At 39.8% G+C, this 84,752-nt stretch carries 86 protein-coding genes, 1 tRNA gene, 2 pseudogenes and 1 other annotated feature (1 of these 90 only partly in view); of the genes and pseudogenes, 64 read left to right on the forward strand and 25 right to left on the reverse strand.

What is annotated here, in order from left to right; all coding sequences use genetic code 11:
* Nucleotides 1–608 carry the 5' portion of an undecaprenyl-diphosphate phosphatase gene (locus N8M93_RS13205; protein ID WP_261132537.1) on the reverse strand. 205 nt of this gene lie to the left of the window's left edge, so the window shows 608 of its 813 coding nt (coding positions 1–608); its start codon is at nucleotides 606–608; the stop codon falls past the left edge of the window.
* 169 nt (nucleotides 609–777) lie between these two features.
* Here N8M93_RS13205 and N8M93_RS13210 point away from each other — a divergent pair, with 169 nt between their 5' ends.
* The 5 genes from N8M93_RS13210 (at nucleotide 778) to N8M93_RS13230 (ending at nucleotide 4,103) form a co-directional block, all read left to right on the forward strand.
* Nucleotides 778–1,077, forward strand: a complete 300-nt coding sequence (locus N8M93_RS13210; protein WP_261132539.1) for a hypothetical protein — start codon at nucleotides 778–780, stop codon at nucleotides 1,075–1,077.
* A 211-nt stretch (nucleotides 1,078–1,288) separates the two neighbouring features.
* Nucleotides 1,289–1,468, forward strand: a complete 180-nt coding sequence (locus N8M93_RS13215; protein ID WP_261132541.1) for a YjzC family protein — start codon at nucleotides 1,289–1,291, stop codon at nucleotides 1,466–1,468.
* A gap of 350 nt (nucleotides 1,469–1,818) precedes the next feature.
* The gene (locus N8M93_RS13220) at nucleotides 1,819–2,631 is read left to right on the forward strand and encodes a basic amino acid ABC transporter substrate-binding protein (RefSeq protein ID WP_261132543.1); all 813 of its coding nucleotides are present in this window, start codon (nucleotides 1,819–1,821) and stop codon (nucleotides 2,629–2,631) included.
* A 96-nt stretch (nucleotides 2,632–2,727) separates the two neighbouring features.
* Entirely contained in the window at nucleotides 2,728–3,384 is a 657-nt protein-coding gene (locus N8M93_RS13225) for an amino acid ABC transporter permease (protein WP_261132544.1), read from the forward strand.
* Entirely contained in the window at nucleotides 3,381–4,103 is a 723-nt protein-coding gene (locus tag N8M93_RS13230; protein WP_261132545.1) for an amino acid ABC transporter ATP-binding protein, read from the forward strand. The genes N8M93_RS13225 and N8M93_RS13230 overlap by 4 nt, the downstream gene beginning before the upstream one ends.
* Nucleotides 4,104–4,338: 235 nt before the next feature.
* Here N8M93_RS13230 and N8M93_RS13235 read toward each other — a convergent pair whose 3' ends face one another.
* Nucleotides 4,339–4,518, reverse strand: coding sequence for a YjzD family protein (locus tag N8M93_RS13235; RefSeq protein ID WP_261132547.1), 180 nt, complete (start codon nucleotides 4,516–4,518; stop codon nucleotides 4,339–4,341).
* 283 nt (nucleotides 4,519–4,801) lie between these two features.
* On the opposite strand from N8M93_RS13235, the gene N8M93_RS13240 reads away from it, so the two are divergent.
* From N8M93_RS13240 to N8M93_RS13280, 9 genes are all read left to right on the forward strand, one after another.
* The gene (locus N8M93_RS13240; RefSeq protein ID WP_261132548.1) at nucleotides 4,802–5,545 is read left to right on the forward strand and encodes an alpha/beta hydrolase; all 744 of its coding nucleotides are present in this window, start codon (nucleotides 4,802–4,804) and stop codon (nucleotides 5,543–5,545) included.
* A gap of 317 nt (nucleotides 5,546–5,862) precedes the next feature.
* Nucleotides 5,863–6,567, forward strand: a complete 705-nt coding sequence (locus tag N8M93_RS13245) for an NAD(P)-dependent oxidoreductase (protein WP_261132549.1) — start codon at nucleotides 5,863–5,865, stop codon at nucleotides 6,565–6,567.
* Nucleotides 6,568–6,694: 127 nt separating this feature from the next.
* On the forward strand, nucleotides 6,695–7,648 hold the full coding sequence (locus N8M93_RS13250) for a BMP family ABC transporter substrate-binding protein (RefSeq protein WP_261132551.1): 954 nt from the start codon (nucleotides 6,695–6,697) through the stop codon (nucleotides 7,646–7,648).
* Between the two features lie 21 nt (nucleotides 7,649–7,669).
* A complete protein-coding gene (locus N8M93_RS13255) occupies nucleotides 7,670–7,861 on the forward strand; it encodes a ComZ family protein (protein ID WP_261132552.1) in 192 nt (63 codons plus the stop codon).
* A gap of 859 nt (nucleotides 7,862–8,720) precedes the next feature.
* On the forward strand, nucleotides 8,721–9,656 hold the full coding sequence (locus N8M93_RS13260) for a beta-ketoacyl-ACP synthase III (protein WP_261132554.1): 936 nt from the start codon (nucleotides 8,721–8,723) through the stop codon (nucleotides 9,654–9,656).
* Nucleotides 9,657–9,681: 25 nt separating this feature from the next.
* Nucleotides 9,682–10,920: a beta-ketoacyl-ACP synthase II gene (gene fabF, locus N8M93_RS13265; RefSeq protein WP_261132555.1), complete on the forward strand. Its 1,239-nt coding sequence runs from the start codon at nucleotides 9,682–9,684 to the stop codon at nucleotides 10,918–10,920.
* 189 nt (nucleotides 10,921–11,109) lie between these two features.
* Nucleotides 11,110–11,334 carry a hypothetical protein gene (locus tag N8M93_RS13270; RefSeq protein ID WP_314728285.1) on the forward strand — a complete coding sequence of 75 codons (225 nt, stop codon included), beginning with the start codon at nucleotides 11,110–11,112 and terminating at the stop codon, nucleotides 11,332–11,334.
* A 111-nt stretch (nucleotides 11,335–11,445) separates the two neighbouring features.
* Nucleotides 11,446–12,207 (forward strand): YjbA family protein, encoded by a 762-nt coding sequence (locus N8M93_RS13275; protein ID WP_261132557.1) that lies wholly within the window; start codon nucleotides 11,446–11,448, stop codon nucleotides 12,205–12,207.
* 88 nt (nucleotides 12,208–12,295) lie between these two features.
* Complete coding sequence (locus N8M93_RS13280; RefSeq protein WP_261132559.1) at nucleotides 12,296–12,961, forward strand: type 1 glutamine amidotransferase domain-containing protein; 666 nt, start codon at nucleotides 12,296–12,298, stop codon at nucleotides 12,959–12,961.
* A gap of 69 nt (nucleotides 12,962–13,030) precedes the next feature.
* On the opposite strand, the gene trpS is transcribed toward N8M93_RS13280, so the two are convergent.
* Both trpS and N8M93_RS13290 read right to left on the reverse strand, forming a co-directional pair.
* Nucleotides 13,031–14,026: a tryptophan--tRNA ligase gene (gene trpS, locus N8M93_RS13285; RefSeq protein ID WP_261132561.1), complete on the reverse strand. Its 996-nt coding sequence runs from the start codon at nucleotides 14,024–14,026 to the stop codon at nucleotides 13,031–13,033.
* Nucleotides 14,027–14,084: 58 nt separating this feature from the next.
* Nucleotides 14,085–14,334, reverse strand: a binding site (T-box leader).
* A 47-nt stretch (nucleotides 14,335–14,381) separates the two neighbouring features.
* The gene (locus N8M93_RS13290) at nucleotides 14,382–14,744 is read right to left on the reverse strand and encodes a DUF3899 domain-containing protein (RefSeq protein WP_261132563.1); all 363 of its coding nucleotides are present in this window, start codon (nucleotides 14,742–14,744) and stop codon (nucleotides 14,382–14,384) included.
* 422 nt (nucleotides 14,745–15,166) lie between these two features.
* Here N8M93_RS13290 and N8M93_RS13295 point away from each other — a divergent pair, with 422 nt between their 5' ends.
* The 7 genes from N8M93_RS13295 (at nucleotide 15,167) to N8M93_RS13325 (ending at nucleotide 22,565) form a co-directional block, all read left to right on the forward strand.
* Complete coding sequence (locus N8M93_RS13295) at nucleotides 15,167–16,837, forward strand: peptide ABC transporter substrate-binding protein (RefSeq protein ID WP_261132565.1); 1,671 nt, start codon at nucleotides 15,167–15,169, stop codon at nucleotides 16,835–16,837.
* A gap of 169 nt (nucleotides 16,838–17,006) precedes the next feature.
* Complete coding sequence (opp3b, locus tag N8M93_RS13300; protein ID WP_261132567.1) at nucleotides 17,007–17,936, forward strand: oligopeptide ABC transporter permease; 930 nt, start codon at nucleotides 17,007–17,009, stop codon at nucleotides 17,934–17,936.
* On the forward strand, nucleotides 17,936–18,952 hold the full coding sequence (gene opp3C / locus N8M93_RS13305) for an oligopeptide ABC transporter permease (protein ID WP_261132569.1): 1,017 nt from the start codon (nucleotides 17,936–17,938) through the stop codon (nucleotides 18,950–18,952). Before opp3b ends, opp3C begins: the two co-directional genes overlap by 1 nt.
* Nucleotides 18,953–18,971: 19 nt before the next feature.
* Nucleotides 18,972–19,991 (forward strand): ABC transporter ATP-binding protein, encoded by a 1,020-nt coding sequence (locus tag N8M93_RS13310; protein WP_261132571.1) that lies wholly within the window; start codon nucleotides 18,972–18,974, stop codon nucleotides 19,989–19,991.
* Entirely contained in the window at nucleotides 19,991–20,977 is a 987-nt protein-coding gene (locus N8M93_RS13315) for an ABC transporter ATP-binding protein (RefSeq protein WP_261132572.1), read from the forward strand. The genes N8M93_RS13310 and N8M93_RS13315 overlap by 1 nt, the downstream gene beginning before the upstream one ends.
* A 193-nt stretch (nucleotides 20,978–21,170) precedes the next feature.
* Entirely contained in the window at nucleotides 21,171–22,025 is an 855-nt protein-coding gene (locus N8M93_RS13320; RefSeq protein ID WP_261132574.1) for a DegV family protein, read from the forward strand.
* Between the two features lie 114 nt (nucleotides 22,026–22,139).
* On the forward strand, nucleotides 22,140–22,565 hold the full coding sequence (locus N8M93_RS13325; RefSeq protein ID WP_261132576.1) for a hypothetical protein: 426 nt from the start codon (nucleotides 22,140–22,142) through the stop codon (nucleotides 22,563–22,565).
* 4 nt (nucleotides 22,566–22,569) lie between these two features.
* Here the strand turns inward: N8M93_RS13325 and N8M93_RS13330 are convergent, their stop codons facing one another.
* A complete protein-coding gene (locus tag N8M93_RS13330) occupies nucleotides 22,570–23,106 on the reverse strand; it encodes an HD domain-containing protein (RefSeq protein ID WP_261132578.1) in 537 nt (178 codons plus the stop codon).
* Between the two features lie 314 nt (nucleotides 23,107–23,420).
* Between N8M93_RS13330 and N8M93_RS13335 the strand changes: the two genes are divergently transcribed.
* Nucleotides 23,421–24,611: a putative glycoside hydrolase gene (locus tag N8M93_RS13335; RefSeq protein WP_396125570.1), complete on the forward strand. Its 1,191-nt coding sequence runs from the start codon at nucleotides 23,421–23,423 to the stop codon at nucleotides 24,609–24,611.
* Between the two features lie 91 nt (nucleotides 24,612–24,702).
* Here N8M93_RS13335 and N8M93_RS13340 read toward each other — a convergent pair whose 3' ends face one another.
* Nucleotides 24,703–24,882 (reverse strand): hypothetical protein, encoded by a 180-nt coding sequence (locus N8M93_RS13340; protein ID WP_261132580.1) that lies wholly within the window; start codon nucleotides 24,880–24,882, stop codon nucleotides 24,703–24,705.
* A 303-nt stretch (nucleotides 24,883–25,185) separates the two neighbouring features.
* On the opposite strand from N8M93_RS13340, the gene N8M93_RS13345 reads away from it, so the two are divergent.
* Both N8M93_RS13345 and N8M93_RS13350 read left to right on the forward strand, forming a co-directional pair.
* On the forward strand, nucleotides 25,186–25,728 hold the full coding sequence (locus tag N8M93_RS13345; RefSeq protein WP_261132698.1) for an N-acetyltransferase: 543 nt from the start codon (nucleotides 25,186–25,188) through the stop codon (nucleotides 25,726–25,728).
* 23 nt (nucleotides 25,729–25,751) lie between these two features.
* Nucleotides 25,752–25,880: a hypothetical protein gene (locus tag N8M93_RS13350; RefSeq protein WP_261132582.1), complete on the forward strand. Its 129-nt coding sequence runs from the start codon at nucleotides 25,752–25,754 to the stop codon at nucleotides 25,878–25,880.
* 83 nt (nucleotides 25,881–25,963) lie between these two features.
* On the opposite strand, the gene N8M93_RS13355 is transcribed toward N8M93_RS13350, so the two are convergent.
* Complete coding sequence (locus N8M93_RS13355; protein WP_261132584.1) at nucleotides 25,964–29,032, reverse strand: efflux RND transporter permease subunit; 3,069 nt, start codon at nucleotides 29,030–29,032, stop codon at nucleotides 25,964–25,966.
* Nucleotides 29,033–29,041: 9 nt separating this feature from the next.
* Nucleotides 29,042–30,220 carry an efflux RND transporter periplasmic adaptor subunit gene (locus tag N8M93_RS13360; RefSeq protein ID WP_261132587.1) on the reverse strand — a complete coding sequence of 393 codons (1,179 nt, stop codon included), beginning with the start codon at nucleotides 30,218–30,220 and terminating at the stop codon, nucleotides 29,042–29,044.
* Between the two features lie 262 nt (nucleotides 30,221–30,482).
* On the opposite strand from N8M93_RS13360, the gene spxA reads away from it, so the two are divergent.
* Together spxA and N8M93_RS13370 are read left to right on the forward strand one after the other, a co-directional pair.
* Nucleotides 30,483–30,878, forward strand: a complete 396-nt coding sequence (gene spxA, locus N8M93_RS13365) for a transcriptional regulator SpxA (protein WP_221563850.1) — start codon at nucleotides 30,483–30,485, stop codon at nucleotides 30,876–30,878.
* Between the two features lie 437 nt (nucleotides 30,879–31,315).
* Nucleotides 31,316–32,308, forward strand: a complete 993-nt coding sequence (locus N8M93_RS13370) for a nuclease-related domain-containing protein (RefSeq protein WP_261132590.1) — start codon at nucleotides 31,316–31,318, stop codon at nucleotides 32,306–32,308.
* A gap of 45 nt (nucleotides 32,309–32,353) precedes the next feature.
* On the opposite strand, the gene N8M93_RS13375 is transcribed toward N8M93_RS13370, so the two are convergent.
* The gene (locus N8M93_RS13375; RefSeq protein ID WP_261132592.1) at nucleotides 32,354–33,028 is read right to left on the reverse strand and encodes a TerC family protein; all 675 of its coding nucleotides are present in this window, start codon (nucleotides 33,026–33,028) and stop codon (nucleotides 32,354–32,356) included.
* Between the two features lie 367 nt (nucleotides 33,029–33,395).
* Between N8M93_RS13375 and mecA the strand changes: the two genes are divergently transcribed.
* The 4 genes from mecA (at nucleotide 33,396) to pepF (ending at nucleotide 39,340) form a co-directional block, all read left to right on the forward strand.
* Complete coding sequence (gene mecA / locus N8M93_RS13380) at nucleotides 33,396–34,073, forward strand: adaptor protein MecA (protein ID WP_261132593.1); 678 nt, start codon at nucleotides 33,396–33,398, stop codon at nucleotides 34,071–34,073.
* Between the two features lie 170 nt (nucleotides 34,074–34,243).
* Nucleotides 34,244–35,776: a cardiolipin synthase gene (gene cls / locus N8M93_RS13385; RefSeq protein WP_261132594.1), complete on the forward strand. Its 1,533-nt coding sequence runs from the start codon at nucleotides 34,244–34,246 to the stop codon at nucleotides 35,774–35,776.
* Between the two features lie 96 nt (nucleotides 35,777–35,872).
* Nucleotides 35,873–37,060 carry a competence protein CoiA gene (locus N8M93_RS13390; protein ID WP_261132596.1) on the forward strand — a complete coding sequence of 396 codons (1,188 nt, stop codon included), beginning with the start codon at nucleotides 35,873–35,875 and terminating at the stop codon, nucleotides 37,058–37,060.
* Between the two features lie 459 nt (nucleotides 37,061–37,519).
* Nucleotides 37,520–39,340, forward strand: a complete 1,821-nt coding sequence (gene pepF, locus N8M93_RS13395) for an oligoendopeptidase F (RefSeq protein WP_261132598.1) — start codon at nucleotides 37,520–37,522, stop codon at nucleotides 39,338–39,340.
* 32 nt (nucleotides 39,341–39,372) lie between these two features.
* Here the strand turns inward: pepF and N8M93_RS13400 are convergent, their stop codons facing one another.
* Entirely contained in the window at nucleotides 39,373–39,549 is a 177-nt protein-coding gene (locus N8M93_RS13400; RefSeq protein WP_261132600.1) for a hypothetical protein, read from the reverse strand.
* 71 nt (nucleotides 39,550–39,620) lie between these two features.
* On the opposite strand from N8M93_RS13400, the gene N8M93_RS13405 reads away from it, so the two are divergent.
* Nucleotides 39,621–40,058 carry an NUDIX domain-containing protein gene (locus N8M93_RS13405; RefSeq protein WP_261132602.1) on the forward strand — a complete coding sequence of 146 codons (438 nt, stop codon included), beginning with the start codon at nucleotides 39,621–39,623 and terminating at the stop codon, nucleotides 40,056–40,058.
* 64 nt (nucleotides 40,059–40,122) lie between these two features.
* Here N8M93_RS13405 and N8M93_RS13410 read toward each other — a convergent pair whose 3' ends face one another.
* The 4 genes from N8M93_RS13410 to N8M93_RS13425 all read right to left on the reverse strand — a co-directional run bounded on the left by N8M93_RS13410 (nucleotide 40,123) and on the right by N8M93_RS13425 (nucleotide 43,372).
* Nucleotides 40,123–40,998: a ClpXP adapter SpxH family protein gene (locus tag N8M93_RS13410; protein ID WP_396125582.1), complete on the reverse strand. Its 876-nt coding sequence runs from the start codon at nucleotides 40,996–40,998 to the stop codon at nucleotides 40,123–40,125.
* 66 nt (nucleotides 40,999–41,064) lie between these two features.
* The gene (locus N8M93_RS13415) at nucleotides 41,065–41,436 is read right to left on the reverse strand and encodes a globin (protein WP_314728286.1); all 372 of its coding nucleotides are present in this window, start codon (nucleotides 41,434–41,436) and stop codon (nucleotides 41,065–41,067) included.
* A gap of 213 nt (nucleotides 41,437–41,649) precedes the next feature.
* Nucleotides 41,650–42,264, reverse strand: coding sequence for a lytic transglycosylase domain-containing protein (locus N8M93_RS22815; RefSeq protein WP_314728287.1), 615 nt, complete (start codon nucleotides 42,262–42,264; stop codon nucleotides 41,650–41,652).
* Between the two features lie 529 nt (nucleotides 42,265–42,793).
* Nucleotides 42,794–43,372, reverse strand: coding sequence for a CYTH domain-containing protein (locus tag N8M93_RS13425; RefSeq protein WP_261132606.1), 579 nt, complete (start codon nucleotides 43,370–43,372; stop codon nucleotides 42,794–42,796).
* A 153-nt stretch (nucleotides 43,373–43,525) separates the two neighbouring features.
* Here N8M93_RS13425 and N8M93_RS13430 point away from each other — a divergent pair, with 153 nt between their 5' ends.
* The 4 genes from N8M93_RS13430 to N8M93_RS13445 are packed head-to-tail and all read left to right on the forward strand — an operon-like array spanning nucleotide 43,526 to nucleotide 46,347.
* Nucleotides 43,526–43,915, forward strand: a complete 390-nt coding sequence (locus N8M93_RS13430) for a hypothetical protein (protein ID WP_261132609.1) — start codon at nucleotides 43,526–43,528, stop codon at nucleotides 43,913–43,915.
* A 40-nt stretch (nucleotides 43,916–43,955) separates the two neighbouring features.
* Entirely contained in the window at nucleotides 43,956–44,573 is a 618-nt protein-coding gene (locus N8M93_RS13435) for a GTP pyrophosphokinase family protein (RefSeq protein ID WP_261132610.1), read from the forward strand.
* A 45-nt stretch (nucleotides 44,574–44,618) separates the two neighbouring features.
* Complete coding sequence (locus N8M93_RS13440) at nucleotides 44,619–45,413, forward strand: NAD kinase (protein WP_221563865.1); 795 nt, start codon at nucleotides 44,619–44,621, stop codon at nucleotides 45,411–45,413.
* A 34-nt stretch (nucleotides 45,414–45,447) separates the two neighbouring features.
* Nucleotides 45,448–46,347: an RluA family pseudouridine synthase gene (locus N8M93_RS13445; protein ID WP_261132612.1), complete on the forward strand. Its 900-nt coding sequence runs from the start codon at nucleotides 45,448–45,450 to the stop codon at nucleotides 46,345–46,347.
* A 288-nt stretch (nucleotides 46,348–46,635) separates the two neighbouring features.
* On the opposite strand, the gene prpE is transcribed toward N8M93_RS13445, so the two are convergent.
* Together prpE and N8M93_RS13455 are read right to left on the reverse strand one after the other, a co-directional pair.
* The gene (gene prpE / locus N8M93_RS13450; protein ID WP_261132614.1) at nucleotides 46,636–47,379 is read right to left on the reverse strand and encodes a bis(5'-nucleosyl)-tetraphosphatase PrpE; all 744 of its coding nucleotides are present in this window, start codon (nucleotides 47,377–47,379) and stop codon (nucleotides 46,636–46,638) included.
* A gap of 89 nt (nucleotides 47,380–47,468) precedes the next feature.
* A complete protein-coding gene (locus tag N8M93_RS13455) occupies nucleotides 47,469–48,656 on the reverse strand; it encodes an FtsW/RodA/SpoVE family cell cycle protein (protein WP_261132615.1) in 1,188 nt (395 codons plus the stop codon).
* Between the two features lie 233 nt (nucleotides 48,657–48,889).
* Between N8M93_RS13455 and mgtE the strand changes: the two genes are divergently transcribed.
* The gene (gene mgtE, locus N8M93_RS13460; protein ID WP_261132617.1) at nucleotides 48,890–50,242 is read left to right on the forward strand and encodes a magnesium transporter; all 1,353 of its coding nucleotides are present in this window, start codon (nucleotides 48,890–48,892) and stop codon (nucleotides 50,240–50,242) included.
* Nucleotides 50,243–50,260: 18 nt separating this feature from the next.
* Nucleotides 50,261–52,099: a monovalent cation:proton antiporter family protein gene (locus N8M93_RS13465; RefSeq protein WP_261132618.1), complete on the forward strand. Its 1,839-nt coding sequence runs from the start codon at nucleotides 50,261–50,263 to the stop codon at nucleotides 52,097–52,099.
* A gap of 186 nt (nucleotides 52,100–52,285) precedes the next feature.
* Here the strand turns inward: N8M93_RS13465 and N8M93_RS13470 are convergent, their stop codons facing one another.
* Both N8M93_RS13470 and N8M93_RS13475 read right to left on the reverse strand, forming a co-directional pair.
* Nucleotides 52,286–52,669 carry a DUF4183 domain-containing protein gene (locus N8M93_RS13470; RefSeq protein WP_261132620.1) on the reverse strand — a complete coding sequence of 128 codons (384 nt, stop codon included), beginning with the start codon at nucleotides 52,667–52,669 and terminating at the stop codon, nucleotides 52,286–52,288.
* A gap of 116 nt (nucleotides 52,670–52,785) precedes the next feature.
* Nucleotides 52,786–53,169 (reverse strand): DUF4183 domain-containing protein, encoded by a 384-nt coding sequence (locus N8M93_RS13475; protein WP_261132621.1) that lies wholly within the window; start codon nucleotides 53,167–53,169, stop codon nucleotides 52,786–52,788.
* 372 nt (nucleotides 53,170–53,541) lie between these two features.
* Between N8M93_RS13475 and fabI the strand changes: the two genes are divergently transcribed.
* The 4 genes and pseudogenes from fabI (at nucleotide 53,542) to N8M93_RS13490 (ending at nucleotide 56,195) form a co-directional block, all read left to right on the forward strand.
* Complete coding sequence (gene fabI, locus N8M93_RS13480; RefSeq protein WP_261132623.1) at nucleotides 53,542–54,318, forward strand: enoyl-ACP reductase FabI; 777 nt, start codon at nucleotides 53,542–53,544, stop codon at nucleotides 54,316–54,318.
* A gap of 432 nt (nucleotides 54,319–54,750) precedes the next feature.
* Nucleotides 54,751–54,930, forward strand: coding sequence for a hypothetical protein (locus N8M93_RS13485; RefSeq protein WP_261132625.1), 180 nt, complete (start codon nucleotides 54,751–54,753; stop codon nucleotides 54,928–54,930).
* Nucleotides 54,873–55,181, forward strand: a pseudogene (locus N8M93_RS22890) (glycosyltransferase); the annotation flags it as partial. The gene N8M93_RS13485 and the pseudogene N8M93_RS22890, both read left to right, overlap by 58 nt.
* A gap of 291 nt (nucleotides 55,182–55,472) precedes the next feature.
* A complete protein-coding gene (locus N8M93_RS13490) occupies nucleotides 55,473–56,195 on the forward strand; it encodes a glycosyltransferase (protein WP_261132627.1) in 723 nt (240 codons plus the stop codon).
* 53 nt (nucleotides 56,196–56,248) lie between these two features.
* On the opposite strand, the gene N8M93_RS13495 is transcribed toward N8M93_RS13490, so the two are convergent.
* Nucleotides 56,249–56,509 carry a hydrolase gene (locus N8M93_RS13495; protein ID WP_261132629.1) on the reverse strand — a complete coding sequence of 87 codons (261 nt, stop codon included), beginning with the start codon at nucleotides 56,507–56,509 and terminating at the stop codon, nucleotides 56,249–56,251.
* A gap of 250 nt (nucleotides 56,510–56,759) precedes the next feature.
* Here N8M93_RS13495 and N8M93_RS13500 point away from each other — a divergent pair, with 250 nt between their 5' ends.
* From N8M93_RS13500 to N8M93_RS13510, 3 genes are read left to right on the forward strand one after another with little or no spacing between them, the layout of a single operon-like run.
* On the forward strand, nucleotides 56,760–56,969 hold the full coding sequence (locus tag N8M93_RS13500; protein WP_261132630.1) for a hypothetical protein: 210 nt from the start codon (nucleotides 56,760–56,762) through the stop codon (nucleotides 56,967–56,969).
* 58 nt (nucleotides 56,970–57,027) lie between these two features.
* Nucleotides 57,028–57,969 carry a glycosyltransferase gene (locus tag N8M93_RS13505; protein WP_261132632.1) on the forward strand — a complete coding sequence of 314 codons (942 nt, stop codon included), beginning with the start codon at nucleotides 57,028–57,030 and terminating at the stop codon, nucleotides 57,967–57,969.
* The gene (locus N8M93_RS13510) at nucleotides 57,950–58,717 is read left to right on the forward strand and encodes a glycosyltransferase (RefSeq protein WP_261132633.1); all 768 of its coding nucleotides are present in this window, start codon (nucleotides 57,950–57,952) and stop codon (nucleotides 58,715–58,717) included. The genes N8M93_RS13505 and N8M93_RS13510 overlap by 20 nt, the downstream gene beginning before the upstream one ends.
* Before the next feature lie 78 nt (nucleotides 58,718–58,795).
* On the opposite strand, the gene N8M93_RS13515 is transcribed toward N8M93_RS13510, so the two are convergent.
* A complete protein-coding gene (locus N8M93_RS13515; RefSeq protein WP_261132634.1) occupies nucleotides 58,796–59,863 on the reverse strand; it encodes a glycosyltransferase family 4 protein in 1,068 nt (355 codons plus the stop codon).
* A 194-nt stretch (nucleotides 59,864–60,057) separates the two neighbouring features.
* On the opposite strand from N8M93_RS13515, the gene N8M93_RS13520 reads away from it, so the two are divergent.
* From N8M93_RS13520 to cysC, 11 genes are all read left to right on the forward strand, one after another.
* Nucleotides 60,058–60,837, forward strand: a complete 780-nt coding sequence (locus N8M93_RS13520) for a sulfotransferase domain-containing protein (RefSeq protein ID WP_261132635.1) — start codon at nucleotides 60,058–60,060, stop codon at nucleotides 60,835–60,837.
* Nucleotides 60,838–60,961: 124 nt separating this feature from the next.
* Nucleotides 60,962–62,044 carry a non-hydrolyzing UDP-N-acetylglucosamine 2-epimerase gene (wecB, locus tag N8M93_RS13525; protein ID WP_261132636.1) on the forward strand — a complete coding sequence of 361 codons (1,083 nt, stop codon included), beginning with the start codon at nucleotides 60,962–60,964 and terminating at the stop codon, nucleotides 62,042–62,044.
* Nucleotides 62,045–62,047: 3 nt separating this feature from the next.
* On the forward strand, nucleotides 62,048–63,034 hold the full coding sequence (locus N8M93_RS13530) for a polysaccharide biosynthesis protein (RefSeq protein ID WP_261132638.1): 987 nt from the start codon (nucleotides 62,048–62,050) through the stop codon (nucleotides 63,032–63,034).
* Nucleotides 63,031–63,864 (forward strand): SDR family oxidoreductase, encoded by an 834-nt coding sequence (locus N8M93_RS13535; protein WP_261132640.1) that lies wholly within the window; start codon nucleotides 63,031–63,033, stop codon nucleotides 63,862–63,864. Before N8M93_RS13530 ends, N8M93_RS13535 begins: the two co-directional genes overlap by 4 nt.
* Nucleotides 63,851–64,747: an NAD(P)-dependent oxidoreductase gene (locus tag N8M93_RS13540; protein WP_261132643.1), complete on the forward strand. Its 897-nt coding sequence runs from the start codon at nucleotides 63,851–63,853 to the stop codon at nucleotides 64,745–64,747. The genes N8M93_RS13535 and N8M93_RS13540 overlap by 14 nt, the downstream gene beginning before the upstream one ends.
* Nucleotides 64,748–64,770: 23 nt before the next feature.
* Entirely contained in the window at nucleotides 64,771–65,514 is a 744-nt protein-coding gene (locus tag N8M93_RS13545) for a glycosyltransferase (RefSeq protein ID WP_261132645.1), read from the forward strand.
* 29 nt (nucleotides 65,515–65,543) lie between these two features.
* Nucleotides 65,544–66,761, forward strand: coding sequence for a glycosyltransferase family 2 protein (locus tag N8M93_RS13550; protein ID WP_261132648.1), 1,218 nt, complete (start codon nucleotides 65,544–65,546; stop codon nucleotides 66,759–66,761).
* Between the two features lie 37 nt (nucleotides 66,762–66,798).
* Nucleotides 66,799–67,836 carry a glycosyltransferase family 4 protein gene (locus N8M93_RS13555; RefSeq protein ID WP_261132650.1) on the forward strand — a complete coding sequence of 346 codons (1,038 nt, stop codon included), beginning with the start codon at nucleotides 66,799–66,801 and terminating at the stop codon, nucleotides 67,834–67,836.
* Nucleotides 67,837–67,841: 5 nt separating this feature from the next.
* Nucleotides 67,842–68,981, forward strand: a complete 1,140-nt coding sequence (gene sat / locus N8M93_RS13560) for a sulfate adenylyltransferase (RefSeq protein ID WP_261132652.1) — start codon at nucleotides 67,842–67,844, stop codon at nucleotides 68,979–68,981.
* 5 nt (nucleotides 68,982–68,986) lie between these two features.
* Nucleotides 68,987–70,756, forward strand: a complete 1,770-nt coding sequence (locus tag N8M93_RS13565; protein WP_261132654.1) for an SLC13 family permease — start codon at nucleotides 68,987–68,989, stop codon at nucleotides 70,754–70,756.
* A 14-nt stretch (nucleotides 70,757–70,770) separates the two neighbouring features.
* Complete coding sequence (gene cysC, locus N8M93_RS13570; protein ID WP_261132656.1) at nucleotides 70,771–71,388, forward strand: adenylyl-sulfate kinase; 618 nt, start codon at nucleotides 70,771–70,773, stop codon at nucleotides 71,386–71,388.
* Between the two features lie 396 nt (nucleotides 71,389–71,784).
* Here cysC and N8M93_RS13575 read toward each other — a convergent pair whose 3' ends face one another.
* Entirely contained in the window at nucleotides 71,785–72,552 is a 768-nt protein-coding gene (locus N8M93_RS13575; protein WP_261132658.1) for a hypothetical protein, read from the reverse strand.
* 108 nt (nucleotides 72,553–72,660) lie between these two features.
* Here N8M93_RS13575 and N8M93_RS13580 point away from each other — a divergent pair, with 108 nt between their 5' ends.
* Nucleotides 72,661–73,839, forward strand: a complete 1,179-nt coding sequence (locus N8M93_RS13580; RefSeq protein ID WP_261132660.1) for a hypothetical protein — start codon at nucleotides 72,661–72,663, stop codon at nucleotides 73,837–73,839.
* Nucleotides 73,840–74,328: 489 nt separating this feature from the next.
* Here the strand turns inward: N8M93_RS13580 and N8M93_RS13585 are convergent, their stop codons facing one another.
* The gene (locus N8M93_RS13585) at nucleotides 74,329–75,615 is read right to left on the reverse strand and encodes a UDP-glucose/GDP-mannose dehydrogenase family protein (RefSeq protein WP_261132662.1); all 1,287 of its coding nucleotides are present in this window, start codon (nucleotides 75,613–75,615) and stop codon (nucleotides 74,329–74,331) included.
* Nucleotides 75,616–75,790: 175 nt separating this feature from the next.
* On the opposite strand from N8M93_RS13585, the gene N8M93_RS13590 reads away from it, so the two are divergent.
* The 5 genes from N8M93_RS13590 (at nucleotide 75,791) to N8M93_RS13610 (ending at nucleotide 80,105) form a co-directional block, all read left to right on the forward strand.
* Nucleotides 75,791–76,615, forward strand: a complete 825-nt coding sequence (locus N8M93_RS13590) for a UTP--glucose-1-phosphate uridylyltransferase (RefSeq protein ID WP_261132664.1) — start codon at nucleotides 75,791–75,793, stop codon at nucleotides 76,613–76,615.
* A gap of 177 nt (nucleotides 76,616–76,792) precedes the next feature.
* Nucleotides 76,793–77,680, forward strand: a complete 888-nt coding sequence (locus tag N8M93_RS13595) for a hypothetical protein (protein ID WP_261132666.1) — start codon at nucleotides 76,793–76,795, stop codon at nucleotides 77,678–77,680.
* A gap of 161 nt (nucleotides 77,681–77,841) precedes the next feature.
* The gene (locus tag N8M93_RS13600) at nucleotides 77,842–78,084 is read left to right on the forward strand and encodes a hypothetical protein (protein WP_261132669.1); all 243 of its coding nucleotides are present in this window, start codon (nucleotides 77,842–77,844) and stop codon (nucleotides 78,082–78,084) included.
* A gap of 288 nt (nucleotides 78,085–78,372) precedes the next feature.
* Nucleotides 78,373–79,275: an MBL fold metallo-hydrolase gene (locus N8M93_RS13605; protein WP_261132671.1), complete on the forward strand. Its 903-nt coding sequence runs from the start codon at nucleotides 78,373–78,375 to the stop codon at nucleotides 79,273–79,275.
* Nucleotides 79,276–79,409: 134 nt separating this feature from the next.
* Nucleotides 79,410–80,105 carry a DUF421 domain-containing protein gene (locus N8M93_RS13610; RefSeq protein WP_261132673.1) on the forward strand — a complete coding sequence of 232 codons (696 nt, stop codon included), beginning with the start codon at nucleotides 79,410–79,412 and terminating at the stop codon, nucleotides 80,103–80,105.
* 29 nt (nucleotides 80,106–80,134) lie between these two features.
* Here the strand turns inward: N8M93_RS13610 and N8M93_RS13615 are convergent, their stop codons facing one another.
* The 3 genes from N8M93_RS13615 to N8M93_RS13625 all read right to left on the reverse strand — a co-directional run bounded on the left by N8M93_RS13615 (nucleotide 80,135) and on the right by N8M93_RS13625 (nucleotide 81,921).
* Complete coding sequence (locus tag N8M93_RS13615; protein WP_261132675.1) at nucleotides 80,135–80,560, reverse strand: GNAT family N-acetyltransferase; 426 nt, start codon at nucleotides 80,558–80,560, stop codon at nucleotides 80,135–80,137.
* A gap of 5 nt (nucleotides 80,561–80,565) precedes the next feature.
* On the reverse strand, nucleotides 80,566–81,084 hold the full coding sequence (locus tag N8M93_RS13620; RefSeq protein WP_261132677.1) for a YjcG family protein: 519 nt from the start codon (nucleotides 81,082–81,084) through the stop codon (nucleotides 80,566–80,568).
* A gap of 111 nt (nucleotides 81,085–81,195) precedes the next feature.
* Nucleotides 81,196–81,921, reverse strand: a complete 726-nt coding sequence (locus tag N8M93_RS13625) for an esterase family protein (protein WP_261132678.1) — start codon at nucleotides 81,919–81,921, stop codon at nucleotides 81,196–81,198.
* 295 nt (nucleotides 81,922–82,216) lie between these two features.
* Here N8M93_RS13625 and N8M93_RS13630 point away from each other — a divergent pair, with 295 nt between their 5' ends.
* From N8M93_RS13630 to N8M93_RS13640, 3 genes and pseudogenes are all read left to right on the forward strand, one after another.
* Nucleotides 82,217–82,771 carry a phosphatidylglycerophosphatase A gene (locus N8M93_RS13630; protein WP_261132680.1) on the forward strand — a complete coding sequence of 185 codons (555 nt, stop codon included), beginning with the start codon at nucleotides 82,217–82,219 and terminating at the stop codon, nucleotides 82,769–82,771.
* A 212-nt stretch (nucleotides 82,772–82,983) separates the two neighbouring features.
* Nucleotides 82,984–83,059, forward strand: a tRNA-Val gene (locus tag N8M93_RS13635).
* A 1,064-nt stretch (nucleotides 83,060–84,123) separates the two neighbouring features.
* Nucleotides 84,124–84,752, forward strand: a pseudogene (locus N8M93_RS13640) (hypothetical protein); the annotation flags it as partial.

Here is an 84,752-nt window from a genome sequence, read left to right on the forward strand (position 1 = left end):
CCGACACTTACCGGGATGTATAGCAGAAATGAATACCGCAGTGCTGTTTCTTGTTTCATACCACGTCCCATTGCGGCCACAATCGTTGCCCCAGAACGGCTGATTCCCGGAATTAGTGCTACCGCCTGGGCAAAGCCTACAATCAGGGCGTCCTTAATCGATAGGTCCTGATCATATTTACGTCCACGAAGGTTTCGGATCAACCATAACGCGATACCGGTGGCGATTAAGGATGCTCCGACCACCTTGATTGTTTTCAAGTTCCCAGAAATGAAATCCTCTGCTATTATTCCAATGACTGCAGCAGGAATCGTTCCGATGATCAAATAGATGATGAACATGAAATCTGATTTATATTTACGATCTCTTGTCATCGTAAAATTCAAACCATTCGTGGTAAGCCTAACAAGATCCTCCCGATAGATCACTAGAACAGCAAGTAACGATGCGAAATTCATGAAAACTTCAAAACTGAATCCCTCGATATGTATATCCAATATCTTTTCTGCAAAGACAAGGTGTCCGCTGGATGAAATAGGGATCGGTTCAGTAATTCCTTGTACAAAGCCAAAAAAAGCATATTTCAAAAGTAGAAAGAGTTGATCCATTTAACGTTCCTCCGAATAATATATCTCTTTTTATTTCAAAAGCACATGTAGTCATTAAACAATAAATCAACGTACTAGTAAAGAGATAATTCGTGACATTTATCATCAACCTGTCCTTACACATTTTCAACTCAATGTGAATATCATGAAAATGTGAGGGGGGAAGATCGTGCCTTATCGTAAATATATGAAAGCTTTAAACAAGCATAACCAGATGATGCAAAAACAATGTAAGAAGCATATAAATCAGTATGTACAGTGTCATATGATGGATGGGAAAGTGTATGAGGGGTATGTTGAAAAGGTTGATAAACAGAATATATACTTAATCATAGAAGTTAAATACAAGAAAAAGCCTGGAATGAGTCAACCTAGACAATATTTAGGATTTCCTGAGCCTGGGTTAGGGTTTGAACGGATCATCTTGCCTCTGCATTTCCTGACGGCTGTATCTTTGGTTCCGTATTAAGAGTTGAAAGTCACCAAAAAAGGTGGCTTTTTTGTTGTCTTCATTTTTCTGTGGGATCTGGCCTAGCTCGCTTTTCCCGCAGTGTCGCGAATTTTCTCTGACGATTCCAAATGGCTTTCCACAACATTCAATAATGTGCATTTCGAGAAATTCATCTCGATTAATTTTTTATTGAGGAGGTTATCCTACTGATAAAAAGGAGGGATTTAGTATGGGACAGAATCATCAGTTCAATCCTGGGCAGAAAGCACCAAACAATGGGATCTACGTAGAAATAGGAGAGACGGGCAGCATGGTGAATGACCCGAAAGAAATCAAACTGCATGCAGGCGATGCATTTCCGGAAACAAGTAATCATAACCGGAAGTGGACTTATAAACGGAAGCCGTGATTCATTCAACTTTCCAAATATGAATACTTATTCAATTTTTTGTTGAAATTAACGGACTTTAATACTAGAATTAAATTATTAAAAATTTAGAAAATTAGAAAAGGGAGAGGGTAGAAAGTCGGTCGTCATTTTGAAAGGCTGTTTTCGCAAACGTTGTTGCTCTTGAAAGTGGTTGATTTCCACTCAAAGATGCTTGCTTTCCGCGGGGCGTGCGGTGAGCCCACTGATCCCGCAGAAGTCTCGCACCTTGCTCGCTCTCCAATCAATTTGCACAAGGTAAGTTTTAAAAATGAGCCAAAAGCAACAATCTTTAAGGAAATTGTCTTTAAAAACATTTGGGGGAGGATACTATGAAGATTATTAAAGTTCCGTTTCTATCAATGCTTATCGGTTTGCTTACCATATTGGCTGCATGTGGTGGCAGTGGGGAAAGTTCAGGTGACAAAAATAAAGAATTAGAAGTTGTCACAGACGCAGCCTATGCACCTTTTGAATATATGAATGGTGATAAGATTGTTGGTTTTGATATTGATTTCATGGATGCCGTGATGGAAGAAGCAGGCTATACGCCGAAATATAAAAATATCGGATGGGATCCGCTATTTGTAGAGATTCAGGGAGAAAAGGCTGATGTTGCGATTTCTGCCATCACCATCAATGATGATCGTAAACAGACATATGATTTTTCAACACCGTATTTTGAATCAAGAAATATGATCTTAATTCCTGAAGATAGCGATATCCAAAGTGCTGAAGATTTGAAAGGGAAAAAAGTAGCTGTCCAAAATGGTACGACAGGACAAGCTGCTGTGGAAAAGATTCTTGGTACAAATCACAAAGATATCAAAAAGTTCGATAATAATACACTTGCGATCATGGAGTTGGTTCAGGGAGGAGTCGATGCGGTAGTTGCGGATAACAGTGTCGTACTCGAATATGCGAAAAACAATCCTGATAAAAAGCTCAAGACAATCAGTGATGAAGACAATTTCGAATCTGAATTTTATGGACTCATGTTCCCGAAAGGAAGCGACTTGAAAGCGGATTTCGATAAAGCTGTTAAAGAAGTCATTGAGAATGGAACATATGCAGAGATTTATAAAGAGTGGTTCGGTGATGAACCAGATCTTGAAGCATTGAAACAGCAGATGGAAAACGAATAATTCAAGTCATAGGGGCTGACCAGGTGTTGGAGTGATCTGACACATTGCATGTCAGCCCTTTCTTTACATTAACAGGACATCCAAGGGGAGAGGTTTATGGACTTCAGATTTGATTTGATAATTGACTATGCACCATATTTCTTAAGGGGAACACTTTATACGATAGGTTTTTCATTTGTCGGCATTTTGATTGGCACAGTCTTAGGCTTATTAATAGGATTGGGGAAACTTTCGCCATATCGAGCTCTAAGGTATCCATTAGATTGGTACATTACATTTTTCAGGGGGACCCCTTTTTTTGTACAGATCCTATTGATATACTTTGGGGTTGTACCGCTTCTGATTGGTGATTCAAATGCGATATTGGCAGGAGTCTTAGGGCTTTCCTTAAACGCAGGGGCGTATATTGCAGAAATTTTCAGAGCTGGAATTCAGTCGATTGATAAAGGGCAGATGGAGGCATCACGTTCGTTAGGGATGAATTATTACGAATCGATGCGGTACGTCATTTTACCTCAGGCTGTTAAACGTATGATTCCGCCGTTAGGGAACGAATTCATTGTTCTGATAAAAGAATCATCAATACTGGCAATCATAGCGGCACCTGAATTGATGTACTGGGGGAGAGCGATGCAAGGGCAATATTACCGGGCTTGGGAGCCTTATCTTACTGTTGCACTGATATATCTTCTCTTGACTCTGACAGTCAGTACAATTTTAAACTACATCGAGAGGAGATTGGCTACAGAATGATAAAAGTTCAAAACTTAAAGAAATCATTTGGTTCATTAGAGGTATTAAAAGACATAAGTGCAGAAATAAAGCAGCAAGAAGTTGTATGTGTGATCGGGCCATCCGGTTCAGGGAAATCCACTTTTTTAAGATGTCTCAATTTGCTAGAATCCATCACAGATGGCAAAGTATATATAAAAGGCATTGATATTACTGCAAAATCAACGGATATCAATAAACTGAGAACGGATGTCGGCATGGTATTCCAACAGTTCAACCTTTTCCCGCATAAAACGGTTTTGGAAAATATCATCTTATCACCGATGAAAGTAAGGAAATGGGATAGGAAAAGAGCTGAGGAGAAAGCACGGGAGCTGCTTGCAAAAGTAGGATTATCCGAAAAAGCGGAGGTATATCCAAATTCACTTTCTGGTGGTCAGAAGCAACGGGTCGCCATTGCTAGGGCACTGGCGATGGAACCTGAAATCATGCTTTTTGATGAACCGACATCTGCACTGGACCCGGAGATGGTCGGTGAGGTTTTAGAGGTTATGAAGCAGCTGGCCAAAGAGGGAATGACAATGATTGTGGTCACGCACGAAATGGGCTTTGCCAGAGAAGTCGGAGATCGCGTTCTCTTCATGGATGAAGGCTATATAGTAGAAGAAAACGAGCCGAAGAAGTTGTTTTCAGATCCACAGCATGAACGGACACAATCATTTTTAAGTAAAATACTATGAAAGAAGAAGGGACTGGTTGAAGTTGAATCAGTCTCGTTTTATTTGTCCTTAAAGAAAGTATGTATTCTTCGTTCGGTATGAATGAAATTATGGTTCAGTCTTAGCTAAGGTCAGGTGCTTTGTTGATTTAAACGAAATATGCGAAACTCCTGCGGAAAGGTTTACTCTGCAAAACACATAAACAAAAATGACCCAAAAGCTGTTACGCTTTTGAGCCACTTTCACTACTCATTCATCATTCTGTTGTTTCGTCTTTAATTCCTGCATCACCGAGTACAAATACGAATACAGAAAAAATAAGTCCGATGACTGATGCTAGGCCGAAGCTGTAATGTCCGCCTTGCATTGAGCTTAATACATAGAAAGCCATATTGCTCAACAACAATGCCCAGATTATTGTCCAAATGTAACGCATATGATCACCTCAAGAATAATATGTAGCAATTTACACTTAAAAAGTGCAACTAAGGATCAGCCTTCGCCAAGGCTAGGCAAAACCCGATTTTTTTATCCAATTCATATTGTAGCACAACTCGCCTTCTATCAAAACGTTTTCACGAAACTTCCAAAAAAAGTTCAACTTTTACTATTGATGGCACCTATGCTGAGTAAAGCATAAGAAAATTGGGCGAAAAACCTGTTCTCTTTTCTTTTTCTCGCATACATTAACTTAGAATGTAGAATAAGGTGTGATGAATTTGAGTAAAACCACTCACCGATTTATAAAGACGAATGATCAGCATGCCATCATTCATCTTCCGGAACAGCCTAATGGTTTTGCAATTCTTATAATAGGTGATACGAATCATTATGTGACAAATCAAACAAGTTCGTGGCTGCAGCATCCAGAGCGGAGGAAATTTATCGAGGAACTATGCCGTCATGGATATACCGTGTATTATTCCAATTTATATGGAAGGCATTGGGGGAATGATGGTAGTGTCGAGCTGCTGCATCGAATGTATCATACCATCCTGAAGCAGGAAATCATCAATTCCAGAATCCATGTATTTGCGGAAGGGATGGGAGCTTTATCCGCAGTCAAATGGATGTATCATCATGGAGAACTCACACGGTCTGTATCCTTCATGAATCCATGCTTCAGCTTGAAAGTCCACGCTGAAGCCGTCATGGAGCAAAAACTTTTTTATAAGCAGTTTCATAGGGAAATCAGAAAAGCATATGACATGTCCGAAGATGAAGCAACGTGGTTTTTGCTGAAGGATAAAGGAATGTACGACTACCCTTCTAAAGTACCAGTGAAAATTTGGCACAATATGCAGGGAACTCCGTATTCATTTATAAAACATAGCCGTGCTTTTGAAAAATTCAGGGAGGATCTTGGAGCGCCGATCTCGCTGACGCTGCAGTTACCTGGAGGGAGATATGATCTCGCAAACAAAGTGAAGAATTTCTATCAAAAAAATGAGCTTGAACTATAGTGATCAACCAGTGTATAGAATTATCCGAATGAGACTCTGAGGAAACAATACTACTGGTTGATCTTATTCATGTACATTTAAAGAAGATATTCTTCTATATAAAGGCGATTAAGGCTCTGCCTGCGCTAAGGCATGGTTTCGCTATTTTATCTTCATTTCAGTACATAAAGCTTTTGAAGGGTAGGCATAAGGATTCTGAATCCATGGGTATCGCAAATTTTCCTTTAATCAATCATAGTGAGAAATCAATTGTATTATTTAACAAAGCCCAAAAATAAGATAGTAATAGACTGTATGAAAATGGAGGGCCCATTATTATGAAAAACATCTTGATTACTGGAGTGGCTGGTGAACTTGGAATGCTCCTTTGCAACGACTTTTTAGATGATGAGATTGATGTATATGGTATTGACCATTTAGATAGGGAAGGACACGTAGGTCTCGATCTCATCGGTAGGAATGCATTATTCCATTTCTATAACCTTTCGATCCAAGAGGTTGATTGGGATGATATTGAACAGCCGAGGACCATCTTCCACCTCGCACAAACTTCGCCAAACACGAACCAGTTATCGGAGTTGAAAACAATCCTGCAAAACCAACAACAAAATATGAGGAAGGTCATTCAATACGCAGCCCAGCAAAATAGTAAAATTATCCTTATTTCTACAACGGATGTATATGGAGATTGCAGGCCTCCCTATACAGCCGATCGAACCCCCCAGCCTAACAGCTTATATGGAACATTGATGCTGACGGAGGAAACATACCTCATTGAAACAGCCGAAGCTTTTGATGTCGATTATCATATTATGAGGATTCCCAGGGTATCTGGCTGTAGTAATTCGATTGAAGAAAGATGTTTTACAGTGGATAAACTAGATAAAGCAGGAGTTTCGGACCAGAATAGAGAAATCAGTAATACCTTTACAATAACAAAAGAGAAGTTTATCATTTCTTGTAATCAACTTATGAAGGGGGAACAATCCGATAAAATCATTACCTTAATTGAGGAAAGATGACAACGTTTTTGCATGCCGGACCGTGTGTAGAGTAATTTAGTACTCTTGTAATATTTCGAAATCATATGTATCGTTTATACTAGTGATAGTAATAATGTCTTGGCAGTAAAGAGGAGAGGAAAAAAGAATGGCAAAAATCATCCCTTTCCTGATTGCAATTTCCCTTCTATCTCTTTCAGGGTGTCAGCAAGCACTGAATACCGGAGAGTTGGAGAGCGTTGGACTTTTGATTGAAGATACCATTACCGATAAAGGTTGGGGTACGAAAGGTTATAAGGGCTTACTTCAAATTCAAGAAAAACTCGGTAAGGAAGTATATTATCGTGAAGAAGTTAAATCAAAAGCACAAGTTCTATCAGCAGTCAGAGAATTTCAGAAAAATGATGTGAATCTTGTATTCGGCCATGGAAAGTTATATGCCCCTTTATTCATGGAACTTAAATCGGAATTTCCCGATATGCATTTCGTCAGCTTTAATGGAAAAGTAAGCGGAGAGCGAATAACGAGTATACATTTTGATTCGTATGCCATGGGTTATTTTGCAGGTGTGATCTCTGGTGCGATGACTGAATCCGGTCAAATCGGTATGATCGCAGCTTTTCCCTGGCAGCCTGAAGTAACAGGTTTCCACGAAGGTGCCAGCGTTTATAATGAAAACGTAGAAACACATATTGAATTTGTTGAAGATTGGGAGGATACCAATAGAGCTTTCAATATTTTAAGGAATATGACAGGACAAGGTGTCGACGTCTTTTACCCTGCGGGAGATGGATATACCGTACCAGTAATCGAGCGGATCAAGGAGCAAGGTAACTATGCGATTGGTTTTGTTTCCGATATGGCTGACCTCGGTGAACAAACTGTATTGACAAGCACAGTCCAACATGTCGATCGTCTCTATGTCAGGATTGCCAAAAAGTATGACGAAGGGGAACTCCGGAATGGAAATATCCATTATGATTTCCAGGAGGATGTGATATCCCTCGCGCCTTTCAGTGATGAAGTGCCGAATGGCCTTCAAGATAAGATAAAATCATTGGTTGAGGAATATAAAGAAACAGGTAAACTCCCACAACCATAATTTCATTGGAGGATAAACCTTATGGATCAAGAAAGAAATATGAAGTTCATGCAAATTGCGATGACTCATCTACCAGAAGCGAAACAGATGATGGAAGATAAAGGAATACAATTATCAATGGAAGACATCCAACCAGTACTTAACATGCTGATGAACGTGATGAATGACGCATATGAATTAGGAAGAACAGAAGCCGAATCTGAAAATGAGTAAAAATCGATCAACCACACTTAATACATAGGAAACATAATACATAACCTGTGGGACCTTCAGCATGAAAATTGCAGAAGGTCTTTTATTATTTATATTGAATTTATTTGGAAGTTGTTTTAGCAAACTATGTTGCTCTTGAAAGTGGTTGATTTCCGCTCTAGGATGCTCGCTTTGTGCAGGGCGTGCGGTGAGTCCATCTGCTGTTTCTGTCCGGATAAAAGGTGAATTCGGACAGGGGAGGAAGAAAAACAGTGATTGCTATCCCGAAAAGGACTGTTAAGGGACAGGGAAGCATGAAAAACCCAGTTTGCTGTCCCGAAAAGGATTGTTAAGGGACAGGGAAGCATGAAAAAACCCTGTTTGCTGTCCCGAAAAGGGCTGTTAAGGGACAGGAGAGCGTGAAAAAACCCTTTTGCTGTCCCGAAAAGAATTATTAAGTGACAGCCCACTCGTCGCATTGCAACATTGAATGGTCTCACCTGTCCCGCTTGATCCCGCAGGAGTCTCGCCCTTTACTCTCCAATCAAAAAGCAACAATCTTTAAGAAAAGAGCTTAGTAGGAAGATCTTGTGGCGATAGTAAGACGGGTCAACTTTGGACAGGATCGCAAGCAATGTAGCCAAAGCTGTCCAAAGCTGTCCAAAGATGAAACAACTTCGGTACGTAGCACCATAAATACCATCGTGCTGTCGTCATTAATTGTTTCCTGTATTATAAACGGCACATTTCTGCAATCATTAACACATCCATGGATAAAAACCAATGATAATAACTAGACAATATAGAAATATTGGATTAAAATTAGTACCAAGTCATAATATAAGATACTAAGAAAAGTCATACAAAAAGGGGTAATAAAATGAATGCAGGCGTAATCGGAATTGGCAGATATGTCCCAGAACGTGTGATGACCAATGCAGACCTTGAAAAGATCGTCGATACATCTGATGAATGGATCCGTACAAGAACCGGAATCGAAGAAAGAAGAATAGCAGATAATGATATGGATACATCCCATATGGCTGAAAGAGCTGGAAAAGAAGCGTTGGCAGATGCTGGTCTGGATGCAGCTGATATTGATTTGATTCTAGTCGCTACGGTAACTGGAGATTATGGGTTCCCTTCTGTAGCTTGTCTAATCCAAGAGAGACTTGGAGCACATAACGCAGTAGCTATGGATATCAGTGCAGCATGTGCAGGGTTCATTTATGGTATGATAACGGCAAAGCAATATATTGATACAGATACTTATAAGAATGTGCTCGTCATCGGGGTTGAAAAGTTATCGAAAATCACGGATTGGGAAGATCGGAATACCGCTGTCTTATTTGGGGATGGAGCAGGGGCAGCAGTCATTGCACCCGTATCTGATGAGAAGGGTATTTTATCATTCGATATGGGTTCAGATGGTTCTGGAGCAAAACATTTATTTCAAAATGGTGATCACCTCTATATGAACGGACGTGAGGTATTCAAATTCGCTGTCAGACAAATGCCTGAATCCTCCATGAAGGTCGTTCAAAAAGCTGGACTTCAAAAAGAGGATGTAGACTTTTTGATCCCACATCAAGCGAATATCCGCATTATGGAGGCTGCACGGGAACGCCTTGGTTTACCTCAGGAAAAAATGGCCTCCACTGTCGCAAAGTTTGGGAACACATCCTCCTCTTCAATTCCTATTGCCTTGGTCGAGGCTAGGGAAACAGGTAAGATAAAAGATGGAGATGTACTTGTACTCGTAGGTTTTGGCGGAGGATTGACCTGGGGTGCAGTAGCGTTAAGATGGGGAAAATAGTTTTTTTAAGGAGCTGAATTAGACTATGAATAATCGAGTTGTCATTACAGGACTGGGTACAGTCTCTCCACTCGGAAATGATACAGAGACGACTTGGACGAATATTATCAATGGGAAATCAGGAATCGGTGAACTGACAAGAAGGGACAAGGAACAATTCCCAGCAAAAGTAGCTGGGGAAGCGACTGAGTTCGACCCTGCACAATACATGGATAAAAAAGATGCACGGAAAATGGACCGCTTTACTCAATTTGCAATTGCAGCTACGCAGATGGCTGTAAAAGATGCTGACTTAACCATCACAGATGATAATGCAGATCGAGTAGGCGTGTGGATCGGTTCTGGAATCGGCGGGATGGAAACCTATGAACAGCAATTCCAGGTTTTCATGGAAAAAGGGCAACGACGTGTCAGTCCTTTCTTCGTGCCGATGATGATTCCGGATATGGCTTCAGGTCAGGTATCAATCATGCTCGGTGCAAAAGGAATCAACTCATGTACGGTAACGGCTTGTGCATCGGGAGCGAATTCCATCGGAGATGCGTTTAAAGCGATTCAACGCGGCGATGCCGATGTAATGATCACTGGAGGAACTGAAGCACCGATTACAAATATGGCATTGGCTGGATTCTCATCTGCTAAAGCATTATCTTTCAACACGGATCCTTCTTCTGCAAGCCGTCCATTTGATGCAAACCGTGATGGTTTCGTTATGGGTGAAGGGGCTGGCATACTTGTCCTTGAATCGTTGGAATCAGCACAAAATCGTGGAGCTAGAATTTATGCAGAGATTGTAGGGTATGGTGCTACAGGTGATGCCTATCATATTACTGCTCCAGCTCCAGGAGGAGAAGGCGGTGTACGTGCGATGAACCTCGCTTTGAAGGATGCAGGGATGTCTCCAGATGAAGTCGATTATTTGAACGCCCATGGTACAAGCACTGATTTTAATGATAAATATGAAACAATGGCTATCAAATCGGTATTCGGTGATTATGCGCAAAAGCTTGCGATCAGTTCAACGAAATCAATGACAGGACATTTGTTAGGTGCTGCAGGCGGACTTGAAGCGGTACTTTCAATCAAAGCGATTGAAAACAATATCATGCCGCCGACCATCAATTACGAAACTCCTGATCCTGAATGTGATTTGGACTATATACCGAATGAAGCAAGAAAAGCAGAAGTCAATGCAGTCATGAGTAACTCCTTAGGTTTTGGAGGACATAACGTAGCGCTGTTATTCAAACGATATACCGATTAATAAGTATATTATGCAAAGCTGATAGGATACGCATCCTATCAGCTTTTTTAGAACCAATATTTTATAGGTTTTTTGTGCACACAGTATAATAGTAGAAACTTGGCAATGAATAGTTGTCATAACCTGACTACATGTCCCATATAGTGAATTAACATATGTATACAAGCACTCTAATGGGAGATGAGGGCTTTGATTTTTCGACTATTCTTACTATTGTTAGGATTCAGCTTTGCAGTATCTGGCGGGGTCAGCTTGATCGCCTTTTTGAATTTGATTACCACCGGCCATGGATTTGTTAATTATTTGGCCTTCATCCTGACGCGAGTTGAGTCCATATTATTCATAGTCGGTTTACTGTTGGTATGGGGCAGTATCTACTTGCCTTCCTTTCATAATAAAAACGATGAGAATTGACGAATATGTACAAATGTCGACTAAAAAAAGTTCGATTAAAGAATAAATTTGTATCCCTCTGACTATACTGATTTTAACAAAACAGTAAATCCTGTAAAGTGAGGGGTATACATGTTGTACTTAAGAGACGTATGGGTAAACTGGTTCGAAGGCGAAGAGAACGGTTATAATGTTTGTGAATTCCATGAATGGCGGAAGGAAGACTTCATCGAACTTCTTGACCAAGTACCGATTATCAAAATGGAATCACCTCTTTTAAACTACATAGAAAATGACTTGAGTGAATTGCCTGAGGAACTGTTACGTGAGGTGAAAAACAAAAGTTATATCCGCAAAAACAACCAGCGGGAACAAATCGAGTATTGCATGATTGCGACTGACGGAAAGAAATGTCTTGTTGTGGATACGATGGGATATAAAATCCCGATCCGTAAAAGCAGGATGATTCCGAGGCAAGAACAATTAGTATACGAAATGGCTGAAGAATTGGATCCGAAGAGATACACATTCGATTCTACAAGTGAACAAAAAAAGGAACACCATATCCTATCACCAGATCCTAAGGATATGAAAGGCTTGACACGTCGAGAACGACAGTTGAAACAATTGTTATTCATGGCCCTTGACCAGATGTATACGAGTGGCAATACTGCTGAAGCCAGATATTGGTACACTGAATGGATTCCAGAAAAGTATCCGGACATCCAGATGATGAGTTTTGATGAAGCATGGAGAGCACTCTATAATGAAGTATGTCAGGGGTGGACATCAAAGCATCAGTCGATCTGTGAACGGCTGATAAAAGGACAACCTTACTTTGAGAAAATATGGGAATTAGAAAAAGGGACACATGTAAACCAACAGAGGAGCTGACGATGATCAGTTCCTTTTTAGTTATAGGTTTAGCTGCATGTGTTGAAGGGAAATGTCAGGTGTACATTCAACTACAAGGAGGTATATCATGTCTAAAAGAGTCCTTATGATTGTAACGAATGCAGATAAAATAAATGATGAAAAGGAAACCGGATTATGGTTAGAGGAATTCGCTGTACCGTATAACCTTTTTAAGAATCAAGGATATGATGTAACGGTCAAGAGTCCGAAAGGTGGCCGGATCCCACTTGATCCAAATAGTATTCCTGAAGAGGAGAAACAGGAATTCGCGGAAGCGCAGGACAAATTGACTCGAACGGACAAGCTATCTGAAAAAGATCTGAACGAAGATTTTGACGGCGTGTTTTTACCAGGTGGACATGGGACGATGTTCGACTTTCCAGAGAATGAATTGATGCAAAAAATCATCGGCAAGATGGCTGATGAAAATAAAGTGATTGGAGCGGTTTGCCACGGACCATCCGGGTTGGTCAATGTAACTTATCAGGATGGTACCCCACTGGTAAAAGGGAAGAAGGTCAATGGTTTTACTGATGAAGAAGAAAAAGAAATGCAGCTGACTGAAGAAATGCCGTTTTTACTTGAGACAACACTTAGAGAAAAGGGGGGAGAATTTGTCAGAGGGGAAAAATGGACCGATTTTTCAGTCAGAGATGGAAACCTCGTAACTGGTCAAAACCCGATGTCAAGTGAAAGTACAGCTCAAAAAATGATTGAAGCATTGAATGAATAAAGGAAAATTGGCAAAGCGATGCCTTTTCAAAGAACACAAAAGGGATGATCACAGCGATCATCCCTTTTATCACTTCTTTTTCCTTTTACGTTCTAATCCCATTGCTCTTTCAGCTTTCGCAAGCATTTTGTTGGCTACGAATTCAGCTTTCTCTGCACCTTTATCAAGGATATCATCAAGTTCATCGGAATCGAGTAATTGATAGTAACGCTCCTGGATAGGTTTCAGTTGGCCGATTACTGCTTCAGCAACACCTTCTTTAAAGTCTCCATAACCTTTCCCTTCATACTCTGTCTCTAGTTGTTCAATCGATTTTCCGGAACAGAGTGAATAGATCGTGAGCAGGTTTGCGACACCAGGTTTATTTTCCTTGTCAAATTTTACAGTAGCATCTGAATCCGTTGTCGCACGTTTGATTTTTTTGCGGATTGTCTTTTCATCATCAAGTATTGAAATGAAACCACTTGAATTCTCATCAGATTTGCTCATTTTTTTCGTTGGGTCTCCAAGGTCCATGATTCGTGCACCAACTTTAGGAATATGCACCTCTGGTATGGTGAAGATGTCATTATATTGTCTATTGAATCTTTCAGCCAAATCCCGGGTCAATTCAAGGTGCTGTTTCTGATCGTCTCCGACTGGAACGATGTCAGTCCCATACAACAGAATATCCGCTGCCATTAAAGGAGGGTAGGTAAGGAGCCCTGAAGAAACGCCCACACGATTTTGCGATTTGTCCTTGAATTGGGTCATCCTTTCAAGTTCTCCGATATAGGAGATGCATTGCATGATCCATCCCATTTTTGTGTGTGCAGGAACCTCGGATTGGATGAATAAAGTCGATTTATCCGAATCGATTCCGATAGCGAGATATAATGCAGCTAATTTTCTGGAATTATCCCTAAGTTCCAGTTTATCTTGAGGGACTGTGATGGCATGTTGATTGACCACACAAAAATAACAATCATGCTCCTCTTGATAGGTTACAAAATGCTTCAATGCGCCAAGATAGTTCCCGAGCGTCGGGATTCCTGTCGGCTTTACACCAGAAAAGATTGTTGCCATGAAAATCACTCCTCATAAATTTGTTGATGAAAAATAAAAAACGCGACACAACCGTCCATTATGGGACGATTGCACCGCGTTGCCACCCAGAATTATTCATAAAGAATCACTCAGATCTCTGCGTATAGACTCAGCCTATAGTACAGAGTGTCCATGATAACGTCTGGACCTTACGTCAAAGCCTACTCCCAAATGTTTCGGTTTGATAGCTCAGAAGCCCATTCCACTGATCACCTTATCTGTTTTCACCACCCACAGACTCTCTTAAAAGGGGGATACAGTGTACTCTTCTTCCTCATCGCAATAACAAATTTTATTATCGATAGTATATACAATTGAAATACGATTTGCAATATCAAATGGTAAAAGAAATCAATACAGTTGTCAAAAATCCGAGCAACCCTGTAAGCAGCAAAGGTTCTGAAAAGGTATATTCAAACGCCTCTGATGGTAATTCCGAATTTTCGACGTCCTCCATGATTTCTCCCATTTTCGTACCTTTCTTCATGAACCTTCTGAAACTCAGCGTGATGGCATCGAAGAATCCGCCCCTTGTTACGAACATAAGACCACCAAGCATGATGTACAGCATCGAAATCAGAAAGATAGAGTTTATGAATGTTACAACTGTAATGTTGTCGTAGTAAAAATACATAAAACCAGAGCCCATTACGAGCAAAAGTGCTAATAGATATGTGGATCGTCTAATCAATCGCATGATGTCACCTCGTATTGATGATACACGATAGGTGTTTATTGTAGCAATACCTTTACAGAGTCAATTGGCGTGTAATATGTCAGAACATTTGATAATAATTGACAATTGCATATCTCATTCATTTTTATTAACGGAAAATACGATTGTATCAACCGTTGGGTGTATCTTCTATGCAAAAAATTCTATTTTTAAGCACTCTATACCCGAAAATACCGATTTTTAAAGTAGTTCAAAAGTCCTAATTATTGTTATGAAACCGTAATGAACATAGGGTTTTTGTAAAATATATTAAAAAAGTGCATGCAAAATTTTGTGAAAACTTGTATAATACAAAATGTGAACGGAATTCCTTAAAAAATCTGACATTTTCTGAGGGCGACGTTCGAATAATTTCACCAATATTTAGGGGAGGTCATTAAGACATGAGAAAGTCAAAATGGTCATTGCTTTTAACACTAACATTAGTGTTGAGCATGTTCCTTGCTGCATGTAGCGGCGGCGGCGGAAATAACGCTGACGGCGATAAAGACAGCAAGGATGGAAAAGATAGCGGTAACAAAGATGTACCTCAAGTATTGAACATACTTGAAAGCGCAGAGATTCCGACAATGGACTCTGTAATGGGAACTGACGCTGTAGCGTTCCAAGTTATGGCAGAGACAATGGAAGGTCTATACCGTCTTGGAGAAAACATGGAGCCTGTTGAAGGTATGGCAGAAAGCCATGAAGTAAGTGACGATGAGAAGACTTACACTTTCAAACTTCGTGACGCACAATGGTCAAACGGAACACCTGTAACTGCAGATGACTTCGTTTATTCTTGGAGAAAAGCTGTAAATCCTGACACAGGATCTCAATACAACTTCATCCTTGGAGACGTTAAAAACGCTAACGCTATCATGGCTGGCGAAATGGATCCAGAAGAACTTGGTGTAGAAGCAGTTGACGAGAAGACGTTGAAGGTTGAACTTGAGCAACCAGTTCCATACTTCATCAGCTTGACTACATTCGCAACATTCTTGCCACAAAACGAAGAATACGTTGAAGAGCAAGGCGATAAATATGCTCTTGAAGATGAGAATCTTATCTACAACGGACCATTCACCCTTACTGATTGGAAACATGAAGAAGGATGGGTACTTAAGAAGAATCCTGATTACTGGGATGCTGAATCTGTAAAATTAGAGCAAATCAACGTAAAAGTTGTTAAAGAAACTGCAACTGGCGTAAACCTTTACGAAACTGGAAAAATTGACCGTGTAGGTCTTTCTTCTGAGTACGTAAACAAATATAAAGATCATGAGGATTACAAAACTTTCGAAGAGCCGGTAATGTTCTACCTTAAGATGAACCAGGAACGTGAAGCACTTGCGAATGTAGACATCCGTAAAGCAATCCAAATGGCAGTAAACAAGGAAGACCTTGTCAATGTCATCTTGAACAATGGATCACTTGCTGCAAATTACTTCGTTCCAAAAGGATTCGTGTCTCACCCAGAATCTGGTGAAGACTTCCGTGAGTTGAATGGAGATCTAGTCTCTAACGATGTTGAAAAAGCACAAGAACATTGGGAAAAAGGTTTGGAAGCACTTGGGAAAGAAGAGCTTACATTGGAGGTCCTTGGTGGAGACTCTGAAGTAGCGAAGAAAATGGACGAATACCTTAAGAACCAACTTGAAACGAACCTTCCTGGTTTGACAATCAAGTTGAAAGGTGTTCCTTTCCAACAACGTCTAGAGCTTGATGATGCTATGGATTATGACCTTCAAAATGCTGGTTGGGGTCCTGACTATGCAGATGCTATGACATTCATCGACATGTGGGTGACTGACGGTGGACATAACAAGACTGGCTTCTCTAATGAGAAGTATGACAAGCTTGTTAAGGACGCTAAGACTACATTGACTTCTGATCCTGCAAAACGTTTTGAAGCAATGCTAGAAGCTGAAAAAATCTTGATTGAAGAAGAAGCAGTACTTGCACCACTTTATCAACGTGCTCGTGCTCAACTTTGGAAGCCTTACGTGAAGAACGTATATCAAAACTCATTCGGGCCTGACTACAGCTATAAGTGGGCTTACATCGAAAAGTAAGCTCGACAATAAAACGTTAGTCAGTAAAGGGAGAGTATCAGGAGAGTATATGTCGCCTGAATGACGTATACTCTCTTTTTCCCTGTTATTGGATATTTTTCAGAAAATAACAAAACCATTCGTTGGTTCTCTTCAATAGACAAAAAGGCATACATGGAGGTGGAAGAGGATGAAAGGGTATATTGTTAAGCGTGTGATTTATATGTTTATCACCCTGTTCCTCATTGCATCAGCTACATTCTTCTTGATGAAGATCATGCCGGGTACACCTTTAAGTAACGCGGCAAAGTTAACGGCTGAGCAAGAAGCGATAATACTTGAGAAATATGGACTTAATGACCCCGTCCCTGTTCAATATGTAAAATATATGGCTAATGTAGTTACTGGAGATTTAGGTATTTCTTTTCAATATGATGGAAGAAATGTAACTTCCCTGATTATGAGTCGAATTGGTCCATCAGCACAACTTGGTCTCCAATCGATGATATTCGGAGCAATATTTGGAATATTACTTGGTATCATTTCTGCAATACGTTATAACACGATTTGGGATTATGGAGCAACATTTGTCGCCGTAATTGGTAAGTCGATTCCAAGTTTCGTGTTTGCAGCATTACTTCAATATTATGTCGGTGTTAAATTACAATGGTTTCCTGTTGCCTTTTGGGAAGGATGGGAATATTCCGTATTACCGACGATTGCATTGGCGGTGTTCGTCGTAGCTGTTGCAGCACGTTTCACTCGAACCGAAATGCTTGAGGTCATGAACCAGGATTTTATCACGACTGCAAGAGCAAAGGGTGTAAGTGGTTTTGCTGTTGTATTCAAGCATGGTATCCGAAATGCGATGATTCCGTTGATTACGATTTTAGGACCACTTGCAGTTGGATTGATGACTGGTACATTGGTCGTTGAGAAAATTTTTGCAGTTCCAGGACTTGGAGAACAGTTTGTCCGATCAATTACGACAAATGATTATCCAGTTATCATGGGAACAACACTATTCTTCTCATTCTTCTTGATTTTGGTGATTCTGATCGTTGATATCCTTTATGGAGTCATTGATCCACGAATCCGTTTGGCAGGAGGGAAAGAGTAATGAGTAAACATGAAAACTATGTGAATGATGAACTTTTCCAACCTGCTCAAATTGACAGTACTAAAAGCGAGAAAATTGCTGGTCCCAGTCTGAGCTTCTGGCAAGATGCCTGGATGAGACTAAAGAAAAATAAATCTGCCATTGTAGGTTGTCTCATTCTACTTGCTTTGACGACCCTGGCAATCTTCGGCCCGATGATGAACGATTTCGGTTTTGATGATCAGAAATTGACTCGTGCCAATCTCCCAGCTAAGGTCCCTGGTCTAGAAAACCTGGGAATCATGGATGGAACAGATGACATGGGCAATGATATGTATGAAATGAAGGGCATAGAAGAAGGAACATATTTTTGGTTTGGTACAGACGGTTTGGGACGTGACCTTTGGACCCGTGTATGGCAAGGAACCCGTATTTCATTATATATCGCGTTATTAGCGGCTGCGATTGATATGGTGATCGGGGTAATCTATGGCGGAATCTCAGCATATTACGGAGGGCGTGTTGATAATGTCCTACAGCGTATCGTAGAGGTTCTGGTTGGAATTCCAAACCTGGTCGTCGTTATCTTGATGATCCTCGTCTTAGACCCAGGAATCATATCGATAACCGTCGCCCTGACAATAACCGGTTGGATCGGGATGTCAAGGATTGTCCGTGGTCAGATCTTAAAGTTGAAAGGCCAAGAATTCGTCTTAGCTTCTAGAACACTTGGTTCATCGGATAATAAAATCATTTCAAAACACTTGATTCCGAACGTGATGGGTGTCATTATCATAAATACAATGTTTACGATTCCAGCTGCAATATTCTTCGAAGCATTCCTAAGCTTTATCGGATTAGGTTTACAACCGCCATTGGCTTCATTAGGAACATTGATTGAAGAAGGATATCGTAATATGCAGATTTTTCCTCATATGATGATTTATCCATCAATCATTATCAGTTTGGTCATGATTGCATTCAACGTTGTTGCGGATGGATTGCGGGATGCGCTAGATCCGAAGATGAGAGATTAATAGAAGGTGGGTGAAGAGGATGGAACACATTTTAGAAATCAAGAATTTACATGTATCATTTGACACTTTCGCCGGTGAAGTACAAGCCGTCCGTGGTGTCGATATCAAGTTGCAAAAAGGAGAAACCCTGGCGATCGTTGGTGAATCCGGATCAGGTAAATCCGTAACGTCTAAAAGTATTATGCGATTGATCCCTAACCCGCCTGGTAGAATTAAAGAAGGGCAAATTCTCTTCCAGGGGAAAGATCTGGCACAATACTCCGAACGCCAAATGCAAAAAATACGGGGATCAGAAATCTCAATGATTTTCCAGGATCCAATGACGTCCTTGAATCCAACGATGACGGTTGGTAAGCAAATCATGGAAGGACTTCGGATCCATCAAAAGATGTCTAAATCACAAGCTACTGCACGTGCTCTAGAATTATTGAAATTAGTCGGTATTCCGAATGCAGAAGCACGCTTGAAACAATACCCCCACCAATTTTCAGGTGGTATGAGACAACGTGTGGTCATTGCGATTGCACTCGCATGTAATCCGAAGATTTTGATTGCGGATGAGCCGACCACTGCACTAGATGTAACGATTCAAGCACAAATCCTTGATTTGATGCGTGATCTGCAAGATAAGACGGGTACAGCAATCATCCTGATCACACATGACCTTGGCGTCGTAGCGAATGCTGCTCAACGTGTTGCTGTCATGTATGGTGGGCAGATTGTTGAAACCGGAACTGTTGATGAAATTTTCTATAAACCAAAGCATCCTTATACTTGGGGATTGTTAGCTTCAATGCCGAAGCTTGGTGCAGATGGAAGTGAGCTAATCGCAATTCCAGGGTCACCTCCTGACTTGAGTGATCCTCCGAAGGGATGCCCATTTGCGGCACGTTGTCCGCATGCTATGAAGGTTTGTATAGATCATATGCCTGATGCTACTGAAGTTTCTGGTACGCATAAAGCAGCCTGCTGGTTATTGGATGAAAGAGCACCTAAAGTTGAAAAGCCGGTTGAAGCATCAGTTGGGGGTGCAAGATAATGGCAACTAGAGAGAAATTGGTAGAAGTAAAAAATCTAAAGAAATATTTCAACATGGGCAAAGGGCAAATGTTGAAAGCAGTAGACGATGTTTCATTTGACATTTATAAAGGTGAAACGTTAGGTCTAGTTGGTGAATCCGGTTGTGGTAAATCTACTACTGGAAGAACGATCATCCGTTTATATGGAGCGACTGATGGTTCAGTCACTTTCAACGGTGAAGATGTCCATGGTAAGAAAAATAAAGCCAAGTTGAAAGAGTTCAATAGAAAGATGCAGATGATCTTCCAGGATCCTTATGCATCATTGAACCCGAGGATGACTGTTAAAGATATCATCGCTGAAGGTATTGATATCCACGGTCTTGCGAAGACGAAAGAAGAAAGATTGAATCGTGTTCATGAACTTCTAGAAACAGTCGGTCTGAATAAAGAACATGCAAACCGTTATCCGCACGAATTCAGTGGTGGACAACGGCAACGTATCGGAATTGCGCGCGCATTGGCAGTAGATCCGGATTTCATCATTGCGGATGAGCCTATCTCTGCATTGGACGTATCGATTCAAGCGCAGGTAGTCAACTTGATGCAAAAGCTGCAGCGTGAGCGCGGCTTGACATACTTGTTCATTGCGCATGACCTGTCAATGGTCAAGCATATCAGTGACCGCGTTGGTGTTATGTACCTGGGTAACCTCGTAGAGCTTACTGAAAGTGATACGCTGTACAACGAGCCTTTGCATCCATATACGCAAGCTCTATTGTCTGCGATTCCAGTTCCAGATCCGGAACTTGAGCGAAGTCGTGAGCGTATCATCCTTGAAGGTGATGTACCATCTCCGGTATCACCACCAAGCGGCTGCCGTTTCCGTACAAGATGTCCTCATGCTATGGACGTATGTGCGAAAGTGGTACCTAAGTGGCAAGAAGCCCGAGAAGGTCACTATGTAGCTTGTCACCTTTATGACGATGAATTGAAGGAAAATTAATTGTCTATGGAACGATCTCCGTAAAAGGAGGTCGTTTTTTTTGGAAGTCTTCAAATATTTGTTGTTTTTCATGGCCCCCGAACACTTTATGGAACATTTTTATTTTTAATCTAAAATAGTTGTAATTTGTCTGAAAACACACTACGATAGTATGAGAAACTATGCGGAGTATGGATAGGAATGAGGATAAAGTATGAAGATAGCTTTAGTAGTTGATAGTGCGAGTGATTTTTTGGGACAAGAAGAAAACATAGAAATTACCACTCCTATGAAAGTTGTTCCGCTGAACGTTAATTTTAAAGGGGAAGAGACCTATTTAGATGGTACCACTATAACCCATGAAGAATTCTATGAAAAAATGAGAAATTCAAAAGAGCTGCCTAAAACAAGCCAGCCTGCTCCTCAAAAATTCTTCGATACATTCAAAGAATTACTTTCAGAAGGGTATTCAGTGATTTATCTAGGTATCGCAAGTAATTTAAGCGGTACTTTCCAAAGTGCTAACGTGGCCAAAGAAATGTTTAGTGAAGAAGAGCAAAACAGGCTCTATTTAATTGATACAGAGACAGTTTCAGCTGGAGTCCTTTATTTGTTGGAATTTACCGATCAATTAATCCAGAAGGGTCATTTACCAGAAGAAGTTTATCAAAAAGTACAAGAACGTAAGAAAGATGTGACAGGGATCATCCTACTCGAAACATTGGAGAACTTAACAAAAGGCGGCCGCATCTCAACATTACAGGGTAAAGTCGGTAACTTTTTGAATATCAAACCATTACTTAAAATAAAAGAGGGAACAGTTGAAACTCTAGAAAACTTCCGTGGTAAAAAGAAAGGGATTAAAAAACTGGCTGAAATGATCCATGACTGGAGAGAGGATCATGAAGAATTATTGATTGTACACAGTTACCCTTCTAAGCAGATTGTCATTGAGAGCTTTAAAGAGCAATTTTCCTTGGAGACATTCAAAAAAATCCGTTGTATCAAGTTAGGTAGTGTCATCGGTACCTACGGGAGTGAAAATTCCATTGGGATCATAAAGTATTGAACAGTCCTGTCATACAGGGCTGTTTTTTTATGTATACTAAGTTGAAGGGAATCTGGTGTGCGGCGTATAATACATAAGGAAAGTTCGTATATATATGAACGAGGAGGAAATGTAGTGATTTATTATCAATTTGATCCTGAAACTGATTTGGAACTCCTTAAATTAATAGATCAAAAAGGAAAACTTCCTGATACGATTTCCTCTTCATTGGTCGAGAAACCATTTGTTATGAAGGACAATGAGGAAGCGTATGTATTTTCAAATGATGAAGAGGATACAGGATTCTTATGGCTGAATATCTCTGAAAATAAGATGCTTGAAATCACTTTTCTATTTATGTATGACCAAATGGCCTCTGAAAAGTTTCAAAGTAAGTTGATCGACTTTTCGGTCAAAAGAGCGAAATATTTACAATTACGCCGAGTGGCTTTCAATAAAGAAGTATTGAATGGAAGAACTGAACTTTCCCAACTGAAGGAGGAGCTGGGGTGCATTCGGATGGAATCGAAAGACCCATGGATCGAATGCATTCTTGGATAACCGTTCAGCTTGTTTGTTGAAGGGGTGTAGGATTTCCATTTTCATTTAACTTAAAATCAAGCTTTTTGACCAGCTCGATTGCTTTCTCATATGAAACTTCACGATAATGATGGAGACCACCAGGTTCTTCATCAGCTTCATCAGCCAACCTGACCACTTTCTGTAACGGATTCAATTCTAATGATCCCCCAGGCAAATATGAATCAGTGTGCAAAAGAATGGCTAATGAAATAGCTTTCGCATTTTCACGATCTTCCCCAAGCTCAATCAATAATTTATGTGCTCTTTCAGCACCTTTGATTGCGTGTATATCATTCGCTTTGTACTGCTCATAATCCCACTTACCGTCCCTGTACCATGTATAATGCCCGATATCATGAAGAAGTGCTGCTTTACATGCAAGCATAGGATCGACGCCATATTGACCGGACAGCTTATAGGCATGGAAACTGGAGGCAATGGCATGCACAACTCCAGATCGTTGTAAATATTTTTGTGTCTTAGGATGTTCGAATATTTCAAGCAATGTAGGTTGCCGCATGGATATTCCTCCTTTATATAAAATGTATGAATGCATGAAGTGTTGTATTGCTCTATTGGTCTTTTAAGGGTACGCACGGCACTTCCGCTTTTCTAAGTGTATTGTTCAACAATATAGCATGTCTCCAACTCCGATTCAAGTGAAAAATTTCTAACCATAGTCATGTTTTATATATTTATCGTTAAATTGTCTTAGTAAACATATAATTTTTTTGGGAAAATGATGAAATTTATGTCGAAAGTTACTTTTCATGAAATGATTGGTTTTCTATAATAGTATTTATAAAGTGATACAACAGGGGGAGGAACAGAAATATGGGGATGATGAAAGTAATCATGTCGATGTTTCTTTTGGCGTTTCCGTCTTGGGAAATGGCAGATGAAACACAAGAATATGAAGTAGCGTTTCACAAAGGTATTGAAACACATGTAATGAAAAGGGAACTTCCGGAGCAGCTTCCGAGGTTTGCATATGATTCAGGATTGACCTTTCAATATCCAGATGCAGTAAGAGGAATTTATGTAACAGGGCACTCTGCTGGGGGCAGCAGATTTGAGAAGCTCGTATCATTGCTTAATAAGACAGAATTGAATGCAATGGTGGTTGATATCAAGGATGATCATGGGTATATAACGTACATACCAGATAAAGAATCCCCATTACATTCTGCTGGTCAACCGTATATCAAAGACCCGAGGAAAATGTTAGAGACGTTAGAGAAAAATGAAATTTACCCAATAGCACGGGTTGTTGTTTTTAAGGATTCCGTGCTTGCAAAACAGAAACCTGAACTATCCTTTAAAAATGGTGGATCGGTTTGGAAGAATGGCCGTGGAGAAGCATTCGTAAATCCATTCATGAAAGAAGTATGGGATTACAACGTACAAGTGGCGATCGAAGCAGCGAAATTGGGATTCCAGGAAATACAGTTTGATTATGTCCGTTTCCCTGAAGGTTTTGAAAAACGTGATAAATCGTTATCGTATAATCAGGGTGAGTATGCTGATCTTGATATCGATAGCGTTCAAAAGCGAGTGACCGCTGTAACAGAATTCGTGGAGTATGCCAGGAAACAATTAGAACCTTATGGCGTTAAAGTGTCTGTAGACATTTTCGGATATACCGCAACCTTACCTGAAGCACCAGGGATCGGTCAAAACTTCTCAAAAATTTCGAGTCATGTCGATGTCATTTCATCTATGATCTATCCAAGTCACTGGACTTCGTATTTTGGGATTGCCAAACCAGACTTGGAACCATATCGTCTTGTTACGGAATATGCAAAAATGGAAAATAAAAAGTTGGGCGAACTGGAAAACCCACCGATTTCAAGACCATGGATACAGGATTTTACGGCTTCTTATTTAGGAAGCGGCAATTACATGAATTATGGTAAAGCAGAAGTAGAAGCTCAAATCCGTGCACTCAATGAAAATGGTATTAATGAATTCCTATTATGGGATGCCGGAAACACATACACACCGAATGTAGATTACACACCTTAGTGACAATGATAATGAAGAGTTTTCATAAGTACAAAAAAGACCCAGGAGTATATTGATCCTCCTGGGTCTTTGCAGTTTTAACTTGATATTTTTATACTCTCCTTTGAACCTTTCGCCATCCTGTTTGGGTATCTTTACTTTTATTCAAGAAGAATTTTGCTTTTCCTCTACCAAATAGTCTTGAAGCAAAACCTTGAGTAATGATTCCCATGAAAGCAGTCAGTCCGATGACAAATACGCCGAGCAAAGTAAGGTCGATGAAAAATTGCATTCGATTTACCTCCTTGTATGTAACATCCAACGTTTCCTAATACTACTATTGTAAAAGAAGTTTAAAGCCTTTGGAAGAGGGGAAATTATTTATCGATTAAAAACGGAGTTCCCGCCTGTCTTTCCACTGAACACCTTATTTTACCCTTTTATTATAGCTTACTTACTGAACAATTGATATAAACTGTCTTTAAAACCGTTCCTTTAATGGAAGTTCGAACCAATCCTTTTGAATTCAAATTTAGAGCTAAATGGAGGTTGTGTTATAATGGAATTGAATAAACCAAATGGAAAGGGTAGATCAATGAACTGGTATGAAAAGCTGAATGAATATTTCCCTGTAGAAGAAATGAAATCGAAGAAACACATGGAGTTATTGTTGAAGGAAAAAGGTGACGTCTATCATAAGGATGAGAGTAAACATCACGTCCTAATGTATGCAGAGTTCGAGGATTTTATTTTCATCGATTATATTTTTGTATCTGGGGCTGCAAGAGGGCAAGGGATTGGCCATAAGATCCTGGAAAAGCTTAAAGAGAAGGGAAAGCCGATCATCCTGGAAGTAGAGCCCGTCGATTACGAAGATTCTGATACCGAAAAAAGACAACGCTTTTATAAACGGGAAGGATTCATACATGCAGAATCAATCGGGTACAGACGCCGCTCACTTGCGACAAATGAAATCAATGAGATGGAAATCCTTTTCTGGGCACCTGAAAATGAATCAGAAGAAATGGTATACGAAAGTATGAAAAAAATGTATGAAAAGATTCATACCTACAAAGACGTAGAGCTGTACGGTAAATCTTATCAGGATGTAGATGATGTTCTCACATTTGAAGAGTAAGTGAGGAAAGGACGGTGAGATTCATGAAACGCCGTACAAAGAATAAGAAGAAACGAGAATGGATCAAGGACCTTCTTAAAAAGAAGCTGCCAGGTTGGACGCCTAAGCCGACAAAAGGCCCAGCGTCACAATCTAAAAGATATACAGCTTGATATCTACACAAAGATTCCCTAAATAACAACAGGGGGCTTAGTCATGAGTGTTCGACACTTATGACTAAGCCCCTTTTATATATCTAAGATTTTGGTATATCTTCCGATTGTTCTTTTTTCCTTTTCCGTGTTTCTTTTAACCGGTCGAATTGGTTATAGATGACTGGTATGAAAATCAGACTGATCAATGTCCCGAATAGAAGACCAAAAATAATCACAATCGCCATAGGTTGTTGGATTTCTGTACCTTCACCGATCCCGATCATAAGTGGGATCAAGCCGAGGATCGTCGTCAAGGCAGTCATCATGATCGGACGTAAACGTGCTTTACCTGCCCTTACAATCGAACGGGAAGTGGAGATTCCTCTTTGTTTCAACTGATTGATATAGTCGACGAGTACGATGGCGTTGTTGACTATGATCCCTGTCAAAATCAAGATTCCGACTAACGAACCAACTCCAAAAGGCTGACGGGTTACGACCAATCCCAGCAAAATTCCAATTGCCGTAAGTGGTATCGAGAACATGATGATGAATGGGTAGAAATAGGATTCGAATTGACCGGCCATAACCATGTATATTAAAACAATCGCAAGTGCCAAAGCACCGCTCAATTTTAGGAAGGCATCTTTCATTTGTTGATTTTGACCACCGAACGAAATTTCATAGCCAGATGGTAGAGAGACATTCTCTTTCATTTGTTTTTTGACATCATCCATTACATTTCCCAGGTCTCGATCGAGAATTGATGCGCTGACCCTGATTTCCCGTAATCGATCGGACCTGTTGATTTGACTGGGACCAGTTCCTTGATTGATCTCAGCTATCGACTTCAATTTCACCAATTCTCCCCTAGGTGTCTCGATATTTAAATTCTTTAGATCTTCGACATCTCCAAGCTTTTCTGGATCGACTTGAACCCTTACGTCGACCTGGTCACCGCTTCGATTGAATACAGTAGCGACTCTACCGTTCGTTGCATTTTGAACAGCTTGCGACACCTGGGCACTGGTCAGACCGAAACTTGAGGCTTTGGTTCGATCAACTTCAATTTCAACCTGAGGATTCCCTGTTTCATAATTAGAATCGATTTCCCGAATTCCATCCACCTTATTGATTTCTGCCTTAATATTGTCTGAAATGGTTTCAAGTGTCCCTAAATCCGGACCAGACACTTCTATAGACACGGGCGATTCTGAAAAGCCTGCGTCACTTGCTTGTACAGATATCTCAGCATTTTCAACCTTGCCGATTTTTGATCTGATGGTTTCGGCTATTTGAACATCCGATTGCTCACGTTCGGAAATAGGCTTCAATAATATGCTGTACATTGCCGTATTACTATTGGTGCCAGCCTGGATGGAAAAGTCATTCGACCCGCCGATTGTCACATAATAGAGATCAATTGCGCTAATACTATCCAATTTTTCATTGATGACTTCAGTTGTTTGATAGGTTGATTCAGTACTGCTTCCTGGTGGCAGTTCTACATCAATATTAACGTAACTCTGGTCTTGTGCTGGTAAAAACTCTGTCCCTATGAATGGGATAGCCGATAGCGATACGAGCAGGAGAATCAATGTACCGAAAATCACCCGCTTCGGATAACGAAGTGCTTTTCTTAAGAGATAGACATAGCGCCTTTGAAAGTTTAGAAACTTCCCTTTCTGATTGATTTTCTTGTGTTTTCCTGAGATCAAGTTAGATGACAATAATGGAACGATGATCAGCGCTGTGATGAGTGAAGCTGCGAGCGCATACGTAACACTTAGAGCTAATGGTTTAAATAACTGTGCAGCCAAACCATCGACAAAAACGATCGGCAGAAAAACGACCACAGTTGTCAGGGTAGAGGCGATGACAGCACCGCTGACTTCTTTTGTCCCAGTGATCGCAGCCTCTTTTATAGGTACTCCTTTTTCCCTTAGTCTGTATATACTTTCTAAAATGACGATGGAATTATCGACAATCATACCAACCCCGAGTGCCAATCCACCTAAAGTTAGCAGGTTGAGGGTTTGGCCAGAAAAATACATGAAAATGAAAGCAGTCATCACAGAGATCGGTATCGAGAAGCCGATGATCAAAGTACTGCGGATATTCCTTAAGAAAAGATACAGGATTCCGGCGGCAAGTAAACTACCGATGATCATATTAAGGAGAACCGCTTTAATGGACTGTTTAATGAATTTAGCCTGATTGAAAATCGTCTCCACTTTCACATTTTCGGAAAGTGGGAGATCTTCCAATTTCTTTTCGACGTTGTTGGCTACCGTAACGGTATTCTCTCCGGATTGTTTCAGGATGGATATACCGATGCTCGGTTCACCGTTCAGATAACTGATCTGGTCTGCATTCGCTGTCGTCTCTTCAACTTCAACGAGCTGGTCCAGTTCCACGACCCCGTTTTTAGTCGGAATTGGTAATTGTCTGAGCTCAGTGATCGAATCGAATTCTCCTACAACACGTAATGGATACTTCATTTCTTTATCATTGATTTCTCCACTTGGCATCGTCACGTTTTCTCCAGCTAAAATTTGTCTGAGCTGGTCGATGGTGATACCAAAATCATTCAAAGCTTCTGGATCGACAGACACGTTTACGACTTTCTCTGTGCCACCTTCAATGGTGACAGAAGCAACGCCATCAATTGAATCCAGGGCAGGCTTGATTTCATTTTCTACAAGTTTCTTGGCAGAGACTAGGTCACCATCTGGCGCTTGGATGCCTAACCGGACAATCGGGAGGTCATTCGGATTGAACCGGAGAACTCTTGGTTGTGGAACGTCTCGAGGGAGTTGACCACGAACTGCATCAAGCTGTTCCCTCATTTTTAAGGCGGCAAAGTCCATGTCGGTGCCCCAGTTGTATGACACAATAATAAGTGCCCCGCCTGTTCTAGAAACAGATGAAACACTTTCAACGTTAGGGATGGTTCCCATGATATTTTCGATCGGTTGAGCAAGAAGTTTCTCAACTTCCTCTGGACTTGCGCCTTCATATGTAACCGTGACTGCTGCAACTGGAAAAGTAAGATCAGGGAATAAGTCGACCGGTGTGTTCCGGACACTTACCGCCCCGATGATTAGCATGAATAAGATCACCATTCCCATGGCGATTGGTCTAAATACGGAAAGTTCGGTTATTTTCATCAAGTCCACTCACTTTTTAATACTGATTTTCGAACGGTTTATCAATTGGTATTTTCCTTCGGTGACAACAATGTCACCTTCAGTCAATCCATTGCTTACATGACTTGTATGCTTGCCTGATGCTTCGAGTCCAATTACTCGTTTGATCGCACGTTCATCCTGGACGACAAAGACATATGGCTTGTTTTGCTCATAGAGAATAGCCTGATTCGGAACAGTCAGTGCATTTTCTTTGATCCTGATATCGATCAGAGCAGTAGCAACTGAATCTGACTGGATGTTTTCCTGGTTTTCAGGTAATGGGACTGAAACCGTGTACGTGTTTGTTTCCGGATTGGGTTCTGATGAAATGGATGCGATTGTACCTTTAATCGGTTTTGATACGTCATCAAAGCTCATTTGTACTGCCATATCCTCTGTGAGTTCTTTTATATGGAATTTATTTGCACTGAATACAGCCTTCAGATCTTGATTACTTGAAACAACAGCTAAAGGTGAAGAAGGGAGGGCTGGAATTCCAGCTTTTGCATTGACTTGATCGACTGTCCCATTGATTGGTGATGTGATCTTAGTAGCTTCTAATGCACTTTCGGCTTGTCTCACAGCTCCCTTTGCCTGTTCCAGTTGACCGTTGATCAGCGGTAGGGTGGAAGCAGTAAGGGAGGAACCAGTCGAGGCTACTCCTTTTAATTGTTCAAGTGTTTCTGAGATCGTAGCTGTGATTTCATCAGAATCAACTTGTTCAGGTGAAGGGATCTCTTCCAGCTGATCGATGGTTTCATCAATGACGTCGTTCACACGGGATTGTGTAGCTTGTTGTTGTTCGATCGCTGAATTCAGTTGATTTCGCGAACGCTCAAGGGTCGAGACGGCTGATCGAGCTTGCGCAAGTTGTTGTCGTAGTTGTTGGTCTTCTAATGAAAAGAGCAGATCTCCTTTTTTAACATGATCTCCTTCTTTTATATGTACTTCTTTTACTTGAGAAGGTGTGGAGGAGATGACAGGGACTTGCTCAGACGGGGTTGCTTTACCAACGAGTTCAATTGATTCTTTGAAGGTGGATTTTTCAACAGTTGCCGTCTTTACAGGTATCGCATTGTCAGCAGCGTTGTCGCTTGTAATGATATCTTCGGAACACGCTGTTAAAAGGAATATGAAACTACTAAGCAAAGCTAATGACTTTTTCAAGAATACTCACTCCATTATCATCTACAAGCAAATTTATGAGAAACAATCTAAGTTTTATTATAGTTTAGGTTTAAAAAAAATAAACAAGGGAACAAGGATTTTGGGTAGGTTTAACAAGATGGACACAGTTTCTGAAGGAAATCCATTTATACCCTATCATACACATAGAAATTGTTGTATAATAAGAATTGTGATTAATAATCTTTTTAAAGTAAGATTTCTTATAAATATGATTTTCAAATCATGAAAGGAGACGATCCTTATGGTTACATTATATACTTCTCCAAGCTGCACTTCATGCAGAAAGGCTAGAGCATGGTTAGAGGAACACGAAATACCCTTCCAAGAGCGTAATATCTTTTCAGAGCCATTGTCAATCAATGAGCTAAAAGAAATTTTGCGAATGACAGAGGAAGGTACAGACGAAATCATTTCGAAACGCTCCAAGACGTTCCAGGAACTGAATGTCAATCTCGAAACGATGCCATTACAAGATCTGTTCGAGCTGATGAGCGAAAATCCTGGACTACTGCGTCGCCCGATTTTGATTGATGAAAAACGTCTGCAAGTAGGATACAACGAAGATGAAATCCGTCGTTTCCTACCAAGAAAAGTACGTACATTCCAACTGCTCGAAGCTCAAAAAATGGTCAATTAATAATGAAAAGACTGCTGCTTAACTTTAAAGGTAGGCAACAGTCTTTTTTTGTTTTATTTAGAGGGGGAGCTTGGGGTGCTGATTGTTGAGCACGGGAGGGATTTTCTTCTTGCAGTGGGTTGTGTTGAGGGGATTTCGCTGTCGTGGAGTGGGGCTATTTTACTAAATTACGCAAGATGACCTCAGAATTACGCAAGATGACCTCAGAATTACGCAAAATGCCCTCGGAATTGCTCAAGATGACCTCAGAATTACGCAAGATGCCCTCGGAATTGCTCATGCTCCGCACATATTTGCTCAAGCAGTGCTCAAATTTGATCAAAAACCTCCACATACGCCTCCTGAAACACCTTATAAATAAAATTATGCCGCTCAAAAAAGGGAAAATGGAAGTGCGACTAGAATAAAACTGAAAGAATTAAGAAAGGAGTGATTTTTTGACGCAAAAAATTACTTTTCACTCACCAAAAATCGAAAAGCTTGAAGCAATACTAAGAAGATGTCCACCTTACCATCCTAAAAGAGCAAAAGCCGAAATCTTGTTGTCGAAAAGCAAGGCTGGAGAGAAGGGTGAAAGGTCACTTGACTATCCCTTAAGCTTTCTCGATGAAAAAGGATACACGATTTTTAATGGTACCCGCTTATCAAGCGGTGAATATTACTTCCAATTGGATTCACTTTTAACCCACGCGAAATTCACCATTATATTAGAAGTCAAAAATTTAGCCGGAAAACTTATTTTTGACACCGCACATAGCCAACTCATCCAACAATTAGATGACGGACGGGAAGTAATTTACAAAGATCCGATACAACAGGTAGAACATCAACATTTTCAACTGAGGAGATGGTTAGAACAACATAAGTTCCCGAATGATATACCGATATATTCATTTGTTGTTGTGACAAATGACTCCGCTCAAATCGTTCCTCGGGATAATGAGAAGCTGCTCACGGAAAAAGTCCTTCGCAATTCCTTACTCCGTATAACAATAGAAAATCTTCACCATAACCACACTAAAGAGTATCTTTCAACCAAAGATCTAAGAAAACTAAAGAAGTTGATAATAAAACATCACACTCCTCATGATCCAGATCTTCTCAGCCAGCTGGAAATTTCAAAAGATGAGCTTATAACTGGAGTAAGATGCCCTCATTGTTTCACTATTCCAATGAAAAGAATTCACGGCAAGTGGATTTGCCACACTTGTCAAACAGTCTCAAAAGACGCTCACTTAAATGCGCTTCGTGATTATTACCTCTTAATCCAACCCGCCATTACAAACCAACAATTAAGAAATTATCTTCAAATCGATTCCAGAAATTCTGCAAGGTACTTATTACAATCATTAAAACTACAACATAAAGGAAATACGTCCAGACTCAGTTACGACCTTTCCGCCTTATGGTCAGCAAAGAAATTCTATTAACAAAAAACCCACCCAATTTTGGGCGAGCCCTTTTTATCTAACTTTTCAGTTCAAACTTTCACGTGTTTTTATGCGTTTGGTGAACCATCCTGATAACAGGACACCGCCGATGATGAATACGTATAGGAGAACGCTAAGGAAATCATTGTGTCCAATCAAGTTGTGGATGATATTTTCCTCTGTGATCATCTTAGCTGCTGTAAATGCGAGAATCCCTGATCCGATATAGACGAGTGCCGGAAATCGTTCCATGAAATGGAGGATCAATTTACTTCCCCAAATGATGATCGGTACCGATACGAGTAATCCGATGATCACGAGTAAGATGTTTCCATGAGCGGCACCTGCGATGGCCAGTACATTATCGAGGCCCATCACGATATCCGCAACGACAATTGTCCTTACAGCCTCTCTTAATGTTGTCCCAGCCTTGATGTCTGCTTCGCCACTATCTTCAGCCAACAAATTATAGGCGATGTAAACAAGAAGGACGCCACCAACTAACATAAGGTAAGGTATTTTTAATAAGTAAACGGCAACAATGGTTAGGACAACCCTTACGGCAATCGCTAAACCTGTCCCTAATAAAATCGCTTTATTCCGCTGGTGAACGGGTAAATTACGACTTGCCAACGCGATGACAATCGCATTATCCCCGCCAAGAACGATGTCAATGGCAATAATTGATAAAAGTGCAATGATAAATTCCGATTCAAACAAAAAAGTAAGCCCCTTTCTAATATGAAAAAACACTTGACGTTGGCTTATAATCCACGTACAATCAACCAAAATAGCTATATGTACAAGATCATGAACGTTGAAATTATAAAATAGTTCTTCAATAGCGTCAAGCTAGGCAGTATCGGTTATCGGCCTATTTATGGTAAAAAAGTAAAAATGGTCATGCATTTTTATTTCATTCCTCACTTATTTATCATAGAATAGAAGTACAAGAAACTCCAACACTTTATTATTGATTCAGCATCGTACAAAACGGGAACACTATACGAAAGAAGGTAAATTTTGACGTACAGGGGTTCAAAATCTCTTCCAGGTGAGCAATCTGGATCGAAGGGAGAGAAACACCATGGAAATAGAACGTGTAAATGAGTATACAATAAAGTTTTTCATAACTTATAGCGATATAGAGACAAGAGGATTCGATAAAGAAGAAATTTGGCAAAACCGGGAACGGGGAGAAGAGCTGTTCTGGGAGATGATGGATGAAGCACATCAACAGGAACAATTTTCATTAGAAGGTCCACTTTGGATTCAGGTCCAGGCTTTAGATAAGGGACTTGAGATCTTGGTGACACGGGCTTCGTTATCACAGGATGGTTCGAAATTGGAGCTTCCGATTTCAGATGACAAGCAAGTCGATGTGCCAGTTGATGAAAACATTGAAAAGATGCTTGACCATCAATTCAATTCCGATGTTGATAACGATGATGCTTCTGAACCCGATGATGAGGATTACTTATCTTTCATGATCCGTTTCGATGACATCGAGGATCTCATATCATTAAGTCACGATATCAATTGCGAGTCATTTGAAGATATCCTTTATCATTATGAGAATAAGTACTATTTGTACGTGACTTTCTATGATTCGTTCAGTGAATCTGAACAGGATGATGTGTTGAGCAGATTGCTGGAATTTGGTGATGAAACAGATCTTACCGTTCATCGGATCGAAGAGTATGGTAAAGTGATTCTTGCAGAAAATGCGCTCGAACAATTGAACGAGTATTTTCCTAAGAAGTAGTGGGACGCCGATCTTCGTCAAGAATTTCGGCGTTTTCGTTTTTTACATTTAAAGAAGAGTATAAATACCTTCTTCAAGGCTCAGCCTACACTAGGGCATGGGTTTGACAGGCTTTCTCCATACCATTACATTGCTAATCAATGCCACATTGAGTTCAGAGGGATGTAACCATGTTCAAAAAGACATTGCAGCTTACGATGTTCTTAGCAATTCTGATAAGTATATTCGTCTTCACGAAACCATACTGGGAGAATTGGATTGTCGGAGCGAATTGGATTCTTGGTGCGTTAAGTATCTTTTTTTCATTTTCTGCACTTTTCATCGGGATTGTCATCTTTTTAGAAAATCGGCATCCGTCACAGACGCTGACCTGGTTCGTTGTTTTGGCCGCATTTCCTTTAGTCGGTTTCTTTTTCTATATGATGTTTGGCCGGAATTATCGTAAAAAGAAAATGTTCGATCAAAAAGCGCTCACTGATGAAGAGGCTTTTTCGCGATTTGAACAGAATCGTGCCATCGATGATGATAATATGAAAATGATGGGTGATCATCAACGGTTGTTGTTCCAGTTAGCCCAGAGGCTAGGAAAGAGCCCGATTTCATTCAACACCGATACGAAGGTTCTTACTAATGGGAAAGAAACCTACACTTGTATTCTTGAAGCCTTACGCAATGCGGAAGAACATATACATATGGAATATTATATTGTGCGTCATGATAATATCGGTAAAAAGATACAGACCATCTTGATGGAAAAAGCGAAACAGGGAGTCGATGTCCGTTTCTTGTATGATGCAGTCGGAAGCTGGAAGCTCTCGCGCGATTATATTGATCAACTTCGGGATGCAGGCGTTCAGGCTGTACCTTTTTTACCTGTTAAACTCCCTTTATTCAATAACAAGATCAACTACCGGAACCATCGGAAAATTGTCGTGATTGATGGGAATGTCGGTTTTGTAGGCGGGCTTAACATCGGTGATGAGTACTTAGGATTGAATCCCACTTACGGTTACTGGCGGGATACACATCTGATGGTAAAGGGAGAAGCGGTTAGAAGCTTACAGATCATCTTTTTGCAGGATTGGTATTCGATGACTGGAGAGACACTTTTGGAGCCGAATTATCTATCTCCTGAAATTCCGAGTGCCCAAGTCTATGGTGGTGTACAGATGATTGCTGGCGGACCCGATCATCAATGGGACATCATCAAGAAGTTATTTTTCTCGATGATCATCTCTGCTAAGAAATCAATTTGGATCACATCACCTTATTTCATACCTGATGAGGACATTCTGAATGCATTAAGAGTCGCTGCTTTAAGCGGTATCGATGTTCGGTTGTTATTCCCTGCAAGACCGGATAAGAAGCTGCCATTCCATGCATCTAGATCTTATTTTCCAAGTCTTCTCGAAGCTGGTGTGAAGATCTACGAATATCGCAAGGGCTTTTTGCACAGTAAGATCATCATCGTCGACAATGAACTAGCTTCCATCGGTACAGCAAACATGGATATGAGAAGCTTCCATTTGAATTTCGAAGTGAACGCATTTCTATACCGTACGAAAAGTACCTTGAGGCTGGTTGATGACTATATCCAGGATCTTGAGGATTCGACCCCCCTTGTCCTTGAGTCGTTCAACAATCGGGCATTTTATTATAAAATCCTTGAATCTACATCAAGGCTCTTATCGCCACTGCTTTGAAGGATTTACAGAATCTTTTCTCCAGCGAGAAGGGTTCTGTTTTTTTATATGGAATATTACTGAGGTGCGAAAAATTCAATTGATAGAGGTGATTCAATGCTTTTAGCGAATTCCAGCAACGGGCAGTGCATCAATCTGGCCGAAACCTGGAAAAAAGACGAGTTGGAAAAGCTCAGAGATATGGATACTTTCCAATGTCCTGTCTGTAATAAGGACGTTATCCTCAAGCTTGGCACAAAAAGGATCTGGCACTTTTCACACATCAGCGGCACGGCATGCGGAGTAGACACCGAACCAGAATCAACCTACCATTTGTTAGGGAAAAGACAATTGTATCAATGGTTATCCACTCGAAACGTTACCCCAGAATTAGAACGATACTTTCCATTATTGAAGCAACGCCCCGACTTATATCTCCCTGGCTTATCGACAGCGATTGAATATCAATGCGCAACAATCCCCATCGAGATTTTCAATAAACGTAATCATACCCTTCAAAATGCAGGAATCGAGCCTATTTGGATTCTGGGATCGAAAAGGCTATCCAGAATCAAGAATACCCGCTTCTATAGAATGGACGAACTTGCCTTCCAATCCTTACGATTCAACGACCGCTGCGACTTTTCTCCTTATATCTTGTATTACTGCCCTCTAAGCTTATCCTTTACATTTCTACATTCCATCGTTCCATATACCTCAAGGACTATTCTTGCCTGTAAAAAGACCATCTCATCAAATCAAATCGTATATCCATTTCACGCAAATGAACTTGAGCCGCCTAATTTAAAGGATTTCCATACAGAATGGATTGTAAGAAGCATAACGACCCGCCTTTACATCCATTTGAATAAGGATCCCTCGGTCATGATGATGAAGAAACACCTGATGAAAAAAGGGATACCGGTGAGTCTTTTTCCAATTGAAGCTGGACTACCTTCTAAACACCTTTTTTGGTTCAACTCACCTGCATATGTGTGGCAAACCTGCTTCCTGATTGAAATCCTCCTTCCAATATCAATTGATTCCACTTTCTCATTTCGTCAAATCTTCCATAAATTCATTAAAACAATCAAGTTTTATAAAATCAGCACACGTCCTAACCTTGCAGATGAACAGAGTCATATTTCTTATGCATTGATGGATTATATGCAATGGTTATGTAAGTTCGGTGTACTGCGGAGAGTTGATGTGAATCACTTTATGAAAAAGAAAGAGCTCAAGTTTCCAGAATCGATCACTGATGTTAGAAAAACGTTGAAACAGTATTTTAAAATTCAGGTGTAAAAAACCTTATTGCATGCTTTTTCAAGAAATTAACGAGACTCCTGTGGGAACAGCAAACCAGGCGAGATCAAGCAGTGAGGAAAGACTGAGAAGGTTTGCGGTTCACCCGTAGAAGGGAGTGGATTTTGAAAATAAGAAATAAAAGCAAGTATATAAATAATCCTGGATTTATCTGAAAAACATAGGAGAGAAAGAAAGGAAATTGGAACTGTCCCTCGAATTTTATACAGATGTAGGGATTGTTTTCTATAAAGAAAACATGGCAAAGCCAAGCTTAGGCGTAGGCTGAGCCATTCGTTACTCGAAAAAGCATTTGCTTTTCCTTCGTGCGGTGTATTGCTTCCGAAGCCGCCAGCTTGTGCACTTCTACTGAAGAAAGTATTTTATCTTTTCTTTAAGTACTAGGAAACAACCTACCTGGACCAATAATTCTGTTAGAGGAAATAAGGAGGATTTTAAATGGCAGAACAAGCAGTGAAATCATTACCGAAAAGAGATGAAATTCCGGTTGGAGATACTTGGGATTTAGAAGATATTTTCGAAACGGATGACGTATGGGAAGAAGAATTCAAACAGGTAAAAGAATTGATTCCTCAGATTGATCAATTTCAGGGGAAACTGGGGGAATCGTCAGCAACCCTATATGAAGCCCTGCAGCTTCAAGATGAAATTACCAAACGGCTTGGAAAGTTGTATACATATGCGCATATGAGAAATGACCAGGATACAACGAATTCCTTCTACCAGGGGCTGAATGATCGTGTGGCGACATTAGCGACTGAAACAAGCAGTCACCTTTCATATATCGTTCCTGAAATTCTTTCTTTAGATGAAAGTCAGATCAGATCCTTTGTGGAAGAGAATGATGACTTGAAGCTATACGATCATTTTCTAGATGAAATCAACAGAAGCCGTCCTCATGTGTTGTCTCAAAAAGAGGAAGCGCTGCTCGCAGGTGTAAGTGAAGTGACGAACAATGCGAGTAATACGTTCGGCATGTTGAATAATGCGGACCTCAAGTTTCCGACAGTCAAAGATGAAAATGGGGAAGAGGTTGAGCTAACGCATGGTCGTTATATCCGCTTCTTGGAAAGTGATGATCAGGAAGTCCGCAAGAATGCTTTCAAGGCGATGTATGGAACTTATGACAAATTCAAAAATACATTTGCGAGTACATTAAGTGGAACAGTGAAAAAAGATAATTTCAATGCAAGAGTAAGGAAGTATGATTCTGCACGTCAAGCTGCACTTGATGCAAACAATATCCCTGAGACGGTCTACGATAATCTCGTGGAGACGGTGAATGACAATCTTCATCTGATGCACCGTTATGTGAAACTTCGGAAAGAAGCTCTCGGCTTGGATGAATTGCACATGTATGATCTCTACACACCGATTGTGAAAGATGTGAAAATGGAGATCCCTTATGATGAGGCGAAAGGCCTTGTCGTAAAGAGTCTATCACCACTTGGAGAAGAATACGTCAATATCGTTAAAGAAGGCTATGAAAAGCGATGGATCGATGTCCAGGAGAACGTAGGAAAGAGAAGTGGAGCATATTCTTCCGGAGCTTATGGGACGATGCCATATATACTTATGAATTGGCAGGACAACGTAAACAACCTGTTTACTCTGACGCATGAAATCGGACACTCCGTTCACAGCTACTACACACGCGATACACAACCATATCCATATGCGAACTATTCGATTTTTGTTGCGGAAGTAGCTTCTACTTGTAATGAAGCATTGTTGAATGAATATATGCTCAGCATTACAGATGACAAGAAGAAGAAATTATACTTGTTGAACCATCTTCTTGAAGGATTCCGAGGCACCGTTTTCCGTCAGACGATGTTCGCGGAGTTCGAACAATTGATCCATGAACGGGCAGCTGCTGGTGAAGCCTTGACTCCTGATTTGTTTACAAAACTCTATTATGAACTAAATGAAAAATACTTTGGCGAAGACATCATCATTGATGAGGAAATCGGACTTGAATGGGCAAGGATTCCTCACTTCTATTACAACTACTATGTATATCAATATGCAACTGGCTTCAGTGCAGCCGCTTCGCTTTCTAAACAGATTTTAGATGAAGGCGCGCCGGCAGTTGAACGATATCTTGAATTCTTGAAAGCTGGAAGTTCTGATTATCCAATCGAAGTCTTGAAGAAGGCAGGAGTGGATATGACGAGCAGCAAACCAATCGAGGAAGCTCTTTCGGTATTTGAATCCGTATTGGGTGAAATGGAAGAGTTACTTTTCGAAACAGAATAATAAATACCGGGCTGGCTGCGAGGTCAGCCCGGTTAAATTTTAAAGCCCTTGAATCGGTTGCGGCTGTTGATACGGGCAAGAATATAGAAAATGGATATGAATAGCAGTGGTGTTGCTATGAATAAGGGGAAAATGTGGAGGAAGCCGAAAACGACCAGGACGAAACTGACCATGACCCCAAAAACTCCTAGAATCATCCCTAATTGCATGATATCAATCTCCTTTCACTACAGTTTATGAATTCAAGAAATAAAACATGCTTTCCGGATGGAGGCAGAGTGTGAGAAATCGGAGTGGAATCATTCTAATACAATCAAATCATATAGCCCTGATCAAACGTATGAAAAAATCACAGACCTATTATGTTATCCCTGGCGGTGGTATAGAAGATGTTGAAACCCCGGAGGAAGCAGCGCGTAGAGAGGCAAAGGAAGAATTGGGCGTCAACGTCATGCTTAAAGGATTGCTCCATACAGAAAATTGGAACGGTATGCAGTATTATTTTCTTGCCGAAATCATTGACGGTAAGTTTGGAAATGGCAGTGGGGCAGAGATGAATGGCAAGAATGAAGCTGAAGGGAAGTACATCCCGATGTGGGTTAATGTCACGGAGCTGACAGAGCTTCCGCTGCGTCCAAAATCAATCATTGATAAAATACTCAGTCTGCCAGAAAGAAAACTCTGCAAGGGCCAAGCCTTAGCGCAGGATGAGTCGTAGTTGCCCTCAACCAATATTCAACATCATTCTTTAACAAAGCCTAGATGTAAAAAAGGGGTCTGACTCATGCGTCAGCCCCTTCAATAAAACGCCAAAAGGTTCCGTGTTTTACTGGAACTCTTTCAACCTTTTGCTGTAAGACAAATTTTTTAAGTTGTTTCTCCACTTCACGTTCACTTAGATTATAAACTTCTGAAATTTCTTTTGTAGCCACGAATTGATACTTTTTCAAAAAATACTCCATTGGCGGTGGGGGACATTTTTTCGGTAATTCCCCGAGAAGTTCTTCCAGAATATGAACATAAATTTCATATGAGTACATTCCGGTAATTTTTATGCCTTCGTCTGAAGTATCACTGAAAAAAACAAGCGATGGCAGCTGATTGACTTCCATCTCCTGTGTCGTTTTTACGTCACACTGGAACGCTTTTACTGCGCTTTCTGAATGAAGGTCTTTTTGGAACTCATTCACATCGAGGCCAGCTTCATCTGCACATTGCACCAGTACATCCAATTTCGTGATATTCTGCTTTTGGAGAAATAATTCTTCTCTTAATTTTCTCAGGAAGCGTACACCGTTCGATTTTCCTTGTAATTCAGCAGCTTTTACTGCAATCGAAGCGATATAGGGAGTTTGAATCGGATCTTCATACCACACATCACCATCACAAGACATCCCGGAGCGATTGGCGGTGATTTCCCATTTCTTTGCAACATCTTCTTTCGAACAAATCCCATTCCGCTTTTGGATTGCTGAGTTCCAGTAATCGAGTGTACCCCCCATCAAATGTCTTAGTCGAATGTGATTTCCGAACTCGATCTGCAACTTTTTTATGACAGGTTCAAGGCCCCAGCATTCTGGACATAGAGGATCAACGAATGAGTATATTTCAATGGGACGATTCTTATATGAAGTTGGTAATTCGCACTCACATTCGATAGCGTTTTTTGCTTCTGTTGATTCTGTCTTGTGCTTCGTCAATGGTTATTCTCCTTTCTATCGCTCTTATTCAGGATTGTTAACCATGTGATGGGCTGTCATCGTCAAACGGCTGTATATCTGTTCTTTATAAGGGCTTTCCAGGTTGACTTCTTCCATTGCTTCCTTCATACAAGATAGCCACGCTTCCGCTCGTCGAGGTGTGATTGGAAACGGCATATGTCTTGCCCTTAACATCGGATGGCCATGTTCTTCACTATATAATGGCGGCCCTCCTAAAAACTGGGTTAAAAATTGTTTCTGTTTTCTTATCGTTTCAGTTAAATCATCTGGAAATATCGGAGCGAGGTCTGGATGAGCTTGTACGCGAGGATAGAAAGCCTCTACAAGCTTATCAACCATTTCTCTACCGCCGATAGCTTCAAATGGTGTATTCATAATTCGTTACCTGCCTTATTTTGTTCCAACTTGAAAAAGTATAATCATACTTTATTCTAAGCATGAAGTTATTACTTATTTTAGCAATGCGATTATTGTTTCGGCAAACATTCTGATTTACAGTTCATTTGACCTTGTATTCACCTTGCAAAAGTTCAAAAAAAACCCATCCGAAAATGAGTTTTTGCACGACAGGATTTTATTCCATTCATCTCAGGCACGGTGATAATTGGACATTACTTTGCTGACATAACTTTTCGTTTCGGTGAACGGCGGGATTCCGTCATATCGATCGACATTCCCAGGACCAGCATTGTAAGCGGCAAGTGCATTCTGAATATTGCCGTCATAGCGATCAATCATTTGTCTTAAATATTTTGCTCCACCCATGATGTTCTCTTCAGGATTATAGGGATTTCTGACGCCAAGAGCCTCAGCGGTTTTCGGCATCAGCTGCATCAATCCCATAGCACCTGCAGGACTTGTACTCAAGGTATTGAAACTTGATTCTTGTTTGATGACAGCTTCAATCAAGCCAGGATCAAGATCGTACTTCGCCGCTGCTTTGTTTATATATGTACCATACTGATTGTCGGTCGATATAGTCGGAGTCGTTTCCATCAGTGGAGTCTTCATCATGACTGCCGAATTCAATTCCATTGGTCTCAAGTTGTGATCGCTTGAAGCATCCACCGGTTTAATAAATGACTGGAGAGCTTCCTCAAACATCTTACTCCAAACTGAATCGACAGAAGAAGTTTTCGGTCCAATCTGAAATTGACTCAGTGATTGTAGTTCTATTAATGATCGGATCAATTGACTGTTCAAACGTCATCCCTACTTTCGTAAACTACCTTCATCATAGCAAAGCGCATTCCCATAAACAACGAATTTTGACAAAAATTTCATATCACATTAAAGATGGCTGTTTTCGCAAACAAAATACTTTCTTCAGTATAAGGGCACTAAGGCTCGACCTACAAAAGGCTTGGTCTCGCCAAGTTTTCTTTTTAAAAGTCGTTGATTTCCGATCCAGGATGCTCGCTTTCCGCGGGCGGTATGGTGAGCCCACTCGTCGCCTTGCGACCCTTTTCAAGGAAGCATTTGTGCTCCTGCGTCTACAAGAAAGTCCTGACGAAGCGAGCTTCCTCGTCGCATGCCTTGCGAGGAGATTATTCAGGTAGTAGGCACGCTGATCCCGCAGGACAAGGAAAGCTTCGGCAGCGTTCCATCGCACGAAGAAAATACGATTTTCATTTTCGAGGAGTCCCGCACCTTGCCCCCTAGGTTTTTAAAATGACTAAAAAGCAACTATCTTTTAGAAAAGAGCCTTAAAGATTTAATCAGTAGATACTGCTCAACTGCGTTTACGATTGAAAAAGCGCTCGATCTTATTCGGTGTGTTTCGTTGTGGAATGTTGTACGTTTCAAGAAGGTTGAGGAATTCTTGTTCTCCAGTATTGCGATCAGTGATTTCGTATTCCAGTTCATAGTCTTCTGTTCCAAGATAGGTGGAATGATCAAATACGAGTAATCCAGATTTATACGCTTTTTCAACTCTTGATGTGACTAGAGATCCTAAGCATTTTAACTTGCTGGATTCGATTCCGAAAGTGTCTTCAAGTAAATCCAGCATCTCACTTGAAGCGATTCTACGACCATTTATCAAGCCCAAGGCTTTTGTTTCTGATAGCACTTCATGCGATTCAAGCAGTCCGTCATCATGTGGCCTCTTCAGAGTGAAAGTATAAGTGTTCTTTTTATGACGGATACGGAGTGCACATCCTTTTTCTTTTAACGAAAAATCCTCTGTATCAAAATAATGATTCGTTTGCTTGATAAATGAATCATCCATTATGGAGAAGGCAGATCGTAGAGCATAGAATTCTTCTTCAGTAACGATATTCTTAAGTTCAATTTCGATTTCTTGTTTCATATTATCGATCACCTCATATGACAATCATTCCGTGTCATTATCTCATATGAGGATACGTGCTACAATTTTAATTTGAGATTTAAAATGTGATACACTTAATAAGGAGTTTAAAAAGACCAACCAAGCATTCGATTCATTTATAGGAGGACCATTATGACTACAAGATTAGAAGTGACATCAAGTGAAATTTTTGAAGATAAGGTCGAGTTTATGAGCAATAGCGAAAACCTGGGAGGGGATGTTAGCCTTGCGCCTTCCGAACAAGTACTTGTAGACTCTGATGCTTTATCTTTCATTTATATATTGGAAACTGCAGATAGCTTCATTTACGTTTCATTTCCAAAAGAACAATGGCATGCGTTGAAAACAGTGATTACAGAAAAGAAAGATGCTTTTCTGAGATTATCTAACCATGAACCTCTAAGTTTGAAAGGATTAAAAGGGGAATTAGAGTATTTGATCGACAACATTTCTGGAAATGCAAATTACGGTAACGAAATGATGAAAAGTGTTGAGGAGATCTTTCAACCGATCAACGGTTGATATAGAGAGCTTCCGATAAAATAGATTCGGTGGTGGTTAGATGGAATGGGATGTATTCTTGAATCCTTACAGACAAGCAGTTGATGAATTGAAGGTGAAACTGAAGGGGGTGCGTGAACAATACCTCATTGAGAATAAACACTCCCCAATCGAGTTTGTCACTGGCAGAGTCAAACCTGTTGCAAGTATCATAGATAAAACGAAACGGAAGAACATTCCACTTGATGACATTGAAACGGAGATCCAGGATATTGCAGGAATCAGGATCATGTGTCAGTTTGTAGATGATATCGAATCAGTCATCAATATGCTGAAGAAGCGTAAAGATCTTGAAGTGATTGAAGAAAGGGACTATGTCAATCATAAAAAGCCAAGCGGGTATCGATCGTTCCATGTCGTCATATCCTATCCAGTACAGACTGTAGGCGGTGAAAAGAAACTCTTGGTGGAGATCCAAATCCGTACACTCGCCATGAATTTTTGGGCGACAATAGAGCATTCTTTAAATTATAAATATGCAGGTGCGATTCCGAAGAATATTGAAGAACGCCTTCAGCGTGCGGCAGAAGCTGCTTTCAGGCTAGATGAGGAAATGTCTCTTATAAAAGGGGAAATACAAGAAGCACAAAAGATTTTCGAGCAAAAAGAGCAACGGTGATATACATAAAGGAAATGAATTTCGAAAGTAAGGAAGCGATGGCTAATGAATTTTTCGATAATCTCAAAAGGTGACGAGAAATCAGCTAAACTTGAAAAAAGGATCAAATCTTATTTACAAGACTTTGATTTGAAATGGAACGAGAAAGAGCCTGATATCGTTATATCCATTGGTGGCGATGGAACACTTCTTCATGCGTTCCATCATTACATCGAACGTGTCGATCAGACTGCTTTTGTCGGTGTACATACAGGACATCTCGGTTTCTATGCAGATTGGACACCGAGCGAAGTTGAAAAGCTCGTCATCCATATTGCAAAAACACCTTTCCAAATCGTTGAATACCCTTTGCTTGAAGTGACTGTCCGCTATTTAGACGATGATAAGGAAAGTCGCTATCTGGCGATGAATGAATGTACAGTAAAAAGTGTGGAAGGTTCATTGGTCATGAATGTGGAAATCAAGGGTGAAGAATTCGAAACCTTCAGAGGGGATGGGTTGTGCATTTCTACGCCTTCGGGGAGTACTGCATATAATAAAGCGCTTGGTGGAGCCATCATCCATCCTTCGCTTCCTTCGCTGCAGTTGGCGGAAATGGCTTCGATCAATAACAGAGTGTTCCGAACAGTCGGATCTCCACTCGTTTTACCGCAGCACCATACATGTATGTTGAAACCGGTTAACGATGTTGATTTTCACATAACCATCGACCATCTTTTCTTATTGCATGAAAAAGTGAAGTCGATCCAGTGCCGAGTAGCTGAAGAGAAAGTAAGGTTTGCGCGGTTCCGCCCATTCCCATTCTGGAAACGTGTACGCGAATCATTCGTAAAAGAATGACTGAAGGTAGAATCATTAGAGGAGAAGCTGCTTCATGAAACCATTGCAATTCACCTGGACGGTCGGGAAGGCTTCCAGTGGTAAACTCCTTAGAGAGTATCTTTTACAAGAAAAATTCATATCAAGGAAGGCGCTCACTGACATCAAGTATGCCGGTGGCGCTCTTTTTGTAAATGATCAACCGGTCACAGTCCGACATCAGCTTCAGGAAAATGATCAGGTAACGGTGTTCTTTCCACCTGAAGAGATAAGCGAATCAATGGAACCTGTTGAAATTCCGTTGTCGGTCTTGTTTGAGGATGATCATTTTCTGGCTGTAAACAAGCCTGCGGATATGCCGACGATCCCTTCAATGTTCAGGAACACGGACTCCCTGGCACAAGCAGTCCTTTTCTACTACCAACAAGAAGGGATATCCTCGACGATTCATGCTGTCAATCGGCTTGATCGGGATACGTCCGGTATTGTCATGTTCGCGAAACATCGTTATGGACATTCCTTATTATCGAGACTGCAAAAAAGTGGTGAGATGAACCGTACCTATCTCGCACTATGTCATGGTGTTCCAGTTGAAGCCAAAGGAACGATCGAGAAACCGATCGGACGAAAAGAGGGGAGCATCATCGAGCGCTGTACGCGGGAAGACGGACAGCATGCGAAAACCCATTTTGAAGTATTACAGTCTTTTGATGATTATGCATTACTGCGTTTGAAATTGGAGACAGGACGTACGCATCAGATACGGGTGCATATGGCTTTCCTTGGACATCCGTTATTGGGCGATGATTTGTATGGAGGGCATCGTGCTTTAATTGGAAGGCAGGCGCTTCATAGTCGATCCTTGCAATTTTATCACCCGTTCTTGGAGAAAGCGATAGAGATTGAAGCACCGGTCCCCGAAGATATGGCAAGGTTGATAGAAAATCAAAGATAACATGAACCAGTATAGATTATGGTCTAAATTTGCAAGATTCCTATGTAGAGTTGTAAGATTCCACACCTGAAAAATGCAGCATTCCAAAATTATGATCTCGCATACGCTAATTAATGAAAGATGCACTAAAGAATTGGTCGATCCTTATAAGATCGACCGTTAATTGTGATGGCTGTTTTCGTAATGTGTTAAAACATAGTTACATCTAAAAATTCAAAGGGTAAATCGATAAGTCTAAAAAATCAGGATTAAGTCTAAAATGCTGGAATTAGTTCTAAAATGCCCTCTTCAATCCTCAAACGTTCTGAACTTTTCCGCCACGTATGGCATCGTGGATGGTACAGAAATCGTCTGATCCTCTGGATATCGATAGGCAGTAAGTGCGCCACCGAAGACGCATCCTGTGTCGATGTTGATCGTATGTCCGACCTGTCTTGGTTCCGGAACCGGAGTATGGCCGTACACGATGATACGTTCACCTTGATAGTTTTGCGCCCAATCTCTGCGGACAGGCATACCATTCTCATGTTTTTCACCAGTAATATCACCATATAACACAAACGTTTTGACCCGTTTATGTGTTTGTCCGATAAAGTCCTCCCGTATCCCTGCATGAGCGACAATCAGCTTTTTATCATCGAGCTGCAGGTAGAGCGGGGCATTTTCAAACAGCTCCTTGAACATGCTTGAAATCTCCACTTTTTCTTGCTGTTCCAAATCCTTGAATTCAGCAACCGTCGTCTCAAGACCATGCCTTACCTGGACATCCCTTCCTTGAAAATAACGATAAAGCTTATCACAGTGATTTCCAGGTGAATAGAGAGCAATTCCTTGTGTTACAAGTTTGAATACGAGCCTGATCACTTTTATCGATTCAGGTCCCCGATCGGTCAAATCCCCAAGGAAAACAAGCTTGCGATTGTCTGGATGGTGGAATTCTCCGTTTGTATCCGTTGTATATTCCAATTCTTCGATCAGTTGAATGAGTTCGGTATAGCAGCCATGAATATCTCCGATCACATCAAATTTCATGTTCTTCACTCCACATTATCGTTCTGTATCTATTAAGTATATTCTAAAATAACAAATTTAAAGGAAAAAAGCACCTTTAGAAGGCGCTTTTAATCGAACATATATTTTCTTGTCCTTGACCGGACGTTAAGGACAAGTCCAATTGCAATCATACTTGCCAATATTGAACTTCCTCCATAACTGATGAACGGAAGGGGGATCCCTGTGATCGGAAGCAGCCCGATGACCATTCCGATATTCTGGAAGACCTGGAATGTGATCATACCGATTACACCAGCACATAAATAGCTGCCAAACGGATCATTGCTTTCTAGTGCAGCATGGATGATCCGATAGACCAATAAGAAGAAGAGGGAAATCACGAAACTTGTTCCCATGAAACCGAATTCTTCACCGATGACAGAAAAAATGAAGTCAGTCTGAGCTTCAGGGAAATAGACATTCCCTTCTCCGAATCCTTTACCGTATAATTGACCTGATCCAATAGCCAATAACGATTTTACAAGCTGAAAACCAAATCCCTGTTCAAATTCATAAGGCTGCAGCCAGCCATAAAAACGATTCAGCTGATACTCATCATGCAGGATATACTCGATCAGAAACTCCGGATTATACATGTAAATGAGAACGAGACTGGCAATGAAAAGTGTTGAACTGAATATCAAGAGAAGGATAATTCGCCATCGTATACCAGAAACTAATAAAAGACTTGCTATGATCGCAAAAAATACGAGTGTCGTCCCGAGGTCAGGCTGAAGCATGACCAAAATTACTGGTGGAAGAGATATTAAGATGATTTTACCAAGCAACAGAAAATCTTCCCGTATTGAACGATCCCCATATTTTTCATTATGGAGCGTAATGGCATTGGCAATTGAAATAATCAAGGCGACTTTCATCAATTCGGATGGTTGAAAGGCGATCCCGCCATATCTGTACCAGCTCTGTGCCCCATTGATGTATGGGACAAGTGCTTCTTTCGTACCCGCATTCGGGTCTACTAAAGGGATGAGCACAATTCCAAGTAATAGGAAGATACCAAAACCATATATGTACCACGAAAGCTTCAAGAACTGATCAAAATCAAGGATCATGACCACTGCAATCGCACCGAAACCGACGGCATACCATACCAACTGCTTTACTACAAAGTTCCCTTCATATTGTCCGACTGCACTATATATCGCAATACAACTAGAACAGATTAAAAGAAATAAAATAAAAAGTAAGTTATAATCGATTTGTTGAAAAGGTGTTTCTCTCTCTTGGTTCGTCATTAGCGCTACCTACCTTAAAGAATAACTGGTTCATTGAAATGATAACATCTTTTAGAATAGCTTTGTTAATTTTTTCTGTTGATTTTTTAAATTGACATATTTGAAGTGCTTTTTTACGATAAGTTAGTCATGTATAAATTGGCTCGACGAGGATAAGGGAGCGAAAAAAGCAAAAACAAAAGCACAACAAATCATACAAATAAATGATTCTGGATGAGAGGGGGACAACAACTATGGAACAAGAAGAATACTTTGAATTTCAGTTTGTTATCGATGCGTTAAAAAACGATGATATCGATTTATTCAGGGAAAATTTCTTAGAGATGCACCCTTATGATCAAACACGTCTTTTTTCCGTTTTAGAAGAAGAGGAAAGGATGCGTCTTTATGGGTATCTTTCACCTGAAGAAATGGCAGATATTTTCGAGAAAATCGATCTTGAAGATACAAAAGGCTATTTGTTTGAAATGGAGCCTTTCTATGCTGCAAAAATGCTTGGGGATATGTACGCCGATGATGCCGTCGACGTATTGAATGATTTAGAAGCTGAGCAGTTGGCTAGTTATTTGACGATCATGGATAATGAAGCCGCTCAAGAAATCAAAGAGCTTCTCCATTATGAGGAGAAAACGGCCGGAAGTATCATGACCACGGAATTTGTGGCGATCCGGGCGAATCAGACGGTGACCCAGGCAATGGAGATCCTGAGGAAGGAAGCACCGGATGCGGAAACAATCTATTATGTGTTTGTGGTTGACGAAAATAAAAAGCTGGTCGGTGTCATATCTTTAAGAGACTTGATCATCGCAGAAGAAAATACACTCGTAAATGAGGTCATGAACGAAAGAGTCGTTGCGATTTCTGTAGGAGAAGATCAGGAAGAAGCGGCAAGGATGATGAAGGATTATGACTTCCTCGCCTTACCTGTTGTCGATTTCCAGAATCATCTTCTTGGAATCATCACAGTCGATGATATTGTCGATGTCATTGATGAAGAAGCATCTGAGGACTACTCGAAATTAGCCGCAGTCTCCGATATGGATTCAGCTGACAGGAGTCCGATGCAAGCAGCAAAAAGAAGACTTCCATGGCTGATCATCTTATTATTCCTTGGCACCATCACGGCAAGCTTGATCGGCCAATTCGAAGAGACTTTGAACCAGGTTGCTATTTTAGCCGTATTCATTCCATTGATTGCTGGAATGGCAGGAAATACAGGTACCCAGGCGTTAGCGGTAGCTGTAAGAGGAATTGCAACCGGAGATACAGATAAACAGGATGTGAGAAGTCTCATTTTAAGGGAAGCAGGGACAGGATTGATCACTGGAGCGTCCTGCGGGGTGGTCATCACGTTCATCGTCTATCTATGGCAGGATTCCATCTATTTAGGGTTATTGGTAGGTGCATCGATTTTGCTTACCTTGATTGTCGCTACATTAGCAGGCGCTCTGATCCCTTTACTTATGCATAAAATGAAAATTGATCCTGCGGTAGCTTCAGGTCCATTCATTACTACAATCAATGATATCATCAGCGTGTTGATCTATTTCGGCCTTGCTACGACATTCATCAATTATTTTACGTAAACGAAACAGGAGGAAAGTATGGAAGAGCATGTATCATTCACTTCACTCATCGTTGTCATAGTAACTGCTTTTCTCACACCAATTCTATTGAAAAAATTGAGGCTCTCGATCATTCCTGTTGTTGTTGCTGAAATCATAGCCGGACTCATCATCGGGAAAACAGGTTTCAATCTGGTCCAGCCAGATGAATGGATCACCATTTTATCAAGCCTCGGATTTATATTTCTCATGTTCTTAAGTGGGCTTGAAATTGATTTCAGCGTCTTCTCCAATAATAAAAACAGGGTGACGCTGCCTTCAGGGAAGCTGGAGCCGAACCGTTTTCTCGTATCGACCATTGTCTTCGTGTTCATTCTGGTCCTTTCCTTTGTATTGTCATGGTTGTTGGTATTCATGGGCTTTACAAACAACGCCTTTTTCATGTGTCTGGTCATTTCGACGATCTCACTAGGGGTCGTCGTTCCGACTTTGAAGGAAACAGGGATCATGAAATCTGGAATCGGCCAAATCATCCTGATTGTTACGGTCATTGCAGATCTTGTGACGATGATCTTGTTAGCTGTCTTTGTATCTTTATATGAAGGCGGAGGCAACATGTGGTTGTTGTTACTGTTATTCTGTGCAGGCATCCTGCTCTATTTCGTCGGTAAATTCTTTAAGCAGAGCACCTTTTTCGAGACTTTATCCACAGGTACGGTACAGATTGGTATGAGAGCGGTATTTGCCCTCATCATCCTTCTCGTCGGGTTATCAGAACAAGTTGGAGCAGAAAGTATCCTCGGGGCATTTCTTGCGGGCGTACTCGTATCCTTACTGGCACCTAATCGTGAAATGGTCCGACAATTGGATTCATTCGGTTACGGCTTCCTTATCCCGATTTTCTTCGTCATGGTCGGGGGGGAGCTGGATCTGTGGGCGTTATTCAGTGATCCGAGGATCGTCGTTCTGATTCCACTGTTATTCATTGCCCTATTGATATCCAAGCTGGTACCTGCTCTATATTTGAAAAAGTGGTATGACTGGAATACAATCATCGGTTCAGGCTTTATACTGACAGCAACGTTGTCCTTAGTTGTCGCAGCTGCTAAGATCGGGGAGCGGATCGGTGTCATTGATAATCAGATGTCTTCAGCACTGATCTTACTTGCTGTGATTACGTGTATCGTTACACCGATTGTGTTTAAAAAAGTCTTTCCTCTTAAGCAGATGGCTTCTAAGACAAAGAAGGTCAATGTCATTGGTGCGAACCAATTGACGTTAAGACTGCCATTAGAACTTGATGAGAATATGTTCAATACGACCCTATACCACACAAAACAAGAGAAATTAGAGGAAAGTATAGGCACCCATTTTGAAGTGAATGAAGTGGATGACTATGAAATCGAAAGGTTGTTACAAGACGATGTGTTCAACACGGATGTTTTGGTTGTCACGACAGGAAACGATTCAATCAATGCAAAAATCGCTTCCTACGCAAAAGAAAGTGGGATTGACCGTGTCATTACGAGGATTGAAACATCAACATTAAGTTCCGAGCTGAAAGAGAAAGACGTTGAAGTATTTTCTTCCTTGTTATCAGCTAAGACCATTTTAAGATCGATGATTGAGACACCGGATGTCGCTAAACTGATCATCGGCCAAGACAATCGCTTATATCAAGTGAATGTGCAAAACACGAAGTATGTTGGAACGATGCTTCGGAATTTCCCGTTCATGGGCAATGCCATCATCATCCGGATTTTCAGAGGAAATGAATCCATTGTGCCACATGGGGATACCGAACTTCAAATACATGATCATCTTATTGTCACGGGAAGTAATGAAAGCATCCAACAATTGCGCAATGTGTTATCTTAAAGGCTTTGTTAGTGAGTATGTAGAACAACTTCTCTCTTGACGGATGCCTTCAATTATGAACGTGATGAAGGTACGTGATTGTGGCTCCATTTTATTTTTACAGCTTACTATCGAGTTTTTCACCCCAAACATTAAGCCAATCTCCAAGAGAATGGCTTAATGTTTTTATGTGATTTTTATATAGCCTTATGTTGCAACAGTTGTTGTAGAAGAAGGGGTATAGTTAACAACTTCTAATACAACAGGTGAATTCGCAAGGATCGGATCTCCACCAGCAGGTACATCGATATCTAATGATCCGACTCCAGTAGCTCCTGGTGTGTAAGTTGAGACTCCATCCATTTGTAATACACCATTGACATAAACATTATAGTAGCTGTTATCGGTTTCAAGGGTAGGAAGCGTCGTTACTGCTGTACCATCATCTTGAAAAAAATCTGCAGCATCTATCGTCAAAGTTGCCCCTGCAGCGGTCTCCGTCGTAGTGACATGAAAGAACCTTGTATTGGCAGGATCGACTGTTGTATTAACTGTTGCTTCTATCACAAGTTTCATCATTTGAAGTGCCAATTAACTTTCACTCCTCAAAATTTAGTTCTTTATATTTTATGGTTTCTTTATACTAAGTGCTTGTACACTTACCTAAGAGAGTAAAAATTAAATGTTTTAAAAGTTGTTAATGGAAGTTAATAATTTCTTATAATAATGAACTGAATGATAATGGGAGCACCACTGGGAGGTAAATCACTTGATAATAAATGGAGTCTGCCTTTTTTTATCATATAAATATTACTGGGCTGAAGGACTCCATTAATATATAAGTTATAATATGAAACTTTTTCTGGATCAAGAATTCCGCAATTTCCATATTGTATCAATTCATCAAGGTTTGTATAAACCCGTTTTTGTCCTTTAGCAAGAGTAAAATACGTATATGTTTCAGCTTTTAATATTGACTCATAACCATCGGAATATTGGTCATCTCGCGGATATATTAGCGGACATCCTTTAGGTGGTAGGTAATCAAATGGGTCCTTTTTTATAATTTTATTTCTCCGCCGTTTGGTCACAACTTAACTCTCCTTTTTGGACAAAACTACTGGATTAATATTAAAAGTAATAAACAACCAACCAATATATTATATTTTCAAGAGAACTTTTTCATACAAAAAATTTTAAAACAATCTGCTTAATTAAAAGGACTATCCTCCTAAGCACAATAAGTGTTTAATTATAAGAGGTTGTCTCCTAAATTGTATCTGTTTCTAATCTTATAGATGTTTCTACGAAATCAACCACATTAATTAAAAGCTCCCCCAAGTACTTGACTCAATCAGGGAATGGTCCACACTTTTCTTTTTATAAAGTGACTGCTATACTTTAATTAGGACTAGGTCATAATAACAAACAATAATTCTCAAATATGTAAAAGGAGGCCATTCATGAATTTATCATTGGAAAACCGTACATATGTGATCATGGGAGTAGCGAATAAGAGGAGTATTGCTTGGGGAATTGCGCGTTCTTTGAGTAATGCTGGAGCACGTCTTGTATTTACGTATGCTGGGGAACGTTTTGAGAAGGGTGTACGTGATCTTGCGGAATCACTGGATCGCAAAGACTCGCTTGTCATCCCATGTGATGTTACGGATGATGAGCAAATCAAAGGCGCGTTTGCACGGATTAAAGAAGAAGTAGGTGTGATCCATGGTTTGGCCCACTGTATTGCATTTGCTAAAGTGGAAGAACTTAAAGGTGAATATTTGAACACGACAAGAGATGGGTTCCTTCTTGCTCATAATATCAGCTCTTACTCGTTAACAGCTGTGGCAAAGGAAGCCCGCGAACTAATGACAGAAGGCGGCTCGATCGTTACGATGACATATCTTGGTGGTGAACGTGTCGTTTCCAACTATAATGTCATGGGAGTTGCCAAAGCTTCTCTTGATGCAAGTGTGAAGTACCTTGCCAACGATTTAGGGGAAGATGGCATCCGTGTCAATGCGATTTCTGCAGGACCGATCCGTACACTTGCTGCTAAAGGGGTGGGAGACTTCAATAGCATCTTGAAAGATATTGAAGAAAGAGCACCATTACGACGTACCACAACGACAGAAGAAGTCGGTGACACAGCATTATACTTGATGAGCGACCTGTCAAGAGGTCTTACCGGTGAAATCCTCCACATCGATAGCGGGTTCCATCTATTAGCGAGATAATTAAGATTGAAGGGTTGACCTAAAAGAATAGTGACAGAAAACCTACCAGACGATGTTTTTTCAAAATGTTGTTTGTGTTAGAGAGATTCAGGCACTTAAGGATCAACCCTTTATTTCTTCTATATGAGAGTAACAGCTTTACCTTCCTATATGAAATGACCTATTCCACTCTTTCCCTTCCATTTAGGCCCCGCTTCAGGGGATATACCTATTCTGAAATCCTTTTCTATGACCATCACCCCTACAAATAATCGAGTATACATATGCACAAATAAAATAAAGTCTAATATCTTAATTCTAAAGTGTGTTATAATTTTTATCTTTTAGGTGGTGAAAGTGGCGAAGGAATTTGTTTCAAAAGCTGTTTTTCACTTCAAAAGAATTCCTGACTCTAACCTGATAAATTAACTTTTACTGCCAGGAAGGGGAAATATGGTATCAGTCATTACTTGTACGAGGAGAGAATCCTGTCTTGAAAATGTATTCAGTAATTATGAAAGGCAGCAGTTGGATGAAAAAGAACTGATCATTGTATTGACCAAAATGAAATGGATATGGGGATATGGGAGAAGGAAGCAAAGAAATATAAAAACGTCTCCATTTTCCAAGTGACCGATGGTTCTTCCTTAGGGAAATGTCTGAACTTCGCTGTAAAGAAAGCGAAGTATGATGTAATTGCAAACTTTGATGATGATGACTATTACACTTCTGATTATTTGAAGGCATCATTAACTACAATGATGGAAACGAATGCACAGGTCATTGGGAAAACGACAATTTACTTATATCTGCCGGAAAGAAAGGTTTTGGCTATATTCAATTCGAATAATGAACATCAATATGTAAACGATCAGGATAGTATCGGTAAACAGTATGTAGGAGGGGCGACATTAGTATTCAAACGTCATGTTTTGAACAAGGTTCTGTTTCGGAATCAGACCGAGGAGGTTGATAGATTATTCTGTAAGGATTGTGTAAGGGAGGGTTTCCGGGTATACTCTGCTGGCAGAGAGAATTTCGTCTATTTACGTAAGGAAGCCAGTGACACACATACTTGGAAAGTCCAGAATGACATTATCCTGAATGTTTGTGAGGTTGTTCCTATACGGATGATTTTAAACCCTATATTACTAGAAAAGAGGGGGGATAATTCGTTGATCAGCGTTATAACATGTACCAATAAGGAGAATTGTATTTCTAAAATACTTGAAAACTATAATAGACAAACATGGAAAGAAAAAGAATTGATCATTATCCTGAACAATGACACATTAAATCTTTCGGAATGGAAAAGTCAAACAATATATGATCCATCCATAAGGCTTCTTCAAATAAGTGAGGAAACTACGTTAGGTGAATGTTTGAATATTGGGGTGAAGGAAGCTAAACACGATTTCATCGCAAAATTCGATGATGATGATTATTATACTGAATATTACCTAACTCATAGCATGAAGACTTTACAAAAAAGCAATGCGAAAGTTGTGGGGAAAACTACGATATATATGTATTTTGAGGAGGGCCAAACTTTACAAGTTTTCAATCCCTATAAATATGCACGCGAAGAAGAGCAACAATCAGAAAAAATGTATAACCCGAAGGTCCTTATGGGAGGAACTCTTTTCTTTGAAAAAAGTGTCAACACCGTGGTTCCATTCCGGGATTGCAATACAGGAGAGGATTCTGGATTTTGTGAAGACTGCATCCAGAAAAACATTCCAATATATTCAGGAACGAAGGATCATTATGTATATATTCGAAAATTCGAGAATAATCATACTTGGAAAATCAAAAACCAAAATTTAAAGAGATTCAGTACACATGTCATTACAACTGATGATTTTGCAGCATACCTTTCAGATTTTAATGTTCTGTAAAGAAAAAACCTGATTTGATTTGCAAATCAGGTTTTTACATCAAGGAATATGAGTTAGCTTAGGATACGGATAGCATCGACCTTACGACAGTCGACAATGAACGGGTATGTGGCATCAAGAAATGTCGCACAACATGTCTTCTTATCAAAACATGTAAATGTCAAGCCTGCGAATTCAACTCCATCAATAATCAAGTCTACTTCTTCTCCGGCACGTAAATTCCTTAATTGATCACAGACACATCCATCACACATATCATGGTCCTTAGCACCAGCAACATTATTACATCCGCAACCTTTATCGAATAAACTCATTTCGTTTCCTCCTTTTAAAAAAAGTGTATGCACCCCAAAATGCATATTAGAAAGGGTTACTATACTATATTGCAATTATTGTCCTTTTGATTAGGTCAAGACCTACTTCAGTTAAAAATGGTTTATAGCCTGTCAGCACTAGTCCATTTATTGTGCAGGTGTATGATTGTCCATAGCATATGCTCCTTAATTTACATACAAATAAGTATGCATCATATTGGTGCAAAAACTAGTTTAAAGGAGTGTGCGTATGGCCAGTACGGTACTTGTTTTCCTAAGAACCTTAATTGGAAAAACAGTTACAGAACTTGTAGTGGTAGATAATGATGCAGATTTGGTTCTTACAAATGTGACTATTTTAGATGTGGGAAACAACTATACTTTGGTAAGCCAAGGTGGCTCAGGTGGTCTTGGTGAAATAATGCTTGTAACACAAAATATAGTTGCGGTTATTATCTAACAGTAAGTGAGAGGTTGTCTCCCGTGGACAACCTCTATTCTTACTAAAGGAGATTTCTATGAAAAGAAGACTGAACATTTTATTTATTACTCGTTTCATGCAATCCTATATTGAAAAAAGTACTTATTATCTGGGAGAAGAATTAAGTAAACATACTAATTTGACGTATTGGTATGAGGACGGGAATTTGCCGGATATTATCGCACAATTATCCCCTAGACCTGATTTCATCTTATTTAATGATCATAAACCGGATTATTGTCCCATTATATACCAAGTCAATAAAGTGAATATTCCAAAGGGAGCACTTGTTCATGATCTCCATTATCTTCCAGGTAGACGTAAGAAAAATTATCGTAAAAATAATATAAACTATTTATTTGTACAATATAGAGATGCTTTCTTAAAATGGTATCCAGAATTTAACGATCGCATTATTTGGCTCCCCCATCATGTTCCCGGACATATTTTTTACGATCAAAAACGACCGAGGGACATTGATATGTTAATGGTAGGGAGTCTTATTGAACACCTTTATCCCCTTAGAGTTAAGATGTACAATCACTATCGGAATTTTTCTGATTTTACTTATTTTCAACATCCAGGGTATCGGCATGTAAATTCTTCTAAAAAAGGGATAATCACAGGGAACTCTTATGCAGAAGCTTTAAATCGTTCAAAGTTATTTTTGACTTGTGATTCCATCTATCATTTCCCAGTATTAAAATATTTTGAAGCACTTGCTTGTGGGACTTTATTGTTGGCTTCAGGTTCAAAAGAACTGGAAGCGTTAGGTTTTATTGATGGTCAAACATTTATACAAGTGACTGAGGCCAATTTTGCTACAAAAGCGAATTACTATCTTCGAAATGAGCAAGAGAGAAGTCGTATTGTTTCTAAAGGTATGGAATTAATTCATGAGAGACATACCACTGAAATTCGGGCAAAGCAGTTGCTTGGACGTATTAGGAAGATTCTCAATGATGGAAGGAAATTTTAAAATGACACGTTATAAACCGAAAGTATCGATTATCATTCCCTTTTATAACTGCAGGTTTGTTGATCGGGCAATTAAAAGTGCCTTACAGCAGACGTACTCAAATTGTGAAATAATAGTTGTTGATGACGGCTCTACAATCCACAAAGATCTCATTAATCCTTATCTAGATAAAGTAAGATATTTAAGAAAAGTTAATGGGGGGACAGCAAGTGCACTTAATGCAGGGTTGAATAATGCAACGGGTGAGTATTTTTCTTGGCTGAGTTCTGATGATATGTACCATCCGGAAAAGGTAGAGAAGCAGATTGATTTCATGTTAAAACATGGCGCTGTAATATCTTACGGAAATTATCAATTGATGAATGAACGTGATCATATAACAAGTGATCCAGTGGGTGTCAACATACCAGATAAATATCGATTCATAAGGGCAATGAGATCTGGATGTATCATTAATGGCTGTACTGTGATGGCAAATATAGAAGTGATAAAGCGTGCGGGTTTATTTGACGAGACCCTGCCTTTCACCCATGATTATGACCTTTGGCTCCGGTTATTGCTTGTTCATGATTTCTATTATTTCCCTGAACCATTAGTGTTATATCGTATTCACGGTAGCATGGGATCTAGGGTTCATAAAGCAGCGATTGCTCTTGAAATTCGCAAAGTGAAAAAAAGATACCGTGATCAAATAAGTCGACTTGTAAATTTGAATTCACCAAGACGGCATGGAAAGAACTTTAAATAATGAAAGTTAAAGACTGATTCAAAAAGATTTTAATTGTCTTTTTGGTATCAGTCTTTTTATTAGAAAACAGCCCAATTTTCATTTCCTGAGGCTATTGTACATCTTCTTAAACTCAGTCGCATAATTTTCCAGGGAAAACCTATTTTTGATATTTGCAAGTGCATTTCTTGTGAGTTTAAGTCGGAGCGGTTTATTCCTAAGCAAAAGCTCTGCTTTCTTGACCGCGTCAGAAATCTGGCCATTTTTCATAAATAAACCTGTCTTGGAATCTTGCACGATACTTTTTACTCCGTCAGAATCGGTTGTCAATACCGGGCATCCGCAACTCATCGCTTCTACGAGTGTATATCCAAATCCCTCTACTTTAGAAGTGGAACATAATAATCCACCGGAATCCGCAATTTTAGAATAATAGTCTGCCATCACATCATTCCGGATATTTTTGAAAATTATCAAGTGATTTTTCAGACTGGGATCTTTAATTTTCTTTAAAAAGAGTTGGTACTGTGAATTTTCATATAATGTGTCATCGATGAACATCCAAAGGTTGATCGTGTGCTTTTTTTGAAGCAGTCTTTTCCCGATTTCAAGATAGGTCTGCCAATTTTTATTTTTTTCGATTCTTCCAACCCATCCAATGATCGGTGATGGGGGCTTTTGAAAGGACTTATGTGTAAACATGTTGCTATCAAAGCAGTTATGGAAGGAAAAGCGTGGCAACTGAGGCAGAAAAGTTTGTGTGAGCTGGCTCAGATGCTGTGTTTTTGGGAGCAATATCGCATCTGCATACTGATTTATGTGTCGGTTATTTTGAACAAAAAAACGGTGTGCGGTCCTATAGGTGCCAAGTCCCTGCACCTCAAAAATCAAAATTCCTCCGTAGCCGCTCCTTTTAATCAGTTCTAGCATTTTATCATCCGAACAAACGACGATCATGTCGTATTTTTCCCTTTTTATTAGGTTTGAAATTTCAACCGGGTTATTCATTACGAATGTATGGATATCTTTAAGGTTCTGATGCCCTGTTCCTTGCATTTTGTATAAAAAGTGACATTCAACACCAGCTTTAGTAAGGGCTGAATTTCTATGGCGGTTCAACGTTTCGACACCTCCGCTGGAGATGTAATAGATGAACAAAACTTTCATGTAGTTAAACCTCTTTCTCATCGATTTTAAGAATCATAATACTATACGTTCCTCCTAACAGAATTGTTTGTACATATAAGCCTTATACGTATGGCTAAAATACGAAATTTGGGGGAAGTTGTCCAATCATGACCACGATTTCATTCATATGATGTTAAAGACTTTACTTCATATTTGAAAGTGAGGAGATTTATTTGAAAACACCTGATAATCAAAGCTTGCCGCCCTTTTTGTTGAATTCAATTCCAAAAAGTGGCACCCATCTATTAAAACAGTTGCTTCTTGGGATTCCTTACATGAAACATGATCCCAACAAAGGGATGTTCGGCCATATACACTATCAGACAGAAGCGAAACTCAATGCGATGGACAGTCTTTCAAACCACGAATTCGTGAATGGGCACCTTTACTATACTCCAGAATGGGAGACATTTTTCAATAAAAGAAACATGAAACAGATCTTTGTTTATCGTGATCCAAGGGATGTTGTCGTTTCATATGCCTATTTCATTCCCACACTGAAAATCCACCCACTTTATGATACTTTCACACAAGAAAATTTCACCCATCGAGATCGAATTGAATTCCTGATAAAAGGTGGGCAACCTACAGAAAAGAAATGGGGATATCAACCTGATGTGGCTGAATGGTTCAAAAGCTTTTCTGCATGGATGTCGAAGCCAGATGTCTTTTCAGTCCGATTCGAAGACTTGACTTCAACGGATAAAAGCAGAATTCAAGCTGTGCATAGAATTGTGAAATTCTTGTGGGGTGAAATTCCTGTCCCTTCTACAAGACCTATAATAGTAGGAAAAATGATCCAAAACATCAATCCTCAAACTTCACCTACTTTCCGTAAAGGGAAAATCGGCGGCTGGATAAATGAGTTTGATGAGGAACTAAAAGCATTATTCAAACAAAAGGCTGGTCAATTATTGGTGGACCTCAAATATGAAAAAGATGAGAACTGGTAAACTGATAGATTGGCATTGAGCCTATTTTCATTTTTTTCGAGATATATAGGGGCATGTCTATGCTCGTCTTATGATCGTGTCATAGGTTATTAAGTAAATGAAAGCAGAAGGAAAGGGGTTTTGTATGAAAGTCGTGACGATCCTTGGAACAAGACCAGAAATCATACGTCTCAGTTTGATATTGAAGAAACTTGACCAGTGGGCAGAAAAGCATATCTTGGTCCATACGGGTCAAAACTTCGTCTACAATCTGAGTGACATTTTCTTTAAAGAACTAGAATTAAGAATGCCAGATTATATTTTACAGTCGCAGCAACAATCATTAGGGAATCAATTAGCATCCATGTTCGGCAAGATTGAAGATATATTATTGAAAGAAAAGCCTGACAAGGTTCTCGTATTGGGTGATACGAATAGTGCATTAACTGCCATCCTTTCAGAACGGATGGACATTCCTGTCGTTCATATGGAAGCAGGAAACCGCTGTTTTGACTTATCTGTTCCAGAAGAAAAGAACAGAAAAGTGATCGATTCCATTTCAACATATAATCTCCCATATACACCTAACAGCCGCGATAATCTGATAAAGGAAGGTGTTCCCTCTAACAAGATCATGTTATTCGGAAATCCGATTTATGAAGTCCTTGAACATTATCGAGAGAATATCGACAACAGTATGATCATGGCCAAATTAGGTCTCGAACTGAAGGATTATTTCCTTGTGACAACCCATCGTGCTGAAAATGTAGACAATGACGAGCATCTCATCGAAATCTTCGAAGGACTCAATTTGATTGCTGAAACTTTCGACAAGCCGATCATCTGCAGCATCCATCCTCGCACAAAATCCAAACTTGAAAAACAATCAAATCTCACCCATCATCCGAACATCCGATTTTTCGATCCATTTGGATTCTTTGATTTTGTCTGTCTTGAAAAAAATGCTTTCTGTGTATTGACTGATAGTGGAACGGTGCAAGAGGAATGCTGTATTTTCCAGGTTCCGACCGTAACGATCCGAAACAGTACTGAACGTCCTGAAACGGTTGATTGCGGAAGTAATGTCATTTCAGGTTTAGATCGAAAAAGAATACTAGATGCTGTCACAATAATGGTGAACCATAATTCCAACTGGGAATGTCCAGTTGGTTATCTTGAGAAACAAGTTTCACAAAAAGTAGTTCAATTCATATTAGGAGGTCGTTAACCATTGCGAAATAAAACGATATTGATTACAGGAGGAACGGGCTCGTGGGGACATGAACTTGTCAAACAATTACTTGAAAAAGACCCGAAAGAAATCCGAATCTTTTCACGTAATGAAGCAAGTCAAGTCCACATGCAGCATGAATTCGAGTATAATCCCAAACTGAATTTCATAATCGGAGATATCCGCGAGTATCAAGGTTTGGCAAAAGCATCGGAAGGTGTAGATTACATTTATCATCTCGCTGCGCTAAAACACGTACCGATTTGCGAACATCAGCCATATGAAGCTCTTAAGACGAATGTTCTGGGTACACAACATGTCATTGAAGCAGCCATTCAAAATAATGTTGAAAAAGTCATCTATATTTCTACAGATAAAGCAGCGAACCCATCCAATTTCTACGGAATGACGAAAGCGATTGGTGAAAAGCTGATCATTTATGCGAATGTCCTCAGTCCATCTACAAAGTTCGTCTGTGTGAGAGGCGGAAACGTTCTAGGTACGAATGGCAGTGTGATCCATGTTTTCAAACGTCACATTCAACAAAAGGGTGAAATCGGCATCACCGATAAAAGGATGACCCGATTTTTCCTCACACTGCAAGACGCAATCAAACTATTATTCAAAGCAACAGATGAAAGCAGGGGTGGAGAGATCTTTGTAATGAAGATGCCAACATGCAAAATAATGGATTTGGCGGAGGTGTTGATTGAGTTTTCGGGGAAAAAAGGGGTTGTAATCAAAGAGTCTGGTATTCGACCAGGTGAAAAATTGCATGAAATCCTGCTCTCTGAATATGAAAGCAATACGACTGTATACTTTGATGAAGAATATTTCGTCATCCTGCCAACTATTGAAATCAAAGATCTTAATGAACATTACCAGCATTTCAAAAAGATCGATCTTCACAGTTATAGTTCCCATGAGATGTTGATGTCAAAAGATGAAATCAAGGAAATGCTGCAAAAAGGTGGATTTTTGTCATGAAAGTTCTCGTTTTAGGCGGTCATGGGATGGCGGGGCATATGATCGTCAACTATTTAAAGAGTTTGGCAGAATATGAGGTTACTTTCACTCATCGCAGCCCGTCAGAACCACAGGGGATCTACCTTGACATTACAAAGGAAGAAAACCTTAGAAATGTAATCCAGAAGGTAAAGCCCGATGTTGTCATCAATTGCGTCGGTATTTTGAATCAAAGTGCCGCTGAGAATCCGATTGATGCCATAAAGGTCAACAGCCTCTTGCCGCACATCCTGAAAAGTGAACTCTCAACAATCGGTGGAAAATTGATCCATATCAGTACGGACTGTGTGTTTGATGGCATGAAAGGTAATTATTCAGAATCAGCGCAACCAGATGGTACAAGTATGTATGCAAAGACAAAAGCATTGGGAGAGGTGACGGCAGATCCGCACGTGACGATCAGAACATCCATCATCGGTCCCGAGTTGAAGGATGGAATAGGATTATTCAACTGGTTCATGAAACAAGATGGTGAGGTGAATGGTTACACAAACGTTCTCTGGAATGGTGTAACCACACTAGAATTAGCGAAAACGATCAATACATTCATCCAACAAGATATCAACGGTCTTTACCACCTTACAGCTCCAGAAATCGTCTCCAAACATGCATTACTTCTCAAGTTTCAAAAAACCTTCAATAAAACAGATATCGTCATCCATCCTTTTGAAGATGCGGTATGTGATCGCACCTTATTGAACACACGGAAGGAAATCGATTGTAAAGTTCCACAATATGATGAAATGCTTTTGGAGTTGCGAGATTGGATGAAAGTGAATGCGTATCGATGAGAAACGTATTCTCATAACTGGCGCTTCGGGTTTTACAGGGATTCATGCAGTGAATTCTGCAGTCCGAATGGGGATGCAAGTGACTTGTATCAGCAGGAATCCGATTCTACATCCATATTCTAAAAACATTGCCTGCGATCTGACTAAATACAGTGAAATTGATAAAACCGTAAAGGAAATCAAACCTGATTATGTGTTGCATCTGGCAGGATTCAATAATGCTGACCATTCCTGGAAATCGCCGCTTCAATGTATGGAAAGTAATCTTTTAGGAACCCTTAATCTGTTAGAGGCGCTTCGCATACATGTATCTGACTCCCGAACATTGATTATCGGTTCTGCTCTTCAATATTCCCTCTGTAATCATGAAAGACCACCGCACCCCTATAGTCTCAGCAAAACGTTCCAGATATTATTGTCGAAAGAGTGGAAAACCCTTTTTTCTATGGATATCGCATTGGCTAAGCCGACCAACCTGATTGGACCTGGAAATTCAGCAGGGATTTGTGCGAAGGTTGCTAAGAAAATCGTCGCTGCAGAACAACAGGAAGAAGCAATCCATGTACACCTTCACAATAGCAAAGCACAATGTGATTTCGTCGATGTCCGGGATGCGGTTGAGGCATACCTATTGATTTTGACATCGAAAAGTAAGGACGGTCAGTTTGATATTGGATCAGGTCACAGCAGGACTCTTGAAGAATTAATGAGTCACTTCGCTAAAGCAACGCCACGACGGATACAGGTTACCAAAGATCATTCAATAGAGTCCCCACCCATAAAGGTCGATCTAGAAGCGATCCATTCACTCGGATGGCAGCCGAAATACTCACTCCAAAACTCTTTGGAGGACACCATTAGCTTCTATAAATCCAAACAATAATAGTAAGAAATGAGGGAAATAAGTTGGAACATTCACACCCGTTAATCAGTGTGGTTATACCATTCTATAACTGTGCATTTGTCGATCAGGCTATACAAAGTGTCCTTCGACAGACCTATCGGAAATTCGAAATCATCGTCGTTGATGACGGTTCTTCTGAACATAAGACATTGCTCAACCCCTTTTTAAACCAGATCAGCTATATTTCCAAAGAAAATGGTGGGACAGCTACTGCCCTGAATACCGGTATGCAGGCTGCAAAGGGAGAACTGGTTGCATGGTTGAGTTCGGATGATATATTCCTTCCCGAAAAGCTGTACAAACAAGTATCGTTCATGCGAACGACTGGAGCCGATATGGTATATACCAATTTCAACCTGATCGATGAAACCAGTCAAATCTACAAAAAGGATGTTGGATTGATCCTGGACCAAAGAATCGATTTCTTGAAACAACTTCAAAAGAGCTGTCCTGTAAATGGGAGTACAGTCCTTTTAAGAAGAGAACTTTTCACCTCGGTGGGCTGGTTCGATGAAACATTGAAATATACCCAGGATTACGATATGTGGATACGGATGGCAGCAAAGTTTAAAATGAACGTCTTGAATGAATCTTTATTGAATTATCGTATCCATGACAAGATGGGATCGAAAAAATATGTTAAGGAACAATGGAAAGAAATCCGAATGATCCAGCAAAAGTATAAAGGGATGTTAGCACGATTGATCCATTGTGAAGAAACTGGAAATTACCGAGATTGTGAGTGAATGAAAATGAGATCTTTTGGAGTGAGCCTATGCCCATAAATACATCTGAATGGAAAGATCATGACATTGAAATCAGTATCATCATTCCTACTTACAATAAGTTTCCACAAAATCTCCTAACTTTGTATTCCATTGAAAATCAGGAATTCGATCTCTCCAAAGTCGAAGTGATCATGATTGATGATGGTTCAACAGATCAAACGAAAGCACTCGTAAATCGAAATTTTCCTTTTCGATTTATGCTATTGCGGAATACGAAAAATAGAGGAAGACCTGCAGCTCGTAACAGGGGCATAAAAGCTTCCAGAGGAAGAATCCTTCTATTCTTAGATGCTGAAATCATAGTCCCGCGAGATTTTCTCAAAATTCACTACGACCATCATCAGCAACATCCCCAACTTGTTCTTACGGGGATCATGTGTATAAGAAAATTATATTCTGTCCTTTATCCGGATTTTTCACCTGCGCAACTAATGGAATGCAGGGAGGTTACAGGAAAATCATCGGAATTCAAAATGAAATTCGATCGTTTCGAAAAGAACCCTCAGATCACCACTCTGATCCATAAAATGCATATTTTAAACGGAATGTATACTTCATTATCTGTTCAAAGTCCTTTCGAACGGTTTTATCAAAGGACGATCATCGCCAATTATGGCTTTGGGCTAGATGAATACCGGATACCCTGGCAATTGTTTGGAACTGGCCATGTATCTGTATCTCGACAGGCAATCGAACAAGTAGGGCTGTTTGAGGAATATCCTGGATACGGATGGGACGATTTGGAGATGGGATACCGACTTTATAAAAATGGAGCGGTGTACCTAAGTGACAAGAATCTGATCAGTTATCATCAAGAGCATCCTGTATCACAAGTTATAAAGGATGAATCAAAACGGAATTATTACAAATTCCAAGAAACGTATAGAGAAATCGATCAGATGATCATTAGCCTCACCTTTTTGCCAAAGCCCTTCAATTTACATGAAGTCAACCAAATCCTGATTAATTACCAAGATTTTTGTGAGCATTTCCCGGACCGATACCACCTGATCAAACGTACTTTTCATAACATGTTAGTTCGAATTGGGCAATTGGTAAGGGATGATCAGCTATTGTCTAACCTTCAACATCCACCGCTAGATCGAGAAGAATTTACTGCACTTATGAGTGAAAAGCAAGAGCTGAAAAAGATGGCGAAGTATCGAACTTTCATGCAATGTTTTAATCGATTATGGCATTTGTGAATAAAGCCTGGACAACACAGGAGAGGAGGATCATTTTATGAAAATAACGTTTATCGCTCTTACCCTCTGTAAGGGAGGTGCTCAAAGGATGTTAGTGGAACTTGCGAATGGTCTTGCTGTAAAAGGTCATGATGTTTCGGTTGTAATGCCGAAAGAAGCAGTCATTGAATACCCGCTACATGTCACTGTAATAAGGTCGAAAGGACCTCAATTGGTTTTAGAAGATATTCCTGTCAGTGACGTAATCGTTTCAAATTTTTATACGATGACAGCACTTTGTGAAGAGGCAAGCCGAGCTGGCAAAGGAATCCACGTTCGGATCAGTCTTTGTTACGAACCGGTTTTCCTGCCTGACCATGAAGCTTCCTTCAAGAGTTATCATACGAGTAAAAATCTGGTTGTCCTCTCTCAGTGGCAGCAACAGATCATCCAATTGAATCATGGTATTAAAGGAGAAATCGTTCCCGTAGGTATCAGCAGCACGTTCAGAAATTCAGGCTTAAGGAGACCCCGTTCTAGACGGCTTCAAGTGAGTGGAATCCTGAGAATCCAAGAAGAAGGGTATTCATGGCATAGGGAGCAAGAGTATCTATTGCAAACGTTCACTACACTGAAACGGAAATATCCACGGCTTTTGTTCAATATCATTTCTCCTCCAAATGAAATCAAGGTTTCACCTACACTTCAGAGGTATCACGCCAACAGATTATTCAATTCAATCACTCCAGTGGATGACAAGCAGTTGAATGATATTTTGAATCGAACAGATATATTTGTCAGTTCTTCAACTTATGATACAGCATCTTTACCTGGCCTCGAAGCGATGAAATGTGGCGCTGCTCTTGCAACGGTCTATTCTGGAGGAAATGTGGATTATTGCAGGAATGGCGAGAATTGTTTATTGTCATACCGGCATGAAAACAGACTCATCGAACATGTTTCCACACTTATTGACAATCCAGAACTCAGGCAAAAGCTAGCTGAAGAAGGTGAAAAAGAAGCAACAAAATGGACATGGATGAGAAGCATAAACAAATTTGAAAACGCGATCAACAAATTCATGAAAAGGAGGTAATGGAGATGGCAAGTGTTCCCCATGGCGGGAAATTGATTGATAGAGTTGATGAATTGCAAGCAAACTCGATACGAGACTTAAAGAGAGTCTCGATCACTGATGCTGAACTGACTGATCTGGAGTGTATTTCGACTGGCGTATACAGTCCATTGAAGGGATTCATGCTAAAAGAAGATTATGAATCTGTGTTAACGGATATGCGTTTGAAAACGGGAGAGATTTGGACGATACCGATCACGCTTTCAATTACCACTGAGCTGTTCGCTGAATTAAAGGGAGAAAAAAAGCTGGCACTCGAGTATGAGGGAGAAGTTTACGGCTTCATAGAGGTCCAAGAAATATATCAAGTTGATTTGAAACGAGAAGCTGAATTCATATACGGGACTACAGATCATGAACATCCTGGTGTCGCAATTCTTTTTGAACGTGGGTCGAATTATATCGGCGGTCCAGTAACCATGATCAAGAGGATACCCGCTGACTTCCCAACCAATTCGTTTACACCTGAAGAGTCAAGAGCATTATTCAAGAAAAAAGGCTGGAAGACGATCGTTGGATTTCAAACGAGAAATCCTATTCATCGGGCACATGAGTATCTTCAAAAAACTGCATTAGAGCATGTGGATGGCCTGTTCCTGCACCCGCTAGTCGGTAAAACGAAATCAGACGATATACCAGCGGAGATCCGGATGAAGTGCTATGAAGTCTTATTATCTAACTATTACCCGAAAGAACGTTATATCCTGGGTGTTTTCACCAGTTCCATGCGATACGCAGGGCCGCGGGAAGCTATATTCCACGCTATTGTCCGCAAAAACTTCGGCTGTACCCATTTCATTGTTGGAAGAGACCATGCTGGTGTCGGGGATTATTATGGAACTTATGATGCACAACGATTATTTGATCGATTCGATATGAGCGAACTAGGAATTACGCCGATCCGTTTAGAACATAGTTTCTATTGTAAGAAGTGTGAGCAAATGACATCGCTTAGAACTTGTCCTCATTCAAAACAAGACCACATCCATCTCTCCGGTACGAAAGTAAGGAAAATGTTGAAAGAAGGTACGACCCCACCTCCGTATTTCAGTAGAAAAGAAGTAGTGGATATCTTGATTGAGTATTATAAGAAGCTAAAGGACTGACAGGGTTGATCATTGGGGATATTTGGATCACATTCATTGTTATTGGCATCATGTTTCTATTCCTTTTGACCAATTGGTATAGTACCGAAATTGTCGTCCTTAGCGCAGTGTTGATTCTAATGTGGAGCGGAGTCATAACCCTATCTGAGGCATTTGCAGGATTCATCAATGAAGGCGTGCTGACAATCGCTTCCTTATTCATCATCATTAATACAATACAGAAACATCCTTCTTTTTCAAAAATAACAACCATTGTATTTGGAGGTAAACAGACACTGAGAAGAGGTATGTCACGTATGATGGTCGTGACAGGTTGGTTATCGAGTTTCATGAACAATACACCACTCGTTGTACTTTTTACACCGATTGTAAAGAAGTGGGCTGAAAGAAATTCAATCTATCCATCAAAATTATTGATCCCGCTTTCCTATGCCGCAATCATTGGTGGGATGTGTACACTTATAGGAACTTCTACGAATCTTGTCATCCATACATTATTACAAAAGGAAGGATATACGGGATTTTCATTATTTGAATTAGCTTATGTAGGGATCCCCTTTTTTGTAGTTGCACTTCTTTACATGTTGTTTATTGGTTATAAATTACTTCCCGAAAATAATACAGATTATATTGCAAAAATCAAAAGTCCTCAGTTCATCGTCGAAGTAAAGGTGACTGACCAGTTCAGGGGCATTGGCAAGACACTTCAAGACGCTGGATTAAGACATCTTAGTAAATGTTATGTAATGGCGATTTTGAGGCAAGGAGAATGGTTGTTTCCGATTTCTCCTAGACAGAAGGTGAATCTAGGCGATCGATTATTATTTGTGGGTGATGAGACTTGTTCAACAGAAATAGAACAGTTGTCAGGGCTTACAATTGAACATTCCAGATACGATTTTGCTGAACATCATGATGAATTCAAATTGATAGAGGCGACAGTTCCACAGTACTCTTCTTATATTTCGTCCAAGATCAGTGATATAAAATTCAGGACCAGACATGGTGGAGTGGTTGTGGCTATATATCGTAACGGTAAAAGAATCAATGAAAAAATCGGTTCGATTCCCCTGAAGGCAGGGGATATGTTGATTATCCTCACAACAAGAGATTCCCTTGAACCGGACCAGAATTCGAAAAACCTTCTAATCATGGATTTCAACACGAATTACAAGGAAGTGAATTTCCGTGACTGGATTCCGGTTTGGTTATTCGGATTGATGATCACATCAGTCACATTCGGGCTTGTGCCGATTACCCATGCTGCGATTACAACCGCCATCCTTCTTGTTCTATTAAGATTGACTACATTTGATGCATCGATGGGTTCGATCAAATGGGATATTCTTTTTGTCATTGGAGGAGCATTTGGGATCGCTACTGCGATGACAAATTCAGGTGCAGCTGATTATCTAGTCAGCCTTGTCTTTTCACATGTGGATCGGATGACGCCAATTATTCTGTTGATCGTCGTCTATGTGATTACGAATCTATTGACTGAAATCATAACAAATAACGCTGCAGCAGTTATCATGTTCCCGATTGTCTTATCCTTTGTGAATGAATTGGCTTTAAATCCAGAGCCTTATGCCATTGTTCTTGCAATAGCGGCTTCCGCAAGTTTTTCAACACCGATTGGATATCAGACAAACTTACTTGTATATAGTTCTGGTCAATATCGTTTCAGTGATTTCATCAAAGTAGGAGTTCCGCTGAATATCATCGGTTTATGTACCACATTACTCATCGTTCCGGTTATATGGCCATTAAGTTAAGGAGGTGCATATCCATGACTTCAAATTTATTTTGGCATCATCAGGATGTACCTAAGAAAGCAAGGCAATTATTGCATGGTCATAAAAGTTTCATCATCTGGTTCACCGGGTTATCAGGCTCTGGTAAATCGACGATTGCGAATCGATTGGATCGGGCGTTATATCGACATAATATCTCAACCTATATACTTGATGGCGATAATATAAGGATGGGGTTGAATAAAGACCTCAGTTTCAAACAAGAGGATCGGGAAGAGAACATCCGGCGGGTCGGTGAGGTTGCCCGGTTGTTCGTAGATGCCGGTATCGTCGTTCTAGCTACCTTCGTGTCCCCATTTCGAAAAGATAGGGAATTTGTCAGGAAGTTAGTCAATAAGGATGAATTCATCGAGGTGTATGTGAAATGTAATTTCGACACTTTGAAAGCACGTGATCCAAAAGGGCTATATGAAAAAGCGCTGAAAGGTGAAATCAAGAATTTCACAGGGATCTCGGATCCGTATGAACATCCTGAAAATCCAGAGATCATTGTTGATACGACGATGATGACACCTAATGTATGTGTAAAACAGATCATGAACTATTTATATAATAACGGCTATTTGAAGAAATCAAATGGATTTGTTAAATGATACTGTTTCCTGACCAACCTACTCGTCAGTTTTCTGGTGACCTTCGTCCTTCATCAGGTCGCTTCCGATTATCATTTGCCCCTCGGAAAGGGAGTGAATTTCGCAAAATCAAAAATAAGGAAACCATATAAAAGTAAAAACCAACATTCCTTTGAGAAGGTGTTGGTTTTTAAAAGCAAATCATCGGTTTGGCTTCCAAGTTACTTTACCGCATGTACTGCAACCTGATTTTTTCGTTTTTGTAAACATATTTGAATTAGTTTCCCTTAATCTCTTCTTTTTAATATGATGATATAATTCGATGACATCTTTTTTATTCAAGTCGCTCACCTCGGTGTTCAGATAATTTATCTTATTCGTACAAGGCGGGAAGGTGTTTTATTTTTAAAAAATGGATTAATGACGTCGTTTTTCTTTTTGTTTGAATGGATTGATTGTAGAGGGAGGCGCTGAAGTTTTTTCTTTAAACGGATTGATTTGTGATGTTACCCCTTTCTTCATATTTTTAAATGGGTCGATCGGTTTTTCATTTCTGTGACCCTGTGAATGTCCACTGGAGGGCATATCAGGCCAGTAATGTCTGAGTTGATAAGATGATAGGAACGGATTGATTGGAACTAAGACCTCTCTAAGAAGTTTTTCATACATCTTCTGTTCCACATCAAATAGTGAATCTGTCGTTTCATGATGGGATGTTTGTAAAATTAAATAAGATAGCCATTCAGTGATATTTATGCCACTGCGAGGATTCCAATATACTTTTATTTCATCCGAGCGCATCTCCGGTGCAAATTGTTTATACACCATATCTGGTACTGAAATGAATGGTTTCATGACAGGGTCGAACTTATAAACTTCATTTTTACACTCTAGTCTCATACTAAGGTCCGGGGTGGATTCCTGGAAAATCGACAATGTCAGATCTGCATGGCAAGGTTGTGTCGTTACTGAAACTTGGGTGTGTTCCAGAGCGCGGATCAACCGATTCAACTCTTTTTTATTTAAACCTATTATGCGGATTGTAGTATCTGCTAATCTACCATTCAATTCATACTTGATGTCATCCCAGCTCAAACCCCAGAAAATAGCTGTTTGCTTCAGGACCTGCAATGCTTCTAAAGAGACCTTACATATTTCTTTTCTATTAAATGAAACGCTGTACACAGCATTCCCCTCCTTTAAAAATAGGCATTAATCTTTGTGTCATTGGTCGTCGTATTCCCATAGTATGTATTGAATCTTCAGTTCATGATGAAGAAAGGAAGGGAAACTATGAGTAAGAAAAAACACGACATACCTAAAGCTGCCAACAGCTTACAGGATGAGTGTATTCGCGTACAGAAAGTGTACGACTGGGTAACCGATGCACTTACCGTTAAAAAGACGGTCTTATTCACTAAAGATCAGCTCAGAGATATAGAAGAAGCGATGGAAGACCCTAGTCGCCGCCCTTTGCGTCTTGTCTGTGAACCGCCGAAAACACATCCTTTGTTCCCTCTTAACAGTGGAAATGAAGATCACGACCATGACCACGAGCTAGGATTCATTTGCGAACAAGTGGGGGAAACACGTGATGTTACGATTTCTACCAATGGCGGTTTCATTGATGCACAGCTAGTCGAGCTGTTAATTAGTACAGATGTTAAAGTACTGGTTGTAGATAGACATGGCTGTGTGGTTACAAAAGCCATCGTCAATGCATCAGTTTTTGAATCTTTTGTGCTTTGCTTCCCTGAAGGAACAGATCTATTCTGCAAAGTATCGAAGATTTTCTGCCGCATTCCATCAGGTACAGTACTTCTTAACACACCAGCACCAGATAGGTTTAATATTGAGATTACATTCTGTCTCGATATCCAGGTAGAAGCAGAAGTCAAACTCGAAGTATTGGCTAAATTCTGTTCGCCAAGAGACAACGATCTTGTTGCAGAAGAAGACATCGAAGATCAATGTCCAAGAGTACAATTTCCACCTCAATGCCCAGGGATCTTCCCAAGACCAAACTGTGATTGTCATGCAGAAGGGGAAGCGAGTGGGGAGACCGGTCCTGATGCTACTGAAGAAGGACGCTTATCAGTTCGGGTAGACATATGCCCAGACTGCAGTTTAGTCGATAGTGAATTGAGAGCTAGCTTCCGGGACACAGATAACGGGGATGGTACACAGAGCTTTGACTTCGTAGCGAAAACATTCGATCAAGAGACGTTATGCTGTGAAGAAACGAAGGATGGTCTGAAACTGATCATCAGCGGCACAGGTAAAGTTGACGGTAAAACGGTTGATTATAATTTTGCAGTAGTCGATAGTGATACGGCTACACTGTTCCAGCTTCAATTGATCAATCATAAGGGTAAAACAATCTTTGATTCTGATGTTGTAACTTCCGATGAAGGTGACATTGAGGTAGAGGATTGTGTAACATTCGACGATATCAAAATGAAGCGATTTTAACAACTAAGAAAAGAGCGATGAGCGAGAATTCTCGCTCTTTTTGTTTTTTTCATGGACTATTGAAACGGTTCTCCCTCATTTTATCCGTTTTATGAGCAACATCATTTGCATCTTGGGCAATTTCAGGGGCAACTTGAGCAATGTTAGTGCCATCTTGAACAATTTGGTGTGCATCTTGTACAATTTAAGTGCTATCTTGTGCAATTTAGTAAAATAGACCCGGAAAAAACCTAAACATGCATATAACCATGAAATGCTAAAAACGGCAAATTTAAAAAGGCTGACCAGAAGCATCAACGTTAAAGATTGATGTTTCGGTCCAGCCTCATTTTGTATACAAACTTTGTTCCGAAATGGTGTCGCTATCTCGTTAGTCGACTTTTCAACAAGCTGTATCAGCTGGGGATCTCTATGCAACTAGAATGGGTTATTTACATATGTCTACCAGCCTATTCCCCCTGATTGGATTACTTCTGAGCAGTGTCTACGTCAACCTCTTCCAAATGCTATATAGTCCAATCCTGCCGACCTGACATCCGACGGTCTTAAACAGTTCCTCGCATCCAATATGATTGAACCCTGCATCACTGCTTTAACTTTAGGCCAATCCGCTTCAATGAAATCTTTCCACTCTGTGGCAACGATCAGGATATCTGCATCCTTGACAGAGTCGTATTGATCCATGGTAGTACGTGAATGGTTCGATGTATTGACCGCAGCAGGATCATAAGCTGTCAATCTTGCTCCTTTTTCATTTAACCTTTCTATTAAACGAAAGGAAGGAGAATCACGTGTATCATCGGTATTTGGTTTGAAAGCAAGCCCCCAGACCGTAATGTTACGATGACTCAGGTCACCAGCTTCTTTTTCCAATAATTCGACATACATATCAACTTGAGAATTATTCACCCTTTCAACCGAATGTAACAGAGAGGGAACGACACCTGTTTCAATTGCAGCGTAACTAAGCGACTGGATATCCTTAGGTAAACAGTATCCTCCATAACCCAGCCCGGCTTTTAAAAAACGGGGCCCGATTCGCGGATCACATCCGAGTGCATCCGCTACAATGGAAATGTCTCCGTTGTACGCCTGACAAATTCGCTGCAATTCATTGATGAAAGAAATTTTTGTGGCAAGGAACGCATTTGATGCATATTTGATCAATTCAGCAGTAACTGGTGAAGTGAAAAAATATTCTGAGGGAAGATACGCATACATTTTTCGGATGAATTCAAGATCATGCGGATTTCTTCCCCCTACAACTATTTTATCTGGATTCAACAAATCATAGAGAGCGGTTCCTTCACGTAAAAATTCAGGATTCGACAGGACTTTGAAGCAGTCTTTCCCATTTCCGGATTCCATGAGCCTGGTCCGGATATACTCATTTGTGCCAGGGGGAACCGTACTTTTGATGATAATTGTTTTCTCCTCATCGTCTTTTGTTGTTAAAACAATACTATCAATGACTTGATCGATATATTTGAGATCGGTTTTGCCTGTAGCACTTGCTGGAGTCCCAACCGTCACAAGAATCACTTCATTATGTTGCAAATGCTTATGAATATCAGTGGAAAATGCAAGTGTACCGCTCTGAAGCTGCTTCTGAAGCAAAGATTCCAATCCATCTTCATGGATGATACATTTCCCGTCATTCAGAGCTTCGACTTTCTCAGGATCAATGTCTACACAGGTAACCTTATGCCCGAAATGTGAAAGCACTGTTCCTGTGGTCAGTCCTACATAGCCGCATCCTATTACACAAATGTTCAATTTATCTCACCCCGTGCTCAGCTCAATCACTTTATATTGTATTTGCCTATGACACATTAGGTGATGAAGGAGGGCTTGAATTTCGATGTTGACAAGCCTTATTTTCATATTCATTTACACTTCATCGTCCACAACCGAATAAGCTATTACATGAAAGATTGAGGAGGAGTAAGCTTTGATCAAAAAAGCAATCGTTCCAGCTGCAGGATATGGTACCAGAAGTCTTCCTATAACGAAAGTTCTTCCTAAAGAAATGTTTCCGATCAAGGGGAAACCTTCCATCCATTATATTGTTGAAGAAGCAGTAGAGGCAGGTATTGAAGAAATTCTGATCATCGTTTCAAAATATAAAAACCTCATCGTCGACTATTTTGATGTTTCCCTCGAACTCGAGGCATTTCTTGAATCCAGGAACAAAATAGAACTGCTTGATAAGTTGACCCTTCCGAAGGTCCATATACAATATACCCGGCAACCTTATGCGCGTGGGCTTGGAGATGCAATCCGATTAGGAAGGTCTTTTGCAGGGAACGACCCCTTTGTTGTGTTGTTACCTGATGACATCATACTCACACGAGGAGCGAACGCAACAAAGCAGCTTATTGATCTTTATCAAACAGTCGAAGCCCCTGTGATTGCACTGAAGTATATAAAAGATGAGCTTCTTCACAAATATGGAGTAGTGGATGTCATGAACCAACAAGATCAACTCCATTCCATCAAATCGATTGTTGAAAAGCCGAAAGTGTCACCGCCATCTAACTTAGCTGTTGTAGGGAGATATGTAATGACTCCGGATATTTTTGATTGTATTTCAACGAAAAAAGATAGCTCTGATGGTGAAATACAGTTTACTGATGCAATAAAAGAACTGATATCATTGCGAACATGTTATGGCTATGAAATTGAGGGTGACCGATTTGATATTGGGATTGAGGAAGAATATGTAAACTTGATCCAATATGTACACCATCTACAGGAACAAAATCAATCCAACTAGGGGGATCTCAGTCAAGCGCCCCCTTGGTTAAATTTAAAGAAAGTATAAAAGGCAACTAAGGCTCAGCCTTCGCCAAAGCTTGGCTTTACCAAGTTTTCTTTATTTTTGATGTTCTTGTAAAGTCTACACTTTGATGAACATAAGATATATGTAAATGCCCTGTCAGGAGGGAGTCTAATGAATTCACAGAAAGAACTGAGCTATGACCGATTAGCTTCCAGAACAAAGTTTTATCAGGAAAAATCATTAGAATTGGAAAAGAAACTTCTGTTTGCTGATGACAAAATAGACCAACTTGAACAACAATTGAAAGAGGCTTTGGAGAATGATGAGTTAGAACGGAACCTGGAATTGAAAGAAAATGAAGTCACTCAATTACAACAAGAAATCACTACATTGAAGCAGCAATTATCCGAATCCAATCTCCAAGCAATGGAAAAGAAAGTGAAAGGATTCGAGGATCTATTAGAAACAATTGAAAAAGAAATCAATGAAAAAGAAAAGCAGATTGAAAGTTACAAATCAAAAATCAAGAGTCTTGAAAAACGAGTAAAAGTACAAAAATATACACCAGAAGATATCGGTACGGAAGCAGAAGAAATAAAACAAGAAGAATATCAGCTTTCCGCTTTTTTCAATTATAGTGTGATTTGCAAAAGTGAGGATTCATTCGTCATCCATGGGAGTTTCAATATGACGAATACAGGTGTAAAACCTTTGGAAAACCCTTTGTTATGTTTCAGATTCCAGCCAGCTGATTATACGAATTTGAAAGGGAAAATCAGTTCATTAGAACAAAGCAACATCGACTCTGAATCGAAAGAATCGATCCAATGGGTTTATTTGGATAACGATTGGGCTAAAGAAGCAAGATCCAGAGGGGAAATATGGGTCGCTTCAATGTATGATTTGCAAATCCCAGTCAACCATACGATCTCACTGTCAGACTTTCAGATTCCCATCCAAAAACAGTTTGAAGATAGTGTCATAGTAGAATCCTTTGTCTATTTCCAAAATGAAGACTATAGAGCGAGGGCAATGAACCAAATTTCCATAAATTTCTGATTCTCTACCCATAAACTCATCATGACCTGCGAATATTTTGAAAATTATAAATACAGGTGTTCTATTCTGGGCAAACAAGGTTTATTGATTCAACGAATGGGTATTTAACTATATATAATGCACTTTTTATTTTTGTAGAAATAAGAAAAGCAGGTGAAAAGATGGGGTATGTACCACCATATGTAGCAGATCAGAAACTGATTTACGGAAGTCGTACAAAGTCTTCCTACATGACAACGAAAATACAGTTACAGCCTGTGGAACGGATTCCATTCAAAAATGTGACGGATAAGAATCAGGACTTCTCTAATCATTACGAGGAAATCAAGGAATCACATGAATCCTTCCAAAAAATTTTATCTGATTTAACAGGAAAAGGACAAAATATAAACGAAGTAATATAGGAAATGAGCTGGCTCCCATAGAGTCATCACTCATTTCCTATTTTTAATGCCTTATTAATACATTATTAAATAAATTGTCTCCTGTTTAATTACAGGTTGTCATTATAGTAAGGCGGAATTTACGACACTCCTGTGGAATAGCGAGCCAGGCGAGACCTATCAGCGAGGAATGAGTAAGGAGGATTGCGGTTCGACCGCGGAAAGGGAGTGAATTCAGCTTAAACCACCGCCAAAGAAATTAGATTGAACATGTTGATTGCTAAGTTATATAGATTGGTGTGATGGACAATGGATTTAATCCAAATTAACCACGAATGCTACTATTTTCAAGGACCCGTCAATGTTGGCTATATCAATCAAGGGGATTTTGGTGTTTTGATTGATACCGGCATTGATCAACAAGTGATGAAACACATTATCAGACAATTAGATGAAAAATCATTACCACTTACACATTTGTTCATTACACACGCGCATGCGGATCATTATGGAGGAGCGAAATTTCTTCAAACAAAAAGGACCATATTGACCTATGCTCCTCAAATTGAAGAAGCTATCCTTCGAAATCCTGTGTTTGAGCCGATGTATCTTTTGCAAGGGAACCGTCCCTTAGATGAGATGCGCAACAAGTTTCTTGAAGCCCCACCAATCGAAGTCGATCATATTGTTTCAGAAGGAGTATTGCTATTCGGATCAATCGAAGTTGAGTTGATTGCATTGCCAGGACACAGCATCAATCAACTTGGTATAAAGGTAGGAAATGTCCTGTATGCAGCAGATGGATACTTTGGTTCCGAGCAGCTCGCTAAACATAAGATTCCATTCATCATTGATGCGGATGCGACGTTGGCGACGATTGAAAAACTCTTATCAATGAGCGGTATCGGGATGGTACCGGGCCATGGTACTTATGAAGAAAACCCTGCTAAAACCCTTATCGAAAACTATGATCATCATGTCTCCATCGTCACGACCATGTATGAAACACTCCAACAGTTCAAGGATGGTTGTAACTTCGAGACCTTCATGAAAGAAATGTGTAGAAATTGGGAGGTCACCTTACCTTCCTTATCCGTATGGTCGCTGTATCGTACCGCTCTTTATGCGTATCTGATCAAAGGGATTGAAGATAAGCGAATCACTTATCAGATTAAGGATTATACTCCTATTTTCAATTTACTAGAAGCTTAACCTATAACCCAATGTTGTTAGCTCCTGCTGGTATTGAAATCCGGCAGGAGTTATTTTTGTGTGGTTCACAAACAGGGTTTAGTCTCAATTGATTCCGTACATACTAAGAAAACTGTAAAGAGGGGGAAAGAATAATGCAGGTATTATCCACAGCAACAGAGTTGTCAGTAGGCTTTCTTGCTTTGTTTCTTATGACTAAAGTTTTGGGAAAAGTATCTTTCGCCCAAATCACTCCCTTTGATTTCATTTCGGCTATCGTTCTGGGGGAATTGGTGGGGAACGCCATTTATGATAAGGAAGTAAAACTTACCTCCATTCTCTTTGCAATTTTTTTATGGGGAGTTTTAATGTATTTTTTCGAATGGTTAACCCAGAAGTTTCGAGGTACAAGAAAGTTTCTTGAAGGAAGTCCTTCCATTGTCATCCGGGATGGAATGTGTGATAAAAAGGAAATGAAAAAGAATAAACTCGATGTGAACCAGCTTCAAAATTTGTTACGTCAAAAGGATATTTTTTCTGTTAGGGAAGTCGCTTATGCAATTGTTGAAACTGACGGTTCCGTAAGTGTAATGCGAAAACCTGAGTACGAAACTCCGACACTTTCAGATATGGGTCTTCCACAAAAACCCGTCTACCTTCCCTTCACTTTTATCAATGACGGGAAAGTAGATTGGGAAAACCTGAAAAAAGCTGGATTTGATGAAACATGGCTGAATAAGACGCTCCATAAACACCAAATTGATCATTATGAAGACATCTTCTATATGGAATGGAAACAAGATGAGGGTGTTCATATCAATAAAATGCCTCCAACGGCTGATCAAAAATAACAATTAAAAAACGACCTTTAGAGGTCGTTTTAAATTTCTTTTTTCATCGCTACATGCGGTATTCCTGCATCCATAAAGATATCGGAATAAGTAAGATATCCGAGGGATTTGTAGAAGTTTTCAGCGTGAGTCTGTGCATAGAGGACGAATTTTCTACAGTCCTTATCGGCAGCAATCCGTTCTAACCCCTGCATCAGCTGTCTCCCAGCGCCTGTACCTCTGTACTCCTTCAAGACACAAACTCGTTCCACCTTACCATAATCCTCTACAAACCTTAAACGTGCTGCGCCGATCGCTTTTTGGTCATCATTATAGAGGACAAAATGAATGGATTCGGACTCGAATTTGTCTATTTCTTCTTCCTCAGGCACATTCTGTTCGAGAATGAATACTTTTTTTCGTACAGAAAAGGCTTCATCCATTTGTAGGTCGTTTTTCACAACTTCCACTTTCAATTTGATCAGCGGACCTTTCCTAGATGGAAGGTTTCATAGACAGTCCAGGAACCGTTTTCTAGTTGGTATAACAATTGAAAACGATCAACCTCTTCCGTATGATCGATATCCATCATTTTAAGAGATTCAAGAACATCATGATGCTCTTCGTCTGAAAGCTTTTGAGCAAGTGTGATATGAGGTACGAAGTTATACGGGCGTTCACTGTATAATTCTTCTTGATGCAGCTGTTCATGCAGCTTCGTTAACCTTTCATCTTCTTTTACTTTAAAATAGATGACATTATTGACTGGATGGAATGATCCTACCTTATATACATTTAAAGTGAAAGGTTGGATATTATCAGAGATTTCATGGATTTGTTGAGCTAATTCTTTCATTTCATTTTCGTCCTCGACATGGAAAGGTTCTTTTAACGTCAAGTGAGGAGCGATCAATGCATAGTGAGGATCATAACGCTTACGATATGAATTTACCAGATCTTGTAGTTTTTTCGATGGGAAAATCGCAATGCCGTATTTCATAATTACCCTCCTCTTACTAGATAACAATCATGTTGCTTGTCGAACTTAATCTATTATAGCAAATTTTCTTACTATTTCATACTAATACAAAGTCTCATTTTTTCGGTGGCATTAGTCTGAAAACATGAATTTCAAGGCTTTTGGAATGTCCGGTTGCCAAAACTTCCAACTATGTCCGCCATCAAACTCTTCGTAATAGTAGTCAAATGCACGTTCAGAGAACAACTGATTCAATTCTCGATTCGGTTCGATGAAATTTTTCACCTGTCCATTAGTCGTTTCGACATCCGTTTCTTGCTTTCCTGCCACATGATAAACGGAGAGAAGAGAAGGGTCCTTCAATTCAGAAACATCCTTCAGGACTGCATCATCAACATATGGTGACTGCAAAATGACTTTCCCAAATGTCCTCGGATAAGCTGTTGCTGTCTGTAAAGAAACAGTAGCCCCGAGAGAATCGCCGATCAGCACTCTGGCACTGGCGAGTTCGAGAGTTGAATACTCAGCTTCGATGAATGGAACCAATTCATTCACCAGAAAACGGATATATTGAGATTGCTGTTCACCTGAGGGATGATATTTCTTCCTGCGGTCATGTACGTCCTTATATGGAATTCCAACGATGATGAATTCATCGATTTCACCATCTTCAAACAATTCTTCAGAAGTGCGTGCGAGCCTGCCTAATCTGAAGTAGTCATCTCCATCTTGTGCAATCAACACGGGGTATCTTAACAACGGGGTATAGGAAGGAGGAAGATAGACAAGCAATTTTATTTCTTCTTCTAGAACTTCACTTTTGATGAATCTATCTTCTGTCGTTCCTTTTTGTTTCATATCCAATCATCCTCCATATACGTTAAACACATTTTTAATATTTAAAGATAGTATAAATAGTTTCTTCATTATAAGTGCAACTAAGGCTAAGCCTACGCAAATGCTTGGCTTAGCCAAGTTTTCTTTACACTTGAAGAAAGTACAGAAATACTTTCTTCAGTATAAGTGCAACTAAGGCTAAGCCACGCTAAAGCTTAGCTTAGCCAAGTTTTCTTTACCTGAGATACATTCTATCATAAATGATATAATGATTATAAGTGTATGAAAAGGAAGTCATAGAGAGAGGAGACCGACTATGAAAAAACGGATTCACAGTAACGAAGTGAAAACTGCAACAATGAACCTTTTGAAGGAACGAGGGGTCAGTTTGATGGATGTTGCAGAGATCGTTTATGATATGCAGAGTCCATATGCTCCTGGATTGAAAATGGATGATTGCATTGAAAGCGTTGAAGCTGTACTTGAAAAAAGAGAAATGCAACATGCCCTGCTAGTCGGAATTGAATTAGATAAACTAGCCGAACAAAACAAATTATCTGAGCCGCTTCAATCGATTGTAGAAACAGATGAGGGATTGTTTGGTATTGATGAAACCATTGCGATGGGAGCGGTCTTCGGGTATGGAAGTATCGCGATTACGACGTTCGGTCATCTTGATAAGCAGAAGGTTGGTATCATTGAGAAATTGGATACGAAACGAGGGAAGGGTGTCCATACCTTCTTAGATGATCTCGTCGCCAGTCTAGCTGCTAATGCATCCAGCCGACTCGCACACCGCATAAGAGATCGTGAAGAAAACCTGAAAGAAGACGAAATCCGTAAGAGAGACGAAGAAGAGAGAATCGGTTGATAAAGAAAGGTTGACCTTAGCAATGATCAGGTCAACCTTTCCTTTACATTTAAAGAAAGTATAAATACTTTCTTCAAGGGCAACTAAAACTCAGCCTGCGCTAAGGCTTGACTTTGCCAAGTTTTCTTTAAAACATTTTAAAAAGTCATTGACAAAATAATTGATTATACGTATAGTAATACTTGTCCGTAAAAAAAGTTCCCACACAGTACGATCCGTTAGCTCAGTTGGGAGAGCGCCACCTTGACAGGGTGGAGGTCACTGGTTCGAGCCCAGTACGGGTCACCATACATAGTAAACCAAGGGTTTAGCCCGTTTATGAATTTACAAAAATGTAGTGCTCGTAGACATAATTGCCACAACAAGCTAAGACCATCTTACAAAAAAGTAAGGTGGTCTTTTTTGGTTATGTTAATTAAATTTGCAATTCAGGATTTTTTTTTCGAGAGTTTAAGAATGTAACTCCTAAAACGCTGGAAATTACAAAGGTATCCTAAAACAGTTTGAAGGTTATTGTTAAGAAAATGACTTACTCAATATGGAAGATATCAATTCAAATAACATCAAAAATACATTCTTTATTGTCAAAAACAAGGTAACAATCCAACAACGACTAATTCCAAACTTTTATCACGTTGCTTTATTCGCCTACAGTAATTCAGCATTGTTTAATGTGGTAATCGGTAAGAACATCGATTTTAACGTCTTCTCTTGCCTTTTGAACCTTCTTAGCAGGATTCTTTTCAATAACTTCAAATTTCACCATATAGTTAAAAATAGCTCTAATTCGTTGCAGCCTTCTATGCCTATAGCAGTTATCGAATCATAATTAAATTGTTAGCAACTGGACTTAAACTTTCTGAATTGTGTTCTCTACTTTGGACAGATATAAATTTCAAGGAAAATATTTCTTAAACCGATTGCTTATTATTTTGCATTTTGGAAAAGAATTTCTCAGAACTGTATTTTGAGGATCTATTTGAGATGGATTTTGGATATTTGAATAAAACTCTTCCCAATTGGCTTGAGGATGTTTTTAAAGTTTTTTTCATTTAAGTACACTTGTCTTCGAATGAGTATATATTTTTTTGAAGGGAAAGCATTAAATTAATCATGTGTTACGAAAAATTAGACTTAATTGATAAATTAAAGATTTATCAAGCGATTGAAGGGATTAATCAGACGGTTTTAAGGAGAAGACTGGGGATTAGTCAGGCGTATTGCGATAAGGTTTTGAAAAGGTCTTTAGGCCGTCAAGTGAATTGCAAGTACGTATACATAATTTAAACACCTCCAACTTTGTCTATATATGGTAGAATATAGATATATAGGTTAGAGTTGGGGGACAATATATGACCGATAAAATTAAATTAGAAGATTACTGTAAGGAATTACTTAGGGACAGAAAAAATAGATCACTTCTTAAGTATAGTGAGGCATCTAAAGAATTACATAAAATACATAAATTAGCTTCAGATCACCTTGATAGTAATGCAGCAACTATAGATTATGCTTTAGAAAAATTATCTGAAGATGAAATTAATTTATTTAATGATATGTTACAAGGAATAATCAGTTTATGTAAAGATGAATGGGTAGGAGATTCAAATCCTGTAGAAATAATAGAAGATGAAACATTAAGAAAGAACTGTTCTTTATGTAATCAACCTAATAATAAATGGGTATTCAACATAAAAAATAAAGTCAATGGAATTAAAATGAATGTTGGCAGTTCTTGCATCGGACAATTTCCTACAATTGAATTAGCAAAGAATAAAACACGTTCTCAACTTCAAAAAGAAGCTGAAAAACAGTCTCTTTTACAAGAGTTATCCCTTGAGTTTCATGGCATAAATAGAATAATGGAAAAATGGAATGATCAAATAGATTTATATGAAATTTTAATTCCAAACTCATTAAGAGTTCCATATTTAGAATTCGGAGGAAATCTTAAGGAAACAATAGATGAATATACTAGTAA

The sequence above is a fragment of the Bacillus sp. Marseille-Q3570 genome, from assembly GCF_946151055.1.
In the GTDB taxonomy this organism is placed as follows: domain Bacteria; phylum Bacillota; class Bacilli; order Bacillales; family Fictibacillaceae; genus Pseudalkalibacillus.

What these genes read in the sequence shown, in the direction of transcription:
- N8M93_RS13215 (WP_261132541.1), top strand. Translation starts at nt 1,289, where the DNA reads ATGGGACAGAATCATCAGTTCAATCCTGGGCAGAAAGCACCAAACAAT.
- N8M93_RS13220 (WP_261132543.1), top strand. Translation starts at nt 1,819, where the DNA reads ATGAAGATTATTAAAGTTCCGTTTCTATCAATGCTTATCGGTTTGCTT.
- N8M93_RS13225 (WP_261132544.1), top strand. Translation starts at nt 2,728, where the DNA reads ATGGACTTCAGATTTGATTTGATAATTGACTATGCACCATATTTCTTA.
- N8M93_RS13230 (WP_261132545.1), top strand. Translation starts at nt 3,381, where the DNA reads ATGATAAAAGTTCAAAACTTAAAGAAATCATTTGGTTCATTAGAGGTA.
- N8M93_RS13235 (WP_261132547.1), bottom strand. Translation starts at nt 4,518, where the DNA reads ATGCGTTACATTTGGACAATAATCTGGGCATTGTTGTTGAGCAATATG.
- N8M93_RS13245 (WP_261132549.1), top strand. Translation starts at nt 5,863, where the DNA reads ATGAAAAACATCTTGATTACTGGAGTGGCTGGTGAACTTGGAATGCTC.
- N8M93_RS13250 (WP_261132551.1), top strand. Translation starts at nt 6,695, where the DNA reads ATGGCAAAAATCATCCCTTTCCTGATTGCAATTTCCCTTCTATCTCTT.
- N8M93_RS13255 (WP_261132552.1), top strand. Translation starts at nt 7,670, where the DNA reads ATGGATCAAGAAAGAAATATGAAGTTCATGCAAATTGCGATGACTCAT.
- N8M93_RS13260 (WP_261132554.1), top strand. Translation starts at nt 8,721, where the DNA reads ATGAATGCAGGCGTAATCGGAATTGGCAGATATGTCCCAGAACGTGTG.
- fabF (WP_261132555.1), top strand. Translation starts at nt 9,682, where the DNA reads ATGAATAATCGAGTTGTCATTACAGGACTGGGTACAGTCTCTCCACTC.
- N8M93_RS13275 (WP_261132557.1), top strand. Translation starts at nt 11,446, where the DNA reads ATGTTGTACTTAAGAGACGTATGGGTAAACTGGTTCGAAGGCGAAGAG.
- N8M93_RS13280 (WP_261132559.1), top strand. Translation starts at nt 12,296, where the DNA reads ATGTCTAAAAGAGTCCTTATGATTGTAACGAATGCAGATAAAATAAAT.
- trpS (WP_261132561.1), bottom strand. Translation starts at nt 14,026, where the DNA reads ATGGCAACAATCTTTTCTGGTGTAAAGCCGACAGGAATCCCGACGCTC.
- N8M93_RS13290 (WP_261132563.1), bottom strand. Translation starts at nt 14,744, where the DNA reads ATGCGATTGATTAGACGATCCACATATCTATTAGCACTTTTGCTCGTA.
- N8M93_RS13295 (WP_261132565.1), top strand. Translation starts at nt 15,167, where the DNA reads ATGAGAAAGTCAAAATGGTCATTGCTTTTAACACTAACATTAGTGTTG.
- opp3b (WP_261132567.1), top strand. Translation starts at nt 17,007, where the DNA reads ATGAAAGGGTATATTGTTAAGCGTGTGATTTATATGTTTATCACCCTG.
- opp3C (WP_261132569.1), top strand. Translation starts at nt 17,936, where the DNA reads ATGAGTAAACATGAAAACTATGTGAATGATGAACTTTTCCAACCTGCT.
- N8M93_RS13310 (WP_261132571.1), top strand. Translation starts at nt 18,972, where the DNA reads ATGGAACACATTTTAGAAATCAAGAATTTACATGTATCATTTGACACT.
- N8M93_RS13315 (WP_261132572.1), top strand. Translation starts at nt 19,991, where the DNA reads ATGGCAACTAGAGAGAAATTGGTAGAAGTAAAAAATCTAAAGAAATAT.
- N8M93_RS13320 (WP_261132574.1), top strand. Translation starts at nt 21,171, where the DNA reads ATGAAGATAGCTTTAGTAGTTGATAGTGCGAGTGATTTTTTGGGACAA.
- N8M93_RS13330 (WP_261132578.1), bottom strand. Translation starts at nt 23,106, where the DNA reads ATGCGGCAACCTACATTGCTTGAAATATTCGAACATCCTAAGACACAA.
- N8M93_RS13335 (WP_396125570.1), top strand. Translation starts at nt 23,421, where the DNA reads ATGGGGATGATGAAAGTAATCATGTCGATGTTTCTTTTGGCGTTTCCG.
- N8M93_RS13340 (WP_261132580.1), bottom strand. Translation starts at nt 24,882, where the DNA reads ATGCAATTTTTCATCGACCTTACTTTGCTCGGCGTATTTGTCATCGGA.
- N8M93_RS13345 (WP_261132698.1), top strand. Translation starts at nt 25,186, where the DNA reads ATGAACTGGTATGAAAAGCTGAATGAATATTTCCCTGTAGAAGAAATG.
- N8M93_RS13350 (WP_261132582.1), top strand. Translation starts at nt 25,752, where the DNA reads ATGAAACGCCGTACAAAGAATAAGAAGAAACGAGAATGGATCAAGGAC.
- N8M93_RS13355 (WP_261132584.1), bottom strand. Translation starts at nt 29,032, where the DNA reads ATGAAAATAACCGAACTTTCCGTATTTAGACCAATCGCCATGGGAATG.
- spxA (WP_221563850.1), top strand. Translation starts at nt 30,483, where the DNA reads ATGGTTACATTATATACTTCTCCAAGCTGCACTTCATGCAGAAAGGCT.
- mecA (WP_261132593.1), top strand. Translation starts at nt 33,396, where the DNA reads ATGGAAATAGAACGTGTAAATGAGTATACAATAAAGTTTTTCATAACT.
- cls (WP_261132594.1), top strand. Translation starts at nt 34,244, where the DNA reads ATGTTCAAAAAGACATTGCAGCTTACGATGTTCTTAGCAATTCTGATA.
- N8M93_RS13390 (WP_261132596.1), top strand. Translation starts at nt 35,873, where the DNA reads ATGCTTTTAGCGAATTCCAGCAACGGGCAGTGCATCAATCTGGCCGAA.
- pepF (WP_261132598.1), top strand. Translation starts at nt 37,520, where the DNA reads ATGGCAGAACAAGCAGTGAAATCATTACCGAAAAGAGATGAAATTCCG.
- N8M93_RS13400 (WP_261132600.1), bottom strand. Translation starts at nt 39,549, where the DNA reads ATGCAATTAGGGATGATTCTAGGAGTTTTTGGGGTCATGGTCAGTTTC.
- N8M93_RS13415 (WP_314728286.1), bottom strand. Translation starts at nt 41,436, where the DNA reads ATGAATACACCATTTGAAGCTATCGGCGGTAGAGAAATGGTTGATAAG.
- N8M93_RS13425 (WP_261132606.1), bottom strand. Translation starts at nt 43,372, where the DNA reads ATGAAACAAGAAATCGAAATTGAACTTAAGAATATCGTTACTGAAGAA.
- N8M93_RS13430 (WP_261132609.1), top strand. Translation starts at nt 43,526, where the DNA reads ATGACTACAAGATTAGAAGTGACATCAAGTGAAATTTTTGAAGATAAG.
- N8M93_RS13435 (WP_261132610.1), top strand. Translation starts at nt 43,956, where the DNA reads ATGGAATGGGATGTATTCTTGAATCCTTACAGACAAGCAGTTGATGAA.
- N8M93_RS13440 (WP_221563865.1), top strand. Translation starts at nt 44,619, where the DNA reads ATGAATTTTTCGATAATCTCAAAAGGTGACGAGAAATCAGCTAAACTT.
- N8M93_RS13445 (WP_261132612.1), top strand. Translation starts at nt 45,448, where the DNA reads ATGAAACCATTGCAATTCACCTGGACGGTCGGGAAGGCTTCCAGTGGT.
- prpE (WP_261132614.1), bottom strand. Translation starts at nt 47,379, where the DNA reads ATGAAATTTGATGTGATCGGAGATATTCATGGCTGCTATACCGAACTC.
- N8M93_RS13455 (WP_261132615.1), bottom strand. Translation starts at nt 48,656, where the DNA reads ATGACGAACCAAGAGAGAGAAACACCTTTTCAACAAATCGATTATAAC.
- mgtE (WP_261132617.1), top strand. Translation starts at nt 48,890, where the DNA reads ATGGAACAAGAAGAATACTTTGAATTTCAGTTTGTTATCGATGCGTTA.
- N8M93_RS13465 (WP_261132618.1), top strand. Translation starts at nt 50,261, where the DNA reads ATGGAAGAGCATGTATCATTCACTTCACTCATCGTTGTCATAGTAACT.
- fabI (WP_261132623.1), top strand. Translation starts at nt 53,542, where the DNA reads ATGAATTTATCATTGGAAAACCGTACATATGTGATCATGGGAGTAGCG.
- N8M93_RS13485 (WP_261132625.1), top strand. Translation starts at nt 54,751, where the DNA reads ATGGTATCAGTCATTACTTGTACGAGGAGAGAATCCTGTCTTGAAAAT.
- N8M93_RS13495 (WP_261132629.1), bottom strand. Translation starts at nt 56,509, where the DNA reads ATGAGTTTATTCGATAAAGGTTGCGGATGTAATAATGTTGCTGGTGCT.
- N8M93_RS13500 (WP_261132630.1), top strand. Translation starts at nt 56,760, where the DNA reads ATGGCCAGTACGGTACTTGTTTTCCTAAGAACCTTAATTGGAAAAACA.
- N8M93_RS13505 (WP_261132632.1), top strand. Translation starts at nt 57,028, where the DNA reads ATGAAAAGAAGACTGAACATTTTATTTATTACTCGTTTCATGCAATCC.
- N8M93_RS13510 (WP_261132633.1), top strand. Translation starts at nt 57,950, where the DNA reads ATGATGGAAGGAAATTTTAAAATGACACGTTATAAACCGAAAGTATCG.
- N8M93_RS13515 (WP_261132634.1), bottom strand. Translation starts at nt 59,863, where the DNA reads ATGAAAGTTTTGTTCATCTATTACATCTCCAGCGGAGGTGTCGAAACG.
- wecB (WP_261132636.1), top strand. Translation starts at nt 60,962, where the DNA reads ATGAAAGTCGTGACGATCCTTGGAACAAGACCAGAAATCATACGTCTC.
- N8M93_RS13535 (WP_261132640.1), top strand. Translation starts at nt 63,031, where the DNA reads ATGAAAGTTCTCGTTTTAGGCGGTCATGGGATGGCGGGGCATATGATC.
- N8M93_RS13540 (WP_261132643.1), top strand. Translation starts at nt 63,851, where the DNA reads ATGCGTATCGATGAGAAACGTATTCTCATAACTGGCGCTTCGGGTTTT.
- N8M93_RS13550 (WP_261132648.1), top strand. Translation starts at nt 65,544, where the DNA reads ATGCCCATAAATACATCTGAATGGAAAGATCATGACATTGAAATCAGT.
- N8M93_RS13555 (WP_261132650.1), top strand. Translation starts at nt 66,799, where the DNA reads ATGAAAATAACGTTTATCGCTCTTACCCTCTGTAAGGGAGGTGCTCAA.
- sat (WP_261132652.1), top strand. Translation starts at nt 67,842, where the DNA reads ATGGCAAGTGTTCCCCATGGCGGGAAATTGATTGATAGAGTTGATGAA.
- cysC (WP_261132656.1), top strand. Translation starts at nt 70,771, where the DNA reads ATGACTTCAAATTTATTTTGGCATCATCAGGATGTACCTAAGAAAGCA.
- N8M93_RS13580 (WP_261132660.1), top strand. Translation starts at nt 72,661, where the DNA reads ATGAGTAAGAAAAAACACGACATACCTAAAGCTGCCAACAGCTTACAG.
- N8M93_RS13595 (WP_261132666.1), top strand. Translation starts at nt 76,793, where the DNA reads ATGAATTCACAGAAAGAACTGAGCTATGACCGATTAGCTTCCAGAACA.
- N8M93_RS13600 (WP_261132669.1), top strand. Translation starts at nt 77,842, where the DNA reads ATGGGGTATGTACCACCATATGTAGCAGATCAGAAACTGATTTACGGA.
- N8M93_RS13605 (WP_261132671.1), top strand. Translation starts at nt 78,373, where the DNA reads ATGGATTTAATCCAAATTAACCACGAATGCTACTATTTTCAAGGACCC.
- N8M93_RS13610 (WP_261132673.1), top strand. Translation starts at nt 79,410, where the DNA reads ATGCAGGTATTATCCACAGCAACAGAGTTGTCAGTAGGCTTTCTTGCT.
- N8M93_RS13620 (WP_261132677.1), bottom strand. Translation starts at nt 81,084, where the DNA reads ATGAAATACGGCATTGCGATTTTCCCATCGAAAAAACTACAAGATCTG.
- N8M93_RS13625 (WP_261132678.1), bottom strand. Translation starts at nt 81,921, where the DNA reads ATGAAACAAAAAGGAACGACAGAAGATAGATTCATCAAAAGTGAAGTT.
- N8M93_RS13630 (WP_261132680.1), top strand. Translation starts at nt 82,217, where the DNA reads ATGAAAAAACGGATTCACAGTAACGAAGTGAAAACTGCAACAATGAAC.